The 113687-nt window shown below is 70.8% G+C and carries 108 protein-coding genes, 1 tRNA gene and 1 riboswitch (1 of these 110 running past the window's edge); of the genes, 68 read left to right on the forward strand and 41 right to left on the reverse strand.

Going from position 1 to position 113687, the window contains the following annotated elements:
- Positions 1-158: 158 nt before the first annotated feature.
- Positions 159-980: a GNAT family N-acetyltransferase gene (locus ABT299_RS16580; RefSeq protein WP_500251290.1), complete on the forward strand. Its 822-nt coding sequence runs from the start codon at positions 159-161 to the stop codon at positions 978-980.
- 17 nt (positions 981-997) lie between these two features.
- Here ABT299_RS16580 and ABT299_RS16585 read toward each other — a convergent pair whose 3' ends face one another.
- The 3 genes from ABT299_RS16585 to ABT299_RS16595 form a co-directional block, all read right to left on the reverse strand.
- A complete protein-coding gene (locus ABT299_RS16585) occupies positions 998-2116 on the reverse strand; it encodes a fatty acid desaturase family protein (protein WP_387031836.1) in 1119 nt (372 codons plus the stop codon).
- A gap of 12 nt (positions 2117-2128) precedes the next feature.
- The gene (locus tag ABT299_RS16590; RefSeq protein WP_500251291.1) at positions 2129-3211 is read right to left on the reverse strand and encodes a ferredoxin reductase; all 1083 of its coding nucleotides are present in this window, start codon (positions 3209-3211) and stop codon (positions 2129-2131) included.
- A gap of 222 nt (positions 3212-3433) precedes the next feature.
- On the reverse strand, positions 3434-4186 hold the full coding sequence (locus ABT299_RS16595; protein WP_500251292.1) for a DUF427 domain-containing protein: 753 nt from the start codon (positions 4184-4186) through the stop codon (positions 3434-3436).
- Positions 4187-4379: 193 nt separating this feature from the next.
- On the opposite strand from ABT299_RS16595, the gene ABT299_RS16600 reads away from it, so the two are divergent.
- The 4 genes from ABT299_RS16600 (at position 4380) to ABT299_RS16615 (ending at position 9309) form a co-directional block, all read left to right on the forward strand.
- A complete protein-coding gene (locus ABT299_RS16600) occupies positions 4380-5588 on the forward strand; it encodes an efflux RND transporter periplasmic adaptor subunit (RefSeq protein WP_500251293.1) in 1209 nt (402 codons plus the stop codon).
- Complete coding sequence (locus ABT299_RS16605; protein ID WP_500251294.1) at positions 5585-6391, forward strand: ABC transporter ATP-binding protein; 807 nt, start codon at positions 5585-5587, stop codon at positions 6389-6391. The genes ABT299_RS16600 and ABT299_RS16605 overlap by 4 nt, the downstream gene beginning before the upstream one ends.
- Entirely contained in the window at positions 6388-7686 is a 1299-nt protein-coding gene (locus tag ABT299_RS16610) for an ABC transporter permease (protein ID WP_500251295.1), read from the forward strand. Before ABT299_RS16605 ends, ABT299_RS16610 begins: the two co-directional genes overlap by 4 nt.
- A 996-nt stretch (positions 7687-8682) precedes the next feature.
- Positions 8683-9309: a hypothetical protein gene (locus ABT299_RS16615; protein WP_500251296.1), complete on the forward strand. Its 627-nt coding sequence runs from the start codon at positions 8683-8685 to the stop codon at positions 9307-9309.
- Between the two features lie 762 nt (positions 9310-10071).
- Here the strand turns inward: ABT299_RS16615 and ABT299_RS16620 are convergent.
- Entirely contained in the window at positions 10072-11574 is a 1503-nt protein-coding gene (locus ABT299_RS16620) for a DHA2 family efflux MFS transporter permease subunit (RefSeq protein WP_500251297.1), read from the reverse strand.
- 101 nt (positions 11575-11675) lie between these two features.
- Between ABT299_RS16620 and ABT299_RS16625 the strand changes: the two genes are divergently transcribed.
- The 3 genes from ABT299_RS16625 (at position 11676) to ABT299_RS16635 (ending at position 14317) form a co-directional block, all read left to right on the forward strand.
- The gene (locus tag ABT299_RS16625) at positions 11676-12590 is read left to right on the forward strand and encodes a TetR/AcrR family transcriptional regulator C-terminal domain-containing protein (RefSeq protein WP_387031852.1); all 915 of its coding nucleotides are present in this window, start codon (positions 11676-11678) and stop codon (positions 12588-12590) included.
- Positions 12591-12634: 44 nt separating this feature from the next.
- Positions 12635-14161, forward strand: coding sequence for an alpha/beta hydrolase (locus ABT299_RS16630; protein WP_347256863.1), 1527 nt, complete (start codon positions 12635-12637; stop codon positions 14159-14161).
- Positions 14162-14244: 83 nt separating this feature from the next.
- Positions 14245-14317, forward strand: a tRNA-Thr gene (locus ABT299_RS16635).
- 70 nt (positions 14318-14387) lie between these two features.
- On the opposite strand, the gene ABT299_RS16640 is transcribed toward ABT299_RS16635, so the two are convergent.
- The 13 genes from ABT299_RS16640 to ABT299_RS16700 form a co-directional block, all read right to left on the reverse strand.
- Positions 14388-15608, reverse strand: coding sequence for a site-specific integrase (locus tag ABT299_RS16640; RefSeq protein WP_500251298.1), 1221 nt, complete (start codon positions 15606-15608; stop codon positions 14388-14390).
- A 187-nt stretch (positions 15609-15795) separates the two neighbouring features.
- Positions 15796-17775 (reverse strand): YfjI family protein, encoded by a 1980-nt coding sequence (locus ABT299_RS16645; protein WP_500251299.1) that lies wholly within the window; start codon positions 17773-17775, stop codon positions 15796-15798.
- A gap of 416 nt (positions 17776-18191) precedes the next feature.
- Entirely contained in the window at positions 18192-20486 is a 2295-nt protein-coding gene (locus tag ABT299_RS16650; protein WP_500251300.1) for a DNA translocase FtsK, read from the reverse strand.
- Positions 20486-20854 (reverse strand): hypothetical protein, encoded by a 369-nt coding sequence (locus ABT299_RS16655; protein ID WP_173095410.1) that lies wholly within the window; start codon positions 20852-20854, stop codon positions 20486-20488. The genes ABT299_RS16650 and ABT299_RS16655 overlap by 1 nt, the downstream gene beginning before the upstream one ends.
- A gap of 86 nt (positions 20855-20940) precedes the next feature.
- Positions 20941-21249, reverse strand: a complete 309-nt coding sequence (locus ABT299_RS16660) for a hypothetical protein (RefSeq protein ID WP_360750109.1) — start codon at positions 21247-21249, stop codon at positions 20941-20943.
- A complete protein-coding gene (locus ABT299_RS16665) occupies positions 21246-21548 on the reverse strand; it encodes a hypothetical protein (protein WP_500251301.1) in 303 nt (100 codons plus the stop codon). Before ABT299_RS16665 ends, ABT299_RS16660 begins: the two co-directional genes overlap by 4 nt.
- Positions 21545-21727 (reverse strand): hypothetical protein, encoded by a 183-nt coding sequence (locus tag ABT299_RS16670; RefSeq protein WP_500251302.1) that lies wholly within the window; start codon positions 21725-21727, stop codon positions 21545-21547. The genes ABT299_RS16665 and ABT299_RS16670 overlap by 4 nt, the downstream gene beginning before the upstream one ends.
- The gene (locus tag ABT299_RS16675; RefSeq protein WP_500251303.1) at positions 21724-22437 is read right to left on the reverse strand and encodes a hypothetical protein; all 714 of its coding nucleotides are present in this window, start codon (positions 22435-22437) and stop codon (positions 21724-21726) included. The genes ABT299_RS16670 and ABT299_RS16675 overlap by 4 nt, the downstream gene beginning before the upstream one ends.
- A 71-nt stretch (positions 22438-22508) precedes the next feature.
- Positions 22509-22646 (reverse strand): hypothetical protein, encoded by a 138-nt coding sequence (locus tag ABT299_RS16680; protein ID WP_500251304.1) that lies wholly within the window; start codon positions 22644-22646, stop codon positions 22509-22511.
- Positions 22647-22916: 270 nt separating this feature from the next.
- On the reverse strand, positions 22917-24296 hold the full coding sequence (locus tag ABT299_RS16685; RefSeq protein ID WP_500251305.1) for a hypothetical protein: 1380 nt from the start codon (positions 24294-24296) through the stop codon (positions 22917-22919).
- On the reverse strand, positions 24293-24925 hold the full coding sequence (locus ABT299_RS16690; protein ID WP_500251306.1) for a hypothetical protein: 633 nt from the start codon (positions 24923-24925) through the stop codon (positions 24293-24295). Before ABT299_RS16690 ends, ABT299_RS16685 begins: the two co-directional genes overlap by 4 nt.
- Positions 24926-24994: 69 nt before the next feature.
- Positions 24995-25237, reverse strand: a complete 243-nt coding sequence (locus ABT299_RS16695; protein ID WP_500251307.1) for a hypothetical protein — start codon at positions 25235-25237, stop codon at positions 24995-24997.
- Entirely contained in the window at positions 25237-25425 is a 189-nt protein-coding gene (locus ABT299_RS16700) for a helix-turn-helix domain-containing protein (RefSeq protein WP_173095401.1), read from the reverse strand. Before ABT299_RS16700 ends, ABT299_RS16695 begins: the two co-directional genes overlap by 1 nt.
- A gap of 243 nt (positions 25426-25668) precedes the next feature.
- Between ABT299_RS16700 and ABT299_RS16705 the strand changes: the two genes are divergently transcribed.
- Genes ABT299_RS16705 through ABT299_RS16715 form a run of 3 tightly spaced genes read left to right on the forward strand, consistent with a single transcriptional unit; the run spans position 25669 to position 27283 of the window.
- Positions 25669-26424, forward strand: a complete 756-nt coding sequence (locus ABT299_RS16705) for a GntR family transcriptional regulator (RefSeq protein WP_173095400.1) — start codon at positions 25669-25671, stop codon at positions 26422-26424.
- Positions 26421-26855 carry an NUDIX domain-containing protein gene (locus ABT299_RS16710; protein WP_173095399.1) on the forward strand — a complete coding sequence of 145 codons (435 nt, stop codon included), beginning with the start codon at positions 26421-26423 and terminating at the stop codon, positions 26853-26855. The genes ABT299_RS16705 and ABT299_RS16710 overlap by 4 nt, the downstream gene beginning before the upstream one ends.
- Positions 26852-27283: an NUDIX hydrolase gene (locus ABT299_RS16715; protein WP_500251308.1), complete on the forward strand. Its 432-nt coding sequence runs from the start codon at positions 26852-26854 to the stop codon at positions 27281-27283. The genes ABT299_RS16710 and ABT299_RS16715 overlap by 4 nt, the downstream gene beginning before the upstream one ends.
- Positions 27284-27425: 142 nt before the next feature.
- Here ABT299_RS16715 and ABT299_RS16720 read toward each other — a convergent pair whose 3' ends face one another.
- Together ABT299_RS16720 and ABT299_RS16725 are read right to left on the reverse strand one after the other, a co-directional pair.
- Positions 27426-27917, reverse strand: a complete 492-nt coding sequence (locus tag ABT299_RS16720; protein WP_500251309.1) for an SMI1/KNR4 family protein — start codon at positions 27915-27917, stop codon at positions 27426-27428.
- Between the two features lie 596 nt (positions 27918-28513).
- Positions 28514-29854, reverse strand: coding sequence for a hypothetical protein (locus ABT299_RS16725; protein ID WP_500251310.1), 1341 nt, complete (start codon positions 29852-29854; stop codon positions 28514-28516).
- 251 nt (positions 29855-30105) lie between these two features.
- Here ABT299_RS16725 and ABT299_RS16730 point away from each other — a divergent pair, with 251 nt between their 5' ends.
- The 4 genes from ABT299_RS16730 (at position 30106) to ABT299_RS16745 (ending at position 35246) form a co-directional block, all read left to right on the forward strand.
- Positions 30106-32106: an AAA family ATPase gene (locus ABT299_RS16730; protein WP_500251311.1), complete on the forward strand. Its 2001-nt coding sequence runs from the start codon at positions 30106-30108 to the stop codon at positions 32104-32106.
- The gene (locus ABT299_RS16735; protein ID WP_500251312.1) at positions 32075-32683 is read left to right on the forward strand and encodes a hypothetical protein; all 609 of its coding nucleotides are present in this window, start codon (positions 32075-32077) and stop codon (positions 32681-32683) included. Before ABT299_RS16730 ends, ABT299_RS16735 begins: the two co-directional genes overlap by 32 nt.
- Before the next feature lie 16 nt (positions 32684-32699).
- Positions 32700-33767, forward strand: coding sequence for a hypothetical protein (locus ABT299_RS16740; RefSeq protein WP_500251313.1), 1068 nt, complete (start codon positions 32700-32702; stop codon positions 33765-33767).
- A gap of 882 nt (positions 33768-34649) precedes the next feature.
- Positions 34650-35246: a GNAT family N-acetyltransferase gene (locus ABT299_RS16745; protein ID WP_500251314.1), complete on the forward strand. Its 597-nt coding sequence runs from the start codon at positions 34650-34652 to the stop codon at positions 35244-35246.
- Here ABT299_RS16745 and ABT299_RS16750 read toward each other — a convergent pair.
- A complete protein-coding gene (locus ABT299_RS16750; RefSeq protein WP_500251315.1) occupies positions 35243-36409 on the reverse strand; it encodes a glycosyltransferase 87 family protein in 1167 nt (388 codons plus the stop codon). The two genes, ABT299_RS16745 and ABT299_RS16750, sit on opposite strands and share 4 nt — an antisense overlap.
- A 133-nt stretch (positions 36410-36542) precedes the next feature.
- Here ABT299_RS16750 and ABT299_RS16755 point away from each other — a divergent pair, with 133 nt between their 5' ends.
- Together ABT299_RS16755 and ABT299_RS16760 are read left to right on the forward strand one after the other, a co-directional pair.
- Positions 36543-37670 (forward strand): sensor histidine kinase, encoded by a 1128-nt coding sequence (locus ABT299_RS16755; RefSeq protein WP_500251316.1) that lies wholly within the window; start codon positions 36543-36545, stop codon positions 37668-37670.
- The gene (locus tag ABT299_RS16760; RefSeq protein WP_500251317.1) at positions 37667-38314 is read left to right on the forward strand and encodes a response regulator; all 648 of its coding nucleotides are present in this window, start codon (positions 37667-37669) and stop codon (positions 38312-38314) included. Before ABT299_RS16755 ends, ABT299_RS16760 begins: the two co-directional genes overlap by 4 nt.
- 38 nt (positions 38315-38352) lie before the next feature.
- Here ABT299_RS16760 and ABT299_RS16765 read toward each other — a convergent pair whose 3' ends face one another.
- Positions 38353-38736 carry a MarR family transcriptional regulator gene (locus tag ABT299_RS16765; protein ID WP_190859560.1) on the reverse strand — a complete coding sequence of 128 codons (384 nt, stop codon included), beginning with the start codon at positions 38734-38736 and terminating at the stop codon, positions 38353-38355.
- A gap of 102 nt (positions 38737-38838) precedes the next feature.
- Between ABT299_RS16765 and ABT299_RS16770 the strand changes: the two genes are divergently transcribed.
- Entirely contained in the window at positions 38839-40290 is a 1452-nt protein-coding gene (locus tag ABT299_RS16770; RefSeq protein ID WP_500251318.1) for an MFS transporter, read from the forward strand.
- An 82-nt stretch (positions 40291-40372) separates the two neighbouring features.
- Here ABT299_RS16770 and ABT299_RS16775 read toward each other — a convergent pair whose 3' ends face one another.
- Together ABT299_RS16775 and ABT299_RS16780 are read right to left on the reverse strand one after the other, a co-directional pair.
- Positions 40373-42952, reverse strand: coding sequence for a VIT domain-containing protein (locus ABT299_RS16775; protein WP_500251319.1), 2580 nt, complete (start codon positions 42950-42952; stop codon positions 40373-40375).
- A complete protein-coding gene (locus ABT299_RS16780; RefSeq protein ID WP_500251320.1) occupies positions 42949-43890 on the reverse strand; it encodes a MerR family transcriptional regulator in 942 nt (313 codons plus the stop codon). Before ABT299_RS16780 ends, ABT299_RS16775 begins: the two co-directional genes overlap by 4 nt.
- 294 nt (positions 43891-44184) lie before the next feature.
- Here ABT299_RS16780 and ABT299_RS16785 point away from each other — a divergent pair, with 294 nt between their 5' ends.
- Both ABT299_RS16785 and ABT299_RS16790 read left to right on the forward strand, forming a co-directional pair.
- Positions 44185-45945: an RNA polymerase sigma factor gene (locus ABT299_RS16785; RefSeq protein ID WP_500251321.1), complete on the forward strand. Its 1761-nt coding sequence runs from the start codon at positions 44185-44187 to the stop codon at positions 45943-45945.
- A gap of 159 nt (positions 45946-46104) precedes the next feature.
- Complete coding sequence (locus ABT299_RS16790; RefSeq protein ID WP_500251322.1) at positions 46105-47295, forward strand: C40 family peptidase; 1191 nt, start codon at positions 46105-46107, stop codon at positions 47293-47295.
- A gap of 211 nt (positions 47296-47506) precedes the next feature.
- Here ABT299_RS16790 and ABT299_RS16795 read toward each other — a convergent pair whose 3' ends face one another.
- Positions 47507-47998, reverse strand: a complete 492-nt coding sequence (locus ABT299_RS16795) for an inorganic diphosphatase (RefSeq protein WP_190859550.1) — start codon at positions 47996-47998, stop codon at positions 47507-47509.
- Positions 47999-48219: 221 nt separating this feature from the next.
- Between ABT299_RS16795 and dacB the strand changes: the two genes are divergently transcribed.
- From dacB to ABT299_RS16850, 11 genes are all read left to right on the forward strand, one after another.
- Entirely contained in the window at positions 48220-49527 is a 1308-nt protein-coding gene (dacB, locus tag ABT299_RS16800) for a D-alanyl-D-alanine carboxypeptidase/D-alanyl-D-alanine endopeptidase (RefSeq protein WP_500251323.1), read from the forward strand.
- A gap of 163 nt (positions 49528-49690) precedes the next feature.
- On the forward strand, positions 49691-50803 hold the full coding sequence (locus tag ABT299_RS16805; RefSeq protein ID WP_190859621.1) for a zinc-dependent metalloprotease: 1113 nt from the start codon (positions 49691-49693) through the stop codon (positions 50801-50803).
- 94 nt (positions 50804-50897) lie between these two features.
- A complete protein-coding gene (gene tilS, locus ABT299_RS16810; protein WP_500251324.1) occupies positions 50898-51983 on the forward strand; it encodes a tRNA lysidine(34) synthetase TilS in 1086 nt (361 codons plus the stop codon).
- A 96-nt stretch (positions 51984-52079) separates the two neighbouring features.
- Positions 52080-52643: a hypoxanthine phosphoribosyltransferase gene (gene hpt, locus ABT299_RS16815; RefSeq protein WP_190859541.1), complete on the forward strand. Its 564-nt coding sequence runs from the start codon at positions 52080-52082 to the stop codon at positions 52641-52643.
- Positions 52644-52965: 322 nt separating this feature from the next.
- The gene (gene ftsH, locus ABT299_RS16820; RefSeq protein WP_190859539.1) at positions 52966-54972 is read left to right on the forward strand and encodes an ATP-dependent zinc metalloprotease FtsH; all 2007 of its coding nucleotides are present in this window, start codon (positions 52966-52968) and stop codon (positions 54970-54972) included.
- Positions 54973-54977: 5 nt separating this feature from the next.
- Positions 54978-55592, forward strand: coding sequence for a GTP cyclohydrolase I FolE (folE, locus tag ABT299_RS16825; RefSeq protein WP_194737086.1), 615 nt, complete (start codon positions 54978-54980; stop codon positions 55590-55592).
- 265 nt (positions 55593-55857) lie between these two features.
- Complete coding sequence (gene folP, locus ABT299_RS16830) at positions 55858-56739, forward strand: dihydropteroate synthase (RefSeq protein ID WP_241755835.1); 882 nt, start codon at positions 55858-55860, stop codon at positions 56737-56739.
- Positions 56736-57173 (forward strand): nuclear transport factor 2 family protein, encoded by a 438-nt coding sequence (locus ABT299_RS16835; RefSeq protein ID WP_190859537.1) that lies wholly within the window; start codon positions 56736-56738, stop codon positions 57171-57173. The genes folP and ABT299_RS16835 overlap by 4 nt, the downstream gene beginning before the upstream one ends.
- Before the next feature lie 11 nt (positions 57174-57184).
- Positions 57185-57550, forward strand: a complete 366-nt coding sequence (gene folB, locus ABT299_RS16840; RefSeq protein ID WP_190859615.1) for a dihydroneopterin aldolase — start codon at positions 57185-57187, stop codon at positions 57548-57550.
- Positions 57547-58134 (forward strand): 2-amino-4-hydroxy-6-hydroxymethyldihydropteridine diphosphokinase, encoded by a 588-nt coding sequence (gene folK, locus ABT299_RS16845; RefSeq protein WP_190859535.1) that lies wholly within the window; start codon positions 57547-57549, stop codon positions 58132-58134. Before folB ends, folK begins: the two co-directional genes overlap by 4 nt.
- Positions 58131-58604 (forward strand): DUF3180 domain-containing protein, encoded by a 474-nt coding sequence (locus tag ABT299_RS16850; protein WP_190859533.1) that lies wholly within the window; start codon positions 58131-58133, stop codon positions 58602-58604. Before folK ends, ABT299_RS16850 begins: the two co-directional genes overlap by 4 nt.
- Before the next feature lie 44 nt (positions 58605-58648).
- Here ABT299_RS16850 and ABT299_RS16855 read toward each other — a convergent pair whose 3' ends face one another.
- A complete protein-coding gene (locus tag ABT299_RS16855) occupies positions 58649-59797 on the reverse strand; it encodes an NADH-quinone oxidoreductase subunit D (RefSeq protein ID WP_500251325.1) in 1149 nt (382 codons plus the stop codon).
- 79 nt (positions 59798-59876) lie between these two features.
- On the opposite strand from ABT299_RS16855, the gene ABT299_RS16860 reads away from it, so the two are divergent.
- Together ABT299_RS16860 and ABT299_RS16865 are read left to right on the forward strand one after the other, a co-directional pair.
- On the forward strand, positions 59877-60608 hold the full coding sequence (locus ABT299_RS16860; protein ID WP_500251326.1) for a PH domain-containing protein: 732 nt from the start codon (positions 59877-59879) through the stop codon (positions 60606-60608).
- A gap of 263 nt (positions 60609-60871) precedes the next feature.
- Positions 60872-62128 (forward strand): PH domain-containing protein, encoded by a 1257-nt coding sequence (locus tag ABT299_RS16865; protein WP_500251327.1) that lies wholly within the window; start codon positions 60872-60874, stop codon positions 62126-62128.
- A gap of 128 nt (positions 62129-62256) precedes the next feature.
- Here ABT299_RS16865 and ABT299_RS16870 read toward each other — a convergent pair whose 3' ends face one another.
- Complete coding sequence (locus tag ABT299_RS16870; RefSeq protein ID WP_500251328.1) at positions 62257-63096, reverse strand: alpha/beta fold hydrolase; 840 nt, start codon at positions 63094-63096, stop codon at positions 62257-62259.
- A 99-nt stretch (positions 63097-63195) separates the two neighbouring features.
- On the opposite strand from ABT299_RS16870, the gene ABT299_RS16875 reads away from it, so the two are divergent.
- Positions 63196-63642: a MarR family transcriptional regulator gene (locus ABT299_RS16875; protein WP_500251329.1), complete on the forward strand. Its 447-nt coding sequence runs from the start codon at positions 63196-63198 to the stop codon at positions 63640-63642.
- Positions 63643-63750: 108 nt separating this feature from the next.
- On the forward strand, positions 63751-64959 hold the full coding sequence (locus tag ABT299_RS16880) for a cytochrome P450 (protein WP_500251330.1): 1209 nt from the start codon (positions 63751-63753) through the stop codon (positions 64957-64959).
- A 137-nt stretch (positions 64960-65096) separates the two neighbouring features.
- Here the strand turns inward: ABT299_RS16880 and ABT299_RS16885 are convergent, their stop codons facing one another.
- On the reverse strand, positions 65097-66122 hold the full coding sequence (locus ABT299_RS16885) for an SAM-dependent methyltransferase (protein ID WP_347256809.1): 1026 nt from the start codon (positions 66120-66122) through the stop codon (positions 65097-65099).
- A 124-nt stretch (positions 66123-66246) separates the two neighbouring features.
- Between ABT299_RS16885 and ABT299_RS16890 the strand changes: the two genes are divergently transcribed.
- From ABT299_RS16890 to ABT299_RS16915, 6 genes are all read left to right on the forward strand, one after another.
- Positions 66247-67410 (forward strand): sensor histidine kinase, encoded by a 1164-nt coding sequence (locus tag ABT299_RS16890; RefSeq protein WP_387031898.1) that lies wholly within the window; start codon positions 66247-66249, stop codon positions 67408-67410.
- 283 nt (positions 67411-67693) lie between these two features.
- Positions 67694-68440 (forward strand): response regulator, encoded by a 747-nt coding sequence (locus tag ABT299_RS16895; RefSeq protein ID WP_500251331.1) that lies wholly within the window; start codon positions 67694-67696, stop codon positions 68438-68440.
- Between the two features lie 155 nt (positions 68441-68595).
- Positions 68596-68892, forward strand: a complete 297-nt coding sequence (locus tag ABT299_RS16900) for a chaplin family protein (RefSeq protein ID WP_347256808.1) — start codon at positions 68596-68598, stop codon at positions 68890-68892.
- Between the two features lie 566 nt (positions 68893-69458).
- Complete coding sequence (locus ABT299_RS16905) at positions 69459-69752, forward strand: chaplin family protein (protein WP_190859500.1); 294 nt, start codon at positions 69459-69461, stop codon at positions 69750-69752.
- Positions 69753-70071: 319 nt separating this feature from the next.
- Positions 70072-70845 carry an ATP-binding cassette domain-containing protein gene (locus tag ABT299_RS16910; protein WP_190859498.1) on the forward strand — a complete coding sequence of 258 codons (774 nt, stop codon included), beginning with the start codon at positions 70072-70074 and terminating at the stop codon, positions 70843-70845.
- A gap of 4 nt (positions 70846-70849) precedes the next feature.
- Positions 70850-73381 (forward strand): ABC transporter permease, encoded by a 2532-nt coding sequence (locus ABT299_RS16915; RefSeq protein WP_500251332.1) that lies wholly within the window; start codon positions 70850-70852, stop codon positions 73379-73381.
- Between the two features lie 272 nt (positions 73382-73653).
- Here the strand turns inward: ABT299_RS16915 and ABT299_RS16920 are convergent, their stop codons facing one another.
- Entirely contained in the window at positions 73654-73917 is a 264-nt protein-coding gene (locus ABT299_RS16920; RefSeq protein ID WP_190859494.1) for a hypothetical protein, read from the reverse strand.
- 325 nt (positions 73918-74242) lie between these two features.
- Here ABT299_RS16920 and ABT299_RS16925 point away from each other — a divergent pair, with 325 nt between their 5' ends.
- The 6 genes from ABT299_RS16925 to ABT299_RS16950 all read left to right on the forward strand — a co-directional run bounded on the left by ABT299_RS16925 (position 74243) and on the right by ABT299_RS16950 (position 80159).
- Positions 74243-75181, forward strand: a complete 939-nt coding sequence (locus ABT299_RS16925; RefSeq protein ID WP_500251333.1) for a Rossmann-like and DUF2520 domain-containing protein — start codon at positions 74243-74245, stop codon at positions 75179-75181.
- 178 nt (positions 75182-75359) lie between these two features.
- Positions 75360-76226 carry a pantoate--beta-alanine ligase gene (gene panC / locus ABT299_RS16930; protein WP_190859490.1) on the forward strand — a complete coding sequence of 289 codons (867 nt, stop codon included), beginning with the start codon at positions 75360-75362 and terminating at the stop codon, positions 76224-76226.
- Positions 76226-76642, forward strand: coding sequence for an aspartate 1-decarboxylase (gene panD / locus ABT299_RS16935; RefSeq protein WP_190859488.1), 417 nt, complete (start codon positions 76226-76228; stop codon positions 76640-76642). The genes panC and panD overlap by 1 nt, the downstream gene beginning before the upstream one ends.
- 159 nt (positions 76643-76801) lie before the next feature.
- Positions 76802-78508 carry an L-aspartate oxidase gene (locus ABT299_RS16940; RefSeq protein ID WP_500251334.1) on the forward strand — a complete coding sequence of 569 codons (1707 nt, stop codon included), beginning with the start codon at positions 76802-76804 and terminating at the stop codon, positions 78506-78508.
- Positions 78505-79362, forward strand: coding sequence for a carboxylating nicotinate-nucleotide diphosphorylase (gene nadC / locus ABT299_RS16945; protein ID WP_500251335.1), 858 nt, complete (start codon positions 78505-78507; stop codon positions 79360-79362). The genes ABT299_RS16940 and nadC overlap by 4 nt, the downstream gene beginning before the upstream one ends.
- A 14-nt stretch (positions 79363-79376) precedes the next feature.
- The gene (locus ABT299_RS16950; protein WP_190859481.1) at positions 79377-80159 is read left to right on the forward strand and encodes a type III pantothenate kinase; all 783 of its coding nucleotides are present in this window, start codon (positions 79377-79379) and stop codon (positions 80157-80159) included.
- On the opposite strand, the gene ABT299_RS16955 is transcribed toward ABT299_RS16950, so the two are convergent.
- Complete coding sequence (locus ABT299_RS16955; protein WP_500251336.1) at positions 80134-81411, reverse strand: MFS transporter; 1278 nt, start codon at positions 81409-81411, stop codon at positions 80134-80136. The genes ABT299_RS16950 and ABT299_RS16955 overlap by 26 nt on opposite strands.
- An 84-nt stretch (positions 81412-81495) precedes the next feature.
- On the opposite strand from ABT299_RS16955, the gene ABT299_RS16960 reads away from it, so the two are divergent.
- Together ABT299_RS16960 and lysX are read left to right on the forward strand one after the other, a co-directional pair.
- Entirely contained in the window at positions 81496-82461 is a 966-nt protein-coding gene (locus ABT299_RS16960; RefSeq protein WP_500251337.1) for a LysR family transcriptional regulator, read from the forward strand.
- Positions 82458-83948 (forward strand): bifunctional lysylphosphatidylglycerol synthetase/lysine--tRNA ligase LysX, encoded by a 1491-nt coding sequence (gene lysX / locus ABT299_RS16965; RefSeq protein ID WP_387031917.1) that lies wholly within the window; start codon positions 82458-82460, stop codon positions 83946-83948. The genes ABT299_RS16960 and lysX overlap by 4 nt, the downstream gene beginning before the upstream one ends.
- 22 nt (positions 83949-83970) lie before the next feature.
- Here the strand turns inward: lysX and ABT299_RS16970 are convergent, their stop codons facing one another.
- Together ABT299_RS16970 and ABT299_RS16975 are read right to left on the reverse strand one after the other, a co-directional pair.
- On the reverse strand, positions 83971-85215 hold the full coding sequence (locus ABT299_RS16970; RefSeq protein WP_500251338.1) for a cytochrome P450: 1245 nt from the start codon (positions 85213-85215) through the stop codon (positions 83971-83973).
- Between the two features lie 75 nt (positions 85216-85290).
- Entirely contained in the window at positions 85291-86313 is a 1023-nt protein-coding gene (locus ABT299_RS16975) for a substrate-binding domain-containing protein (RefSeq protein WP_190859474.1), read from the reverse strand.
- A 436-nt stretch (positions 86314-86749) separates the two neighbouring features.
- Between ABT299_RS16975 and ABT299_RS16980 the strand changes: the two genes are divergently transcribed.
- The gene (locus ABT299_RS16980; RefSeq protein WP_372442464.1) at positions 86750-87019 is read left to right on the forward strand and encodes a LuxR C-terminal-related transcriptional regulator; all 270 of its coding nucleotides are present in this window, start codon (positions 86750-86752) and stop codon (positions 87017-87019) included.
- A gap of 299 nt (positions 87020-87318) precedes the next feature.
- Here the strand turns inward: ABT299_RS16980 and ABT299_RS16985 are convergent, their stop codons facing one another.
- Positions 87319-88296, reverse strand: coding sequence for a C40 family peptidase (locus tag ABT299_RS16985; protein ID WP_347256806.1), 978 nt, complete (start codon positions 88294-88296; stop codon positions 87319-87321).
- Between the two features lie 3 nt (positions 88297-88299).
- A riboswitch (cyclic di-AMP (ydaO/yuaA leader) is annotated at positions 88300-88491 on the reverse strand.
- Between the two features lie 327 nt (positions 88492-88818).
- On the opposite strand from ABT299_RS16985, the gene ABT299_RS16990 reads away from it, so the two are divergent.
- The 7 genes from ABT299_RS16990 to ABT299_RS17020 all read left to right on the forward strand — a co-directional run bounded on the left by ABT299_RS16990 (position 88819) and on the right by ABT299_RS17020 (position 96385).
- The gene (locus tag ABT299_RS16990; RefSeq protein ID WP_387031923.1) at positions 88819-89349 is read left to right on the forward strand and encodes an amino-acid N-acetyltransferase; all 531 of its coding nucleotides are present in this window, start codon (positions 88819-88821) and stop codon (positions 89347-89349) included.
- Positions 89350-89355: 6 nt separating this feature from the next.
- Positions 89356-90243, forward strand: coding sequence for an RDD family protein (locus ABT299_RS16995; RefSeq protein WP_433146720.1), 888 nt, complete (start codon positions 89356-89358; stop codon positions 90241-90243).
- A gap of 7 nt (positions 90244-90250) precedes the next feature.
- Positions 90251-90931: an RDD family protein gene (locus ABT299_RS17000; protein ID WP_500251339.1), complete on the forward strand. Its 681-nt coding sequence runs from the start codon at positions 90251-90253 to the stop codon at positions 90929-90931.
- Positions 90932-91893: 962 nt separating this feature from the next.
- Positions 91894-92217, forward strand: coding sequence for a histone-like nucleoid-structuring protein Lsr2 (locus ABT299_RS17005; protein ID WP_151543546.1), 324 nt, complete (start codon positions 91894-91896; stop codon positions 92215-92217).
- Between the two features lie 352 nt (positions 92218-92569).
- Complete coding sequence (locus ABT299_RS17010) at positions 92570-95104, forward strand: ATP-dependent Clp protease ATP-binding subunit (RefSeq protein WP_190859467.1); 2535 nt, start codon at positions 92570-92572, stop codon at positions 95102-95104.
- A gap of 185 nt (positions 95105-95289) precedes the next feature.
- On the forward strand, positions 95290-95691 hold the full coding sequence (locus tag ABT299_RS17015) for a VOC family protein (RefSeq protein WP_347256805.1): 402 nt from the start codon (positions 95290-95292) through the stop codon (positions 95689-95691).
- Between the two features lie 37 nt (positions 95692-95728).
- Positions 95729-96385, forward strand: a complete 657-nt coding sequence (locus ABT299_RS17020; RefSeq protein ID WP_190859465.1) for an ArsR family transcriptional regulator — start codon at positions 95729-95731, stop codon at positions 96383-96385.
- 48 nt (positions 96386-96433) lie between these two features.
- On the opposite strand, the gene ABT299_RS17025 is transcribed toward ABT299_RS17020, so the two are convergent.
- Together ABT299_RS17025 and ABT299_RS17030 are read right to left on the reverse strand one after the other, a co-directional pair.
- Positions 96434-97366: a pyridoxamine 5'-phosphate oxidase family protein gene (locus tag ABT299_RS17025; protein WP_500251340.1), complete on the reverse strand. Its 933-nt coding sequence runs from the start codon at positions 97364-97366 to the stop codon at positions 96434-96436.
- 52 nt (positions 97367-97418) lie between these two features.
- Positions 97419-98036, reverse strand: a complete 618-nt coding sequence (locus ABT299_RS17030) for a LysE family translocator (RefSeq protein WP_500251341.1) — start codon at positions 98034-98036, stop codon at positions 97419-97421.
- Between the two features lie 110 nt (positions 98037-98146).
- On the opposite strand from ABT299_RS17030, the gene ABT299_RS17035 reads away from it, so the two are divergent.
- Positions 98147-98599, forward strand: a complete 453-nt coding sequence (locus tag ABT299_RS17035; protein ID WP_500251342.1) for an Lrp/AsnC family transcriptional regulator — start codon at positions 98147-98149, stop codon at positions 98597-98599.
- A 43-nt stretch (positions 98600-98642) separates the two neighbouring features.
- Here the strand turns inward: ABT299_RS17035 and add are convergent, their stop codons facing one another.
- Both add and ABT299_RS17045 read right to left on the reverse strand, forming a co-directional pair.
- Positions 98643-99617, reverse strand: coding sequence for an adenosine deaminase (add, locus tag ABT299_RS17040; RefSeq protein ID WP_500251343.1), 975 nt, complete (start codon positions 99615-99617; stop codon positions 98643-98645).
- An 84-nt stretch (positions 99618-99701) separates the two neighbouring features.
- Entirely contained in the window at positions 99702-100574 is an 873-nt protein-coding gene (locus tag ABT299_RS17045; RefSeq protein ID WP_500251344.1) for an HhH-GPD family protein, read from the reverse strand.
- A 69-nt stretch (positions 100575-100643) separates the two neighbouring features.
- Here ABT299_RS17045 and ABT299_RS17050 point away from each other — a divergent pair, with 69 nt between their 5' ends.
- Positions 100644-101258, forward strand: a complete 615-nt coding sequence (locus ABT299_RS17050) for a hypothetical protein (protein ID WP_500251345.1) — start codon at positions 100644-100646, stop codon at positions 101256-101258.
- A 12-nt stretch (positions 101259-101270) separates the two neighbouring features.
- On the opposite strand, the gene disA is transcribed toward ABT299_RS17050, so the two are convergent.
- The 4 genes from disA to ABT299_RS17070 all read right to left on the reverse strand — a co-directional run bounded on the left by disA (position 101271) and on the right by ABT299_RS17070 (position 106125).
- Positions 101271-102353, reverse strand: a complete 1083-nt coding sequence (gene disA, locus ABT299_RS17055; protein WP_190859451.1) for a DNA integrity scanning diadenylate cyclase DisA — start codon at positions 102351-102353, stop codon at positions 101271-101273.
- Positions 102354-102466: 113 nt separating this feature from the next.
- Positions 102467-103912, reverse strand: a complete 1446-nt coding sequence (gene radA / locus ABT299_RS17060; RefSeq protein ID WP_190859449.1) for a DNA repair protein RadA — start codon at positions 103910-103912, stop codon at positions 102467-102469.
- A 310-nt stretch (positions 103913-104222) separates the two neighbouring features.
- Positions 104223-105275 carry an alpha/beta fold hydrolase gene (locus ABT299_RS17065; RefSeq protein ID WP_433146750.1) on the reverse strand — a complete coding sequence of 351 codons (1053 nt, stop codon included), beginning with the start codon at positions 105273-105275 and terminating at the stop codon, positions 104223-104225.
- A 151-nt stretch (positions 105276-105426) separates the two neighbouring features.
- A complete protein-coding gene (locus ABT299_RS17070) occupies positions 105427-106125 on the reverse strand; it encodes a class I SAM-dependent methyltransferase (RefSeq protein WP_500251346.1) in 699 nt (232 codons plus the stop codon).
- Positions 106126-106282: 157 nt separating this feature from the next.
- On the opposite strand from ABT299_RS17070, the gene ABT299_RS17075 reads away from it, so the two are divergent.
- The 9 genes from ABT299_RS17075 (at position 106283) to ABT299_RS17115 (ending at position 113639) form a co-directional block, all read left to right on the forward strand.
- Positions 106283-107167 carry a sugar phosphate isomerase/epimerase family protein gene (locus tag ABT299_RS17075; RefSeq protein WP_190859443.1) on the forward strand — a complete coding sequence of 295 codons (885 nt, stop codon included), beginning with the start codon at positions 106283-106285 and terminating at the stop codon, positions 107165-107167.
- Positions 107164-107763: a TetR/AcrR family transcriptional regulator gene (locus ABT299_RS17080; RefSeq protein ID WP_500251347.1), complete on the forward strand. Its 600-nt coding sequence runs from the start codon at positions 107164-107166 to the stop codon at positions 107761-107763. Before ABT299_RS17075 ends, ABT299_RS17080 begins: the two co-directional genes overlap by 4 nt.
- Before the next feature lie 109 nt (positions 107764-107872).
- The gene (locus tag ABT299_RS17085; protein ID WP_387031951.1) at positions 107873-108604 is read left to right on the forward strand and encodes an ABC transporter ATP-binding protein; all 732 of its coding nucleotides are present in this window, start codon (positions 107873-107875) and stop codon (positions 108602-108604) included.
- Positions 108601-109335, forward strand: a complete 735-nt coding sequence (locus ABT299_RS17090) for an ABC transporter permease (RefSeq protein ID WP_500251348.1) — start codon at positions 108601-108603, stop codon at positions 109333-109335. Before ABT299_RS17085 ends, ABT299_RS17090 begins: the two co-directional genes overlap by 4 nt.
- Positions 109336-109431: 96 nt before the next feature.
- Positions 109432-110814, forward strand: a complete 1383-nt coding sequence (locus ABT299_RS17095; RefSeq protein WP_500251349.1) for an LCP family protein — start codon at positions 109432-109434, stop codon at positions 110812-110814.
- A gap of 117 nt (positions 110815-110931) precedes the next feature.
- A complete protein-coding gene (locus ABT299_RS17100) occupies positions 110932-111852 on the forward strand; it encodes a proline dehydrogenase family protein (RefSeq protein ID WP_500251350.1) in 921 nt (306 codons plus the stop codon).
- Between the two features lie 82 nt (positions 111853-111934).
- The gene (gene proC, locus ABT299_RS17105; protein WP_500251351.1) at positions 111935-112729 is read left to right on the forward strand and encodes a pyrroline-5-carboxylate reductase; all 795 of its coding nucleotides are present in this window, start codon (positions 111935-111937) and stop codon (positions 112727-112729) included.
- 151 nt (positions 112730-112880) lie between these two features.
- Positions 112881-113315, forward strand: a complete 435-nt coding sequence (locus ABT299_RS17110) for a hypothetical protein (protein WP_500251352.1) — start codon at positions 112881-112883, stop codon at positions 113313-113315.
- A 141-nt stretch (positions 113316-113456) separates the two neighbouring features.
- Positions 113457-113639, forward strand: a complete 183-nt coding sequence (locus ABT299_RS17115; protein WP_500251353.1) for a hypothetical protein — start codon at positions 113457-113459, stop codon at positions 113637-113639.
- A gap of 10 nt (positions 113640-113649) precedes the next feature.
- Here the strand turns inward: ABT299_RS17115 and ABT299_RS17120 are convergent, their stop codons facing one another.
- Positions 113650-113687 carry the final stretch of an alpha/beta hydrolase gene (locus ABT299_RS17120; protein WP_433244745.1) on the reverse strand. 955 nt of this gene lie beyond the right edge of the window, so the window shows 38 of its 993 coding nt (coding positions 956-993); its start codon lies beyond the right edge, outside the window; its stop codon occupies positions 113650-113652.

The raw sequence follows: 113687 nt of genomic DNA on the forward strand, positions 1-113687 counted from the left end.
TGACAAGGGATCTCCCCGGTTCGTCCGTCTCGGTGCGTGCACCATGACGATCTCCCGCGGACGGTCATCGGGTCGATGACGTGAGGGGTAATGCGGGACGTGAGCGGCCGGGTAATTCGGTTGTCGGCGGGTTCGGGGGCGTCCTAGCGTCGCGTCCCATGGATTCACCGGTGCGGCGGCTCTCGATCGACGACCTTCCCGCGTGCCAGCGGCTCGCCGAGGACCGCGAGTGGGGGAGGGAGGACCGCAAGTGGCGCTTCCTCTTCTCCGTCGGCGACGTCTACGGCATCGACGACGGGAACGGCGGTCTCGCCGCCACGGTGGTGTCGACGCCGTACGGCAAGGACGTCGCGGCCATCAGCATGGTGCTGGTCGCCAAGCGCTACGAGCGGCGCGGCCTCGGCGCCCGGATCATGCGCCATGCGATGGACGAGGCGAGGACGGCGAGCCTCTGCCTGACCGCCACCGAGATGGGCCGTCCGCTGTACGAGCGTCTGGGCTTCCGTTCGGTCGGGACCTGCACCACGTACACGGGCGAGGCCGACGGGCCGTCGCGGCAGGGCGTGTCCGTGCCGGCGACGCCCGCGGACATGCCCGCCGTCCGCGCGCTCGACGCCGAGGTGTTCGGCGCCGACCGGACGCAGGTCGTGGACGGGCTGCCGTCGTTCTGCGCGACCTTCAACGTCGTCCGCGACGGGTCCGGCATCGCGGGTTTCGGCGGCGTGTGGTGGAACGACGGGCGGGCCCTCGTCGGCCCCGTCGTCGCCCGCGACGAGGGGACCGCCCTGGCGCTCGTGGACGAGATCGTCCCGCCGGGGCCGGTGCGCCTCGACATCGACCACCGGCACCCGGAGCTGGTCGCGTGGGCGGAGAGGCGGGGGCTGAGCCCGTTCTTCACGACCACGGTCATGGAGTACGGCGAACCGATCGCCAACGACCCGGCCCGGCTCTTCCTGCCGGTCGCCCAGGCCCTCGGCTAGGGCGACCGGGGCGGGCGTCAGGCGGCGACGGGTTCGCGCGCGGGGGGCTTCGGAGCGGGCTTCGGCTTCGCGGCCCCGCCGGGAAGGGCGTAGCGGAAGATCTTCTTCCAGGTGCTCGTGACCTGCTTCGCCAGCGAGCCGGTGTGGTACGGCAGGCCGTAGCGGGCGCACAGGTCGCGGACGCGCGGGGCGATCTCCGCGTACCGGTTGCTCGGGATGTCCGGGAACAGGTGGTGCTCGACCTGGTGACTGAGGTTGCCGGTCATCAGGTGGAACAGCGGGCCGCCGGTGATGTTCGCGGAGCCGAGCAGCTGCCGCACGTACCACTCGCCCCTGGTCTCGGCGTCGAGCGGGTAGTCCTCCTCGAACACGTCGACGTCGCCGGGGAAGTGCCCGCAGAAGATGATCATGTGGGCCCAGACGTTGCGGACGATGTTCGCGGTGAGGTTCGCCGACAGCGTGGACAGGAACTGCGGGCCGCTGAGCAGCGGGAACGCCAGGTAGTCCTTGCCCCACTGGCGGCGGATCTTGCGCCCGATCGCGCGCAGCTTCGCCTTCGTCACCTCCTCGTCGTGGGTGCCCTCGCGGATCCTGTCGAGCTCCAGGTCGTGCAGCGCGACGCCGTACTCGAAGAACATCGCCAGCAGCAGGTTGTAGACCGGCTGCGGCACGTTGCCCCAGTGCCACGGCTGCTCGGGCGCGACGCGCAGGATGCCGTAGCCGACGTCGTTGTCCTTGCCGAGGACGTTGGTGAAGGTGTGGTGGACGAAGTTGTGCGAGTGCTTCCACTGCTCGGCGGGGGAGACGTTGTCCCACTCCCAGGTCGTCGAGTGGATCTTCGGGTCGCGCATCCAGTCCCACTGGCCGTGCATGACGTTGTGCCCGATCTCCATGTTCTCCAGGATCTTCGCGACGGCGAGGGTCGCGGTCCCGGCGAGCCAGGCGGGCGGCAGCGCGGACGCCATCAGCAGCGCGCGGCCGCCGATCTCCAGCCCGCGCTGCCAGCGGATCACCTTGCGGATGTAGTCCGCGTCGCGCTCGCCGAGATCGGCGGTGACCTCGTCGCGGAGGGCGTCGAGCTCGCGGGCGATCGCGGCGTAATCGGCGGGGGTGAGGTGGTCGGTCGTTGCGGGCATCGTCGGTCCCTTTCAGAGTTCGATGTCGACGGGGCCGGCGGCGGCCGAGACGCAGGTCTGGACGATCTCGCCCTCCTCGCCGTGCACCTCGCCGGTGCGCAGGTCGCGGACCCGCCCGGCGCGGAGGCGGCCGACGCAGCTGTAGCAGATGCCCATCCGGCAGCCGCTCGGCAGCAGCGCGCCGGCGCGCTCGCCGGCGTCCAGCAGCGGGGTGCTCCCGCCGGCGTCGGTCTCGACGCCGCTCTCGGTGAAGCGGACGCGGCCGCCCTCGCCGCCCGTGCCGGCGGCCAGCGCGGGCCGGAACCGCTCGACGCGCAGCCGGTCCTCGATCCCGGCCGCGCGCCAGTGCTCGGCGAGGCCGTCGAGCATCCCGGACGGGCCGCAGGCCCAGGTGTCCCGTTCCGCCCAGTCCGGGCAGAGGCCGGCGATGCCGGACGGGGCGAGGCGGCCGGCGGTGGACGTGTGCCGCTCGTGCAGCCGTATCCCCGGCATCGTCCGCAGCTCTTCGCCGAAGATGACGTCGCCGGCGTGCCGGTCGGAGTGGACGAGCACGATGTCGGGCGCGTCCTCGGCGGCGGCGAGGTGCCGGAGCATCGCCATGACCGGCGTGATCCCGCTGCCCGCCGTGACGAACAGCAGCCGGGACGGCACCGGCGACGGCAGCGTGAAGTCGCCGTCCGCCTCGCCGAGCCGGACGATCGCGCCCGGCCGGATCCGGTGCACGAGGTGCGCGGACACGAAGCCGTCCTCGCCCGCCTTGACCGTGATCGTGATGCGGCCGTCCGGCCGCGGCGGGGACGACAGCGAGAACGTCCGCCAGTGCCGGACACCGCCGATGTCCACGCCGAGCTTCACCCACTGGCCGGGGCGGTGCCCGCGCCAGGCCGTCCCGGGCCTGATCACCAGGGTGGCGGCGCCGGGCGCCTCGTGCCGCACCGCCTCGACGCGTCCGCGCGGTTCGGCGGTGGACCACAGCGGGTTGAGCAGGCCGAGGTAGTCCTCAGGCAGGAGCGGCGTCGTCAGCAGGCGCGCGGCGGCGGCGAGCCGGCCGCCCGCTCCGGACCGTTCCGGCCGTGCTGAGAGTGCAGGGGTCAAGGGTGCCTCCCCGTCGGCGCGCTTAACTTACGGCTTAGTAACCTACGGTTACGTAGCCGTAGGGAGGTCGCAAGTCCTGCTCGGAGAAAGCGACAGGCATCACACCATCGCATGATGTTCCATCCGATGGTGTAATGCCCGGTGATAACTTCCGCGCTCGAATGTGGCCTGGTGGCTAACCCCTCTCAGCCTGGTGACGAGATCGCCCTGGACCGGCTCCGCTCAGAAACGCGACTTCGGCCGCTCCTGCAGCACCCCGTCCACGTAGATGTCGACCTTCTCGCTGTAGAAGCAGACCAGCCCCGCCACCTTGCGGGACTCCTCCAGCGGCGTCGGGTACGACCAGGCGAGATCCTCGTGGACCTTCCCGTTCGCCAGCACCGACCAGTACTCCGCCGTCCCCTTGTAAGGGCAGTGGGTGGCGGTGTCCGTGTGCTCTAGCAGATCCATCCGGACGTGCGTCTTCGGCAGGTAGTACCGCACCGGAAGACCCGTCTCGAACAGCAACCTGGGGCTGGACGACTCCGCCACCGTCACACCGTCCACCTCCACGCGCACGCGCCGGGAACTCGCCAGCACGTCCACGCGCGTGTACGGGTTGCGGGGATGGACGAACACCTCCTCGTCCTCCTCGAACCAGGAGTCCATCGCGCCCCAGTCCAGCCGGACGAGCCCGCGCAGCTCCTCGACCGGCGACTCCAGGTAGCGGAGCGCCGCGCCGGGGGCCTCGGCGCCGTCCACCTTCACCGTGTACGCCGTCGCGTCGCCGCGGCTCGGCGAGCGCTCGCCCGGGCCGTCCTCGACGAGCTCGGCCCGCACGTCCGCCACCGGAACGTAGTAGGTCGGGTAGTAGGGGATCTCCCATACGAGGGTCGGCGCGATGGTGTCGGCCACCAGGTTGCCGCCGAGGTACGCCCGGACGCGCTTGCCGCTCTGCTCGATGCGGACGCGGGTCCGCTCCTTCGCTGCACTCATGACTGGGCCAACCGCCCCCGCGACGCCCCTATTTCGACCGCATGCGGCCGCCGTCCGCCCGGTGCCGCGACGCGGGACGGCGACCCTTGTACCTGCCCGCACGGGCCCGTCCTGTCACACCCGTCCCGGCTCTCTCATCCAATTCTCATATTCACCTCACGAGAGCCCCATGCGCGGCCAAGAGCCTTCTCGCATGAAATGGCCGTTCCAACGCCGGACCACGCTCATCAACGGCGCCCTCGGCGTGCTGCTGGTGGCCGGGGCCGGCACCGCATACCTCACCCTCGGCGACGGAGGTGACGGCGCCGCGGCGGCCACCCGGGTCACGCGGGTGGAGCGCGGCACGGTGTCGGCGTCGGTGTCGGCGTCCGGCTCGGTGGAGAGCGCACGCAGCCGCGACCTGTCGTTCGGCACGTCCGGCACGGTCGCGAAGATCTACGTCAAGGCGGGCCAGAAGGTCGTCGCCGGTGCGGTCCTCGCCCGGCTCGACCAGACCGAGGCGCTCGAGAACATCGACGAGGCCAAGGCCGACCTGGAGGCCGCCGAGGACGGCGACACCACGTCCGCCAAGGGCTACGCCAGCTACCTGCAGGTGAGGAACGCCTACAACTCCGCGCTGCGCGCCTACCAGGGCACCGTCCTCAAGGCGCCGTTCGCCGGCACCGTCACCGCCGTCAACGGAACCGTCGGCGGCAGCTCCGGCGGGTCCGGGTCGTCCTCGTCGGGGTCCGGCTCGTCCGGTTCCGCGTCGTCCGGCGCGGGGGCGTCGGGCGGCGGCGGGTCGGGTTCGTCGTCGTCCTCCTCCTCCTCGTCGGGGTCGTCGTCCTCGTCCGGGTCCGGGTTCATGGAGCTCGTCGACACCAAGCACCTCCAGATCGAAGGCGACTTCACCGAGGCCGACACCACCAAGCTCAAGGTCGGCCAGACCGCGTCCATCTCCTTCGACGCCCTCACCGGCACGACCGCCACCGGCAAGATCACCTCGATCGGGCTGTCCCCGACCACCACCGACAACGTGGTGAAGTTCCCCGCGACGATCTCGCTCACCAAGGTCCCGTCCGGCGTCCGGCTCGGCCAGACCGCCACCGTCGAGATCACCACCGCGTCCGCCGAGGACGTCCTCTACGTGCCGACCGCCGCCGTCAGGACGGCCGGCGGGCAGAGCACCGTCACCGTCGTCCGCAACGGCAGGCAGAGCACCGTCACCGTCGAGACCGGCGTGAAGGGCGACCAGGGCACCGAGATCACCTCCGGCCTCAACGAGGGCGACCAGGTCGTCGTCACCTCCACCGGCACCGGGACGAGCGGCACCACCCAGCGCGGCGGCTTCCCCGGCGGCGGCGCCGGACCCGCCGGCGGCTTCGGCGGCGGCGCGCCGGGCGGCGGCGGGGGCCGCAGGTGATCCCCGCCGTCCGGCAGGACGGCCCCGAGCCCGTCCTCAGCATCCGCGACGTCGGCAAGGTCTACGGGGAGGGCGACACCGCCGTGCACGCGCTGCGCGGCGTCACCCTCACCGTCGAACCCGGCGACTACGTCGCGATCATGGGCGCGTCCGGGTCCGGCAAGTCCACCCTGATGAACATCATCGGCTGCCTGGACGTCCCGACCGCCGGGCGCTACCTCCTCGACGGCATCGACGTCGGCTCCCTCGACGAGCGCCGCCTCGCCATCCTCCGCAACCGCCGCATCGGCTTCATCTTCCAGTCCTTCAACCTCATCCCCCGGATGACCGCCCAGGCCAACGTGGAACTCCCCCTCGCCTACGGCGGCGTCAAAGGCCCCGAACGCCGCCGCCGCGCCCTCGCCGCCCTCCGCGAGGTCGGCCTCGCCGACCGCACCCGGCACGAGCCAAACGAGCTCTCCGGCGGCCAGCAGCAGCGCGTCGCCGTCGCCCGCGCCCTCGTCACCTCCCCCACCCTCCTGCTCGCCGACGAGCCCACCGGCGCCCTCGACAGCGGCTCCACCGCCGACGTCCTCGCCGTCTTCGACCGGCTCAGCCTCGCCCGCCGCACCATCGTCGTCATCACCCACGAGGACGACGTCGCCGCGCACGCCAAACGCGTCGTCCGGCTCGTCGACGGCCGCGTGGTCGACGACGTCCGCCGCGCCCCCGTCGCCGGCCCGCCGCCCGCCGCGTCCTGGACCACGCCCGCCGCGTCCTGGACCGCGGGGGACGCGTCCTGGAACCCGGAGGGCGCCCGGTGAGCCCCCTCGAGATCCTGCGGTTCGCGCTGCGCGGACTTTCCGCCAACAAGCTGCGCAGCTCCCTGACCACCCTCGGCATCCTCATCGGCGTCGGCGCCGTCATCCTCCTCGTCGCCGTCGGCAACGGCTCGTCCGAGCAGATCAAGAAGAGCATCCAGCGGCTCGGCGCCGACTCCCTCACCGTCACCAAGTCGACGACCGGTGGCGGCGGCGGACGCGGCGGCTTCGGCGGCGGCCCGGGCGGCTTCGGCGGGTTCGGCGGCGCCGGCGCCGGCTCCGGGGAGGGCTCCGGCCCCCGCACCCAGGCCCACGACCTCACCACCCAGGACGCCGCCGCCCTCGTCAACGCGGCCGACGCCCCGTCCGTCAAGAGCGCCTCCCCGGTCGTGACCAGCCAGTCCGTCACCGCCGGCTACGAGGGCACCAGCGCCACCATCAACCAGTTCGTCGGCACCACCCCCACCTACTTCGCCGCCGCGAACAAGACCGTCGCGTCCGGCGCCGCGTTCACCACCGCCGACGTCACCGCCGCTAACAAGACCGTCGTCCTCGGCAGCACCACCGCCTCCGACCTGTTCGGACGCGCCAGCCCCCTCGGCAAGAAGATCGACGTCGGTGGCATCCGCTTCACCGTCGTCGGCGTCCTCAAGGCGACCGGCTCGTCCTCCTCCAGCTTCTCCGACCCCGACAGCATCGCGATCGCGCCGCTGCCCGCCGTCCAGGAGACCCTCACCGGCTACGGCGCCCTCAGCCAGATCATCGTCCAGGCCAAGGACAGCGACGCCGTCGACTCCGCGCAGGCCGAGGTCACCCAGATCCTCGGGCAGCGGCACGACATCGCCTCGTCCGGCACCGCCGACTTCACCGTCTCCAGCCAGGCCAGCGTGCAGTCCGCGGTCTCCGAGTCGAACAAGACCTTCACCGTCCTGCTCGGCGCCGTCGCCGCGATCAGCCTCCTCGTCGGCGGCATCGGCATCACCAACATCATGCTGGTCACCGTCACCGAACGGACCCGCGAGATCGGCATCCGCAAGGCCATCGGCGCGCCCCGCGGCGCCATCCTCGGCCAGTTCATCGCCGAGGCCACCGTCCTGTCCCTCATCGGCGGCGTCCTCGGCGTCGTCGCGGGCGTCGTCGGCAGCCTCTTCACGATCGTCGGCGTCAAACCCGTCCTGGTGCCGTCGTCGATCGTGCTCGCCCTGGCCGTCTCGGTCGCCATCGGCCTGTTCTTCGGCAGCTACCCGGCCAACCGCGCCGCGAAGCTCCGCCCGATCGAGGCGCTCCGCCATGAGTGACCGACCAAGGAATCGCCCATGACCCGCAGACGCCGCAGACCCACCCGCCCCGACCGCGCCACGCCGCCGCCCGCCCGCCGCGATACGCGAGCCGAGCCGGGCGACCGCTCGGCGGCGGGACGCGCGAACCCGAGCGGCCCTACCCCGCCCAAGGACACGCCGCCCGCCCACGCCCCGGACGCCGGGCGGGCAGAGCAGCCGATGCCCTCGGACTTCGACGGAGAGGAGGCGCGGATGAGCGTTTCAGGGCACGACGGACAAGACCGCGACGCCGCGGACACCCCCGGCGCATCCGGCCCGGAACACGTCCGCCCATGGGCGAGCACGGGCGCCGCCCAGCACACCCGCCAAGCCCCAGCCCCCTGGCACCCCACCCCCGAACCACCGGCCCAAGCCGCAACCCCAGGCCAGCCCACGAGGCCGACCCAAGCCCCGACACCGGACTACACCGAAGCCCCAGGCCAAGCCGCAACCCCAGGCCAGCCCACGAGGCCGAGCCAAGGCGCCGCGTCCTGGCAACCACCCGCGGCCGGCCAAGGCGCGACGCCGGGCCAGAGCACGACACCAGGCCGGGGAGAGCCCCCAGCCCAAGCCGGAATGTCAGGCCAGCCCGCGGGGCGGAGCCAAGGCGCGGCTTCCTGGCAACCACCCGCACCCGGCCAAGGCGCAACGCCGGGCCAGGGAGAGTCCCCAGCCCAAGCACCAGCATCAGACCAAGCCGCAACCCCAGGCCAGTCCGCAGGGCCGGGCCAAGGTGCCGCGTCCCGGCAACCACCCGTGCGGGACCAGAGTGCGACGCCGGGCCAGGGAGAGCCCCCAGCCCAAGGACCGGCATCAGGCCAGGGGGCAACCCTGCCCCCAGGGCAAGGCGCGGCAACCCTGCCCCCAGGGCAAGGCGCGGCAGCACTGCCCCCAGGGCAAGGCGCGGCGCCGCTGCTCGACCGGGAGCCGGGACGAGGGCCGGGTCGAGGGCCGGAGCCGGTGCTCGAAAGGCCGATGGGCGATTCCGAGCTCCTCGCGAGTTCGCCGTTCGATGGTGACCTCGACGCGGAACTTGCGGCGAAGCCGGCGAGGCGCTCCCTGCCGGGGCCGACCCTCTACTTGGGCGCCGGGCTCCTCCTCGTGGCCGGTTTCCTCGGCGGTGTCCAAGCGCAGAAATGGACGTCCGATGATTCCGGCTCGCCGGGCGGAGGCCCTGCCGCGGCGGGTGGCTACGGCAGGACGGGCGGGCGCGGCTTCGGCGGTTACGGCGGCGGCTTCCCTGGCCAGGCGGGCGGCGGCGGAACGGGCACGGAGCAGGGCGGCCGCGGCGGGACCGGCGGCCCCGGCGGCTTTGGCGGTGGCTTCCCGGGCCAGGCGGGCGGCGGCGCGGGAGCGGGAGCCGGAGCGGGCGGCGGCATGACGTTCGGCACCGTCACCAAGGTCGTCGGCGACACCCTCTACCTGCGCACTTCGGACGGCAAGACCGTGAAGGTCAAGACGAGCGGCAGCACCAGGATCAGCGTCACCAAGGACGGCAAGCTCCGCGACCTCGGCTCGGGCGCCACGGTCATCGTGCGCGGCACCACCGGCAAGGACGGTTCGGTGACCGCGACCACCGTCAACCAGGGCACCGGCCGCTGACCACCGATGAGGAGACGATGAGATGAACAAGGCCAGCGTGGGCCGGTTGCTCGGCGGTCTCGCCGTCACCGGGACGCTGCTGCTCACCGCGGCCTGCGGAGGCGGCGACGACGGCAAGGCGAACGCGAGTTCCAGCAAGGCCGCCGGCACGGACCAGATGTCGGCGTTCCGTGCCTGCTTGGAGAAGCAAGGCGTCACGATGCCGGACCGCGGCAACCGCCCGAGCGGGGCACCTTCGGGCCGTCCGAGCGGTGCTCCGTCCGGTGGACCCGGCGGCGCGCCGCCGTCGGGACGCCCCAGCGGTGCACCTTCGGGCCGTCCGTCGGGTCGCCCCACTGACCGCCCGACGCGCTCGGCGGCTCAGCAGAAAGCCATGCAGGCCTGCGCCTCTCTGGCCCCGCAGGGCGGCCGAGGCGGCTGGGGCGGCCGACCCGGCAACCCCCCGAACGGAGGCCAGAACTCCGCCACCCCCGCCTCCTAACCGACACTGCACCCCGGCCCACGCCACCCCACCTCCTAACCGCTGGGGTGTCGGGAGGGCATTGGTTTCGGCAGGTTCGTGTCGGCGGGGCTGCCGGTTGAGACGCGCGCTCCGATCCCCCGTAGCGGTGCGCGCCGGTGGGGCCCGTCCACCTCCGCGGGCCCCACCGCCCCGGCTGACGTGAGACCACGCGTCGGCGCCGGCGCGGTCGGCGTCGTTCAGCGCCGGCGTGGTGTCGCATGCCGCTGCTCGGAACGGGGCGCGCGGCGCGGCTGAGGGCGTCATGATTCGGCCGCCTTCGCCGTCCCGGGGACGGCCTTCGCCTTTCCAGGGACGGCCAGGATGGGCAGGAGCGCGGCCACGAGGATCGCCGCCGTCCACCAGAAGGTCTCGGTGAAGGCGTTGGTGAGCAGTTCCGGTGTGCGGGCGGTGTGCTGGGACGCGGCCTCGCCGAGGTTGCCGCCGGCGCCGGGGATCTCGTGGCGGATGGCGATCTGGAGGACGACTGCCATCACCGCGGTGCCGAACGAGCTGCCGACCCGGATGAGGATGTTCGCGCCCGTGGTCGCCGCGGCGACCGCCTCGCGGGGGAGTCCCTGGTAGCTCGCCGCCATCAGGGACGGGGCGATCATGCCGTGCCCGAGCCCGACGACGAACATCGCGCCCATGATGACGGCCCGCCCCGTCGCGGGATCGAGCGTGGTCAGGCCGAGCGTGCCGGCCAGGACGATCGCCGCGCCGCCCACGGCGATCCAGCGGCCGCCGAACCGGTCGACCAGCCGTCCGGCCACCGACATCGTGATCATCGCGCCGACGCCCATCGGGGCGAGCAGCCATCCCGAGCCCAGCGCGGACTCCCCGCGGACGATCCGGGCGAACAGCGGGATGAGGATCATCAGCCCGAACACGGACGCGCTGTAGAGGAAGAACCCGCCGGTGGCGGTGGTGAAGGCGCGGGTGCGCAGGAGGCGGAGTTCGATGAGCGCTCCCTCGCGCTTGCGGAGCGCGTGCAGGGCGAACGCGATCACCAGGGCGGCGCCGGCGATGACGCTGGTGAGGAAGCGGGCACCGGTGAGGCTGCTGCCGTTCCCGGCCTCGGACAGCCCGTACACGAGGGCGGCGAGCCCGGGCGACAGGAGCAAGATGCCGACCGCGTCGAGCCGCGCGTCCGCGTCGCGTTCGGTGTCGCGCGGCAGCATCCGGACGGCCGCCAGCAGCGCCGCGGCGCAGAAGGGGACGTTGACGTAGAACATCCAGCGCCAGCTCAGGTGGTCGACGATCGCGCCGCCGAGCAGCGGGCCGAGCACCGGGGCGAGCATCGCGGGCACGGAGACGATGCTCATCACCCGTCCCATCCGGCTCGGCCCGGCCTCCCGGACGAGCATCGTCTGGCCGACGGGCATCAGCATGCCGCCGCCCAGTCCCTGCAGGACCCGGAACACGATGAGCGACGGCACCGACCAGGCCAACCCGCACAGCAGCGAGCCGCCGATGAACAGGCCGAGCGAGACCAGCCACATGGTCCGGGCGCCGAAGCGCCGCACCGACCAGCCGGTCATCGGGATCGCCATGGACAGCGCCAGGGTGTAGCCCGTCACGACCCACTGGATGGTCGACAGCGAGGTGCCGAAGTCCCTGCCGAGCGCGGTGATCGCGACGTTGACGATCGTGCTGTCGAGCACCGTCATGATCACGCCGAGGACGACGACGATCGCCAGGTTGCGCAGATGTGGATCGATGCCCGTCTTCGCCTCGGGCGGGGGCGCCTGCTGAGTGGCCGTCAAGATCAACCCTCCGTTTCCGTACGCCGTATCGGTCATACCGTACACTGTATCGCCCAATCTGTACACCGTATCGATACGCCGTATCGGTTAGGATCGCTGGCGTGGCAGAGAGCAGTGAGCCGCCCGAGCGTGACCACGAACGGCCGGAGCGGGACGAGCACGAGCGGCCCGAGCACCGCGACCGCACAGAGCGGACGGAACGCGTGGAGCAGGCCGGGCGCCGCGAGCGCCCCGAAAAAGCCGAGCGCGGCGAGCGGGCCGCGAGCGATGAACGCGGCGAGCGGGCCGAGCGTCGCGAACGGGCCCGTCCCAACGACATCTGGGCACGGCCGCGCGGCGGCCGGCGTCCGAAGCTGACGCGCGAGGCGATCGTCGACAAGGCCGTCGAGATCGCCGACGCCGAGGGGCTGGAGGCGGTCTCCATCCGCCGCGTCGCGAGCGAGCTCGGCGTGCGCGCCATGAGCCTCTACACGCACATCGAGGCGAAGGAGGACCTCCTCGACCTGATGTACGACGTGGTCGCCGTGGAGGTCCTGGTCGAGGACGGGCTGCCGGACGACTGGCGCGAGGCGATGATCGCGATCACCCGGAAGGAGCGCGCCGCCGGCCTGCGGCATCCCTGGATGTTCGAGCTGGCCGGCCGATCGCCGCGGATCGGGCCGAACGGGCTGCGGCACGCGGAGCAGTCGATGGCCGCCGCGGCGAGGCTCACCGACGATCCCGAGGAGATGCTGGCCATCGTCACGACCGTCGACCACTACATGCTCGGTTTCGTCCTGCGCGAACAGCGACTTCGCGAAATGGGGGTGACGGGCCTGGGTGAGGCGCGGCAGAGCGCGCTGGAGCAGACCTACATCGCCAAACTCCTGGAGAGCGGGGAGTTCCCGCATCTGAGGTCGGTCCTCGACACGGGGATCTACAACCAGGAGGATTTCGACCTAGGGCTCAAATGGCTGCTCGACGGCATCGAACACGATCACCGAGGGAAGTGGCCCTCGACCAGCAGTCCGACGTAGCGTAGGCGCCGGGGTACGTGCCGCTACGACGAGACGGGGTCCAGGTGCGGGCAGCGAGGTACATCGGCGTGGCCATGGCGGCGACGCTGGCGGCGGCGACCGGGTGCAGCGGCGGCGACGGCGGCGGGGGCCGCGAGGCGACGGCCGCGACGTCGCCGGGCACCGCCCCGTCCGGGCTCGGCGCCTTCTACGGCCAGAAGCTGGACTGGAAGAGCTGCGGCGGCGGGTTCCAGTGCGCCACCGCGCAGGTCCCGCTGGACTACGCGAAGCCGTCCGGCGGGAAGGTCGGGATCTCCATGATCCGGCTCCCCGCCCAGGACAAGTCCGCTCGGATCGGCTCGCTGTTCACCAACCCGGGCGGTCCGGGCGGTTCCGGTGTCGACTTCGTCCGCCAGGCCGCCTCGAGCTTCGGGGCCGACCTGCGCAAGCGCTTCGACATCGTCGGCTTCGACCCGCGCGGCGTGGGCGCCAGCGACCCCGTCCGCTGCAACACCGGGCCGCAGCTCGACGGCTTCTTCGCCGCCGACTCCTCGCCGGACGACAAGCAGGAGGTCGACGCCTTCGCGGGCCTGAGCAAGCAGTTCGCGAACAACTGCAAGAGCAAGGCGTCCGCCGAACTCCCCTACGTGGGCACGAAGGACGCCGCTCACGACATGGACATCCTCCGTGCCGCCGTAGGCGACTCCAAGTTCACCTACTACGGCGCGTCCTACGGCACCTACCTCGGCGCCATCTACGCGGAGGAGTTCCCGAAGAACATCCGTGCCCTCGTACTGGACGGCGCCGTGGACCCCAAGGAGTCCGCGATCGGCACCCTGGTGGAGCAGTCCAAGGGGTTCGAGACGGCCTTCCGCGCGTTCGCCGAGGACTGCGTGAAGTCGGCCGGCTGCCCCCTGGGGACGTCCACGAGCGAGGCCGAGAAGAACCTCACCGCCTTCATGGCCAAGACCGACAAGACCCCGCTGGCCAACACGCGCGACTCGCGGAAGGTCACCGAGTCCCTCGCCGTGATGGGCATCGCCACCGCCCTCTACCTCAAGGACTACTGGCCCCTCCTGCGCCAGGCCCTCAGCCAGGCCATGCAGAAGGGCGACGGGACGCTCCTCCTGGCCCTCGCCGACCAGATGGTCGAGCGCAAGCCGAACGGCAGCTACAGCAACCAGACGGACGCCAACATGGCCGTCAACTGCGTCGACAAGCCCAACCCGCCGAACCTCGCCGCCTACGGCCAGGCCGCCGACCAGGCCAAGAAGGCCGCCCCCCACTTCGGCCCCTTCGTCGTCTGGGGCGGGCTCCCCTGCATCTACTGGCCCGTCCAGCCGAAGCAGCAGCCCCAGGCCGTGCACGCCAAGGGCGCCCCGCCCATCGTCGTCATCGGCACCCTCCGCGACCCCGCCACCCCGTACAAGTGGGCGCAGAGCCTCGCCAAGCAGCTCGACTCCGGCGTCCTCCTCTCCTTGGACGGCGACGGCCACACCGCCTACCTGCAGGGCAACGCCTGCATCACCAAGGCCACCGACACCTACCTGGTCACCACGGAGCCGCCGAAGAACGGGACGCTCTGCCACTGACCGAGCCGTGCCGTGGATTAACCAGTGCGCATCCACCCCCGCGGACCCGGTAGACTGCATCCAGCCGTGTTCGCGCACGGCGCGCCGCCTTAGCTCAGTCGGCAGAGCGATTCACTCGTAATGAATAGGTCGTCGGTTCGATTCCGACAGGCGGCTCCCAGCTCAGAAGGCCCATCGCGATTACTCGCGATGGGCCTTCTGCATGACCGCCTGACACACTGCCTGACTAGACGTCCTCGGCAGCGACGGGGAACACGTCGTCCATGGCCTCGGCACCGGCCAGCAGCGCGGGCCGGATCTGATGCCAGTAGACCGTCTCGGTGACCTCCGTGCTCTTGTGGCCGGCCAGCCGTGAGATGTCCTCAATGGGGACGCCTGCGTCCGACAGCACCGACACGAAGCTGTGCCGTAGCTCCCGCGGCGTCCACTCGTCCGGGTTCAGGTCCGTCCTCGCCAGGACGGCCCGGAACGAGCGCAGGACGTTGTTGGCGTTCCGCTCGGTGCCCACGGTGGACGCGAAGACCAGGCCGTGCTCCTGCCAGGCCGTGCCGGCCGCCTGGCGCTGCTCGTCCTGCAGTTGGCGCTGGAAACGCAGGGCCTCCACGCACCGCTTGGGCAGCGCCAGCGTGCGCCTGGACTTCTTCGTCTTGGTCTTGCCGCCAGCGCGTACCGATCGCCACACCCTGATGGACGGCGGGACGGGCGGCTCAGCTTCTGGCCGACCGTCGAGGTCGACGTGCGTCCACGTGAGAGCGCGCAGCTCCTCCGTGCGAGCACCGATCAGCAGGGACAGAACGATGTAGGCGTACATCGAGGTATTCGTCGCCGCTGCCAGAACCGCGGCCGCCTGGTCGAGGGTCAGCGACTTGGACAGGCGCCCGGCTTTCCCTCGCGGCACCTCGCAGAGGAGGACGACGTTGCGCTTGACCTTGTCGCGCGCCTGAGCGCGAGCCACGGACCGCTTGAGGATGGATCTGAGCTGGCGGAGAGTGTCGGTGCTGAGGTGCTTGGCCTTTTCGGCGAGCCAGGCGTCCACATCGTCGGCGGACAGTTCGCGCAGCTTTCGCGCGCCGAGATTCGGGATGATGTGGTTACCGGCCAGGCTCCGGCACTTGGTCCGTGTTTCGTCGTCGCGGTTTACGAGCCCGTATTCGAGCCAGTTCTCGACGGCATGCCTGACGGTGTACTTGGTGTCCTCGCTCGGCAGGCCGTCGTCGCGGTCACGCAGCTTCTCATGGAGCTTCTTGAGCGCCTGGCGTTTGTTCTTGTCGCTGGCCGTCCGGACGATCCGCTTGCCAGCGGGTGTGTATCCGACGGTGATCTCTGCGATCCAGCGCTGCCGGCTCTCGCTCCACCGCAGACCGCCGTCCCCTTGAGGTCGGCGCTTCCGCCTCGACTTGTCAGCCGGGCCCGAGGCGCCGGGAGCGTTGGGGGTGGTCTCGGTCATCGATCGTTCCTCCGGGTTGGTCATCACGCTGAGTGAGAGTGAGGAGGGCCCGGACGTGGCTCTGCACGGCTGCACGCATGCACACAATGCACAACAATTGATTTCCGTGCATTGTGTGCATGCGTGCAAGGGTGCGGGCGGCCGTGAGCCGGTCGGGCCAGTGACGGTGTGTGACGGTGGGCGGTGGTCACGAAGTGCCCTCCGATGCGGCGTTCGGGTGGGTTTCGTAGACGGCGGCGGGTACCCGTCCAGCGCCTCCGCTGCGAGGTGGGACAGGCAGGCGCCTGATCCAGCCGTGGGTTTCCAGGACGCGTAGGCCGGCGTCGACGTCGGCGACCTTGCGGAAGCGGGGCCGGAGGGCCTGGACGGCGTCGCGGGCGGTGAAGCGGTGAGTCCCGGTGCGTGCGATCCAGTCGCGTAGCGCGCGAGCGTCGGCCAGGTCGGGATCGGCGCCGATCAGGTCGTAGGCGGCCTGGGCGTGCGCGAGGAAGTAGTCGCCGATCTGGCGTGCGCAGGCGAACGTCTCTGCGGTGATGGGGCGGGCCCACGTGCCGTGGTGATGCTGGGCTATGTGGAGCAGGCCGGCGATGCGGACGACGGCGCCCGGGTACTTGCCGCCCCAGTCGGGCATGTGCGCGAGGTCGTTGCCGGGCCGGTATCGCGGCTCGGTCTCGCGAAGCAGCTCCTGGACGGCGGCAATGGCGGAGTCGCTGAAGTTGAGGCTGATCGGTTCGTCGAGGCCGTGCAGCCGGGTGATGAGGCTGGTGAGTGTGTCGGCGTAGGTCTGGGCGATATGCGGTGGGATCAGTTCCGGGCTGGCGTCGCGATAGCCGAGCAGGGAGGCCGGGACGGCGTACAGGATGCGCCCGAGCAGGCCCTGGCCGCGGAATTGCGGTGTGTCGGCGAGTCCGGCCAGGACGTCGGGCTGAGTGCAGATGCCGAGGGTGACGTGCGCGGACTCGATGATCTCGGAGGGCCGCCCGACGCGGTCGATGCGCATTCCCTCACCGGCGTGGCCGTGCTTGAGGACGGCGAAGTTCGGTGCGCCGCTGTAGCGGCCTGCGGCGATGGAGAAGATCTCGCCTTCTGGGGAGAGGACGGCCATCTGTCCGCCTTGCTGCGCGAGCTGCGACGTCAGGATCTCGGGCGTGGCGTCGTCGGAGAACAGCCGCGGCTCGGCCGGGACCTGCAGCTCCTGGAGCCGCTCGGCGGCGATGCGCGCGTCGGCCAGGTGTTGCTCCCGGACGATGGCGTCGATGGCGTTGATCGCGGCCTTTTCCGCCTTCTCCATGTCCGCCTCGGCGACGCGCCGCTGCATGGCGATGTCGGTGATGTACGGCTGGGCCTGCTCTCGCAGCATCGCCTCGGCGGCTCGGATCGGGCTGGTCATCGCCGCGAACACTTCGGATTTCCGGTTCCCGGGCCCGAGGGCGATGACGGTGAAGATGTTGGTCGGTTCGCGCCAGCCGCGCGCTTGGACCCAGACCTTGCCGCCGGCGGCGACCGCGAGCACGGCCAGGGCGAGACAGCCCGCCAGGTCGGGCGGCGTCTGGGTCTGCTCGGCCAGCCGGGCGGCGTATTCGGCCAGCCAGTCCGGCAGCATCGGCAACGGGAACGTCGGCAGGACGCGGGCCGCCTCGAGGGGCGTGGGTGTCGGCCAGCCATGGGCGTCCGGTGCGGTGATCTCCTGGACGGCGGACGTGACGGCGCCGCGTAGATCGGTGGTGTCGCCGTCGGCCGCCTGGTGGCCGAGCTGGGTGAGGCGGATGCCGGTCGTCGCGACGGTCCGGGCGTATGCGAGATCGGCCAGGCGGTGCGCGTAGTAGGCGGCCTGTGTCGAGGACACCGTGTCCTGGATCAGGGTGTGCAGGTAGGGACCGCCACCGACCTTGCTGAGTCGGCGCGGGCCGAGCTCGGCGGCGACCGCCGTGGGCTCGCAGGGGTCGCCACGGTCGGCGAGGTCACAGATGGCCTGCCAGACCACCTGATGGGCGGGCCGGTAGAACTCGGTGCCGTTCAGCACGTCTCGGGCGTCGGCTACGGCTCGCGCGGACAGCATCATCGCCCCGAGGACCTGTCGTTCGGCTCCGAGGTCGTGGGGGAGTGCCTGGGACAGGCTCTGGTCGTCCTGGCGATCGTCCACGACGCGAAGCGGAGGCTTGGTCATCGGGTGACCGTCCTCAAGGCGCTGTGTCGTCCGGGCGGGCGTGCCCAGGCAGATCTCATTGGTCCTCCACGGCGAAGACGAGGCCGTCCGCGAGCGGTGAGCGGGACGGGACGGATGTGACTCGACGGGCCGAGAGAGACCCGGTCCACCGGAGCCAGTGGCCGGGCTCTGCTCTTCAGGTCGGCCGGCGAGAGTCGTTCGGCGGAACCCGTGACGCCAGGGCCACAGGTAGGGGCTGGGGGAGGGAGTTACAGGTCAGAGGCGGTGTGACGCCGTGACATGGCGCCCGTGACGCGGGTGTGGCACGTACCCGTGACAGGCGCGTGACAAGATCATCCCCGCTGCGGGTGCGCCCCCACGCGCAGCCGCACGGGAGCCGGGCCTTGTGCGGAGCGGCGTCACGCTCACACGGCCGCTCATGCGGCGTGCCCGAGGTCGTCGCGGTCCAGGGGCGACAGGTCGACGATGTTGAACGTCGTGCTGCTACCGGACTTGTCGGCCCGGAGGACGCCGCGGGCAGTCAGGTCTTTGAGGACCTTGTAGATCCAGGCGCGGCCGTTGCCGGAGCGGTTGCGGACGGCGGTCAGCTCGGAGTCGGAGGCGGTGAACGACGGCCTCCGGCTCTCCTGGCGGTGCCGGAGCCAGTCGTACACCAGCCCGCGGGCGGCGGCCGGTGTCATCGCCTCACGGTCGTCGTCCTCGCTGACGAGGCTTTCGGCCTCGGCGTCGGTCGGCTCCTGGACGCGGTCGCCGGCCCCTGCGGTAATGGCCGGATCGGGGTCATCGGTGCGGAGCGCGGCCGCCACCGGGTCACCGCTGTCTCGCAGCCGAGCAGCCGCCTCGGCGCCGTCGGCGGTGCTCATCAGGACGGGGCGGCCTTCACCGTCGTCGCCGGTGGGTCCGACGACGCCCTTGCGCTCCAGGGCCTCCAGGAGCCGCAGGGAGTCCTCACGGCCGACACGGAGCTTGCGCTGCAACGTCTGCGGTGACGCGTGCTGGACGGCGATGACCAGCTCCGCCGCGTCGCCGAGCAGCTCGGCGAAGGCGGCGGTGAACGCCTCGCGCTCCTCGTCCTGGACGACGTCGCCCTCACGAGCCTGTGGGGCAGGGCTCACTGTCGGAGGAGCCGCAGCCGGGTCCTGGACGGGCGCCGGTGTCCGAAGGCGGCTCAGCGCGGCGGTGAAGTGGTCGACGTCCTTGGCGGCGGCCGGGAACGTGGCGGCGTGCGCGGCCATCGCGGCGTTGGCCTCCGCGCTGCCGGCACCCCAGGAGAAGGTGCGCAGCGGCATCGCGAAGTGCGTGGATCGGACGCTCTTGCCGTCCAGGTAGGCCATGCCGGGGTAGTGGTCTTCCCACTCGTGCGGCTCGACGCCCGCCTTGCGCTGCCGCGCGGACACGCCGTACTTGACGTCGTCGGGGTCGGACAGCCCGAAGCACATCTTGGCCATCTGGGAGCGGATCAGCGTTGGGATCTGGGTGTAGTCGGCGCGCTGCAGCGACAGGATGACGCTGCCGCCAGCAGAGCGGATCTCCTTGAGGATCTCCGCCAGCCGCTCCTCGTCCTCTCCGGCCAGCTCGTTGAACAGCTTGGGGACTTCCTCGATGTGCAGGTACCAGTAGGTCAGCCCGCACCCGGGCTCCCATGCCTGGTACCCGTGCGCGGCCAGCCACTTGGTGCGCTCGGGGATCGCGGCGTGCATGGCTCGGATGAGGTCGACGGCGCCGGCCTTGCCGGTCTCGAAGCGATGCAAGCCCGCGTTGAGCGGCCCCATGGTCTGGTCGTCCTTGGAGACGTCGATGGAGAACACGGCGGCGTCGATGCGGGTGATGATCTCGGCGACGATGTTCCACGCGCCACCGATGGACTTGCCGCTGCCGGTCATGCCCATGATCTGCAGGTGATGGCCGACGAACCGGTACTCGACCTCGTCACCGTCCTGGTAGATCCCGATCCGTAGCGGCTCGTCCACCGAGCCGCCCGGGCGGGACGGCCCCGGCCAGGCGATCGGGCGGCGGATGGCGCGCGGGTCGGAGACGGTGACGTGGGCCCGGTCGGCGCGGTCGTCGTCCCGCGCCACGATCACCGAGCCGGGAGGCAGCCGCATCCCGGACTCGATGCGGTCGGTGGCCTTGATGGCGTCCTCGGCGGTCTTCTCCCCGGCCGGGAGCTGCATCTGCCCCTTGACCTTGTGGTCGGTGACCTCGGTGGCGCGCACCCGCGCGCCCTTGAGCCCGGCCTGCTCCTTGGCCCGGTCGAACAGCGAACCGAGCGCGTCCTCGGACGACTCGCCGTCGCCCTGGCCGCGGATCACGGTTCGGATGTTCCAGCTCAACGCCAGCGTCGCACCACCGAAGAACAGCGCCCCCGCCGTGGTGTCGGCGGTCACGCCGGTGATGGTGGCCACGGTGAACCAGCTGGTCGCGGCACCTGCGGTCACGGTGGAGTGGACTCGTCCGAGCATCCGCCGCCGGTGGGTGGCCAGCCAGGTCAGCGCGGTCAGCAGCGTGGAACCGAGCGTGCATCCGGCCGCCGCCCACGTCACCGCCGGAGCCGCACCCCACATCGCGTGCGACACCGCGCCGCCGGCGGCCTCCAGGCCCAGCACCGCCCACGGCGGCACCAGCACGCCCACCTTGGACACCGCCGACACGGCGATGCGCTCCATCGTCGCGTCCTGCACCAGCTGCAGGCTCTGCGTCTTGCGAGCCATCACAGATCAACCTCGCCCTTGTAGTCGCTCTTCTTGGTGGCGCGGTCCTCGCCGTCGAGGAACTCGTTGCGGAACTGGATGTTGAACTTCACCGCCTCGGCGCTGACCCCCTCGACCAGCTCCCGGGCGTCGCGCAGATGCCTGCTCACCCACCAGGCCCGGACGGCCACGTCCACCCCGGCGAGCAGCGGGTGCCCCTTGAGCTGCCGCATCGCCGCGTCCGCGGCCGACTCGGCGGCGTCCAGCTCGCGCGCCAGGTCGTGCGCGAAGCGCTGGGTGGCCTTGGCGTAGGCGGCGACCTGCCGGGGCACCTTGCCGCGGAACTCGATGGCGGCGATCTCGTCCAGCCGCCGACTTCCCGAACCCATCTGACGTTGACCTCCTGGAATCCCTGCTCACGGCACATCCCGGATCGGGGCGGCCGACCTGTGAGGACCCGGCCGCCCCGATCTGGTCAGGACGGCTTGAAGTGCTTGCGGTAGGAGCGGTGGAACTGGTCGGCGCTGTCGGCCACCGAGGCGGCCAGGTCCTGCGCGCGCTTGAGTCGCTTGGCCACGCGGCGGGCCCGGATCTTGGAGTCCAGGCCGAACAGCAGCAGGTGGCCCTTCATCGTGCCCATCGCGGCCTCGGCGTCCACGGCGGCGATCTCCAGCTCGGTCTTCCACCGGTCGGCCAGCGCCTCCAGCTCCTGGCCGTAGGTCTTGAACGCCTCGCCGAGCGAGCCGCGGAACTCCACGTTGGACAGCTCGGTGATGTTGCTCATCGCCACACCCTCCGCTTCTCGTTGTCGTCGATGACCTCGGCGTCGACGGCGCCGGCGCGTCCGGCCCGGTACTCATCGGCCAGCACCCGTCCGGCCCTGCACAGACGCGGTGCGAGCGGCGCCGTTCCCAGCAAGGCGGTCACCAGCGCGTCCAGCGCCGTCGCCAGCAGCGACAGCACAGCGAGCACGCCACGCGCCACCGGGCCGAACCGCTCCCAGAAGGCGGGACCGGGCGGCGTCTGGATCCGGAAGTGCCGCGACAAGCTCGAGCCCTTGGCGGCGCCTTGCGTCGCGTTCACCGCCGCCTCCGGACAAAAGGGCGCGAGCGGACGGCCCACCAGGCGGTCAGTGCCGCGACCATGCAGGCGGCGTTGCCGTACATCGCCGTCCACATCGTCAGCGCCGCCCACACCACCAGGAAGACCAGGACGAACAGCAGCACCGCCCCGGCCAGCGACCGCCGGGCCCGGGCGTTCACCGGTTCACCCCTTGAGCGCGGCCGCGGACGCCGACGTAGACGCACAGCGCCACGTACGCCGTCCCGAGGACGGCGGCCCAAAGCACGATCCGGCCGAGGACGTCCAGGCCCGGAACGACGCCGACGACGGCGAGCACGGCCATCAGGGCGCCGATCAGCACTCGCGACAGCCGGTGCCGGGAGGGGCGTTTGGTGCTGCCGCCGGCCCGATGCTCCTCGACCTCGGCGAGCACGACCAGGACCTCGGCGGCCCGGTCGCCCAGGTGCTCAGCGGCCAGCGAGCGCAGCCGCCGCAGGCAGGACGCGCGCCGGTCCGGCGCCGAGGTGTGCGCGAGTTCCGTCCAGGCCAGCAGCTCGGTCCTGTACTCGTCACCCGGAAGCGGCTCGGCGTCAGCCCAGGGGACCGCACCGATGACCGCGCGCTCGGTCGCGGCGACCTGGCGCAGCAACGCCGCCTGGCCGGCCAGCGAGTAGGCCATCGGCCGTCCGTCCGCGTCGGCCTCGCGGCCCCACGCGGCAGTGTGCGTCTCGGCCAGCTGCTCGGTGAGCTGTGCGGCGCGGTCCTGCAGCGCCGCCCGGTCGTCGTGGTCCTGGGCCACGTACAGGTCGTCGAAGGTCTCGTTCAGGGTGTCCTGCAGATCGGCGTACTGGCGGCGCGCGGCCGAGCGGTCAATCCGCGCCCGCAACGCGTCCGGAATGCTCTTCAACATCGGAGAAGCTCCTGTGTTGGTCTTGGGGGAGAGGGGCCGGCTCCGCGGAGCCGGCCCCTGGTGCCGTGTCGTCAGCGGGCGGCGGTGCGGAACTCGCCGTCCCGGGAGCACCGCCAGACGTCCTGACTCGGCCCGGTGCCGCCCTCGCGGCCCTTGTAGGTCACGTTCTGCGCGCTGCCGCACGTCGGGCAGCACGCTTTGCCGCTCACTTCTTGCCGCCCTTGGCCAGCTCGGGGTAGCCGCGGCCCTTCTTGCCCCACATCGAGGACGTGGGCGCGGTCGCGGTGCCTCCGCTGCTGGACCGGCTCTGATCGGACATACTTGGACCTGCCTCTCTTGAGGTGGGCCTCGCCGTTGTCTTTCCTAGGGACCGTCGGCGGGGCCCTTTGCGCTGGTCACGGGCGGAATTGCCCGAGACGATGGAGGCCGGGAGATATCCGGCTCTGGTCAGGCGTGGTGTCCGGTGCGGAAGGTCGTCATCACCGCTCGCCGCCCACCACGGACAGCTCGGCGCGCGACGTCGCCGGCGGCTCATCCGGCTCGGGCAGCACCTGGACGATGGCTCGCTCGATGTCCGCGAGCTGCTCGGCGTACAGCTCCTTGACCTTCTTGGCTCGCGCGAACCCGAGGCCGAGAGCGCTCTGGACCTGGCGAATGGACGCGTCCTCGGGCAGCTCGCCCCGGTCGATCGCAGCGACCATGCGCTCGCACTGCTGTTCGTCGGTGAGCCCACGCGGCGGCGCGGGCTTCGCGCTCTCCGGCACCCGGACGCCCTTGTTCGGACGCCGATTACGGGGCGCTTCCGACTTCCGCTCTTGCGGCCGGTCGTCACCGATTCGCGGCCTCGTCTCCCCGCCCTCGGCGGCGGTGCGCGCCGAGGCAGGCCGAGCGATGACCGGCAGGATTCGCCGCTGACCGCTGGCGACCGGCCACGCCACCACCGGGACGATGCCAGCGCCCTCAGCGTCACCCTCCTCGGCGCTGTCGGAAGCGTCCAGAGGCGAAACGGCGGTGCCGCGCTCGGCGAGCGCCGATTCGGCGCTTCGCAGGTCCATCTCTGCCAGTCGCGGCATCGCCTGACCGTCCTTGTCGTGCCAGGGATCGGCCGTGCTGATCGACCTGTCGATCACGCCGATGAGGTGCGCCGTCACAGCCGCACCGACCGGCCCGAGCGCGTGGGCGGACATAGCCCCCATGACCGCCCACACGGACACGTGGGTGCTGTGGCCGGCGGGCACGGCCGCGACCAGGTTGAGAAGGACGGACGTGGTCAGACAGCCCACGCCGATCTTCTCCGCCTGCCTCGACAGCTCACCGCCGGCACCGGCCAGCCGTGCGCGGACGGCGATGATCCAGCACACCGTGCCGATCAGCAGAGCCTCCAGGCCCCACAGTGCCCACCACACCGGACTGTGCGAGTCGACCTGCATGATGCGTGCGGCGCCCTGCTGGACACCGGTCGTCGACCAGATTCCGAATCCGACCAGCAGCGGCACCAGGACGTACAGGTTCCGACTGCGCAGCCACTCCAGACGCAGCGCACGAGCTTCACCGGACCGAGCCATCAACGCCTTGACCCGCGTCCGCTCCCCGGCCGCCCGGAACTGCCGGTGCATCCGAGCCAGCTCCGCCTCGGCCTGGACGTCGGCCTCGCGCTCGGCGCGCGCCAGCTCGGCCAGCCGCGACTCTTCGGCCACGTCCGCCCGCGCCCGGCCGTGACCGGCCTCCGCCCGGAGCCGCTCCAGCTCGTCGACCCGCCGTGCGTCCGCCAGTTCCCGCTGCCGCTGCAGCTCACGGGCCAGCTCCTCCGGACTCCCGGGCACGTCGGAGGTCGGCGGCTTCCTGTTCAGGAACGTCATCGCGAACGTCCTCCCTCCAGGACGTCCATGACGGGCCCGACCATTCGGTTCAGCTCGGTGACCAGCCCTTCGACGGCCTGCCGGGCGGCGTACTCGACACCGTCGGTCGGGCCGCTCGGAGCCGCCGGCAACAGGCCGACCGGAACGGCGAACGTCAGCGCGAGGCTGGCCTGCATGAACGGGTACTCGGTCACGTCCTTCTCGGTGGGGTCGACGTAGTCGTAGCCCTCACCGCGAAGTTCCGTCGGCCAGTCGCGCCAGTACCGGCCGCGCTGCCAGTCGAACGACTGGGCCAGCGCCGTCGGCCAGGGCGCCACCAGGCTCACGGCCGCGACCAGCGTTCCGTCCCACTGGCTCCGCTCCACGCAGGTGCTCAGCACCCGCGACTGGTGGCGGACGTAGCCGGGCGCCATGACCGGCCCGGTCGCCGTCCGCCAGGCCGCGGCCGCGAACTCGGCCAGCCTGGTCGACGGCTCACCCCACGTACCGTCCCAGCACCCGGCGAACGAGCCGCCCAGCCAGTCACGCACGTAGGCGTCGTACCGGGAGACGCCGTCGCTGGCGTACTCCCGGTCGTACTCCGCATCGACCCAGAACGGGGCGGAGGGAGTGTCAGAATGAAGGTTCATCGGGTTGGACCTCCTGAGGTCCGATCAAGGCCCTCGTCAGGCGGTTGCGTCGCCATGACGAGGGCCGCTCTACGTTCCGGGGCTCTTGAGGCGCACCTGCAGGTAGGCGCGCACGTTCCGAGAGGCGCCACGGCACGGGCACGCCGACGACACCTCGATCAGGTCGAACGCCTCGGCCAGGACCTCGGCCCCGGCCAGCACCTCGTCCGGGAGACCGATCAGACGGATCCGGAGACCGGCCGCGGGTATGCCCTCGGCGGCCACCGGCTTAACCGCCAGGTCGGTGCCGGGCTTGCGGCGCTCGCGGGCCATCAACTGGCCTCGCTCTCCAGCAGCGCGATGTACTCGGCGATCGCCGAGCCCGGGATCCGGCGCGAGCGGCCCTCCTGGACCGACCGCAGCCGGCCCGACCGGATCAGCTCGTAGATCACCGACCGGGACAGCGACAGCAACTCCATCGCCTCGCTGACCCGGTACAGCCGCACCGGAGCTGTTGGCATGGGGGAGATGGTCACGATGGCTACCTCCAGATGTCGGTGGCCCGAGATGGCACTTTCCGGGCCTTCCGTGTTGGTTCGCGAGCGTCCGTGGTCGGTCGCTAGCAGACGAGGCGGAGCCTAACACATATGTCATAAGCGGCAAGGTGTGAGTCTGAAGTGGCCCCTGACCTGCACGGAAGCGGACTCGACGACCCTGAGCGCTAGGCTTGCTGTCATAGGTCTTCGCAGCTTCGGAGGTGGCCCGTGCCGCTGCAGCACCCGAGATCGCGCTACCGGCAGGTGGCCGACGATCTCCGTGAAGCCATCGCCCGCGGGACCTACGGCCCAGGAGCTGCGCTCCCGAGCCAGCCCGAGCTGGCTCGGAAGTACGGACTCAACCAGACCTCGATCAGCCGGGCCATCGGCCTTCTCGAATCCGAAGGTCTCATCCGCACTGAACGCGGGGTTGGATCGTTCGTCCTCGACATTCCTACTGTGAAGCGAGTCCGCCGTATCCCGACTCGCGGTAACGGTTCGGGTAGTAGCTTCGCTGAGGGCATGCGCAAGGCGGGCTTGAGTCCAAAGACGGAGTTAAAGCAGGTCGAGGAAATTGACCCGCCGGACGAGGTGGCGACACGACTCGACCTGCCAGAGGGCGAGAAGACCCTCATCCGGAAGCGCCATATGTTCGCGGACGAACGCCCTGTCCAGCTGGCCGCCTCCTACATCCCGATGTCCATCGCCGGAGGCGTTGACATCGCCTTCCCTGACACGGGTCCTACCGGCCTCTACGAACGTTTGGCCGAGCGTGGTCATCGAGTAGTTCGCTTTACCGAGGAGATAGAGTCCCGACGGCCCACGGACGAAGAGGCTGACTTCCTGCGCATCAGCTCTGCGCAGCACGTCTTGGAGGTCGTACGTCTGGCCTACGACCGAGTGGGCAGTCCCCTAGAAGTCGTCGTCAACGTCTTCCCTAGCCAGTTGTGGAAGCTGACCTACGAATGGGCGGCTGAAGAGTGAAGCCCGATCCTGAACTGCCGCGGCACTCTGTCAGCGTCTCGGGGGTCGTCAGGCGCGCTGATGGGAAGATCCTCGCGATCAAGAGAGCTGACGACGGTCGATGGGTGCCGCCTGGCGGCGTCCTGGAACTGGATGAGACGCCTTACGAAGGCGTCGTCCGAGAGGTGTTTGAGGAGACGGGCGTAAAGGTCGAGCCGGAGCGGCTGACCGGCGTGTACAAGAACATGAAGCTGGGCGTCGTCTCGCTGGCCATTCTTTGCCGCCCTGTCGCCGGCGAACCTCACACCACAGACGAGGCCACGTCGGTCGCGTGGCTGCTCCCGTCAGAGGCAGTCGAAGCCATGCCCGAAGCACGGGCTATTCGGGTGACGGACGCCCTCCGAGAGGACGGCCCCTTCGTCCGCGCTCACGATGGAACCTCCCTTCTGTGAAGGCCGACAGTCGCCACTCGGTCAGCGTGGCCGGAGTCGTCGTTGACAATCAGGCCCGAGCCCTGCTGATCCAGCGCAGAGACAATGGCCACTGGGAGGCACCTGGTGGTGTCTTGGAGCTAGACGAGGACATCCTCACGGGCCTCCGCCGCGAGGTCGAGGAAGAGACCGGCCTGCAGGTGACGCCAACGGCTCTGACCGGCGTCTACAAGAACATGCCCCGCGGCATCATTGCCCTGGTCTTCCGCTGCAAGGCCGAGGCCGGCACCCTCCGAGAGTCCGACGAGACCTCCGCCTTCCGCTGGGTCACAGCCGACGAAGCCGCCGAGCTGGCCGACGAAGCCTTCGCCATCCGAGTCCAAGATGCCCTGGCCGAGCATCCGGCGGTCCCCATCCGCCAACACGACGGCACCCACGTCCTCCACTGAGGAGCTACCAGCCACAGCGCCCGTTTAGAGCGAGATCAGCGCCGGGCGGCTCCGACGGATTTACAGTCCCACCGCTGATCCGCCCCGACCTGACACTTCTCTCTCGAGCCGTCGAGCTTAGGCCCGCATTCGGCACGCCGAGTTAGCTGGCGGCAGGGACGAGCCTCTGGACGAACGATCGGAAGTCTGCCGCCAGCCAGAGTTCGGTTTCTAGATCGGCATCGATCCAGGCGACAGACGGCTCGCCCTCTCGCCCGCTTGCGCGGTAGTCCAACGCTATCCAGTAGTGCCCATCACCTGACAAGAGAACGGTTGGGGACGGCAGGCCCCACTCCTGGACCAAGTACGGGGTGTCGAAGAGAGACAAGGTGCCTTCACGGCGACCGATCCCGAACAGCTCGGCCAGGGGGACGTGAGTGGGGCTCCATGAGTTCGGCTGGTCAGTCGGGAAGGCGTTCCAAGCGTCAGCCACCGGACCACCGTTCTGGACCCTCAGGAGATCAAGCAGAGCCAGGGGAAGCCTCACCCCAAGCAGGCCCTCGGCCTCCTCGATCGCCCCCGCCACCAAGGGCGGTGGAACACCGTGGTCACCAGTCCCCCAGAACGAGGCTTTGACATCTCCGAACGGGGCCATGGGCTCGGATTCTACGTGTCCGCCGCCACGGCCGGCCGCGCTCCACCCACTGCCGTCTGTTTACAAGCAAGATCAAAGCTGTCCAGGCACGTCCCTACATGCCCCCTGACCAGCGCCGCAGCCTCCCGCACGTCCACGCCGGTCCAAGCTCATCCGACCCCGTTGTTAGCACCGCCGTTAGCACCCACACCCGTCCCGGAGGGTGCGCCCGTGCGAACGGCGAGACGCTGTGACAGACGGATTCGCGCGGGCGTGCCCTCCGGCCCGCGGGGGGCTGGGGGCCGCGAGGCCCCCGCTTCGCGCACGCACAACCGGCACAGTCGCCCTGTACGGCTTCGCGTATCAGCATGTGCCTTCGACATCCAGGCAGGAAGTTTGCAACACCGCCGCTGCCCCGCACTGAGCGGTACCTTCCCGGCACCGAGCAGAGACCTCGGCACGGATTCGGCACGGCGGCGACCCTAAAGGCCCTGGCCAGCCGCATGAGTCTCGCAGTGATGACCCCCGCAGCTCCCAACACGGCAACCGCGGGGCGATCGTAGCGCCGGCCGTAGGTGCCCGACGAACGCTGGTTGTGAAGCCGCCACCCAGCATGTTTATGAAGGATCTAGTACAACCACGCTCTCACGAAGGAAATCTGATTCAATCTTCCTACGCCGCAGTCGTCTCGCAATTCGAATCTCAGAGACCTTCCACCCAGCAAGTTCTGCGAGAGCAGACATAAGAACGTCGGCTGCAATAATAAAGGAATTTCCGCCAGAACCGTGAACGGAGTTGCCAACAATGAAAGCCAGACGACCTTGTGGCGATATCAATCCGCGACACTCATGTAGAGTCTTTAGCATGTCGTCGGCATAGCCACGAATCATCTCTTTCCGGTCAAGACTGTATCGATCTACTGGAACAGTATCGAGCACCGGAGAAATGATTGCTTCTACTTCAGATGCCAAGCCCAGAGAATCATAGAAGTAATTACGCTCGAACCTCACGCTAGGATGACTTCTTACAGTCGATAGTCGCTGATTTCGCATCTCACGGGAGGTGGAGTAACAGCCAAGGACCCAAGCTTCGGTTTTGTAGACCTCCGTATAGTCAATGTTATTTGGATAAGGGGGAGAGAAGATGATCCAATCGTATCCATCTCCGCGCACACACGATGGAGGTTGCCTGCCGTCACCTAGGTGTAGCCCAACAGAAGCATCGGTTGGCTCCGTGCAATGCAAATCCTCGATCGCCAGGCTTACCCGCTCGCCGAAAACTGCAAGAGCCGCCCGAGGAATCCTGCCGGGGACATACCGCAATGCCCGTCCATCTCGACGCAAACGACTGCAGACTTCAACACTGCTCGCCAAGCATGCACGCAAGATCGACCTAATAGTCCCTTCAGAAGACAATGAGATGCTCTCTCGAAGGGCTATCAAATCCTGCACGCTTGTTTTCGGGAAATACTTCCCATTACTTAGGGTGGCTTGATCCGGAAGTTCAAGTTTGGAGGTATCCACACGCTTGAACTCATCGAGCACTAGTTCGTAGGCAGCTTTTAGCGGTGCAGCTAGGTCAGAGCCGCCAAGTCTGGCTTCGATCTTGGCGGTTCCAAGTTCCCACAAGAAGGGGTTTCGCTCTACACCATAGACCGAACACTGAAGCGATCGCGACGCACCGTAATCAATTGCGCTGAGCAAAGTTGTAGCGCTACCTGAGAACGGATCAAAGACCCTAAGCGCGTTTCCTGAAGGCGCACCAAAGTCCTTCATGATGTGATCGAAAAGAGAGGCTGAGTAAGCTTCTTTCAGATGGAACCATCTGTGGAAGGGACACAAGGAGTTACCGTTAGGCACGACGAGGCCCGCGTAAACTTCCGTCTCTTCACAGACACTCCAACCCTCCTGGAGCATCGTGTAGTGATTCACCAGGTCATCAACATCAGCCTGCGACATCCACACCCTTTCTCGTAGTTGGCTCCTGCACGTGATGGCGAGCCAGCCACAAGGACCCTATCGACGAAGACCACATGTGGCCAGAAGCGAAGCATCTCAAGGGCGCATCCTACGGAAAGATCGATCCGCAAGGCGAGCGAACAGCCAAAGTGGCGTGTCCAGCCGGTTGACCATCCGGAGATCACACCTCTCTCAAGCCTCTGGTTGAGTGGTAGCCTTGCGGCTACTCTAGGTCTAGACTCAATCAGCACATGATCTTGACGGGGAGGGACAGCCAGATAATGCAGTTTCCTTTGGTGCAAAGAGTCAAGCTGTCAAACTTTAGCCTTTATCGAAATAAAACTGAGAATATAGTTGAACTGGGTGAAGGTGTTTTTTGTCTAGTCGGGGCCAACGGCCTTGGGAAATCAACTTTCCTGTCCATAATTAACTATGGAATCACAGGCATTGTTGCGTCGTCACGTCAAAAGATCCTCTCGCTGTCGGAGTACTATAGACACAGTCTCCCCTATGCAGCCGAGTACTTCACAGGAAGGATTAATCAAAGAGATCGAGAAATCGCCGAAGTGACGCTCGACTTCTCTGTCGGCGATTACAACTACACCGTGACTCGCGGGTTCTTCGATCCCGCGAGTCTCCGGCGGCTTGTTGTCTCCGGGCCGGGGGTCGACGTGGACAAGACCGTCGATTTCGAAGACAATGCAGCTGGTTCCGAACTTCACGACCACTACAAGACTCTGATACTTGAGCACACTGGACTCGCCCAATTTGAGCAGCTAGTTTTTCTTCAGCATTTTTTGCTTACGTTCGATGAACGTCGCCACCTCCTGTTTTGGGATGCCGAAGTTGCACGATTCGCTCTATACCTTGTTTTTGGCCTCGACGCCGCTAAGGCAAATCAGGCAAGCGAGTGGCAGCGTAAGGCTGACAAGCTTGAGTCTCAAGCAAGGAACGCTCAGTATCAGGCAACGGCGGCCCGCGACCGAAAAGCCCGGCTGATAAACCAATCAGACGTCGCGTTCGAGGCCGACACAGACCTGGAAGACCAGCATGAATTGCTTGAGAACAACCAAGACATCCTAGAGCAGCAGGTTGCCGAGAAGGCCGCTCAAGAAAAAGACGCGCGTCTCGCAGTCAGCACCGCAGTGGCGAGCCACCACGCGCTCTCCGTGGAGTACAACCGTCTGTTCGGGCAACGGCTAAACCCAGGCCTGTCTCCTTCGCATCATCCCCTAGTAGCCCGACTGCTAAGTTCGGCGGAGTGCGGCGTTTGTGGCAGTTCCGGGGTTGACACCGCGGAAATTCAGGGACTAGTGGACTCTGAAGTGTGTCCACTATGCCGTACTGCAATAGAAGCGAAGTCCGACAATGATGCCGGCTTTGAGCGCCTAGAAGCTCTTGATGAGCAACTTCTCCGATCGCAAAGTTTTGTCGAGGAGAAGCAGGCCACCCTTGAGCGTGTTTCTTCGGAGCTCAGTAACATCCGGCAGGAGTACCTGCTCGTTTCGGAACAACTAGCGCGGTTCGAAGAAGATAACTCGCTATACCTTTCTCGAAGAACTGCATTTGAAGCAAGCGCCAACGTTCGCGCGATGATACAGCAATGCGAAACAGAACAAAGCGAAGCGACACGTCGACGCGATGACTTCCGTCGCCGCAGGGACGAATACAAGGCTCTTCTAGAGCCACTCCAGCGCGAGCTTGCTGAAACTTATGCGCTGGCTGAAAGGGACTTCGTCCCAAGATTTCAGTCTTTGGCTCATGCATTCCTCGGCTTGGATCTGACCCTTGTCCTAGAGCAGAGAGCCCGCGGTCCGCAGCTCGTCGTTTCTATCGACGGCAACGAGAGGCGGGAATCTGATCAGCTGTCAGAGAGCCAGCGCTACTTTATCGATATCGCTCTGCGCATGGCTCTTTCTGAATTTATGGTTCCCGATGATTCACCAGCTTGCCTGTACATCGATACTCCTGAGGGGTCGCTTGATATCGCCTACGAACGGCGTGCTGGCGAGATGTTCGGCCGATTCGTAACACGTGGTAATCGGCTACTGATGACAGCGAACCTGAATTCGAGTCGACTCGTTCTTGAACTCGCAGGCACTTGCCGGCGTCAGCTTATGCACGTAGAACGGATGACGACTTGGGCCGTCCTATCCGAGGTTCAGGCCGATGCGGAGGATCTTTTTGATGAATCATTTCACGCAATCGAGGACTGCCTGAATGGCGGAGGCCACGGTGGTCGTCAACCCTGATGCTTCTTTCGACGCTCTGTACGTCCTCCACGAGTTGGCTCAAGGTGGTCAGTCCCTGAGTCTTGTAGAGATTCATGTATTTCTGTATCTCGCGTGCATCCTTGGGCTATATGATGGGCGGGCGGTCTCTAAGTGGGGCTACTCTTTCGTAGCGACACCTGACGCGTCTCCATTCAGTATGGATTTGCTCACAGCCGTGCGCTCTCTCACCGGTAGTGGGCTAATAGAGGCAGCCGACGACTTCATGACTGTAACCGAGGACGGTCAAGCCGAATTGGGTCGGTGGGAGCGTCTATCACGATTCAAGCAGCGTATCCCATACCTTCGTGGTTCGACGGGGGCAGCCATTGCTCTACCCCTTCAGTCTGTCACTGATGGCATTCAGTTGGAACCACAACTGCACAATGCAGAGCTATTTAGACACTCACGACACCTTCTGGATGAGGCCGGAGTTTCACAGATCTATCAGCATTTCCAAATCTTGGAGCGCAGTTTTGGCCAGGACGTTCCAGACTACATGCTTCCAGCTGTTGTGTGGTTGAGTTTTTTGCTTGAGCAAGACAACGAACGTTCGTGACTGGCGGAGGCCCAGGGTGAAGGATTTGGAACGCCTTGCTGAGATGGCCCAGAATCACTATTTCGCTGTGATTGCCAGAGACCTTGGTGGTCCTGGTGCGAAGGCGCTACGGCAGTTCCTGCCGCGCCTCAAAGAAGTACATAACGCGATTGACTACGAGTCGATTAGCGAATCCCTCACCGTTTTCTTCCAGACAGCACCGGAATCACGCGCTTATCCGGTCGACCCATATTTGATTGACGAAGCTAGCGAACTCTCTCTTCATAACGCGGGCACAATAACAATAGAAGCCCTTCCTGACGGGAGTTACAAAGTGTGGAAGGAGATTCTGCCTCTAGATTCGATAGCAGATGGTTCGATCGTATATCGATATGAACCATCCTCCGGTGAACGCATATGGGTTGACGGTGTCGAGGGCGAGATTCCCGAGTCAATGGCGTACACGAGAATTTTTGGCCTATCCCGCTTTCGTGACCTTGCTCATTGTTTGCATCACTATGCTGTAAAACTGGCCCGGTCAAGCGAGTGCCGCGTTCTCGCCTCAGCTTGGCGTGAGGAGGGGCGGGTAATGTGGGTTTCGAAACCCGAGGAGATAATGAGATTTTCTCTTTATCAACATCTCAAGAGCAGCCTGCGGGACGGAAACCCAGACATTACCCAAGAAACGCCTGTTGATGACAGAAATCCGGTCGACATCACCGTGAAATGGGCAGACTCCAATCGGATCGTGGTTATTGAGATAAAGTGGCTTGGCAAGAGCGGCTCATTGAATCCTTCAAAAATGACGAAGGAGTGGAGTGAACAGAGAGCCAGGGACGGCTTGGTGCAGCTTGCTGACTATCTCGACAGGACGAGGGATCGTGCTGGTACCTACGATCGACGTGGCTTTCTAGTAGTCTTTGACGCGCGAAGGGCAATGGTCAAGGCTGAGACTTTGGAAGTAACCAGGGAGCACGGTATGCACTTCCAGGACGCGCATATTGAGTTTCAGCCGGAGTTGCTGGCCCGGCATGACATCGCCGATCCTGTTCGGTGCTTCTGTGAACCGAATTTCAGCGCTGGCAGTAGTCCCAGCCGTCGTTAGTCTGTCGTCGAACTACTGATCGTAGTCGCTGACAGCCAATTAGGCGGACGGGCGGGCCGGCGCGGCGGGACCGGACCGGAGAGGCCGCATGCCCGGCGCGCCGGGGCGGGCGGCCGCCGGCGACCGCGTAGCGGGCGCCCTTGAGGGCGTGGCGATAGTCCTCACCAGAGATCCCTGGGGGTTCGAGGTTGGAGGTCTGTGGTCGCATCGGCGGACGGCGGCACTGCGTTCCCGGCGGCTCCCCACGGTCGCGTGGCGCGCGATGAGCGGCTGCCGGCCAGCATGCGAGCGCGCCGGGTGGAGTGTCTAACTGAGTGACAGTCGTGGCGGACGTTGGTGGCCCGTTGGGTACCGGTGCGCGGGAGCGGGAGCTGGGCCTTCACTGGGTGATCTTGGCTTACAAGCGAGGAGTCAGCGGTTCGACGCCGTCATGAGCGCCCGGTCTGTGGAGTCGGCAGTCTGCGACTGACTCGCTGCCTGACGACGGGGACGTTCAGCGGCGGATGTTGACGTACGTGGATGGCAGGTCTCGGCGACTCAGATCCGTGCCCCATGCTTGTTGAAGCTCGCTCGTAATGAATAGGTCGTCGGTTCGATTCCGACAGGCGGCTCCGCTCAAAGGCCCCTTGCGATCACCGCAAGGGGCCTTTTGCCGTCAGCGGTGTCTACACGGCTTCGTGCACGACCCGCACGAACGCGTCCGCCGCGCCCCCTCGCTGATCTGGCGGTCTGGCGAGCAGGTCCGGTCGTGGTCGCGGTACCGGCTCGGGTCCGGTCGCCTTCAAGGGCGCTTCGCGGTTGACGGCGGCTGCCGCGCGCCTTACGGGGCGCCGTACAGCCTCGCAGCCGTCCTGCCCCTGTCCGCCCGGTATCGTCCCGTCTGTGGACGATGCGGGGATCGAGGTCTTCCAAGCCGAGCAGTCGAACAGCTTCAGCCGGGTGACTCTGCGCCACCTCGCCAGCGATGATCAGGACGAATTCCTCGGCTTGGTGAACGCCAGCGCGGATCTGCATCGCCCATGGGTGTCTCTGCCGTCCACGCCAGAGCAGTATCAGGGGTACCTAGCGCGGTACGCGCAGCCCGATGAAGAGTCGGTGTTGATCTGCGTGCGCGGCAGTGGAGCCATCGCCGGTGTGGTCAACATCAACAGCATCATTCGGGGACGGTTCCAGTCCGCGTCCATCGCCTACGCGGCCTTTGCTTCTACTGCCGGCCAGGGCTACATGACCGAAGGGCTCACGCTGGTGGTGCGCTACGCCTTCGAGCAATTGCAGCTTCACCGGCTCGAAGCCCAGATCCAGCCCGACAACCATGCCTCCCTCAAGTTGGTTCGGAAAGTCGGCTTCCGCTATGAGGGCTGCTCTCCCGAGCTGCTGTACATCGATGGCGCCTGGCGCGACCACGAAAGATGGGCGATCACCAACACCATGATCGACATCAGGCCGACACCTCCGCATGCGACGCTGCCAGAGCGCTAGAGCATGAGTTTCGCGGGGCTTCCGTCCACGGCCGATGAAGGGCGCCTCACCGAGACCGAAGTGGCACCACGAGTGTCGTGTTCGTGGCGTAGACGGATGGCCATGTGGGCGAGGAAGTACAGGCCGGCGATGAGGTAGCAGTTGGCTACCGGTGTCAGGAGATGCAGGCCGTATTCGCGTGGGTCTCCGTTGTGGGGTGTCCACCACAAGGGGGACAGGACGAAGATGGCGCAGCCGGCCAAGGCCGTCTTCCGGCACCCGTCGCGGAGGAGGACGGCCAGGGCCGGGACGACCCACACCCAGTGGTGCGCCCAGGAAATCGGGGAGACGAGCAGGCCGGTCATGCCCGTGATCGCGGTGGCGCTCAGCCAGTCGCCGCGCCTTGCCCAGAGTGCGGCGATCGCGAGACCGCAAACGCCGATGGTCAATGGAATAGCGGTGTACCAGCTGCCTATCTCGGCTGTGCCATGGAGAGCGCGGGCCAACGCGCCATAGGGTGACTGGTTGCTGATATACGTGACGCCGACGCGCGACGTGTCGAAGAAGGTGTGCAGCCAATAGGTGCGGGACGCGTCGGGTGCGATCGCGTAGGCGAGCAAGGTGCAGACGGCGAAAGCAGCAAGGGCCGTAACGGCGTCCTTGGTCCTTCTCGTGAGCAGTAGCAGGACGATGAAGATGGCCGGTGTCAATTTGACCGCGGTGGCGATGCCTATGCCGATCCCGGCTGGACGGCCGAGGGCCGCCCGGTGCATGTCCGCGAGGACGAGGGCCAAGAGGAAGAGGTTGACCTGGCCGAGGAAGAAGGAGTGCCGGACGGGTTCCAGAAGCAGGCCGGCGGCGACGGCCGCGACGAGCGGCGGACGGCGGTCGGCCAGTTTCGCGGTCAGGGAGCAGGCCCAGATGAAGGCCGCGAACGCGGCCGATTGCCACAGCATCCGGGCAAGGGTGAGCGGCAATGCGGCGAGAGGTGCGAACAACGCCGCCATGAAGGGGGTGTTGGTGAACCAGAGGCCGGCGATTCGCTCATGGTAGAGGCGGGAGCCGTCCGTGACGACGTGCCCGCCCAGCCAATAGATGCGGAAATCGAGCGAGTCGTACATCGCGGAGAAGAGCGCGATTCCCAGAATTTCTAAGGCCAGTAAGAACGACGCCCAGCGTTTCATGGAAACAACGGTGCCGACGGTGCGGCGGCCCGGCATCGGCCCGTCGGACACATTTATCGCCGCCGCTCACAGCCTGGAGGATTACGCCTGCGGGCCAATGTGCGGGCGGGTGGCCGAAGGTTACGATCGGCGCATGTCAGCCCTGCCGCGGCGTCGAGCGCGCCGAGTCGCCGGGACGGTCCTAGCCTGGTGCGGGGCCGCCCTCTATCCAGGCGTCCTGTTCATGACGGTCTCCCCGCCGAGGTTCCCCGGCGAGGCGGCCGTGCTTCTGTCGGCCGGTCTCACGGCGCTGGTCATGGCCTTGCTGAGGCGCCGTCCGCTGGCGGCCCACGGGATCCTGCTCTTCGCCTGGATCGTCGCCCTCATGCAGACGCGGAGCGGGACGATCGCCGGGCTGGAGATACTGCTCACCGATCTCGCGGCCGGTTACATCGCGGCGGCACGCGAGCGAAGGATCTCGGTCCCCGTCGCCGCCGTCACCTGTGTGCTGCAGGTCCTGTCCGTCCTCGCGTGGCTGTCCGCGGACGCGGTGCTCCACGTCACCGTCGTCTTGGCGATGGCCGTGACGTGGATGACGGGGAACTCCATCCGTGCGCGGCGCGCGCACACGGAGATGCTCCGCGAGCAGGCCACGGCGCAGGCCGTCGCGGCCGAGCGGCTCGGGATCGCCCGGGAGTTGCATGACATGGTCGCGCACAGCATCGGCATCATCGCGATCCAGGCCGGCGTGGGCGGACGGGTGATCGGCACGCAGCCGGTGGAGGCGCGTAACGCGCTCGACGCGATCGAGGCGACCAGCCGCGACACCCTGTCCGGTCTCCGCAGGATGCTCACCGCCCTTCGCAGGGACGACCCGGGCGCCGCACCGCTCGGTCCCGCCCCCGGCCTGGCCGATCTCGGCCGCCTGGCCGCGGCGACGATGGACGCGGGCGTCGAGGTCGAGGTCCGCAGGGTGGGAGAGCCGCGGCCGCTCCCGCCGGACGTCGACCTCTCCGCCTACCGGATCGTCCAGGAGGCGGTCACGAACGTCGTCCGCCATGCGGACACCGACCGCTGCCGGGTGACGATCGACTACCGGGACGAGGAGGTGGCCGTCGAGATCGACGACGACGGCAGCGGCGGCCTGATCGGTACCGGCTACGGCATCATCGGGATGCGGGAGCGGGTCGTGCTGCTGCGCGGCGATTTCACCGCCGGTCCGCGCCCCGGCGGCGGGTTCCGGGTGGCGGCGAAGCTCCCCCTGCCGGCGGCGGTGGCATGACGATCCGCATCGTGCTGGCGGACGACCAGCCGCTGATCCGCACCGGCCTGCGCGTCCTCATGGCCGACACCCCCGACATGGAGATCGTCGGCGAGGCCGGGACGGGCGCCGAGGCGGTCGCGCTGGTGGACGAGACCCGCCCTGACGTCGTGGTGATGGACATCCGTATGCCCGACATGGACGGAATCGAGGCGACCCGGCGGATCAGGACGGCGCACGTCCTGATGCTGACCACCTTCGACGACGACGAGTACGTCTACGGCTCGCTCAGGGCGGGCGCCAGCGGGTTCCTCGTCAAGGACATGGCGCTGGAGGAGATCCTGGCGGCCATCCGCGTCGTCGCGAACGGGGAGGCCCTGATCGCGCCGAGCGTCACCAAGAAGCTGATCGAGGAGTTCGCGGCGCGGCCGGAACCGGCACCGAAGCCGCCGCGCCCCGCCGACGGCGTCACCGAGCGCGAGCGCGAGGTCCTCACCCTGGTCGGGCGCGGCCTGTCCAACCAGGAGATCGCGGCGGAACTGGTCATCAGCGTGGCGACGGCCAAGGCGCACGTGGCGCGGCTGCTCGCCAAGCTCGGTGCGCGCGACCGCGTCCAGCTCGTCATCATCGCCTACGAGCTGGGTCTGGTCAGGCCGTCCGGCTGAGGCGGCCTGGGGCTTCCGGCCTTCGCTCGCCGGGCGCGTCAGGACACGGGGACGGGCAGGTGCCTGGCGAGGACATCGATGTGGGTCTTGTGCGCCTCGGCGTGCCGCGCGCGGCCGGCCTCGGTCACGGCGACGAACACGCCGCGGCGGTCCGACTCGCACATCACGCGCTCGACCAGGCCGTGCTTCTCCAGCCGGGCGACCGTCCGTGACAGCGCGCTCTGGCTGAGATACATCGCCGCGGCGATCTCCTGCATACGGCGCTTCTCACAGTCGGCCTCGACGAGCCTGTCGAGCGTCTCGAACTCGCTCATGCTCAGGCCGTGCGCCTCCTGCAGCGAGCGATCGAGGTCGCAGGCGACCGTGTTGTAGCACGTCGCCAGCGAACGCCACCGGCCCACCAGGGCCGTCTCCGACTCCATGCCGCGCATCTTAGCATGCACGCGCATCAGATGCACCCGCATTAAGTTCGCACGAAATTTATGCTTGGACATTGAATGCATGTGCATGTATCGTCCTCCGACGTGACTCTCACCGACACCTCACCCGCCTCCGCCGTCCGCGGCCCGGCCGCCGCGAGCGCGCCGGCCGAGCAGGCCTGGACTCCCCGGCTGTGGGGCGTCCTCGCGGTGCTGTGCGCCGTGCTGTTCCTCGACGGACTCGACGTCTCGATGGTCGGCGTCGCGCTCCCCTCGATCGGGACCGAGCTCGGCCTGTCCACCACGTCCCTGCAGTGGATCGTCAACGGCTACGTGCTCGGCTACGGCAGCCTGCTGCTGCTCGGCGGACGCACGGCCGACCTTCTCGGCCGCCGCCGGGTCTTCCTCATCGCGCTCGCCGTGTTCGCCGCCGCCTCGCTGGTGGGCGGCCTGGTGAGCGAGGGGACGCTGCTCATCGTCACCCGCTTCGTCAAGGGCCTGGCCGCCGCGTTCACCGCGCCGACCGCCCTGTCCATCCTGACCACCACCTTCCACGAGGGACCCGCGCGCAACCGGGCGCTGTCGGTGTTCTCGGTCTTCGGCGCGAGCGGCTACTCCTCCGGGCTGATCCTCGGCGGGCTGCTCACCAGCTTCGGCTGGCGCTGGACGTTCTTGACCCCCGTTCCCCTCGCCCTGGTCGCGCTGGCCGCGGGCATCGCCCTGATCCCGCGGGACAAGGCCGCGGCGGACGGCGGTCACGACCTCGTCGGCGCCGTCACGCTGACCGGCGGCATGCTCCTCGCCGTCTACACCGTCGTCTCGGCGCCGGACCGCGGCTGGCTCGACCCGGTCACGCTCGGCTCCGTGGCGCTCGCCGCCGCCCTGCTGATCGGCTTCGTCGTCACCGAGAACAAGGTGCGGCACCCGCTGATCCGGCTCGGCATCCTGCGGATCGGCACCATCGTCCGCGCCAACCTCAGCATCGTCGCGCTCTTCGGCTCGTACCTGAGCTTCCAGTTCATGATGACCCTGTACCTGCAGGACGTCCTGCACTGGTCGCCGCTCAAGATGGCCATGGCGCTGCTGCCCGCCGGGCTCATCGTGGCGTTCGGCTCCCCGTTCGTCGGCCGGCTGATCGACCGCTACGGGACGCCGCGGCTGATCATCAGCTCCATGACGTCGCTGAGCCTCGGGTACGTGTGGTTCCTGGCCACCGCCGGGAACACCCCGCACTACGCGTTCACGATCCTGCCGACGATGCTCCTGCTGGGCGGCGGCTTCGCGTTCGGCTTCAGCTCGATCATGGCGCAGGCGACCGACGGCATCGACGACTCCGAACAGGGCCTGGCCTCCGGCCTGGTCCAGACGTCCGGCCAGGTCGGCGCGGCTCTGGTCCTCGCCGTGGTGACCGCGCTGGTCGCGGGCGGCACGGCCGGGGGAGGCGGCGGCTTCGCCGAGTTCCACCCGGGCGTCAACCTGGTCAGCGGCGTCGCGGTGGTCGGCCTGGCGCTGAACCTGATCCCGCTGCTCCGCATCACGCGCGCCAAGCGCGCCTGACCTCTCCGTCCCCGGTTGCACGCCGGGCCCCAGGGGCGGCCTCCCGACCGGGAGGCCGCCCCTTCGTCGTCCGCAGGTGGGATCACCGGCCTCGCTTCCAGAAGGGGCGGCGGGTCGGCGGGCGGACGGGCTCGCCGGTGAACTCGCCGAGGGTCTGGAGCACGCGGGTCCAGAGGTCGTCGACCTCGCGCTTCGGGCTCGTCGGGACGATGCGGAGCAGGGCTTGGCGGAGCGTCTCCAGCGTTCGGAGGGGCTCGGCGTCCGGCGCGAAATGCGCACCCATGCGTTCGACGACCGACGTCAGCGCCGGAAGCGCCTCGTGCTGCAGGCGGCCGATGCGGTGGGCGGTGTCGGACGGGGCCCCGCGCAGCGACTCCAGCAGGCGTGCCAGTTCCCGCTTGTAGGCATCGAGGTCGGGCGTCGAGGGCTGCTGGGGTGAGCCGTAGCCGGAAGGCGTGCCGGTGTCGCCGGCCGGCGGCACGGGGGGCGCGGTGTCCCGGAGGAAGTCGGGCAGGTCGAGGTCGTCGTGATCGTCGAAGGCGTCCGGGGGCACCGGGGCGGCCGGCGGCGCGGGCGGACCACCGGGAGCCGGGGCACCGCCGCCGGCGGGGCGCCTGCTCCGGGGTGCGCTGCCGGGCGCGGCCGGACCGGCCGGCGAAGGGGCGGCGCTCGGACGCGGAGGTCCGCCGGGGGCCGGTGGCGCGAAGCTGGGCCGCGCCGGAGCCGCGCCCTCGAGCTGCTCGAACGGCGGGGCCATCAGGGGGCTCGCCGATCCGTACACCGCGGGGGCGGGTGCGGAGGCGGCCCAGCCGTCCGGCATCTCGACGGGCTGGACGACCTGGTGCGGCGCGGCGGAGTCGGTCACGACCCGGCTGTCGACGGCGACGAAGGCCGTGAAGCGGCACAGCACCCCGAACCGCAGCGAGGTCTCGACGATGCGCTCTTCGAGGTCGGGGGGCCCACCGACGGTGTAGCGGTCCTCGAGGTCGCGGAGGTGGGCGCGTGCCCAGATCGCCGTGGCGGCGGGGTTCCGGGCGATGGTGCCGGGCGCCTGCTGCCGCCAGGCGGTGCCGTCGGACGCGGTGCCCTCAACGGTGATCGATCCGGCGGTCGCGCCGCGGAACCGCCCCGCGATCACGAGCGGCACTCCCGGGAAGAGGGCGCCCAGCCGGGCGGGCGCCACCGAGTCGGGGACGATCTCCAGGCCCTCGGCCCGCAGGGAGAGGCCGGTGGCGACGGGCGCGCCGATGCGGTGGTGGATCTCGTCCATGGCCTCGTCGAGACGGTCCTCGGACTCGACCAGCTCGCAGCGGCCCTGGCCGATCGAGGCCAGCCGGTTCAGGAAGCCCGCGTTCACGGCGCGGTCGATGCCGACGGTGTGGACGCGCACGCCCCGCAGCCGCCGCGCCAGGCGCGCGAGGATCTGGTCCTCGTTGCCGACCTGCCCATCGGTGATGAGGACCAGCACCCGGTCGCGCTTGGAGCGGGCGAAGAGGCCGCATGCCTCGTCGAGGGGGGCGAGCATCTCGGTGCCGCCGCGGGCGTCCAGCGCGGCCAGGTGCTCGACGGCGCGGAACCGGTTGCGGTCCGTGCCGGCGGTCAGCCCCGAGCCGAGGCCGCGCGGGCGCTCGACGACGCTGTCGAAGGACAGGACGGCGAACCGGTCCTCGTCGCGGAGCGTGTCGACGATCCGCGCGGCGGCCCGCCGGGCGGCGACCATCTTCCAGCCGCTCATGCTGCCCGAACGGTCGAGGACGAGCACCACATCGCGGGGGCTCGGCCGGGCGTCGCCCGAGGGAAGGACCGTCAGGCTGAAAGTGCCCTCGTCGCCGCTCTCGTCCGGTACCAGCGACAGCGCCGCGCTCTCTTGCGGCGCGAAGCCCAGGCGCAGGATGAAGTCGCGGTCGAGGCGCTCGCCGGGATGGAGCCGGACCGTGGTGCGGTCGCCGCCGCTCTCCTCGGTCACCACGTGCAGAGCCGAGTGGATCTCGGTGAGCGGCAGTCCGGACGGGTCGATGTCGGCGCTGATCGCGAGCCGGACCGGGTTGGGGAACCCCGGCAGCAGGACCGGCGGGCTGATCCGGGACGCGTCCGGCACCGCTTCGGTGTCCTCGGCCACTCCGTCGCCCGCGGCCTCGTCGTCCAGCGGCGTTCCCGGGATGTAGCGGGGGGCGACGACGAGCGGGAAGCGGAACGTCGCCGTGGAGGACGATTCGTGCGGCAGCGGCTGGGTGAGCCCCAGCCGGATCGTCACCCGCTCGCCCGGGAGGATGTTGCCCACCTGCATGGTGAACACGTCCGGGCGGTCCTCCTCGGCGATGGCCGCGCGCTGCCCCGCCGCTATGGCGGCGCTGTAGTCCTGGCGGGCCTGGCCCCGTTCCTTCAACGTCCCCTCGATGACCCGGTCGTCCGCCTCCATGCGCAGCGCGGTCACGGCGGCGCGGTCGGGCAGCGGGAAGATGTAGGTCGCCTCCAGGGGCACGTCGAACGGGTTGTGGAACCCCTGGACGACCTCGACGCCGGCGGCGAGGCCGGTGATCGCGGCGTGCACGTCGAGGGAGTCGAGCGGAAGGTTGCCCCGGTCGGTGGCCAGGGCGCCGAGCCCGCCGCCGGGTTCCGCGGGCGCGTCGGTCTCGGGCAGGGGGAGTATGCGAACGGTCATTGCGGCCTCCGGGGAGGATCGGCGGGCGGGCGAGCGGAGTCTGCGGGGGAGGCGATGAGCCCCCGCGCGGCCAGCTCGTCGAGCAGCGGCCGCGCTGCGGTCTCGATGGCGCGGAGGTCGTCGGCGCTGAGCGAGCCGGCCTCCAGCAGGAGGGTGAGGTCGGGGGCGAGGCGGACGCCTTGCACGACGGGTAGGACCGGACGGGCATAGTCCGCCGCCACAGTGGCTCGGCCGAACGACATGTCGGGGCGAGCGCTCCAGAAGCGCCCTCTGGCCCGCGCTTCCCCGTCGGCCTGCTGCGCGTCATGCGATTGCTGTGCGCTGGCCGATTGCCGTGCGTCGTCCGTTTGCCGACCGCTGTCGGCCTGCTGTGCGCCGTCGGCGGGCGGTGCGGTTTCCGCGGACGCTGCGCGCGGGGTCGCGGTGTCGTTGGTCGGGGCGGCTTCGGGGCGCGGCCGGGTCGGCTGCCGCACAGAACCGGCCGTCTCCGTGTCGGCTGCTTCTACGTCAGCTGCTTCTGTAGCTGCTGCTTCTGCGTCATCCGCTTCCGTGTCGGGTGCCGAACCGACCGCGGTCGCTCCGGCGGCCGGGGACGGCATTTCCGCTGCGGAATCCATGGCGCCGGGCGGGAGGGCGGCGATGCGTTCGAGAGTGGCGTCGGTCGCCGCGGCGAGTTCGAGTTGGATCTCGGCGATCGAGCGGCCCGCCGCCTGGCGCCGCTTGACCGCGACCAGTTGGAGAAGGTGCCGCGGGCCGTAGAGCGCGGTGCGACCGCGCCGGCCGGCGGGCGGGTCGACCAGCCCGATGGTGGTGTACCAGCGGATCAGCCGCTCGTTGGGCAGGTCGCGCACCCGGCCGTTGACCTGCGCGGATTCGCCGGCGGCGAGCACCGCGACGGCGCGCTCGGCCAGCTCTCCGATGGTCCAGGTGACGTCCATGGCTCGATGATGACACTGTCACGATGACAGTGTCAAATACGCGGGCCCGGTAGCGGGCGCGCCCCCGGCCGCCGGTCGGGCGGGAGGTGGGAGACCGGACGAATCCCCGCTAAAACGGCCAAATGCAACACTCGGGAAAAGCATCTAAAAATGCGGAAGAATTGAGCGGTGTCACCGAGTTCGATCTCTTGAAATTGCCAGTAAAGCCCTACGGGAGGCTTTACCTTTTCTGGTATGAACGACCATCTCCTGGTCGAGGCGCTGCGCGGGCGCGACGTCGGCGCCCCGGCCGCCATGTACGCGGCCTACGCCGATCGGCTCTACGCCTACTGCTGGTTCCAGTTGCGGGAGCGGGACGCCGCGCAGGTCGCGCTGCGGGACGCGTTCGTCGTCGCCGAGGCGCACATCGGCAAGCTGCGCGATCCGGACCGGTTCGGGCCGTGGCTGTACGCCATCGCGCGGCTGGAGTGCGCCCGGCGGTCGCCGGTGCGGCAGCATCCGCCCGACCTGCCGGTCGCCAGCCACGACCAGGAGGACGTCGATCAGCGGATCACCGCCTGGGAGGCCGTGGCGTCGCTTCGGGCCGTTTCCAGGGAAGTCCTTGAGCTACGGGTCCGGCACCAGATGTCCATTCCGGATCTGGCGGCCATTCTCGATGTCCCGAGCAAGGAGGCCGAGGCGGTCCTGGAGCGCGCGCACGCCGAACTCGAAGCGGCGTTGACGGCGGAGATCCTGGTGAAGCAGGGTCCGTACGGTTGCGCGGAACGTGCTCGGCTGCTGCGGCAGCGGCACGGTGACCTCACCGGGGAACTGAGCGAGCGGCTCTTGGCGCACGCCCAGGAATGCTCAGCCTGCGGCCCGTTCCGGCCGCGCAGCGTATCGGCGGCCAAGGTGTACGGGCTGCTCCCGGACGCGGACCCGCCCGAGGATCTGCGGCTCCGGGTGATGAGCTGCTTCATGGATTCCGAACTCGTCGGCTACCGGTTGTTCGTGGCCACCCGCGTCACCGAGTTCACTTCGGCCGGGTTTCCTGTGCAGTCGGGGCAGGCCGCCGGCCAGGGCCGGGTGCCTCGTCCCAGAAGGCGGCTCTTCCTGCGAAGGCGGCCGAAGGGTGAGCGCAGTGCGTTACCGCCGGACGGGCTGGCCGCGCAGGCCGCCCGGGCCTTCGCCGTACTCGTGATGGTGGCGGTCCTGTTCAGCGGTGGGATCGCCGCCGTGCGCGGGTTGTTCGGCCAGGCGGAGGACACCGGGCGGGCGGGCGCTCTGACTGGACCCCGGCCCAGTGCGGTTCCAGGTCTTTCCCACAGTCCGATGGCTGACGGCCGTCCGGGCGCAGGCCGCGATGGTGTCGTCGACGCCGCGCCGGTTTCGGCCACCTTTCCATTGGGCTCGTTAGGTTCCTCCGCGCCGCCCACCGCCCTGTACCCGTCGCCCCCCGCGCCGGCGCAGGGAGGCCCTCTGCCTTCACCGGCGAAACCGCCGAGCGTCCTCGTGGTGTCCCCGCTGTACCTGGACCTTGCTGGAGGCTCGGACGGCTCAGTGGAGCTGCAGGCCACAGGAGGACCCGTGGCGTGGAGCGCCAAGACCTGGGGTGCGCTCCGACTGAGCAGGTCCTCCGGGAGACTGGAGGCCGGCCAGACCGTCTCCGTCTCCGTGCATGTGTCCCGCCGCTCGCGTGCGCGGGGAGAGGGCGGCATTTCGTTCCAGCCGGGCGGAACCGAGGTGTGCGTCACCTGGCGTGCCGATACTCCAAGTACGCCTGGCGGTGGCTCGAATCCCACCCCGCCTCCGACGGGCCCCGGTACGGGCGCCCCGTCCACTCCGCCGGAGACGGACCGGCCGGGTGATCCGCCGACGTCGTCCGACCCGAGCCCGCCGCCCTCGTCGGCGCCGCCGGAGTCGGACCCGCCGCCGTCGTCCGATCCGCCACCCTCGGGCGGGGAAGCCCCGCCTTCGGGCGGGGAACCGGATCCGCCTCCGCCGTCGGACCCGCCCGCCTCTTCGTCGGCGTCCGGCGCACCGTCCGCCTCGAACGGAAGCACGACGCCCGCGTGACGGACGTTCCGATTGTTGCCCGTCTCAACTACGCTTCGTAGGTGATCATTTGCGCTAAGTAAAACGCGCCAGGGGGAGGACGTGTTCATGGGACCGAGCGCAGTAGAGCCTCGCCGTCGCGGAACGGTGTCCTCCGCCAGGAACGCGACCCTTCGCTTGATGGTGTTCTCCGCCGGGATGGCGGTCGGCATGAGCTGGCTGACCCCGCCGGTGTCGGCCCGTACCGCGCCGCGCGCCGCGGGCAAGCCGGTTCCGAGCGCGCACGACGTCGAGAAGAGCCGGCAGCTGGTGAAGGACCGCGCCGCGGCCATCGGCCGGACGAAAGCCGAGCTCGCGCAGGCGGACGGGGAGCTGGACAGGCTGAACGCCGCGGCCGAGGCGGCGGTGGAACGCTACAACGGGGAGCGGGTCAAGCTGGAACGGTCCCAGCAGGCCTACCGTGACACGCAGCAGCGGCTGACCGAGGCGGCCCGCAGGGTGGGCGAGGCCCAGGACCAGCTGGCGTCGTTCGCCGCCCGCGTGTACCAGGACAACACCGGCTACGACCGGGTCTCCTCCGCGATCTCCGGCAGGGGCGGCCCGCAGGGCTTCATGGACCGGGCGGGGATGGTGGACGTCCTGGCCGAGCAGCGGACCGCGATGGTCCGCCGGGTCGAGGCGTCCAAGACCGTCGCGGACGTGTTCCGGCGGCAGGCGCAGGCCGCGCTCCAAGGGCAGATGGCCGCGACCAAGAGCGCGGAAGTAGCGAAGGCGCAGGCTCAGGCGGCGGTCGCGGCGCAACAGGCGTCCATCCGGCGGATCGCCGACCGCAAGCGCGCGCTGGAGAAGCGGCTCGGCGCGGCCCAAGCGCGCGCGGAGCGACTCGCGCGCGAGCGGGAACGGGCGCTCGAAGCACGCGCGGATCGCAAGGCGCGGGCCGGCCTGGAAACGGCGAACGTCGTCCGGCGCGGTGCGACCGTGGCGCGAGCGGCGCTCGAATGGCTCGGCACCCCGTACTCCTGGGGCGGAGGGACGTACGACGGCCCCAGCCTAGGAGTCGACCGGGGGGCGGGCACTCTCGGCTTCGACTGCTCGGGCCTGGCCATGTACGCGTGGAGCAAGGCGGGCATCCGGCTCGACCACTGGACGGGCACTCAGTGGACGTCGGGCCCGCACATCCCCGTCCGCAGGCTCCGCCCCGGGGATCTGGTGTTCTTCGCCACCGACACCTCGAACCCCGACACCATCCACCACGTGGGCGTCTACATCGGCGGTGGCCGGATGGTGGAGGCGCCCTACACGGGCGCGCGCGTGCGCATCTCCAGCATCCACCGGAGCGATCTGATCGGAGCCACCCGTCCTGCGGGCTGAGCATGGCGCCGCATGGCACGGGCAGGTGACCGCACATGGCCCGCGCAGGGGCGAACGCTCTCTGCGCGGAAGCGAGAGCCCTTCCATACGGTCACCCGTACGGAAGGGCTCTACGCGAATCCTGGGGCGCGTACGGCGGGGAGCGGATCTACGCCGTCGCGCGGCTTCCGGATCCGGTCCTTGTGGGGGACCGGGAGTGCCCGGACGCTGCTCAGTGACCGCCCTTTTCGGCCTCGCGCTTGCGGGACCGCTCGATCTCGGCCTCGGCCTCGACGCGTCCCGCCCAGCTGGCGCCCTCGACGGACTTGCCGGGCTCCAGGTCCTTGTAGACCTCGAAGAAGTGCTGGATCTCCAGCCGGTCGAACTCGGGGACGTGGTGGATGTCGCGCAGGTGCTCCATGCGCGGGTCCGTCGCGGGCACGCACAGGACCTTGTCGTCACCACCGGCCTCGTCCGTCATCCGGAACATCCCCACCGCGCGGCAGCGGATGAGGCACCCGGGGAACGTCGGCTCCTGGAGCAGCACCAGCGCGTCCAGAGGGTCGCCGTCCTCGCCCAGCGTGTTCTCGATGAACCCGTAGTCGGCCGGGTACTGCGTCGAGGTGAACAGCATGCGGTCGAGCCGGATGCGGCCGGTCTCGTGGTCCACCTCGTACTTGTTCCGCTGGCCCTTGGGGATCTCAATGGTGACGTCGAAATCCAAGATGTCCTCCGCTCCCTGCGCGGTCGCAGTGAATAGTCTTTCGGGGGTCTGTGCGGGCGAGGCCGACCCCCACAGGGGTGAGTTCCCTTATATAAGGATGTCGCACGTTGGTGAGTGCTGAGTGGGAGAGGGGCGGTCACGTGCCTGCACGCGGTCGTGCCCTCGCCGTACTGTCGCTGTCCCTCCTTAACGTTTTCGTCGTCGGCGCGGGGCTGGCAGTGGTGAAACTCACACCCGACCGGCACCTGTCCCCGCAGCCGCCGGGCGTCGCGGCGCGCGATCTGGTGCGGTCGTCGGCCCGGATCCCCGCCGCCGATCCCGCCGGGGGGCGCGCGCCGAACCCCCAGGCCCTGTCGGGCCGGCTGGCGGCGCTCATCGGCGGCCCGAAGGCGAAGATCAACGCCGTGGTCGTGGACGCGGAGACCGGCCGTACGCTGTTCGCGCAGCGCGGGGACCAGCCCGCCACCCCCGCCTCCACGACCAAGCTGGCGACGACCGTCGCCGCACTGGCCACCGTCGGTCCTTCGCACCGGATCACCACCCAGGTCGTGCGCGGTACCGGCGGCGGGATCGTCCTCGTCGGAGGCGGGGATCCTACCTTGACGGCCCTTCCCTCGCGCGCGGACGAGGGCCACCCGCCTTACGCATCGCTGCTGGACCTCGCGAAGCAGACCGCCACCGCGCTCAAGGCGTCGGGTGTGACGCGGGTGCGCGTGGACTACGACGCCTCGGCGTACCAGGGGCCGCGTACAGCGGCCGGGTGGAAGCCGAACTATCTGCCGGAAGGCGAGTTGGCGCCGGTCACCGCCCTGACCGTGGACGAGGGACGCGTCTCCCCGGCGGACCCGACCAAGCGCGCGCGGGTGTCGGACCCGCCGGCAGCGGCCGCGAGCATCTTCGCGAGCCTCCTGACCAGAAACGGGGTGGCGGCCAAGGCGGGGCGTAGGACCGTCGCGCAGAAGGGGGCGCAGCGCCTGGGCGCGGTCCAGTCCCCGCCGCTCTCCGCGCTGATCGAGCATCTGCTGACCGAGAGCGACAACGACGTGGCCGAGGCGGTGGCCCGGCAGGTGGCCATGAAGCTCGGGCGTCCGGCCACGTTCGTGGACGGGGCGCAGGCGGTGCGGCAGACGCTCGCAAGGCTCGGCGTCACGCAGGGCGTGTCGGTCAACGACGGCAGCGGCCTGTCGCCGCGCAACCGCATCACGCCGCTCGCGCTCGCCCGCATCGTCGCCCTCGCGGCGAACCCCGCGCACCCGCAGCTGCGTTCGGTCATCACCGGCCTGCCCATAGCGGGGTTCTCGGGCACCTTGAGACCGCCGCGCTACACGCTCGCCACCAGCCAGGCCGCCGCGGGCGTCGTGCGCGCGAAGACGGGCACGCTGGCCGGGGTCAGCACCCTGGCCGGCCTCACCTACGACGCCGACGGCCGGCTGCTGACGTTCGCGTTCATGGCGGGCGACGGGAAGGGGCCGGTGGATCCGGGCAAGCTCGACCAGCTCGCGGCCGCCGTCGCCACCTGCGGCTGCTGAGGCGCGGCCGCCCGCGGCCGCTGATCGTCCGCACCTGCGGGCGCCCGCCGGAGTGTGGGCGGGGCCGTACGGGAGATAACCAGAACGGTTGTTCGTTGAACGATCGTGCAGGGGCGCCCCGGCGCCGTGTCCGAAAAGTACGGTGGAGCACATGAGCGCCTCAATGATCGACTGGAACGTCGCGGTGCAGGCGGGAACCCGTCTGGTGCGTCCAGGACCGCAGGTCAGCCACGAGGAGGCCCGCGCGGTCGTGGCGGAGCTGCGCGAGCTGTCAAGGGACGCGCACGGGCACGTGCGGGACTTCACGGGCATGGCCTCCGAGCTCGATCCCGCACCGGCGACGGTCGTGGACAGGCCCGGATGGATTCGCGCCAACGTGGACGGCTTCCGGGTGGTGCTGGAACCGCTCATGGAGCAGATGACCGAGCGCCGAGGCCCCGGCCCGCTGGGCGGCGCCGGCAATGTGGTCGTGCAGGCGGTCGGTTCGCGAGTGACCGGAATGCAGGTGGGCGCGATCCTCGCCTACATGGCCAGCCGCGTGCTGGGCCAGTACGAGCTGTTCCTGCCGCCGGACCCGTCCGGGCAGGCGCCGACCGGACGCCTCACCCTGGTGGCGCCCAACATCGTCCATGTGGAGCAGGAGCTCGGCGTCCACACGCGCGACTTCCGGCTGTGGGTGTGCCTGCACGAGGAGACGCACCGCGCCCAGTTCACCGGCGTTCCGTGGCTGCGCGAGTACGTGCAGGACCAGATGACCCAGTTCCTGCTGGCGTCCGACCTGGACCCGGGCGTGATGCTGGACCGCATCCGGGACGCCGCCGAGGCCGTCGCCGACGCGATGCGCGGCGGGGACGCGAACCTCATCGACGCGATCCAGACTCCCGAGCAGCGCAAGATCCTGGACCGGCTCACCGCGGTGATGACCCTGGTCGAGGGGCACGGCGACTACGTCATGGACGCGGTCGGTCCCGAGGTCGTGCCCTCGGTCGAGCAGATCCGCTCCCGGTTCCAGGGGCGCCGCGACGGCGGCTCCAAGCTGGACAAGACGATCCGCCGCCTGCTCGGCATCGACCTGAAGATGAAGCAGTACGCGGAGGGTTCGCGGTTCGTCCGGCGGGTCGTCGCGGAGGCGGGCATGGCCGGGTTCAACCAGGTCTGGCAGTCCCCGGAGAGCCTGCCCACGCACGACGAGATCAAGGAACCGGCCGAGTGGATGAACCGGGTCATCGGCCCGCGTGCCATCGACGTGGCCCCGCCCGAGGCCAGCGAGGCGTGACGCGATAACAGGACACGCAAGCCGCCTGCCCAGCGGGCGGGGAGGGCGGAGACCGCTTCCGCCATGCCGCGCCGTCCGGTGGTAGACGTTTCCCATGGGGCCTGATCCGGCGGTGGCGGCTGTGCGGCGGGCGGTGCGGCACGTCCTTGCCGACCTGCCCGCTGGTGCGATGACGCTCGTGGCATGTAGTGGCGGTGCCGATTCACTGGCGCTCGCGGGAGCCCTCGCCTTCGAGGCGCCCAGGGCGGGGCTCCAGGCAGGCGGCATCACGATCGACCATGGCCTACAGGACGGATCGGGCGCGCGCGCGGACGCGGTCGTCCAGACGCTCGCCGACCTTGGGCTGGACCCTGCCGGGTCGGTGGCGGTCACCGTGGACGGCGAGGGCGGCATGGAGAACGCCGCCCGCAACGCCCGCTACGCGGCCTTGGACCGCGCCGCGGATCGGCTCGGAGCGGCAGCGGTCCTTCTGGGCCATACCCGCGACGACCAAGCGGAGACCGTGCTGCTGGGGCTGGCACGCGGCTCCGGAGCGCGCTCACTAGCGGGGATGCCCCCAGCCCTCAAGCGCCCGACCGCGCAGGGCCATGTTCTGTATCTCCGGCCGCTGCTGGAACTCGACCGGGCGACCATGCGCAGGGCCTGCCTGGCGATGGGCTTGGAGCCCTGGGACGACCCCCACAACGACGACCCCGCCTACACGCGCGTGCGCCTACGGCACCAGGCCCTGCCGGTGCTGGAGGAGACGATCGGGCCGGGCGTGGCCGAGGCGCTGGCGCGAACGGCCCGGATGCTGCGCGACGACGCCGACGCCCTGGACGGTCTCGCCGCGCGCGCTTACGACGAACTCCTCGACGACGCGTCCGCCCGCGACGGGGCAGGCGCATCCGACCGCGATGACGCATCCGACCGCGATGACGAAGGCCGCACCGTCGATGACGAAGGCCACACCGTCGCGATCCGTGTGGGCGGCCTCGAAGAACTGCCCAGAGCCGTCCGTACCCGCGTCTTGCGGATGGCCGCGGTGAAAGCGGGCAGCCCACCGGGTACGCTCGCGGCCGTCCATGTCGATGCAGTGGATCGGCTGGTCACGGCCTGGCACGGCCAGCGGCACGTCGACCTGCCCGGGGGCCTTCGAGCGTTCCGGCGGTATGGGAGGCTGCTGTTCGGCCCGGTTTGACACCATGCCGTGTGCGTCTCGTCACACGGCGTGCCCGTCGCGCAAGGCGTCCGCTCCGTGCGGCGGGCGAAGAGTCACAACGATGAGGGTGGGGTTGTGGACGAGAAGGACCTGGGCAACGACCTGGCGAAGGTGCTGATCCCCGAGGCCGACCTGCAGGCGAAGGTGCGCGAGCTCGCCGCGCAGATCGACGCCGACTACGAGGGCAGGGACCTGCTCCTCGTCGGCGTCCTGAAGGGCGCCGTCATGATCATGGCGGACCTGGCGCGCGCGGTGCACACGCCGGCCTCGATGGACTGGATGGCCGTCTCGTCCTACGGGTCGGGCACCAAGTCGTCGGGCGTGGTCCGCATCCTCAAGGACCTGGACACCGACATCCTCGACCGCCACGTGCTCATCGTGGAGGACATCGTCGACTCGGGCCTGACGCTGTCGTGGCTCGTCAGCAACCTGCGCTCGCGCGGTCCGGCGTCCCTGGAGATCTGCGCGCTGCTGCGCAAGCCCGAGGCGGTGAAGACCGACCTCGACGTCAGGTACATCGGGTTCGACATCCCCAACGAGTTCGTCATCGGGTACGGGCTCGACTACGCCGAGAAGTACCGGAACCTTCCGTTCGTGGGGACTTTGGCGCCCCATGTGTACGGCGGGGAGGGCTCCTGAACCCGTCCGTGCGCGGTCTACCGGCGTTCCCTGGGAGCCCCCAGGGAACAAGGGGCCGTGACGGATCGTTGCAAAGGTCGTTGACGGGTATATGAAGAGGATCAGGAGATCGGCGCTGGCTGCGTCTCCTGTGCCCTGCGGTGTACCGTCACTATCCCGGGCCCTCGGGTCAGGGAGCCATGTGAGGGAGACCGCCTCGGTGGGTCCGGAGCCCCGGGCGACGGGCCTTGCTGGTCGCAGTGGCGTCCGCCCCCCGGGACGGGCGAGGATCGCACACAGACGTTGGTCAGGAGGGACGGGCCCCGTAGGGGTAACCGGATAAATGGACGTGAAGCGCTATTTTCGCGGGCCGCTGCTGTGGATCCTGCTGTTCGGCCTTTTGGTCGCCCTGGTGATGTGGGGCGTCAACCCCGGCCGTTCGTTCGAGAAGACCGACACCTCCAAGGTGGTCCAGGAGATCGACGCCGGACAGGTGAAGTCCGCGAAGATCGTGGACAAGGACCAGCGGATCGAGGTCACGCTCAAGAACGGCAAGCAGCAGCAGGCCTCCTGGGTCGACGGCCAGGGCCTGCAGTTGCAGAACCAGTTGCAGAAGCAGGCCGACGCGGGCAAGCTGCCCGGCGGCTACAACGTTGATGTCCCCAAGCAGAGCTTCTTCCTGAACCTGCTGTTCAGCCTGTTGCCCATCGTGGTCATCGTGCTGATCTTCCTGTTCATCATGAACCAGATGCAGGGCGGCGGCTCGCGGGTGATGAACTTCGGCAAGTCCAAGGCCAAGCTCATCACCAAGGACACCCCGAAGACCACCTTCGCCGACGTGGCCGGGGCCGACGAGGCCCTGGAGGAGCTGGAAGAGATCAAGGACTTCCTGCAGAACCCGGCGAAGTTCCAGTCGATCGGCGCGAAGATCCCCAAGGGCGTGCTGCTGTACGGCCCGCCCGGCACCGGTAAGACGCTCCTCGCGCGCGCGGTGGCCGGCGAGGCGGGGGTGCCGTTCTACTCGATCTCCGGTTCCGACTTCGTCGAGATGTTCGTCGGCGTCGGCGCCTCCCGGGTGCGCGACCTGTTCGAGCAGGCCAAGACCAACGCCCCCTCGATCATCTTCATCGACGAGATCGACGCCGTCGGCCGGCACCGCGGCGCGGGCCTCGGCGGCGGCCACGACGAGCGCGAGCAGACGCTGAACCAGCTGCTCGTCGAGATGGACGGCTTCGACGTCAAGGGCGGCGTGATCCTGATCGCGGCGACCAACCGCCCCGACATCCTGGACCCGGCGCTGCTGCGTCCCGGCCGGTTCGACCGGCAGGTCACCGTGGACCGTCCCGACCTGGAGGGCCGCAAGGGCATCCTCCGGGTGCACGGCCGCGGCAAGCCGTTCGCCCCGGACGTCGACCTGGACGTCATCGCGCGCCGCACCCCGGGCTTCACCGGCGCGGACCTCGCGAACGTGATCAACGAGGCGGCGCTGCTGACCGCGCGCTTCGACCGCAAGCTGATCGACATGGACACCCTCGAGGAGTCCATCGACCGCGTCATGGCCGGGCCGGAGCGCAAGACCCGGGTGATGTCGGAGAAGGAAAAGAAGATCATCGCCTACCATGAGGGCGGGCACGCGCTGGTGGCGCACGCGCTGCCGAACTCCGACCCCGTGCACAAGGTGACGATCCTCCCGCGCGGGCGCGCGCTGGGGTACACCATGACCCTGCCGATGGAGGACAAGTTCCTCACCACGCGCTCGGAGATGACCGACCAGCTGGCCATGCTGCTGGGCGGGCGTACCGCGGAGGAACTGGTCTTCCACGAGCCCACCACGGGCGCGGCCAACGACATCGAGAAGGCCAGCTCCATCGCCCGCAACATGGTGACCGAGTACGGCATGAGCGAGCGCCTCGGCGCCCGCAAGTTCGGCACCGGGCAGGGCGAGGTCTTCCTCGGCCGCGACATGGGCCACGAGCGGGACTACTCCGAGGACATCGCGTCCGCGATCGACGACGAGGTGCGCCGCTACATCGAGGCCGCCCACGACACCGCGTGGGAGATCCTCATGGAGTACCGGGACGTCCTGGACGACCTGGTGGTCAACCTCATGGAGAAGGAGACCCTCTCCAAGGAGCAGGTGCTGCAGATCTTCGCTCCGATCCAGAAGCGGCCGCACCAGAACTCCTACACCGGCTACGGCAAGCGCCTCCCGTCGGACCGCCCGCCGGTGCTCACGCCCAAGGAACTGGCTCTGCTGGGCCCGCAGGACGTGACCGACCTGACCAAGAACAACGGCCAGGGCGGCGGCGTCACCTCCGAGTCCGCCGACCCGGCCCCGGGCGAAAGCTGACCGCCTTGGCCATCCCCTACGACGAAGAGCCCGTGCGGGAGGACCCTCCGGGGTTCGACCACGCGCGGATCGAGAAGGCGGTGCGCGAGATCCTGTTCGCGATCGGGGAGGACCCCGATCGCGACGGGCTCCGCGACACGCCGGCGCGCGTCGCGCGCGCGTACGCCGAGCAGTTCGCCGGGCTGCGCCAGCGGCCCGAGGACGCGCTGACGACGGTGTTCGACGCCGACCATGAGGAAATGGTCCTGGTGAAGGACATCGAGGTGTACAGCGTCTGCGAGCACCACTTGGTGCCGTTCCACGGGGTGGCGCACGTCGGGTACACGCCCAACAAGAAGGGGCAGATCACCGGCCTGTCGAAGCTGGCCCGGCTGGTCGACGTGTACGCGCGTCGCCCGCAGGTGCAGGAGCGGCTGACGAGCCAGGTGGCGGACGCGTTGATGCGGGTGCTGGAGCCGCGCGGGGCGATCGTCGTGATCGAGGCCGAGCATCTGTGCATGACCATGCGAGGGGTGCGCAAGCCGGGCGCCAAGACGGTGACCTCGGCGGTGCGCGGTGACTTCCGCGATCATGCGGAGACCCGCAGCGAGGCGATGAGCCTGATCCTGGGCCGCCCCTGACCCTCGTCCGCATCTCGAATCCCCAGAACGTCCGAACGGGCCTCAGCGTCGCGCTGAGGCCCGTTCAGCGTGTGATGGGTGAGCGGCGACGGACGGCCGGGGCGCGAGCGCCGTTGCGGGACGACGGCCGCCGGCCGAGCAGGCCACGGCCGTCGGCCAGGCAGGCCGCGGGCGCGCCCGCGTCGCCTAGAGCGCGCCTAGGACGGGGCTAGAGCGGCCTAGGGCGACGATCTGAAGGGGTGCAGGCAAGGCATAGGGTTGTTGTATGACCAGTGCCGCCGTTCCGGGGCTGCCCCAGCCGGGGCGATGCCTCGTCATGGGCGTGGTCAACGTCACCCCGGACTCGTTCTCCGACGGGGGGAGTTGGTTCGATCCGGAGAAGGCCGTCAGGCACGGCCTGGACCTCGTCGCCGAGGGCGCCGACATCGTCGACGTGGGCGGGGAGTCCACGCGCCCGGGGGCGCAGCGAGTGTCGCTGGACGAGGAACTCCGCCGCGTGGTGCCCGTCATCAAGGCGCTCACGGAAGAGAACGTTCCGGTCAGTGTCGACACCATGCGCGCGGAGGTGGCGGAGGCCGCCGTCTCCGTGGGCGCCCGTCTCGTGAACGACGTGAGCGGCGGCCTGGCCGATCCGGACATGCCCCGTGTGGTGGCCGCCGCCAACGTGCCCTACGTGGTGATGCATTGGCGCGGCCACAGCCACGACATGCAGACCCGGTCCGTCTACGCGGACGTGGTCCGCGAAGTGCGCGAGGAACTGCTGCACCGCGTCGACGCGGTCCTGCGGGAGGGCGTCGACCCGTCGATGGTCGTCCTCGACCCCGGGCTGGGGTTCGCCAAAAGCCCCACTGCCGGGCACAACTGGGCCTTGCTGGCCCACCTGGACGAGTTCGTCGGTACGGGCTACCCCCTTCTCGTGGGCGCTTCCCGCAAGAGCTTCTTCACGACCCTGCTGGCCGAGCCGGACGGGACGCGCCGCCCGTTCGCCGAGTGCGACGACGCCACCGTCGCCGTCACCGCCCTCGCCGCGACCGCCGGTGCGTGGTGCGTCCGCGTGCACCGGGTACGTCCGAACGTGGACGCCGTACGCGTGGCGGCCGCGATCGAGGCCGCCCGTCCCATGCACCCCGGAGGCGACCAGCGATGAGCCGTGCAGTGAACCGCGCCGACCTGGAAGAGGTCCACGCCGAGTTCTACGCCGCCTTCGAAGCGGGGGACTTCGACCGCATGTCCGACGTGTGGGCGGAGGGCCCCTACGCGGCGGGCGTCTCCTGCGTCCACCCGGGCTGGACGATGTTGCGCGGGCGCGAGGAGGTTCTCCGCTCGTGGGCGCTCATCATGGCCAACACCACCTACATCCAGTTCGTGCTGACCGACGTCGAGACGGACGTCTACGGCGACCACGCCGTGGTCACGTGCAAGGAGAACGTCCTCACCGCTGACGAGGACACCGAGGCCGGTTTCCTCGCGGGAGGGAGCATCGTGGCCACGAAACTGTTCGTACGCGTCGACGGGCAGTGGCGGCTGCTGCTGCACCACGGCTCGCCCGTCCTCACTCCCGCGGATGCAGAGGAAGAATGAGCCTGGACCGCATGGAACTGGACCGCATAGAACTGCGCGGCCTGCGGGCCCGGGGGCGGCACGGCGTGCTGCCGGCGGAACGCGAACTCGGGCAGGAGTTCGTCGTCGACGCGTCGCTCGGCCTCGACACCCGCCCCGCGGCGGAGACCGACGACCTGTCGCGTACCGTCGACTACGGCACGCTGGCCGGCCGGCTGGTCGCGGCCGTCGAGGGCGAGCCCGTCGACCTGATCGAAACGCTGGCCGACCGGCTCGCGAAGATATGTCTGGAGGACCCGGCGGTGGTGGAGGTCGAGGTCACCGTCCACAAGCCGAGCGCCCCGGTGCCGCATCCCTTCACGGACGTCGCCGTGAAGATCAGGAGGAGTCGCCCATGACAGCGTCAGACCGCATGCCCGATCGCACCGCGACCGGCGGCCACATGCTGGTCGCGCACCGCGTCGTGTTCTCGCTCGGCAGCAACCTCGGTGATCGCCTGGACAACCTCCAGGAGGCGGTCGACGCGCTGTTCGACGCCCCCGGCCTGGAGTTCGTGGCCTGCTCCCCGGTCTACGAGACGGCCCCGTTCGCACCGCCCGGGGAGACGCTCCCGGAACAGGGCGACTACCTGAACATCGTCGTGGTGGCCGACACCAGGCTCGCGCCGGAGAATCTTCTCGAACGCGTCCTCAACATCGAGAACTCCCTGCGCCGCGTCCGCGAGGTCCGCTGGGGGCCGCGCACGCTGGACATCGACATCGTGGTGTTCGGTGACATCTCGTCCGACCGCCCCGACCTCACCCTCCCGCACCCGCGCGCGCACGAGCGGGCGTTCGTGCTCGTGCCGTGGGCCGACATCGAGCCGGACGTGCTCCTGCCGGGGCACGGCCGCGTCGGCGACCTGGCCGAGGCCAAGCAGGCGGAAGGGGGCCCTTCGGCCGTTCGCCGCCGGGACGACCTGACCCTGCAGCAGCCTGCATGAGACCCTCCCGCCCGCTGTTCCTCGTCGCCCTGGTGATCGTCGTCGCGGTGATCACTTGGGCGGTGCTGCGTTCCGCGTACGTGTCGCTGCCGCCCCTGCCGTGGACGGCGGTGCCCACACTGCTGCTGCTGGCGCTCGGCGAGGCCTTCACCGGCTACAACCTGCTGCGCCGGATCCGCCGCAAGCCGAACACCAAGCCGGTGGAGCCCCTTGTGGTCGCGCGCATGGCGGCCCTGGGGAAGGCCAGCGCGCACACTGCCGCGCTCATCGCCGGCGTCTTCGGCGGCTTCGCCGCCAGCCTGGCGGACTCGCTGGACAAGTCGACCCCGCGCCATGACTTCTTCGTCAGCGTGGGCACGTTCCTGGCGGCCGTGGTGCTGGTGGGCGCGGCGTTCTTCCTGGAGTACGCGTGCCGTGTGCCCAAGGACCCCGACGAGGAGGAGCGCGACAGGAACGCCTCCAGGGCGTGAGCTCCTGCGGCCGTCCCCGACACGGTGCCGCTACTTGTCGATCGTTACTTGTCGATGTCGCCGACGACGAAGAACATCGAGCCGAGGATCGCGATCATGTCGGCGACCAGGTTGCCGGGCAGCAGTTCGGCCAGCACCTGGATGTTGTTGAACGACGCGGACCGCAGCTTCATCCGCCACGGCGTCTTCTCGCCGCGCGACACCAGGTAGTAGCCGTTGATGCCGAGCGGGTTCTCGGTCCAGGCGTAGGTGTGCCCCTCGGGGACCTTGAGGACCTTGGGAAGCCGCTGGTTGACGGGCCCCGGCGGCAGTTCGCCGAGCCGGTCGAGGCACGCGTCGGCGAGGTCCAGTGACGCGTACACCTGGTCCAGCAGGCACTCGAAGCGGGCGAGGCAGTCGCCCTCCTGCCGGGTGACCACCGGCACGTCGAGTTCCCCATAGGCGAGGTACGGCTCGTCTCGGCGCAGGTCGAAATCGAGACCGGACGCCCGCGCGATGGGGCCCGACACGCCGTACTGAAGAATCTGTTCCTGGGTGAGCACCCCGACGCCGCGCGTGCGCGCGCGGAAGATCTCGTTGCCCATGATGAGGTCGGCGATGTCGCCCATCCTTGAGCGCACCTCGGAGACGGAGGTCCGCGCGCGCGCCGTCCAGCCGGCGGGGAGTTCCTCTTTCAGGCCCCCGACGCGGTTGAACATGTAGTGCATGCGGCCGCCGGACACCTCCTCCATCACCCGCTGCAACGTCTCGCGCTCACGGAACGCGTAGAAGATCGGCGTGATCGCGCCTACCTCCAGCGGGTAGGAGCCGAGGAACATGAGGTGGTTGAGGACGCGGTTGAGCTCGGCCAGCAGCGTCCTCGTCCACACCGCGCGGACCGGCACCTCCATGCCGAGCATCCGCTCGACGGCGAGCACCACGCCGAGCTCGTTGGAGAACGCCGAGAGCCAGTCGTGCCGGTTGGCCAGCACGATGATCTGCCGGAAGTCCCGCACCTCGAAGAGCTTCTCGGCGCCCCGGTGCATGTAGCCGATGATGGGCTCGGCCCCCGAGATGCGCTCCCCGTCCAGGGTCAGCCGCAGCCGCAGCACCCCGTGCGTGGACGGGTGCTGGGGGCCGATGTTCAACGTCATGTCCTCGGTGGCGAGCTCCTTGGCGCCCGCACCGATCCCGACGATCCGCTCGGTGGTCATGGTCGCGTCTCCGCCGCTCCGATCACCGCTTCATGGTCCCATGGCGAGCGGCGGCCGTTATCCGGTTGACTAGGGGGCAATGAACCCGAGCCACGGCGAACCGCCGTACGAGCCCGCCGCGCAGCCTGGATACCAGGACGCGGCGCACCCTCCCGCGCCGTCCGGGCCGGGACAGGGCGGCCATCCGCAGGACCCGGCGGGCCCGCCGCCTGGCCGGCCCGACTTCGTGCCCGGCGCGGGCGGGCAGGTGGCGCCCGGTGGCGGTCCGCAGCCGCAGCAGCACCCTGGCCCGCCCGCCGCGGTGCCTCCGACGTACCGGGCCGACGAGGCGTTCGCCCCCGGCGGGGGCCTCCAGTGGGCGACCATCTCCGCGCGGCACGCACCGCACAGGTTCCTCACCGCCGTGCTGTGGGCGGTCCCCATCGGCGCCGTGGGCGCGTTCCTGGTGTGGCGCAACGGAGGCGCGGTGGCCGCCGTGATGTGGCTCGCCGCGGTAGTGCTGGTCACCATCGTCACGTGGGTCATGGCGGAGCTCGACCGCCGGTCCTTCGGTTACGTCGAGCGTTCCGACGACCTCGTGGTGACCCATGGCGTGTTCGTCAAGCGGCTCATCGTCGTCCCCTATGGCCGCATGCAGTTCGTGGACGTGACCGCGGGTCTCCTTGAGCGCTGGATGGGGATCGCCACGGTGCGCATGCACACCGCGGCCGCGGCGACGGACGCGGCCATTCCCGGCCTGCCCGCCATGGAGGCCGCACATCTGCGCGATCGGCTCGCCCAGAAGGGCGAGGCACGGAGCATGGGCCTATGAACGGCCCCTATGGTCCGCCTCCCGGCGGCCATGGCCGCCCGTACGGACCGTCCGGTCCCTATGGGCCCCAACCGCCGGGTCCTTACGGGCCGCCTCGTCCTCCGTACGGGCCGCCCCCTGGTCCGTACGGTCGGCCCGGACCGCCTTATGGGCCGCCCCAAGCGTATGGACCGCCGCCCGGCTACCGGCCGCCACCGCCGCCGGTCCGGTTCTCCGAGGGCACGCACCGGCTGCACTGGGCGACGGCACCGCTGCGCGCGTTCGTGTTCCTCGTCGTCTACTTCGTCCTGCTCGGCTTCCCGCTGCTGCTGACCCAGACGAGCGGCGGCGTCACGCTGGAGCTCACGCCCGCCGTGCTGACGCGGTTCTTCGCCGTGTCCTTCCCCATGACGGTGATCGCCGCCGTTTCCGGCCTGTGGACGTGGCTGGGCCTGCGCTTCCGCATCGATGGTGATGACCTCGTGGTGGAGACGGGCCTGATCCGCAAGGGCAAGCGCCGCATCCCGCTCTCGCGCATCCAGGCCATCGACGTCGTCCGTCCGCTGGTGACGCGGGTGTTCTCCCTGGCGGAGGTCCGGGTCGAACTCGCGGGCGGGGAGCAGAGCGAGATCGCTCTGCGTTACCTCGGACGCCACTCCGCCCAGCAGTTGCGCGCCGAACTCCTCGCGCGCGCGGCGGGCCTCCCCGGGACCACGCCCGAGGCGCCGGAACGGCACATGTGGCGCGTCCCCTTCGGGAACCTCCTCGCCTCGCTGATCCTCCGCCTGCCCGTGCTCGGCACGGGGATCCTCTTCTTCGCGACCCTGGTCTTCCTCGTGGTGTACGCCGAGGGCGGCATCCTGGCGGTCACGCTGCCCATCGTGCTCGGGCTCATCCGCGCGGTCATCGCGCCGCTGGTGATGTACGCCAACTTCACGGTCGCGATGTCACCGGACGGGATACGGCTGCGCTACGGGCTGCTCGAGACGCGGATGCAGACGCTCCCGCCGGGCCGCATCCAGGCCGTCAGCATCGTCGAGCCAGCCATCTGGCGGAAGATCGGGTGGGCCCGCGTCGAGGTGACCGTCGCCGGCTACGCGGGGGAGCGGGAGGCGCTGTCCTCGACGCTGCTGCCGATCGCGCCGAGGCACGTCGCCATGCACCTGGTCACGCAGGTCTTCCCCGGCACGCACGTGGACGCGGTGCCGCTCGTCCCCGCCTCGTCGAAGGCCATCGCGATCGACCGGGCGGACGGGGCCGGGGCCGACGACGTGGTGTTCGTGGCTCGGCACGGGTGGCCGTGCCGCCGCACGGACGTGATCGCGCACGCGCGCGCGCAGAGCGTCCGCCTGACCATGAACCCGGTGCAGCGCGTTTTCGGGCTGGCCACCGTCCACGTGGACGCGCCGCCGGGACCGGTGAAGGTGGCGGCCGCCGACCGGGAGATCGGCGAGGCCAGGGTGATCGTCGAGTCTGAGGCGCGCCGCGCCCAGGCCGCCCGCAGCACCGCGGGCGACCCGGCCCACTGGGCCGCGCGCTGACCGGTTATCCACAGAATCACGTTCGCCTTTCCTGACCGTTCGGCGCCGTCGAACATGGGTGGCGGTCATCCCCTCGCAGCGGCGAAGGGCGGCGGCCCTCCGCCCGAAGGGCGGAGCCGATCCGCGGATCAGGAGGTCGGCGTGAACAGTTCGTGGACGCGTGCGGCGAAGCCGGTGGGAAACGAGGTGTTGCCGTTGTGGCCGCCCGGGAACTCCTCGACCGGGCGCCCGAGCAGCGCCGCCAGTTCCACGGCGCACTGGTGGTTCCACGCGTTCTTGGAGTCCTTACCGGCGGCGGGGATGATCCGGGTGTGCGCGGCGGCGGCGCGGACCTCCGCGGCGCCCAGCGTGTCCACGCGGCACTGGGGGATGTCGTTGGCCAGGTAGTAGCCGAAGTCGGCGGCGCGCTCCTCGGTCATCGGAGCGGCGATGACCCCGGCCTCGGTCTCGATCCGGGCCGGGTCGAGACCGGTGAGCGCGGCGGCCAGCGGCACGGCGGCGCGCCAGCCGTCCGCCCGGTACGCGGCCTCGACCTCGCCGAGCCGGCGTTCGATGTCGGCCCGGTCGTGGTCCTTCAGCAGGCCAGGGGTCGCAGGGTCGTGGGCGATGAGTGCGGCGAGTTGGCCGGGGTGCGCTGCGGCCAGGTGCAGACCGTAGAGGGCGCCGAGGCTGCAACCGAGCATGAGGGCCGGCTCGTCGGTCAGCGCGGAGAGCAGGTGGTGGACGTCCTCGGCGTGCATGGCGGGCGTCACCGGGACCGAAGGGTCCTCCACCCGCGTCCGGGAGAGGCCGCGGCGGTCGTAGGTGACCATCGTGTAGTGCTCGGCGAGGCGGTCGACCAGGTCGGCGGTCCGGCGCGCGTCCCCCTCGCCGCTCTGCCCGATGACCATCAACGGGCCGTCCCCTCGGACCTCGTAGTACACCTCGGCGCCGGGCACCCGCAGCATCGCGGTCTTGGTCGCGTCCATCCGTCGTCCTCCGCATCGGTCGGCTCACCGGCGGTCGGTGAACACATCTCTATAGATACATCGAAATAGATATATCTGTCCAGATGTAAGTTGGGAGGTGTGAACGGAGTCGAGCTGTTCCTGCTGGGACGGACCCTGATGAAGATCGGCGAAGAGGCCATGCCGGCGCCGCGCGGCGGCCCGGCGGGCGGGACCCGCGCGGTCCTGATCGTGCTGAGCGACATCGTCGGCCATCCGGACAGCGCCATCGGGGAGATCGCCGAGCGGACCGGGCTGCCGCAGAGCCAGGTCTCCACGGCGGTCGCGCGGCTCAGGAAGACCGGCTCGGTGGTGACCGCCCCCGACCCGGACGACCGCCGCCGCTCCCTGGCCCGCAAGGCCGACGAGGTGTCCGACCGCGTGGCCGAGGTGCGCGCGACCACCATCGACGCCGCCCTGGTCGCGGCCCTCGGCGGAAGCGAGCACCTCGCCGAGGTGACGAACGCCCTCGACGTCCTGGCCCGCCACCTGAGCCCAGAAAGCCTCACCCACCTCCGCGCCCCCTGACCCGCCCGCTCTCACCCGCCCACTGGCCTGTTCGTGCGCGTCCGGCTGCGGTCGTTGTGGTTCGTTCGGGCTCGCTCTGGGGCGGGGTGCTGGTCGTATTGTCGGTGGATGAGCGATTTGGGGTATGAGCCGTGGGCGCCGGGATTCGTGGCGGATCCGTATCCGGTGTTCGCGCGGCTGCGGGAGGAACGGCCGGCGTTCTTCCACGAGCCGACCGGCCAGTGGGTGATCAGCCGGTACGCGGACGTCGACGCGCTGCTGCGCGACCGGCGGCTCGGCCGTTCCTACCTGCACGTGGCCGGGCACGAGGAGTTCGGGCAGCAGCCGGAGGCGGAGTTCCTCAAGCCGTTCTGGGACCTCATCCGGGCCGGGATGCTCGACGTCGAGCCGCCCACCCACACGCGGCTGCGGCGGCTGGTGTCCAAGGCGTTCACCGCGCGGATGGTCGAAGGGCTGCGGCCGACGATCCGCAGGCTGGCCGGGGAACTGGCCGGGACGCTCGCCGCCAAGGGCGGCGGTGACCTGCTCGCCGAGGTCGCGGAGCCGCTGCCGGTCAACGTGATCGCGGAGATGCTCGGCGTGCCCGTGGCGGACCGGCCGCTGCTGCGTCCCTGGTCCGCCGACATCTGCGGCATGTACGAGCTGAACCCGCCGGAGGAGGTGCAGCGGACGGCCGTCCGGGCCGCGGTGGAGTTCTCCGACTACCTGCGGGACCTGGCCCGGTCGCGGCGCCGGGAGCCGCGCGACGACCTGATCAGCGCGCTCGCCCAGGTCGTCGACGAGGGCGACCGGCTGACCGAGGACGAGCTGATCGGCACCTGCGTCCTGCTGCTCAACGCGGGCCACGAGGCCACGGTCAACGCGACCGGCAACGGCTGGTGGGCGCTGTTCCGCAACCCCGGCGAGCTGGAGCGGTTGCGCGGGGACGCGTCGCTCGTCCCCACGGCCGTCGAGGAACTGCTGCGGTACGACACTCCGGCGCCGATGTTCGAGCGGTGGGTCTTGGAGGACATCACCGTGGCGGGCGTGGACATCCCGCGCGGGGCCGAGGTGGCGCTGCAGTTCGCCTCCGCCAACCGCGACCCGGCCGTCTTCGCCGACCCCGGCCGGCTCGACCTCGCCCGGGACCCGAACCCGCACATCACGTTCGGCCTCGGCATCCATTACTGCCTGGGCGCCCCGCTGGCCCGGATCGAGCTGGCCGAGTCGCTGTCGGCGCTGCTCCGGCTGGCACCGGGACTCCGTCTGGTCTCCGAGCCGGAGTGGAAGCCCGGGTTCGTCCTGCGCGGGCTTCAGGCTCTGCACGTCGAGTGCTGAGTGCCGTGGTGGGTTGAGCACCAACGGCCCGTGGTCCTGGGACGGTCTTCCGGGAGCGCAAGGCGGTACGAGGGGTCTCGGTCGTCAGTAGTGGTTTCGCCGTGCGGGCGGCTGGCAGGTAAGGGCGAGATCGCGGGTCAGCGTGCGGGCGGCGAGGACAGGGACGGCGGCAGCGGAATGCCGACGGTCTGCGCGAGCCATCCGAAACCGCCCAGGCCGGACGGGTCGAGGAGTTCCGCGTCCTCACCGGCGCGGCACAGGGCGGCGACGTACCCGCGCGGGTCGGTGTGGGCCATCGCCAGGGGCGGCCGGGCGCCCGACAGGCCCAGGGCGAGGAGGGCGGCGCGCTGGGTGGTGAGGAGCGTGGACGTGGCGCCGGCCCGCTCGCCCGCGGTGGTGCAGGCGTCCAGGGCCACGTGCGCCGTCACGTCGCACGAGCCGTCCGGGACGGCGGGGACCGTGGCGCCGTCCCGGTAGCCGGTGAGGGTGCCGTACGGGGGACGCGAGTCGCGGGCGTGCGAGTAGTCCACCGCGATCGCGAGGCCCCGGTCGAGGCGTCCGATCACCGAGGCCCACGCGGCGCAGCGCGGATGGCCGATCTCAGCGCGGTCGCCGGGCTCGCGGAGAGGCCACCAGCGGTCCATCCAGTCGCGGTCCTCGGCGGACGGCTCGGCGCCGGGGCGCTCGCCGCCGCTGGACGGATCGACCAGGACGGTGCGGACGCCGTCCGGGGTGCGCTCGACGACGTCGAGGGGGATGTTGTCGAGCCACTCGTTGGCCACGGCGAGGCCGGTGATGCGGTCGGGGAGGTCGGCGCGCCAGGTGACGGACGCCGGAATGTCGGAGGGGCGTGGTGCTATCTCCACGGCGGTGGGCGCGAGGCGGGAGGTGATGCCGGACGGGAGACCGGCCAGGATGTTGGCGAGCAGGCGGCCCGAGCCGGCGCCGATGTCGACGAGGTCGAGCCGATCCGGGTGGCCGAGGGCGGTGTCGACGTCGATCAGGAGCCGGGCGATCGCGGCGGCGAAGCGCGGCGAGGCGTGCACCGAGGTGCGGAAATGCTCGGCGGGGCGCTCGCCCCGTCGGTAGAAGCCGCCCTCCCCGTACAGTGCCCGCTCCATCGCGGTGCGCCATGTCAGCCACTCGGTAACCAACGCCTCCACGACCGTGACGTTACCGTGCGGCGGCCGCCGGGCGGTCCCGCCGCGGCCGGACCATCCCTGCGGCGGACGGCGGTCCGACCTGCGGCTGATCCCGGGCTGACCTGGCGGTACATACGCTGTGCGCATGGTCGGGAGGTTCTGGGACTGGCTGCGCGGCAGGAAACCCCTGGTCGACGCCTTTTTCGCGGCCCCGGTCGTGCTGCTCTCCCTCCCCGCGTGGCTGGGCGACGCGCAGGCCGTGCCGAGGCTGGAGTACCTGGCGCTGACGGTCGGGCTCGTCGCGCCGCTGGTGATGCGGCGGACGTTCCCGCGGACGGTCTTCGCCGTGGTGGCGCTGATCTGCTGCGTCCAGTGCGTCGCGGGGATCGTCCCGATCCCGGCGAACATGGTCGTCCTGATGGGCCTGTACACCGTCGCGGCGGACTTCACGTTCCGCTGGGGGCTGGCGGCGGCGCTGACCGCCGAGCTGGGCGCGGTCATGGCGGCGCTGCGGTACGCGTCCGGGCGTGCCGATCAGCGGTCGACGCTGCTGATGCTGTCGGCCCTGGTGGCGGGCGTGTGGATCCTCGGGCTGCACATCCGGACGCGCCGGGCCTACCTGAGCTCGCTGGAGGAACGGGCGGCACGGCTCGAGCAGGAGCGCGACGCCGAGGTGAAGATGGCGATGGCGGCGGAACGGGCCCGGATCGCGCGGGAACTGCACGACGTGGTGGCGCACAACGTCAGCGTGATCGTGGTGCAGGCGGACGGCGCGTCGTTCGCGATCGACACGGACGTGGGCCGGGCTCGGCAGGCGCTGGAGACGATCTCGCAGACGGGACGCAACGCGCTGGCGGAGATGCGGCGGCTGCTCGGGGTGCTGCGGGAGAGCGACGACGCGGGGGCGTACGCGCCGCAGCCGGGCGTGGCGCAGCTGGACGACCTGGTCGAGCAGGTGCGCTCGTCCGGACTGCCGGTGACGTACGAGGTCGCCGGTTCGCCGCCGGACATGTCGGAGGGCCGGCAGCTGACGGTGTTCCGGATCGTGCAGGAGGCGCTGACCAACACCCTCAAGCACGGCGGTCCGCGCGTGGCCGCGACGGTCCGGCTCCGGTACGCGGGGGACGCGGTCGAGGTGCGCGTGCACGACGACGGGCGCGGTGCTGCTGCGGCCGACGACGGACGGGGCCACGGGCTCGCGGGGATGCGGGAACGCGCGGCGGTGTACGGCGGCAGCGTCCACGCTCAGCCGTGTCCAGGCGGCGGCTTCGAGGTGGTCGCGAGGATCCCGACGGGAGAAGCCGCGTGACCGACTGCCATGCCCACGCAGTCGGCGGCGCCGTGACCAGCACCGCCCGAAGTGGTGGCGTGGGGAGTGGTGACGTGCGGAGTGACCCCCTGGCGTGACCGTGTGGGCGGTGGCTTGGTGTGGCAGTGGGGGTGACCGGGCGGGCGGTGGCGTGGTGGGGGCGCGGGGGTGTGGCTGCGTGGGCCGGGTTGGGTGGGAGCGGGGCGTTCGGGTGGGAGCGTAGGACGTGGAGGGCGGGCGCCAGGCGTGCCGCGGGACCGAGTCCGCTGTGAGGAGAGACGTGATGGAGATGGACGACGAACTGGACGCCGGGCCGATCCGGGTCGTGCTGGTGGACGACCAGGAGCTGGTGCGGGCCGGCTTCACGATGGTGCTGGACGCGCAGCCCGACATCGTGGTGGTGGGCGAGGCGGGGGACGGGCAGCAGGCCCTCGACCTGCTGCGGACGACGGCGGCGGACGTGGTGCTGATGGACGTCCGGATGCCGCGGATGGACGGCATCGAGGCGACGCGGCGGGTGGTGTCGGGCGAGTGGGGCGGGTCCGGTCGCGCCGCAGGCGGCCACGGTGGGGACGGGGCGCCGAAGGTGATCATCCTGACCACGTTCGACCTGGACGAGTACGCGTTCGCGGCGATCAAGGCCGGCGCGGGCGGGTTCCTGCTGAAGGACGCGGGCCCGGCGCAGCTGATCGAGGCGATCAAGGCGGTGCACTCGGGGGACGCGGTGGTGGCGCCGAGCACCACCAAGCGGCTCCTCGACCGGTTCGCGCTGCACCTGCCGGACACCGAGCAGAGGGCGAGCGGCGCGCTGGAGAGCCTGACCGAGCGGGAGGGCGAGGTGCTGCGGCTGGTGGCGCGGGGGATGTCGAACGCGGAGATCGCGGGCCGGCTCTTTGTCTCGGAGGCGACGGTCAAGACGCACATGGGCCGGATCCTGATGAAGCTGGGGCTCCGGGACCGGGTGCAGGCGGTGGTGTTCGCCTACGAGACAGGCCTGGTGAAAAGCGGTCAAAGCGGCGACGCTTGGTAAGTCCATGATCATTTTATGGTGACCAATTGCCGTCGTGCTGGGCCGCGCCGGTCCCGTAGCTGAGAGTATCAGGGTAACTACTGTACGCGATGCCCTCTGCGGAGGGCTCTGGAAACATTCGCTTCGGGCCGTCGGCCCGGTACGGGAGGACTCTCGTGTTCAAGAAGCTCGTCGTCACCGGCATCATCGGTTTCGCGGTGGCCGGTTCGGCCCTGGGCGCGGCGCCCGCGTACGCCGGCGGCTGGGACCACGGCCATGGCAAGGGCCACGGCCACGGCCACGGTGGTCAGTTCAACAACAACCACACCAGCGGCAACTTCTCCATCCTGGGCGGCAACCAGGTCAACATCCCGATCTCGGTGCCGATCGACGTCTGCGGCAACGCCGTCGGTGCCGTCGTCGGCATCGCGGCCGCCCACTGCAAGGGCGGGGCGTCCGTCGACAACGGCTGATCGGCCGCGCCGGGCGCGCAACGGCCCGGCATCGAAGCGCCGGAGGTCCCATGGGGGCCTCCGGCGCCTTCGTGGTGGCCGGTGCCCCTCGTCGATGTCGGCCTTTCGCTCGCATTGGCTCCCGCTCGTGTCGGCTCCCGCTCGTGTCGGCTCCCGCTCGCGTCGGCCGTTGGAGTTCCGGCGTTGCCGATGGGGCGGACGGCGCGTGGCTCTCTCTGAGTGCGGGGAGTTGTTACGGCTGGTCGCGGGTGGTGAAACCCGGCTTCGCGGGGCGGTTCGCGCCGCGGAAGCGTCGGCGAGGCCGTGCTTTGGATTCATCTTGGCGACGTAGGGCTTCTGGCGGCGCGCGAGTGGTCGCGCTGACCTTTGCGACAGGTCCGGCGAATGCGAGCAAAACGGTTACTCTTTGTAACGTCATGATTACTGCTTGGTGACTATTTGCCGTCATGCTGGGCCGCACTATTGGATTACCGCAGAGTAGCTGGGTAACTACCGTACGCGACGCCCTCTGAAGGGGGCTCTGGAAATATTCGCTTCGGGCCCTCGGCCCGGTACGGAGGACTCTCGTGTTCAAGAAGCTCGCCGCCACCGGCATCCTCGGTTTCGCGGTCGCCGGTTCGGTTCTGGCCGCGGCCCCCGCGTACGCCGGGGGCTGGGACCACGGCCACGGTCATGGCAAGGGCCATGGCCACGGTGGCCAGTTCAACGGCAACCACACCAGTGGCAACTTCTCCATCCTGGGCGGCAACCAGATCAACGCCCCGATCTCGATCCCGATCGACGTGTGCGGCAACGCCGTCGCCGTCGTCGGCATCGCGGGCGCGGGCTGCAAGGGCGGCGCGTCCGTCGACAACGGCTGATCGGCCGCGCCGGGCGCGCAACGGCCCGGCACCGAGGCGCCGGAGGTCCCACGGAGGCCTCCGGCGCCTTCGCGTCCGTGCCCCGGTGACGGGATGTGCTGGTCAGGGCGCACGTGCAGAGGGGGCCGACGTGGCGGGGGACGGGCGGGCGCCCGCGGCGGGTCGGCGGAACGGGTGACGGGTGCGTACGCCTCAGGTCGTACGCCGCGCGCCGGGGCAGCCGGAAAGCTGACACGGAGCGGAGCCGCTCGGCCGATGGCAGCGGCGGCGCGGATTCCTAGCGTTGATCACGGTCGTATCCGTCCACGAAGGAGTCGCCGTGACCAGCACGTTCACCAGCCCGTCCGGGGGAGCGCCCCATGCCGCGGCACCGCCGGCGGTCGCCGCCGCCGGGGTGTCCAAGGTGTACGGGTCGGGCGACGCGGCCGTGCGGGCGCTGCACGAGGTCAGCGTCGGGTTCGCGCGCGGCGCGTTCACCGCGATCATGGGCCCGTCCGGGTCCGGGAAGTCCACGCTGATGCACTGCCTGGCGGGGCTGGACACGGTCACCGCCGGACGGATCGTGCTGGGCGACGCGGAGATCACCGGGATGGGCGACCGGCAGCTGACGATGCTGCGCCGCGAGCGCGTCGGGTTCGTCTTCCAGGCGTTCAACCTGCTGCCGACGCTCACCGCCGAGCAGAACATCCTGCTGCCGCTGGAACTGGCGGGCCGCAAGCCGGACCGGGCCTGGTTCGACCAGGTGGTGGACGTAGTGCGCCTGCGGGACCGGCTCGGGCACCGGCCGAGCGAGCTGTCCGGCGGCCAGCAGCAGCGCGTCGCGTGCGCGCGGGCGCTCGTCGCCCGCCCCGAGGTGATCTTCGCGGACGAGCCGACCGGCAACCTGGACTCGCGCGCGGGCGCGGAGGTGCTGGGGTTCCTGCGCGCCTCGGTCCGCGAGATGGGCCAGACCATCGTGATGGTCACGCACGACCCGGTGGCGGCGTCCTACGCCGACCGGGTGGTGTTCCTGCGCGACGGCGTGATCACGTCCGAGCTGCTGGAGCCGACGCCGGACGCGGTGCTGGACCGGCTGAAGAGCCTGGGGGCCTGACCCGATGCTGAGGACGACGCTGGCGGGCCTGCGGGCCCACAAGCTGCGCCTGCTGCTGACGGCGGTGGCCATCACCCTCGGCGTGGGCTTCATCTCCGGCACGTTCGTGCTGACCGACACGATGAACCAGGGCGTCGCGCGGACGTTCGCGCGGTCGGCCGACAAGGTCGACGTCGCGGTCCAGCCCGACGCGCGGACGGACACCGGCCCGAAGGACGAGCCCGGCATCCCGCTGGGCGTCCTCGACCGCGTCAAGGCGGTGCCGGGCGTGACGCAGGCGCAGGGCACGGTGCGCGGCGACGCGGCTCTGGTCGGCAAGGACGGCAAGACCGTCGGCGACCTGCCGACCGTCGGGATCTCGGTGCCGTCCGGGAAGCTGCTGCGCTACGACGTCACCAAGGGCAGGACGCCGTCGGGCGCGTCCGAGGCGGTGCTGGGCAAGGACCTCGCGGACCGGTCCGGCTACAAGGTCGGCGACGCGGTCACGGTCCTGGACCACGCGAACCGCCCGCACCGCTTCACGGTCGTCGGGCTCGTCGACTTCGGCATCGACGAGGAGGCGGGCTACCGGGGCGGCGTCGGTTTCGACGCCGCGACCGCGCTCGCGATGACGGGCGTGAAGAAGTACCAGGAGATCGACGTCCTCGGCGGGACCAAGCCGGCGGTGAAGGCCGCGGTCGGCGGCGAGTACGAGGTCTACACCGGCAAGGAGCTGGGGAAGCGGCTCGCGGACTCGGCGGGCGCCGACACCGAGATCATCCAGGCCGGCCTGCTGATCTTCGGGCTGGTCGCGATGCTGGTCTCGGCGCTGGTCATCTACAACACGTTCTCCATCCTGATCGCGCAGCGGATGCGGGAGATGGCGCTGCTGCGCTGCGTCGGCGCGACGCGCCGGCAGGTGTTCGGCGGGGTGGTCACCGAGGCGTTCGCCGTCGGGCTGGCGGGGTCGGTGCTCGGCATCCTCGCCGGGGTCGGGCTCGGCGCCGGGGCGGTCGCCGTCATGGCACAGGTGAACGACAGGGTGCGGATGGACGGGGTCGCCCTGTCGGCCCGGACGGTCGCGATCGGCCTCGCGGTGGGCGTGGTGGTGACCGTCCTGTCCGCGCTGCTGCCGGCGCGGGCGGCGACGCGGGTCGCGCCCGTCGCGGCGCTGCGCTCGGAGACGGAGCCGGGCGGTGGCCGGTTCCGGCTCGGGCCGATCCGGACGGCGCTGGCCGTGCTGCTCGGCGCGGCGGGCCTCGGCCTCGGCGTCATGGGGTCGGTGACCATGGAGAAAGGCCAGACGGCGATGTACACGGTCGCCCTCGCGGGGGCCGTGTTCTTCCTCGCCGTGGTGACCGCGATGCCCGCCCTGGTGCGCCCGCTCGGACGCCTCGCCGGGGCCGTCCCGGCGCGGCTCGGCGGGGTGCCGGGACGGCTCGCGGTGGCGAACGCGCGCCGGTCCCCGCGCCGCACCGCCACCACGACGATCGCGCTGACCGTCGGCATCGGGCTGATGAGCCTGTTCGCCGTCGTCGCGGCCAGCAGCAAGGCGACGTCGGCGGAGAAGCTGGCCGAGCAGTACCCGGCCGAGTTCCAGGTGCAGACGCGGACCGGCGACGGCGGCGGCCGGGCGCCGCAGGGCCTCACCGAGGCGCTCCGGAAGCGGCCGGAGTTCTCCCACGTGTTCGAGCTGCTGGCCAAGGACGCCAAGGTCGACGGCAAGGAGACCAACGTCGCGAGCCTGACCGGGTCGGCGCTCGGGACGGTGCTGAAGCCGAAGCTCGTGCACGGGTCGGCGTCCGCGCTGGCCGCGGGCGGGCTGAAGCCCGGGACCGGGATCGTGGAGCAGGGGGTCGCGAAGCGGCACGGCATGAGCGTCGGGCAGACCGTCCGGGTCCGGACGGCGCACGGCACCGCCCCGGTGCGGATCGCCGCGGTGTTCAGCACTCCGGCGACCACCCTCGGGGCGCTGGTCGTCCCCGAGGCGGACTTCACCCGCTACTTCGCCGCGCCCGACGACTCGGCGATCTACATCAAGGACCGGGACGGGGTGCCCCCCGACGCCGCGCGCAAGGCCGTCGAGGTGGCGGCGCGCCCCTACCCGGCCGCGAAGGTGTACTCGTCCGCCGAGTTCGAGAAGAGCGTGAGCGACGCCATCGACATGATGCTGATGATCTTCGGTGGGCTGCTCGGGCTGGCGATCGTCATCGCGCTGTTCGGGATCGCCAACACGCTGACGCTGTCGGTGGTGGAGCGGACCCGCGAGTCGGCGCTGCTGCGCGCCCTCGGCCTCACCCGGCGGCAGCTGCGCCGGATGCTGTCGGTGGAGGCGCTGGTCATGGCCGTGATCGGCGCGGTCACCGGGGTCGTGCTCGGGGTGGCGTTCGGCTGGGCGGCCACCAACGCGATGGAGGACGGCGCGATCTTCTCCCTGCCCTACGTCCAGGTGGTCGGGTTCGTGCTGCTGGCGGGGGCGGCGGGGGTGCTCGCCGCGGTGATGCCGGCGCGCCGCGCGGCCAAGGCGTCGATCGTCGAGTCCCTCGCCCACGACTAGCCGCACCGGCGACCGGCCGTACCGGTCGCCGTACCGGTCAGCCGCACCGGTCAGCCGCACCGGCCGCTGGCGGAGGGATGAGCACGGAGCGTGACGAGCGCCCGGATTCGGAGAGTCACCGAATCCGGGCGCGTCGCGTCACGGACACTTCCTTCGCCGCGCCGCGGGGACGGCGTTGCGGCGGGACGAAGGCTCCGCGGGAACCTCCCTAGGGGCGGCCGGGAAGGGTCCGGCCCCGGGCTGCCGGGCGGCCCCGCGGCGGCGTCACCTCGTCACCAGCGGTGCCCGATCCAGCCGCCGGCGCCGCTGTGGTTGTGCCGATTGTGCACGTGGTTGCCGTTGCAGCCCGTCCCGGACTGGCTTCCGACGGAGACCGAGCCGCAGGTCACGCCGTAGCCGCCGACGATCAAGACGTTCGTCGTGTTGCCGACGGCGGTGTTGTGGTTGTAGGTGTCGGCGTTGGCCGGGACGGCGGCGAAGGCCGTCCCCGCGAGGGTCGCGACGACCGCGCCGGTCTTGAGGGCTGTCCTGATCAAAGTCTGCTCCATCTCGTCGGGGGCGGAGCGCCCTGGTCATTGCTGCCATTCACCTTGCGTGACGACGTCGTCACAACCATGGTTACGCCCCGGTTCCGGGCCGCCGCAAGGGTTCACGATCCGTGACCCGCGAAGTGTGGCCCGCCCGCCGACGGAGGCGTTACGCCGGGTAGCCGGATCATCACCGATGTGTGATGGTGTTCGTGGCGCCCGTACCGTCAAGGCGTCACCGGAGCACCGGAAGACCCACCGGAACGCGCGCCCGGGACCCGCGGGTACGCTGGGCGCGCACGTCCGGTACCCAACTGAGGACTGGAACGAACAGATGGACCCATTCACGCCTGACTCCGCCGCGCCCGGAGACGGGCCGGAGGCCGGGGAGACGCGGCCCGAGGACCGGCCCGCCCGGCTCGCCGTCGGCGTCGTCGGCGCGGGACGCGTCGGCACGGCCCTCGGCGCGGCGCTCGCCCGCGCCGGCCACCGCGTGGTCGCCGCCGCCGCGGTCTCCGACCGGTCCCGAGAGAGGGTGGAGGAGCGGCTGCCGGGTGCGGCCGTCGTCACCCCGCAGGACGCGGTGGCCGCCGCCGACCTGGTGCTGCTGACCGTCCCCGACGACGCGCTGCCGGAACTCGCCGCCGGCCTGGTCGCGGCGGGCGTCCCCGTCACCGGGAAGCTCGTCATGCACACCAGCGGGCGGTACGGGTCCGCTGTCCTGGACCCGCTGACCCGCGCCGGGGCGCTGCCGCTCGCGCTGCACCCGGTCATGACGTTCACCGGGCGCCCCGACGACGTCGACCGGCTGACCGGCATCTCGTTCGGCGTCACCGCGCCCGAACCGCTGCGCCCGGTCGCCGAGGCCCTCGTCGTCGAGATGGGCGGCGAGCCGGTGTGGATCACCGAGGAGCGCCGCCCGCTGTACCACGCGGCGCTCGCCGGTGGCGCGAACCACCTGGTCACGCTGGTCGTCGAGGCGATGGACCTGCTGCGCGCCGCGGGCGTCGGCGAGCCCGGCCGGATGCTCGGCCCGCTGCTCGGCGCCTCCCTCGACAACGCGTTGCGGCTCGGCATCGACGGCCTGACCGGCCCGGTCGCGCGCGGCGACGCCGGGACGGTCGCCGACCACGTCGCCGAGCTCGGGAAGGTGTCGGCGGAGAGCCGCCGCGCCTACATCGCGCTGGCCCGCCTCACCGCCGACCGCGCGCTCGCCGCGGGGCTCCTCAAACCCGAGGCCGCCGAGCGCCTCCTCGAAGCGCTGGCCGACTGACGGCCGGGCCGCCACCGCATGCCGAGGACGCCATGGACGCCGTGGACGCCGGGCATCGGACCGCCGGCGGCGAGCGACCGCCGGACCAGCGAACAGCACTGAACAGCACCGAGCAGGACCGACGAGCACCGAGCAGGACCGACCAGGGAGGATCAGTGAGCGAGCCGGAGGACGCGTCGTGACGCCCGTCATCGCCGCGACGCGCGAGGAGCTGGCCGCCGCCCGTGCCGACGCGAAGGGCACGCTGGCGCTCGTCCCCACCATGGGGGCGCTGCACGAGGGGCACCGGTCGCTGATCCGCGAGGCGCGGCGCCGCGCGGACGCGGTGGCGGTAAGCATCTTCGTCAACCCGCTGCAGTTCGGCCCGAACGAGGACTTCGACCGCTATCCCCGGACGTTCGAAGCCGACCTTGAGGCGTGCGCGGCGGAGGGCGCGGACATCGTGTTCGCGCCGTCCCGCGAGGTCATGTACCCGGGCGAGCCCGAGGTCACGGTCAAGTCCGGCCCGATGGGCGAGCGGGTGGAGGGCGCCGCGCGCCCCGGCCACTTCGACGGAATGCTCACGGTCGTCCTGAAGTTGTTGAACCTGGTGCGTCCGGACGTGGCCGTCTTCGGGCAGAAGGACGCGCAGCAGCTCGCGATGATCCGCCGGATGGTCGCGGACCTGAACGTGCCGGTCGAGATCGTCGGCGCCCCGACCGTCCGCGAGCAGGACGGGCTGGCCCTGTCGAGCCGGAACCGGTACCTGTCCGAGGGCGACCGGCGCACCGCGCTCGCCCTGTCCAGGGCGCTGTACGCGGGCGTGGACGCGGCGGACGAGGGCCCGGACGCGGTGGTCGCCGCTGCGGGCGCCGTGCTGGACCAGGCGGCCGCCGCCGACCCGCCGCTCGAACTCGACTACCTCGTGCTCGTGGACCCGTCCACGTTCTTGCAGGTCACGACCGGCTATACCGGTCCGGCCGTGCTCGCCGTCGCGGGTCGCGTCGGCTCCACCCACCTGATCGACAACCTGCCCCTCCAGCTCGTCACCCCGAAGGAGCGCTGATGTTCCGGACGATGTTCAAGTCGAAGATCCACCGCGCCACCGTCACCCAGGCGGACCTGCACTACGTGGGCTCGCTCACCCTGGACCAGGACCTGATGGACGCCGCGGACCTGCTGCCCGGCGAGCAGGTGCACATCGTGGACATCGACAACGGCGCCCGCCTGGAGACCTACCTGATCGCGGGCGAGCGGGGCTCCGGCGTGATCGGGATCAACGGGGCGGCGGCCCGCCTGGTGCAGCCCGGCGACCTGGTGATCATCATCGCGTACGCGCAGATGACCGACGCCGAGGCGCGCGAGTTCGAGCCGCGCGTGGTGCACGTCGACCGCTCGAACGCCATCGTCTCCCTGGGGTCCGACCCGGCCGAGCCGGTCCCCGGCGGCGACGACGTGCGGGGCGACCTCGTGGCGCGCTGAGGACGCGGCGGCAGCGGTTCAGGGCGGCCGCGCACCTCCCGGGAGGGGGGTGCGCGGCCGCCCTGCCATCTGGGGATTCATCCCGAAGGCGGGGGCCGGGCATCCGAGGCCGCCGGGGATAATGTCACAATGACGAGAACCGAACCCCGAGGAGGGCTCATGATCCCTTCCGTTCTCGACGCCCCCGCCCCCGGCTGGACGGCCGACGCCGACGTCGTCGTCATCGGCTCCGGCATCGCCGGTCTCGTCGCGGCGCTGCGCTGCCGCCCGCACGGGCGCGTGCTTCTCGTCACCAAGGCGCTGCTCGACGCCGGGTCCACCCGCTGGGCGCAGGGCGGCATCGCCTCCGCCCTCGCCCCCGACGACAGCCCCGAGGAGCACCTCGCCGACACCCTCACCGCCGGGGTGGGGCTCTGCGACGAGGCCGCCGTCCGCGTGCTCGTCACCGAGGGCCCGGACGCCGTCCGCGGGCTCATCGACCTCGGCGCCGCGTTCGACCGCTCCGGCGACGGAGAGATCGCGCTGACCCGCGAGGGCGGCCACCACCGCCGCCGCATCGCGCACGCCGGCGGCGACGCCACCGGCGCGGAGATCAGCCGCGCGCTGCTCGCCGAGCTGAAGGACTCCGGCGTCGAGGTCATCGAGCACGCCCTGGTCCTCGACCTGCTGAAGGACGCCGCCGGGCGCGCCGCCGGGATCACCCTGCACGTGATGGGCGAGGGCCAGCCGAACGGCGTGGGCGCCGTCCGCGCTCGCGCCGTCGTGCTCGCCACCGGTGGCCTCGGCCAGGTGTTCTCCGCCACCACCAACCCCGAGGTGTCGACCGGCGACGGCGTCGCGCTCGCGCTGCGCGCCGGCGCCGCCGTGGCCGACCTGGAGTTCGTCCAGTTCCACCCGACCCCGCTGTGGCTCGGCGAGGACGCGCGCGGGCAGCAGCCGCTGATCTCCGAGGCCGTCCGCGGCGAGGGCGCCCACCTGATCGACCACTCCGGCGAGCGGTTCATGGTCGGCCGCCACGAGCTCGCCGAACTCGCCCCGCGCGACGTCGTCGCGAAGGGGATCATGAACCGGATGCGGGAGACCGGCGAGCCCTGCATGCTGCTGGACGGCCGGCACTTCGGCGCGGCGATGTGGGAGCGGCGGTTCCCGACCATCCTGGCGGCGTGCCGGCACCACGGCATCGACCCGGTGACCGAGCCGATCCCGGTCGTCCCCGCCGCCCACTACTCCAGCGGCGGCGTCCGCACCGACCTGTACGGGCGCACGTCCGTGCCCGGGCTGTACGCGTGCGGCGAGGTCGCCTGCACGGGCGTGCACGGCGCGAACCGGCTGGCGTCCAACTCCCTCCTCGAAGGACTGGTCTTCGCGGCCCGCATCGCCATCGCCCTCACCGACGACTTGGCGGCCGCCGAGTTCGCAGGCACCGCCGCGCCGCCCGACCCGGCCGCCTCGCTCGACACGGCGACCTCGCTCGACACGGCGACCTCGCCCGGCGCGGCGCCGGGTGCGCCCTGGGCCGGTGGGCTGGTCGACCCGGGGGCGCGGAGCGAGATCCAGCGGATCATGACCTCGCACGCCGGGGTGCTGCGGGGAGCCGAGGGGCTCCACACGGCGGCGCGCGAGCTGGCCGCGCTCCCGCACGGCGGCGCGGAGCCCGGGGTGGAGGCGTGGGAGGCCACGAACCTGCACACCGTGGCGTCCGCCATCGTCGCGGCCGCCCGGCTGCGCGAGGAGACGCGCGGCAGCCACTGGCGGCAGGACTTCCCGGAACGTTCCGACGCGGGCTGGCGCGGGCATCTGGTCACGCGGCTGGCGGGGAACGTCCTGACGACGGCATACGAACCTCTGGAAGGGGACGACCAGTGACACCCGAACTCTCGCAGCGGCTCAAGGACGCCGGGCTCGATCCACAGGCTGTGGAAAACCTCGTCCAGACGGCCCTGGAGGAGGACGGCCCGGTCGACGTGACCAGCGAGCCGATCTTCGCACCGGAGTCGGCCTCGGCCGGGGACTTCCGGGCCCGGGAGGCGGGCGTCGTCGCCGGGATCCCGGTGGCCGCGGTCGTGTTCGAGCTGCTGGACGTCGCGTACGAGGCGAAGGCGGCGGACGGCGACCGGGTCGTCCCCGGGCAGGTGCTGATCTCCGTCGAGGGCCCCACCCGGGCCGTGCTCCGCGCGGAGCGGACGGCGCTGAACCTGCTGACCCACCTGTCCGGGATCGCGACCGCCGCGCGCCGCTGGACGGACGCGATGGAGGGCACGAAGGCGAGGGTCCGCGACACCCGCAAGACGCTGCCGGGCCTGCGCGCGCTCCAGAAGTACGCCGTGGCCTGCGGCGGCGGCGTCAACCACCGGATGGGCCTGCACGACTCCGCGCTGATCAAGGACAACCACGTCGCGGCGGCCGGAAGCGTCACCAAGGCCTACGAGGCGATCCGCGCGGTGTACCCGTCGCTGCACGTCCAGGTCGAGTGCGACACCCTCGAGCAGGTCGAGGAGGCGCTCGCGGTCGGCGCGAAGAGCATCCTGCTGGACAACATGACCGACGCGGAGATGGCCGAGGCGGTGCGGACCGTGGCGGGCCGGGCGGAGCTGGAGGCCAGCGGTGGGCTTACCCTGGAGCGGGCCCGAGACGTCGCCGTGACCGGGGTGGACTACCTTGCCGTCGGTGCGCTGACGCACTCGGCGCGCGTGTTCGACATCGGCCTTGACTTCTCCTGACCAGCGGGGACCGGATGCTGCTCACCATCGACGTCGGTAACACCCACACCGTCCTCGGGCTGTTCGAGGGCGAGGAGGTCATCGAGCACTGGAGGATCAACACCGATCCGCGGCGCACCGCCGACGAGATCGCGGTGGTCCTCCAGGGCCTGGTCCAGCAGAGCCCGCTGCTGGCCGAGACCGACATCAGCGGCATCGCGCTGTGCTCCACGGTCCCGTCCGTCCTGCACGAGATGCGGGAGATGTGCCGCCGCTACTACGGCGACGTGCCGGCGGTGATCGTGGAGCCCGGCGTCAAGACCGGCGTCCCCGTCCGGATGGACAACCCCAAGGAGGTCGGGGCCGACCGCATCGTGAACGCGCTGGCCGCCGTGCACACGCACGGCGGCCCCGCGATCGTGGTCGACTTCGGCACCGCGACGACGTTCGACGCCGTCTCGGCGAAGGGCGAGTACGTGGGCGGCGCCATCGCCCCGGGCATCGAGATCTCGATCGACGCGCTGTCGTCGCGCGGCGCGCAGCTGCACAAGATCGAGCTGGTCCGGCCGCGCAGCGTGATCGCGAAGAACACGGTGGAGGCGCTGCAGTCCGGGATCATCTTCGGGTTCGCCGGGCAGGTGGACGGGATCGTCGAGCGGATGTCGGAGGAGCTGACCGACGAGCCCGACGAGGTGACCGTGATCGCGACCGGCGGCCTCGCGCCGCTGGTGCTGGAGGAGTCCCGCAGCATCGACGTGTTCGAGCCGTGGCTCACGCTGATCGGGCTCCGGCTCATCTACCAGCGGAACACTCCCTGACCTCGGGAATCTCCGGGACCGGGCCCCGCGCGGCGGGCGCCCGGCCGGGAATGCGCGGCTGCCGGGAGACGTAAACGAGGCACGCGGCCGCCAGCGCCGCCATGGCGGTGAGGGCCGCGCCGAGCGGGACCGCCTTGGCCAGGACGGTCAGCAGCAGCGGCGCGAACATCCCCACGTAGACCAGGGCGTAGGCGACGGCGGTGAGGCCCGCGAGCTCGCCGGGCGAGGCGATCCGGGCGACCTCGCCGAGGCCGTAGGTCAGCACGAACCCGTACCCGGCGCCGAGCGCGACCGCCGCCACCGCGTTGATCTCGGGCAGGCCGGTGGCGATGGTCAGCGCGGCCAGCAGCAGCCCGCCGATGATCGCGCCGAGGCCGGCGCGGGCGACGAGCCGCGGATGCCGCGCCTCCAGCCGCCGGGCGACGGGCTGCGCCGCCATCCCGGACGCGAGGGTGAGCGCGGTGATGGCGCCCGCGTAGGCGATGGGCAGGTGGTGGACGGGCACGACCGCGGGCAGCAGCGCGAACGCGCTGACCGGTGCCGTGAACGTCCAGATGGCGACCGGTGCGATCGTCCGGCGGAACGCGGGATTGCGGACGCCCGACAACCCGAACCGTCCCCGCCCGGACGTGGTGGGTCCTCCGTCAGGGCCTTCCGCTGAGCTGCTCACGTGTGCGCGCGGGACGTGGGTCTCCGGCACGCGGAACGCGGGCGGCACCGTCAGCAGCATGATCAGCAGGTGCGGAAGGTACGCGGTGACCAGCGGGTGCGGCGCCCACTGCGCGACCAGCGCGGACACCAGCGGGCCCGCGCCGAAGCCCGCCGAGACGGCGAGCGCCGTCATCCGGGTCCCGGAGACGGGCGTCAGCTCCTTCACCCATGCCGTGCCCGCGGCCAGGACGGCCCCGGTCACGACCCCCGCGAGCAGGCGGCCCGCGTACAGCAGCGGCGGCGCCGCGACGCCCGCCATCAGCACCAGTGTGACGAGCGCGGACAGGCACGCGAACGGCAGCGCGATCCGGCGCCTGCCGTACCGGTCGGACGCCGGGCCGCCGAGGACGAGCCCGGGCACGAGACCGAGCGCGTACACGCCGAACATCGCCTGCGCGCCGCCGTCGCCGAGATGCAGCCGGTCGGTGTAGAGCCCGAGCAGCGACGCGAACTGGTTGGCGCCCCAGCCGACCCCGAACATGATCGAAGCGATCGGGAGCCAGCGGGCGGTACCGGACGGAAGGGACGGATCGCTGGTCATGATCCCTGTCTAGAACGTCCTGAACCGTCCTCCTCTGCCGCTTCGCGATTCGTGAACGGCCCGCGGCCGGTTACCGTGACGAGCATGGAACTGCGTGAGCTGGCCTCCTTCCTCGCGGTCGTCGAGGAAGGGCAGTTCGCGCGGGCCGCGGCCCGGCTGTTCCTGTCGCCGCCCGCGGTCACCGCGCACGTCCAGCGGCTCGAACGGGACCTCGGCGTCCGGCTGCTGGAACGGTCCCCGCTGCGGCTCACCGAGGCGGGGAGGCGGTTCGTGCCGCACGCCAGGGCCGCCCTCGCGGCCGTGGACGCCGCCGCCGACACGGTCGCCGACCTGCGCGGCGACGACGACGGCGCCTTCCGCGTCGGCGTGATGGGGCACGGCTCCGCCGAGCTGACACCCGCCATCGTCCGCGCGTTCAGGCAGGCCCGGCCCGGCGTCCGGCTGACGATCATGCCGCTGGACTTCACCGAGCACGTCTCCGCGCTGGTCGAGCGGAAGGTGGACGTCGCGTTCGTGCGCCCGGCGCCCGACGACGACCGGATCGCCAGCGACGTGCTGACCACCGAGCCGCGGATCGTCGGCGTCCCGGCGGACGGCCCCGTCGCGGAGGCCGGCGCGCTGCGCCTCGCCGACGTCCTCGACCTGCCGATCGTCGCCGTGCCCGACATCACGCCGAGCGTGTTCACCGACTACCTGTACTTCACCCCGGCGGTGAACGGCGAGCGCGGGCGGCGCGGCCCGGACGTCGCCCGCCACCCGCAGGACGTGATGCTCAGCATCGCCGCCGGGCGCACCGTCGGGTCGGCCCTGCGGTCGTTCGCCCGCTTCTACGCGTGGCCGGGCGTCCGGTACGTCCCGATCCTGGACGCGCCGTGGGACAGCAGCGTCCTCGCGACCCGCCGCGGCGACACCGACCCGCGCGTCGCCGCGTTCCGCGCGATCGCCGCAGCCCTGGCCCGCGACCTCGGCCCCCTCGTCTCGGCCGGGCCGGGCGATCACCCCGAACTCGTTCGCGGGGCGTCCGGTGGGCTGGATAGCCTTGAGCCGTGAGTGACGAGACCCTCGATGACCTTCCGGAGCAGATGCGCGTGCGCCGGGAGAAGCTCGACCGCCTGCGCGAGGCCGGCGTCGACCCCTATCCGGTGACCTTCCCGCGCACGGCGACGATCGCCGAGATCCGGGAGAAACACCCGGATCTGGAGCCGGGCACCGAGACGGGCGAGAAGGTCGGCGTCACCGGTCGCGTCATGCTGGTCCGCAACACCGGCAAGCTGTGCTTCGCCACCATCCGGGACGGCTCCGGCGACCTCCAGGTCATGCTGTCGCTGGCGAAGGTCGGGCAGGAGCAGCTCGACTTCTGGAAGCGCGAGGTGGACCTCGGCGACCACATCGGCGTCGAGGGCGAGGTGATCACCTCCAAGCGCGGCGAGCTGTCCGTGATGGCGGACCGGTTCGCGATCACCTCCAAGTGCCTGCGGCCGCTGCCGGAGAAGCACGCCGGCCTCACCGACCCCGAGGCCCGGGTGCGGCAGCGCTACGTCGACCTGATCGTCAACGACGAGGCCCGGAAGATGGCGCGGATCCGCAGCGCCACCGTGCGCGCCGTCCGCGACTTCTGGCACGAGGAGGGGTACCTCGAGGTCGAGACCCCGATGCTGCAGCCGATCCACGGCGGGGCGGCGGCGCGTCCGTTCAAGACGCACATCAACGCCTACGACATGGAGCTGTACCTGCGGATCGCGATCGAGCTGTACCTGAAGCGGCTCGTCGTCGGCGGCATCGAGAAGGTCTTCGAGATCAACCGCAACTTCCGCAACGAGGGCGCCGACTCCACCCACAACCCCGAGTTCACCATGCTCGAGGCATACGGGACGTACCTCGACTACAACGACATGGCCGACCTGACCCAGCGGATGTACCAGAAGGCGGTCGTGGCCGCCCTCGGCACGTCCGTGGTCGTCCACGACGGCGTGGAGATCGACCTCGGCCTGCCTGAATGGCCGCGGATCACCCTGTACGGGTCGGTGTCGGAGGCGCTCGGCGAGGAGATCACCCCGCACACGCCGATCGAGACCGTCCGCAAGCTCGCCGACGCCCGCGGCATCAGCTGGGACCCCAAGTGGGGGCAGGGCAAGCTCGTCCAAGAGATCTTCGAGGAGCTGATCGAGCACACCCTCGTCCAGCCGACGTTCGTCATGGACTACCCGGTGGAGACCTCGCCGCTGACCCGCCAGCACCGGCGCGAGCCGCTGCTGACCGAGAAGTGGGACCTGATCGGGTTCGGCACCGAGCTCGGCACCGCCTACTCCGAGCTGGTCGACCCCGTCGAGCAGCGCCGCCGGCTCACCGAGCAGTCGCTGCTGGCGGCGGGCGGCGACCCCGAGGCGATGCAGCTGGACGAGGACTTCCTGCGCGCGCTGGAGTACGCGATGCCGCCGACCGGCGGGATGGGCGCCGGCATCGACCGGATGATCATGGCGTTCACCGGCAAGGGCATCCGCGACACGATCCTGTTCCCGCTGGTCAAGCCGGAGTAGCAGGCGCGGAGCGGCCTGCCGGTCACCCGATCCGGACCGGCAGGTCGCGCAGCCCCCGCAGGACGAGGTTGTCGCGGTACACCAGGTCGTCCTTCTCGATGTCGCCGTGGTCGGCGGCGAGGGCCACGTCGCGTTCGAACAGCTTCCGCAGCGCGATCTGCCCCTCCAGGCGGGCCAGCGGCGCGCCGAGGCAGAAGTGGATCCCGTGCCCGAACGACAGGTGGCGCGGCGCGTCCCGTCCCTCGGCGTAGCGCAGCAGGTCGAGGCGGTCCGGGTCGGCGAACACCGACGGGTCCCGGTTCGCGGCGCCCGTCAGCAGCAGGACGAGCCGCCCGCGCTCGATCAGCGTGCCGCCCAATTCGACGTCCTCCAGCGCGGCCCGCAGCGTCAGCTGGACGGGCGGGTCGTAGCGGAGCAGCTCCTCCACGGCCGCCGCGATGTTCTCCGGACGCTCCCGGAACAGCGCGAGTTGCCCCGGATGCCGCAGCAGCGCCAGCGCCCCGTTCCCGATCAGGTTGACCGTCGTCTCGTGGCCCGCGACGAGCAGCAGCACGCAGGTCGCGAGCAGCTCCTCCTCCGACAGGACGTCGCCGCCGTCCGAGACGCCCACGAGCGCGCTCAGCAGGTCGTCGCGCGGGGCCGCGCGGCGCTCGGCGGCCAGCTCGCGGAAGTACGCGGCGAACTCCGCCCGCGCCTCGTCGCGCAGCGCGATCTCCGCCTCGGGCAGCAGGAAGTCGGGGTCGAGACCGCGCGCGAGGGCGTCCGACCAGCCCTTGAACAGGTCGCGGTCGCGCGGCGGCACGCCCAGCATCTCGCTGATCACGATGACGGGCAGCGGGTACGCCAGCGCGGCGATCAGGTCGACCTCGCCGGACGCCGCGTCCAGCAGCTCGTCCACCAGCGCCTCGACGCGCGGCCGCAGCCGCTCGACCAGCCGCGGCGTGAACGCCTTGCTGACGAGCCTGCGCAGCCGCGTGTGGTCGGGCGGGTCCATCGTGAGGAACGACCGGTTCCGCTGCGGCGCGTCCCGCCACAGGCCGCCGTTCTCGGGCCGGTGCCCGAACCGCGGGTCCCGCAACGCCGCCTCGCACAGCTCGTAGGACGTGCTGACCCACAGGCCGACCGCGGTCCGCTGCAGCCTCCCGCCCGCCGCGAGCCCCCGGTAGTGCGCGTAGGGGTCGGCGCGGAAGGCCGGGTCCGACGGGTCGAACCCGAGGATCGCCGCCGCCTCCACGTCCTGCGCGGCCTGTTCCCTGGTGTCCTCCATAGGCCAAGTCACGCGGATCTCAGACAGCATGTCAATAGCGGCGGGGAGCGGGCGGCGGTGATCGGCGCCGGGAGGTCAGGCGGACTCGCGCACCACCAGTTCGGGGCGGAGGACGACCTGGCGGTGCTGGTGCGACCGGCCCTCCCGGTTCTCGGCCATGGCCAGCTCCGCGGCCTCCCAGCCGAGCGCACGCCGCGGCTGCTTCACCGTGGTCAGCGGCACGGCGGCGCTGGCGGCCAGCTCGATGTCGTCGTAGCCGACCACCGCGATGTCGTCCGGGACGCGCGCGCCGAGCCGGGTCAGCTCGTTGATCAGGCCGATGGCCAGCAGGTCGTTGGCGCAGAACACGCCGTCCGGCCGCGGCGTCATCTCCAGGAGCAGCCGCGCAGCGAGCCGGCCCTCGGTGGGGCTCAGCGCGCCCTGGACGAGCACGGGCGGCTTCCCGCGGCCCGCCTCGACGAGCGTGCGGGCCGCGCCGTCGCGCCGCTCGACGCACGGCTGCGGTTCCGGAGCGCCCGTCACGAACACGATCCGCTCGCGGCCGATGCCGAGCAGGTGCGCGGCGGCCAGCTCCCCGCCGGCGACGTGGTCGACGTGGACCGCGCACGCGTCGGTGACGTCCCGGTCCATCAGCACGACGCTCAGCCCCGCGGCGCGCAGCCGCCGGATGCGCGACTTGCCCAGCCCGACCGGAACGATCAGGGCGCCCGCGGCGTGCTGCTCCTCCAGCAGTTCCAGCGAGCGCGCCTCCTTCGCGGCGGAGTGGTCGCTCGACAGCCAGAGGGCGTCGTGGCCCGACGCGTTCAGCGCCTCCTCGGCGCCGCGCACGACGTCGGCCGCGTACGGGTTGGTGAGGTCCTCCACGACGACGCCGAACGCGCGGCGCGGCTCGTCGCCGAACTCGCCGGCGGTGCGGTCGGGGCCCGTCCGGAGCCGCCGCGCGGACTCGTTGCGGACGAATCCGAGCTCCTCGATCGCCTCGCGCACCCGGTTACGGGTTGCTTCGGCCACGAGATCTGGCCGGTTTAGGACATTCGAAACGGTCCCAACCGAGACCCCGGCACGCCGCGCGACCTCGCGAATACTGGTCTGTGGCACGTCGCTCCTCGTCCGCCCCGGTGGTGTTTTCCCAGGTAGCTGGGCTTTCCCCTGTCAATCCCCGAAAACCCGGTCACGTATTGCGACCATTCGGGCACAGACAGCACGTAATCAGCGCTTGACGGGCCGGATCCGGCCGCCTAGCGTTCCGAGCCGAAGCGTAGCTTGAAACGATTCACGATCTTCGTCCGCGGCGAGATCCGGTGAGTCCAACGAGGAGGGAGCGGGTTCGGAACCGACGACCCAGACCCGACCCTGACACGTGGCCAACGAGTGAATCGTCACCCGGAGTTCCCCCGCACGACCCCGCAATCGGCCCATCGGCCACCTCCGGCCAAGCTCGCGAGACGGAAAAGGAACCCGACCCGATGATCTGAGTCCGGAAGGCTCCGGACCCGGCAACCCAACGCATGCAGTTCGAGGGCCCAACCCGTGCCTGTGCAGCGGACGGCTGCATCCCCGCGGTCATCAACCACGGACGAGGGAGGACGGAGTGGAAACAGCCACACTCGATTTCGGGCTGAGCGACGAGGAGATCAGGTTGCTCGCCCAGATCGCCAGCGGTGTCACCGCTGATGTGGCGGCGCGCAAGCTGGAACTGAGCGCACGGACCTTGCGCCGCAGGTTGCGGAACATCTGCGACCGGCTGGAGGTCAACACCCCTATCGAGGCCGTGGTGTGGGCGGCCAGAAGGCAGCTCATCTAGCGCGACCCGACGACGCCCGTCAGGGGACGGCGGGCGTCATCACCCGGAAACCAGCCCGACCGGAAGCAAGTCCAGCGATACGAACTCGTCCGACCCCGCAGCGGCGGCGCCCTACGCCCGGCAGGTAGGTCCCTGCAAGAGCGCAGCGCCGCCGCGGACGCAGTTCACATCACCTTGCACCGGGCTGTCTGGTGCCGGCTCTCCAGCCGGCACCCGCCGCTGCCGTGTGTTCTGCGGCCATCGGCTCTGCTGCCGACGCGTCTCTAGGGGCGTCTGTCGTGCGGGCGTCTGCCGAGCGCTCAGGCGACGCGGACCACGCCGGCGATCGGCCGACCGGCCAGGGACGCGATGCGGACGACGTCGCCGGTGTGCGGGGCGTGGATCATCTTGCCGCCGCCCACGTACATCCCCATGTGGTGCAGGTCGGAGTAGAAGAAGATCAGGTCGCCCGGCTGCATCTGGCTCTCCGAGACGTGGGTCCCGGCGTTCCACTGGCTGCCGGTGTAGTGCGGCAGGTTGATGCCGACCTGCTTGTAGGCCCACATCGTCAGCCCCGAGCAGTCGAACGTGGTCGGCCCCGCGGCGCCCCAGACATAGGGGCTGCCGAGCTTGCTCATCGCGTACCGGAGCGCCTCCGCGGCCTTGCCCTCGCCGATGACGGGCAGCTTCGCCAGCAGGGACGGGTCCTTCTTGACGGCCTTGCCGCGGACCTTCTCGTAGGCGGTGGTGACCTTCTTCTTCTGCGCGGTGAGCTGCGCCTTCAGCTGCGTGACCTGCTGGGCGCGCTCCTCGGCGGACTTGCGCGCGCGCTGGGCGGACTGCATCGCCTGCATGAGGCCGAGGACCTGCGTGCTGTCCTGGGTGGCGAAGTAATTGAGGGTGGCGGCGCGGTCGAGGACGACCTGCGGGTCCTGGGCGGAGATGAACGAGACCGTGGGGTCGGTGCCGCCCTGCATGTAGCTCGTGGCGGCCAGGCTGCCGACCTTCTCGCGCAGGCCCTCCAGGGACTTCTGCTGGCGCTCGGCGTTGCCGGCGGCGACCTTGGCCGCCTGCTGCGACTGCTCCAGCTTCACCTTCAGGCCGTTGTACTGCTCGGTGAGCTTCTCCAGCTGGTCCGCCAGCTTGAACGCCTGGTCCTTGAGCTCCTTGGCCGACGGGTCGGGGTCGGCGTGCGCCATCGAGAGCGAATGCGGGACCACCACGTGGGGCGTGATGGAAAGGGCGACGAGCGCGCCGGCGATCGTGAGCGCCCGGACACGGAAACGAGCCGTCCGCACCAAATCTCCTCTCCTCGTCCGCCTACCGAGTTAGCTGACGGGTTCGGGCCGGAGCAGCCCGTCCGCTGGGCGCGCGCGCATCCCTCCACGCGGCTGCGGATTCACCCCAGACGGCATCGGCTCAGGGTGCTCCCCCGAACGCTCCGAAAGTGGGTCCCCGGCTCCTCGGGGCGCTGGTTGCGGCCCGTGGACTCGGCGGTCCGGCCTCCGCCTCGCGGAAGGCCGACGTCAGAGCGGGACACTAACGGAAGCGCCATTGGATGCCAACCAGAACATGCGAATTCGCAGGTCGTGGCGGACGGTACGGGGGGTAAGCGGCGGTTGCGGACGGCACCGCTCCGGCCCGCCGTGGCGCCCGCGGGCCGGCACCTGTCAAGCCCGGGGCCACCCCCGGCCAGACCCGGAGCCCGCTCGGCCAGACCTGGAGCGCCCCTCGGCCACGTCCCGGAGCAGCGCCGGACCGGTGCCGGGTGGCCGCCGGTGGCCGGGGACGGGCGGCGAGTTCGGTAATCTCGCCTGTTTGTGGAAGTCGTCATCAGGCGTGCGCGCACCGCCGACGTTCAGGGGATTCGCAGGCTGGTCGATCTGTACGCGGGATCGGGCCGTCGCCTGCTCAAGAAATCGACGGTGAAGCTCTATGAGGACGTCCAGGAGTTCTGGGTCGCCGAGGACGTCCAGGGCGCCGGGCCGGGGGAGTCCGGGCCCATCGTCGCCTGCGGGGCGCTGCACGTGATGTGGGAGGACCTGGCGGAGGTCCGCTCGGTCGCGGTGGACAAGGGGTACGGCGGCCGCGGGCTCGGGCACCGCATCGTCTCCAAGCTCCTGGAGACGGCACGGGAACTCGGCGTCCGGCGGGTTTTCTGTCTTACCTTCGAAGTGGAGTTCTTCGCACGGCACGGCTTTCAGCAGATCCTGGGTACTCCGGTGGCGCCCGAGGTGTACGAGGAACTCCTCCGCTCCTACGACGAAGGCGTGGCAGAGTTCTTGGACCTCGACAGGGTCAAGCCCAATACGTTGGGCAACACACGGATGTTGCTTCGCCTGGAGGACTGACCCCACATGAGCGATTCCCCCAACCGCGGCCGGCCCTACGGGTCGTCGCAGGGGCCGGGCTCGTACGGCCCGCCGCCCCCCTACCAGGGTCCCCCGCAATGGCAGCAGCCCGAGCGGCAAGGCCAGGCTCAGCCGCCCGCACAGCAGTGGCAGTCACAGCAGCCGCAACAGCCCCAACAGCAGCAGTGGCAGCAGCAACAGCAATGGCAACAGCAGCAGCCATCGCAACAGCAGTGGCAGGAACCCCAGCAGGACCAGTGGGGGCAGCCCTCGTACGAGTCCTATGAGCCGTCCTACGACCAGTACGGCGGTTCCTCGGGCGGCGACATGCCGCTGGCGCCGATCCTGCGGCGCGCGGGGGCCCGCCTCATCGACAACACGCTCGTGGCGGCCTTCGGCTTCGCGCTCGTCCTCCCCATCACGGTCGGCGCGTTCGGGCTGGGGAAGCCCGGGAGCAAGACGGAGGACGACGGCGGCATCTGGAACTGGCCGATCATCTTCACGCTGTTCGCAGTCCTGTCCGTCCTGCCGTTCATCTACGAGGCCGTACAGCTGTCCATGTGGGGCCGGACGTTCGGCAAGCGCTTCTTGGGCATCGGCGTCGTCCAGGCCCGTCCGGCCGGGAACCAGCTGACGACGACGCAGGCCGTGTGGCGGGCCGCCATCACCCACGTGGGGTACCAGCTCGGCGTCTTCTTCTTCCTTGTCCTCGCCGTGATGGTGTGGCAGTACTTCGCCTACGGGATGCTGCTGGTCTGGGCGGGCGCGCTCATGGCGTACCTGTGGGCCATCTGGGACCAGCCCCTCCACCAGGCCCTGCACGACCGCGTCGCCGGCACCCTCGTCATCGACGAGCGCGCGGGATACGGCGAGTACGCCGAGTACGCGGAGTAGGTCCGCGATGGCGACTCCCCGAACGCCCGCGCAGGGGTCGGATGAGCCGTCCGGGACCGGGAGCGCCCTCCCGGACGGCGAACCTGCGCTGTACGGCCACCCCGCCGCTGATCCCGCCGATGACCTCGCCGCTGATCCTGTCGATGACCCCGTGGAGGGCGCCGCGGGGGAGGGGCCGGCGCTCGCCGAACCCGGGCAGCGCCTGCTGGCGCGCATCGTCGACACCCTCGTGGTCGGCCTGCCCGTCATCATCGTCGTGAAGGAGTTCGTGTCCGGCCACCAGCTGGACGTCGTCGCACCGCCCGCCGTGGCGGGCTGCATGCTGCTGTACGAGGCCGTGCAGCTCGCCCTGTGGGGGCAGACCCTCGGCAAGCGCTTCGCGGGGATCCAGGTCGTCCCGGATCCGTCCGTCCCTGAGGGCGCCCTCACGGGCGCGGAGCGGGCCGCGGCCCCTGAAACCTTCGCCGGTGCGCCTGAGGGCGGATACGGCCGTCCGAGCGTCCTGCGGGCCGTGTTGCGGGCCGCCGTGTACTCCGTGCCGATCGCGCTGCGGCCCGTCCACATTCTCGGCCTTCTGGCGAGCCTGTTCTGGGTGGCGAACGCCGGGTTCATATACGAGGGGACGCACCGCAGGGCCGTCCATGACAGGCTCGCCGGCACCCTGGTCGTAAAACGCCGCACGCCCTGATTCACCGGCGTTTGCGGCACTCTCGGAGTTGGCGGCGCGCCGTCCCGGGCGCGTCCGCCCCCGGCACGCGCTGATCACGTCGAGCGCCCGTGCGGGGCGCCGCGCGGCTTTGCCCCCGGCCCTGCGGGCCGCAGGGCTTTGGGGAGATCCTCGCGCCGTTTCGGACACCGGACTTCGCCGGGCAATGCCAGCTCGTTCCCGGCGTGTTCAGGTTACGGGCGGGATTCCCGGAGGATGTGTCTCGTGCCGGAAGGTCCCTCCGGTTTGGAGTTGCTTCCCGGTGCGCACGGAGTCGGCGTTCATTGGCCCCGCCGCACTTAGTCGGGATGGGACGCCGTCTCGCGTCGACCGGGCACCGAGGCGGAATCTGCCGCTTATCCCCCGATTTCGGGATGGACTGGTATCGGCGGGGTGACGCTCCGCCATCCCGCCGCCAGTTCCCGAGCGCCGGAAGGCAACAGATTTTCGTCCCGGCATCGCGACCCGTAATCCCTCGACATCCGCCGGTAGCGGCGCTGTGGTCCCGGTCGGGCGGGCTCCGGGCCGGTCTGCCGGGTATTCCGGGCGCGTGCCCCGGTTAGTGCCGTTACGGCAGGGCTAATCGTCGGCAAGCGGTGCGGGTGTGCCCACCCTGTTAAGGTCCCGGTGGAACCTTTTCCAGTCGAGGTCCCCCCGACGGAATGCCTCGGCGCCCCGATACCTGGTCCAATGCGCCTTCGCCGGCCCAGGTCAGCGCCGTGCGCCGTGACGCCGGTCACCCCGAAATCCGCGGCCCTGTCCGTCCCCGGTAATTGAACGGCGCCCCATCCGCCCGGCCCGCGCCGCCCTCCGCGCACCGGTGGTCATGCCGTTACCGGCCGCCAAGGGATGTTCATCCTCGACTTGAATTGTCATCCGCAGACTTCCCGGTATATCTTTGTCAACCGAATGCATAGTTTGCTCCAGCCGAAAGGTCTGTCCCCATGGCACAGAAGGTTCAGGTGCTTCTCGTCGACGACCTCGACGGTGGCGAGGCGGACGAGACCGTAGCGTTCTCGATCGACGGCGCCTCCTACGAGATCGACCTCAGTGGCGCCAACGCTAAGAAGCTGCGGGATTCTCTGCTGCCGTTCGTGGAGAAGTCGCGCAAGGCCGGCACGGTCAACAAGCGGCGCCGCCCGCGCGGCGCGTCCAGCCGCGAGCGCAGTGCCGAGATCCGCGCCTGGGCCAAGAACAATGGCATCAAGGTCAACGAGCGCGGCAGGATCCCGGCCACCGTGATCGAGCAGTACGAGGCGGCGAACTGACCCGCCACCCCCGCGCCGGCGGCCCGTCTCCCTCCATGAGACGGGCCGTTCGCTTGTGGCGTAGCGCCCGCCCGGTTTCCCGTCCGCCCGGGCGAGGTACACCGGGACTTCGCCCCCATTCGGCGATCCTCGGACGCGACCCCGAACGACCTGCGGAAAGCCCCCGTTCGCTTGGGGCGTAGCGGGAACATGACGCACCGATGCGGTAGTTGGATGAGACTGAACAGCGCTTAGCTGGGGAACGTCTCCTGGTGGGAGTGCACCGGGCGGCCTCCTCGGGGCGGGCTAGCATGCGGAAGGACAGTTCCGGACGTTCCGGACTCTGCCCAACCGCTCTGTGAGGAGCGACGAGATGTTCGAGAGGTTCACCGACCGCGCGCGGCGGGTTGTCGTCTTGGCCCAAGAAGAGGCCAGGATGCTCAACCACAACTACATCGGCACCGAGCACATCCTCCTGGGTCTGATCCACGAGGGTGAGGGCGTCGCTGCCAAGGCCTTGGAGAGCCTGGGGATCAGCCTGGAGGCGGTTCGCCAGCAGGTCGAGGAGATCATCGGCCAGGGCCAGCAGGCGCCGTCGGGCCACATCCCGTTCACTCCGCGCGCCAAGAAGGTCCTTGAGCTGTCACTGCGCGAGGCGCTGCAGCTCGGCCACAACTACATCGGCACGGAGCACATCCTGCTCGGCCTGATCCGGGAGGGTGAGGGCGTCGCCGCCCAGGTGCTGGTCAAGCTCGGCGCCGACCTCAACCGGGTGCGCCAGCAGGTCATCCAGTTGCTGCACGGCTACCAGGGCAAGGAGCCGGCCGCCTCCGGCGGCCCCTCGGAGTCCGCGCCGTCCACCTCCCTTGTGCTCGACCAGTTCGGCCGCAACCTGACGCAGGCCGCGCGCGAGGGCAAGCTGGACCCGGTCATCGGCCGGGACAAGGAGATCGAGCGGGTCATGCAGGTGCTGTCCCGCCGCACCAAGAACAACCCGGTCCTCGTGGGCGAGCCCGGCGTCGGTAAGACCGCCGTCGTCGAGGGCCTGGCGCAGAAGATCGTCAAGGGCGAGGTCCCGGAGACGCTGAAGGACAAGCAGCTCTACACCCTCGACCTGGGCGCGCTGGTCGCCGGCTCCCGGTACCGCGGCGACTTCGAAGAGCGCCTGAAGAAGGTGCTCAAGGAGATCCGCACCCGCGGCGACATCATCCTGTTCATCGACGAGCTGCACACGCTCGTCGGCGCGGGCGCCGCCGAGGGTGCGATCGACGCCGCCAGCATCCTCAAGCCGATGCTGGCCCGCGGCGAGCTGCAGACCATCGGCGCCACCACGCTCGACGAGTACCGCAAGCACCTGGAGAAGGACGCCGCGCTGGAGCGCCGCTTCCAGCCGATCCAGGTCGCCGAGCCGTCGCTGTCGCACACGATCGAGATCCTCAAGGGCCTGCGGGACCGCTACGAGGCGCACCACCGCGTGTCGATCACCGACAGCGCGCTGGTCGCGGCCGCGCAGCTCGCCGACCGCTACATCAGCGACCGGTTCCTGCCGGACAAGGCGATCGACCTCATCGACGAGGCCGGTTCGCGGATGCGCATCCGCCGGATGACCGCGCCGCCGGACCTGCGCGAGTACGACGAGAAGATCGCCGACGTGCGGCGCGAGAAGGAGTCCGCGATCGACGCGCAGGACTTCGAGAAGGCCGCCGCGCTGCGCGACTCCGAGAAGCAGCTGCTCGGCCAGAAGGCGCAGCGGGAGAAGGAGTGGAAGGCCGGCGACATGGACGTCGTCGCCGAGGTCACCGACGAGCTGATCGCCGAGGTCCTCGCCACCGCCACCGGCATCCCGGTCTTCAAGCTGACCGAGGAGGAGTCCACCCGGCTGCTGCGCATGGAGGACGAGCTCCACAAGCGCGTCATCGGCCAGGAGGACGCCATCAAGGCGCTCTCGCAGTCGATCCGCCGCACCCGCGCCGGCCTGAAGGACCCGAAGCGTCCCGGCGGCTCGTTCATCTTCGCCGGCCCGTCCGGCGTCGGTAAGACCGAGCTGTCCAAGACGCTCGCGGAGTTCCTGTTCGGCGACGAGGACGCGCTGATCCAGCTCGACATGTCCGAGTTCATGGAGAAGCACACGGTCTCGCGGCTGTTCGGCTCCCCGCCCGGCTACGTCGGGTACGAGGAGGGCGGCCAGCTGACGGAGAAGGTGCGCCGCAAGCCGTTCTCGGTCGTCCTGTTCGACGAGATCGAGAAGGCCCACCAGGACATCTTCAACTCGCTGCTGCAGATCCTGGAGGACGGCCGCCTCACCGACGCGCAGGGCCGCGTCGTGGACTTCAAGAACACCGTCATCATCATGACGACGAACCTGGGGTCCAAGGACATCTCCAAGGGCGTCTCCATGGGGTTCGCCCGGCAGAACGACGAGCAGGGCTCGTACGACCGGATGAAGGCCAAGGTGTCGGAGGAGCTCAAGCAGCACTTCCGTCCCGAGTTCCTCAACCGCGTCGACGACACGGTGGTCTTCCACCAGCTCACCCCGAAGGAGATCATCCAGATCGTCGATCTGATGATCGCCCGGGTGGACGAGCGGCTGAAGGACCGCGACATGGGCATCGAGCTGCGCCAGGAGGCCAAGGACCTGCTGGCCATCCGGGGCTACGACCCGGTCCTCGGCGCCCGGCCGCTGCGCCGCACGATCCAGCGGGAGATCGAGGACAACCTGTCCGAGAAGATCCTGTACAACGAGCTCAAGCCGGGCCAGATCGTGATCGTCGGCACCGAGGGCTTCAACCCGGAGGACAAGGACACGGCGGAGAACGCCAAGTTCACCTTCCGGGGCGTGCCGAAGCCGTCCGCCACGGTCCCCGACGCCCCGCCCATCGAGGGCGCGGTCAACTTCAACAAGGACTGATCACCTCAGCCCTCGGCAGGGCCCGCACCGACCTGGTCGGTGCGGGCCCTTCCGCATGTCCGGCCCTTCCGCATGTCGGGCCCTTCCACATGTCGGGCCCTTCCACATGTCGGGGACGACCGCATGCCCGGGACGTCCGCGGGGAAGATCGCTCCGACCGATCCTCCGACGCCGCTGGAGCCGACGTGAGCCGCCCGCCGCGCATGACCCTGTCCGCCCCCGTCCTCGACGCTCCCGATCCGCACGCCCTGGCCGCGTTCTACCGCCGCCTCCTCGGCTGGACGGTGGTGCAGAACGAGCCGGACTGGGTGAAGATGCGCCCTCCGGGCGGGGGAACGGGGCTGTCGTTCCAGCGGGAGCCGATCCACGTCGCGCCCACGTGGCCGGCCGCCGAGGGCGCGCAGCAGATCCAGATCCATCTGGACGTCGAGGTGGACGACCTGGAGGCGGCGTCCCGGCACGCAGAGGAGGCGGGCGCCGTCCTCGCCGATTTCCAGCCGGACGATGACGTCCGCGTCTTCCTCGACCCGGTCGGCCACCCGTTCTGCCTGTTCCTCCGGGAGCCCGAATCCCCCACGGAGCTGTGAGCCCTGGGTTGTCGGAGGCCGCTCCTAGTATTCGAACATGCGATCGAATGTGGTGGGTTCGGCGGCGGAGTTCGGGCGGCCTCGCGGCCGCTCGCTGGACGCGGCGTTCCAGCGCGACCTGCGCGCGCCCGCCCCGCCGCAGTTGCCGATCTTCAGATCACGGTTGCAGGGGGAACTGCTCGGCCGGCTCCTGCTCGGGCCCCGGCGCGAGGCGTCGATGCTCGATCTCGCGGTGATGCTCCGCACCGACCTCGGCTCGGTGATGCGGGAGGTGGAGCGGCTGTCGCGGGCCGGCGTCCTCGCCCTGCGCCGCACGCTCGCCGGGCGGCTGGTGTCCCGCGACGAGGGGAGCCCGCTGTACGAGCCGCTCGCCCGCCTGGTCATGCTGACGTTCGGCCCCGCGGCCGTGGTCGCGGAGGAGTTCGGCCGGCTCCCGGCCGTCCGCGAGGCGCACCTGTTCGGCCCCTGGGCGGCCCGCTACGCGGGCGTGCCGGGCGAACAGCCCGGCGACGTCGAAGTACTGCTGGTCGGCGAGCTCGGGCGCGAGACGGCTTTCGACGCGGCCCAGGAGGCGGCCGCCCGGCTCGGCCTCCCCGTCCACCCGGTCGTCCGCACGCCCGCCGAGTGGGCGGACGACGCCGACCCGTTCCTCCGCGAGATCCGCGCCGGGCACGTGCACACCGTCGTCCGCTGAACGCCGCTCAGGGGCGCCGGGGCGGCTGCGGGGTCACCGGCCGCCGGGTCACCGCACGATGTCGTAGCCCGCGCTGCGGGCGCGGCGCAGGGCGACGCGCATGGCCACCCCTATCCCGAGCCGGTAGAGGAGCTTGGACGGCGGCGTCCGGTAGGCGAGTTCGGTGTGCGGGGCGTAGCGGACCTGCGGGCCGCTGTCCAGCCAGCCCGTGTGGACGCGCTGGTGCTGCCCCTGCACGTACTTGCTGAAGGAATGGGCGGTCAGGCCGGCGCGGCGTCCCCCGTCGGGGAGGACTCCGAGCGGGACGTGGAGCAGTATCCCCTCGGCGTCCTGGCCGCTGAAGCCGACGGGGATCACCATGGGGAAGCCGTCGGCGCCGGTCCACCCGAGCAGGGCGTCGGGAAGGCTCGCGAGCCGGTGCGCCGCCTTGACGTGGTCGATGCGCGGACCGGTGCCGAGGCCCGGTGCCTTCTGCGGCGGCGGCGGGCCGGGCAGCGGGGGTCCGAAGACCTCCGGGCTCCCCTTGCAGGAGAGGTCCGGCCACACGATCAGCCGCTCGACCGCGATGTCGATGACCACGCGGGTGTAGTAGGGGCGCAGCCAGGGGCCCCAGAAGGGGCCGGTGGCGCGCGGTCCGTCGAAGCGCTCCCAGTCCGCGCCCAGGGACGCGGGATAGTCGTCGCGCGGGGCCGAGAGCGACGCGGTGCCCTGGACCAGCACGTACTCCGGACGGTCGCTGTAGCCGTGCAGCCGGGTGTGGAAGGCCAGGGCCACGCGGGGATCCCGCCTGATCCGCTCCAGCTTCTTCCAGCCCCCGGCCGAGCTGTTCACGGTCACGGTGCCGGCGTCGCGGTCCCGTGCCCCGAAGTTCGTCACCGGGGTGAGCACCACGCCGCGGGCCGGCGTGACCGAGGCGAGCATGACGGCCTGGTCGCCGCCGATGATGTCATCGACGCCGTCGGGCCAGTGCGCGGTGCTCATCGGTCGCCTCCTCGGCTCGGCGACCGCCACTCTAACAGACATACTTGTTTGTTTAGAAGAAGAGGCGGTCGACGAGCAGCCAGGCGCCGAGGCCCGCCATGGCGGCGCCGGACAGCCGGCCCATCGAGCGGGCGGCGGCGGGACGGCCCTTCAGCGCGCCGCGGGCGACGGTGCCGAGGGCCAGGTAGAACAGCGCGCAGGTCGCCATGTAGGTCGTGCCCAGGACGCCGATCTGGCCGGCGACCGGCCAGCGGCCGTCCGGGTCCGTGAACTGCGGCAGCAGCGCGACGAAGATCAGCAGACCCTTGGGGTTGAGGCCGCTGACGCCGATGCCGCGCAGGAAGATCCGCCATTCGGTGCCCTCGGGCCCGGCGCCCTGCGGGTCGGGCGCGGCCGGGCGCATGAGGGTCGCGGTCCCGTGCCACACGAGATAGGCCCCGCCGACGAGCGTGAGGCCGGTGAGGAGGTCCGGGGAGCCGGCGACGAGCGCCCCGACCCCGGCCGCGACGACGACCGTGACGGCGGCGTACCCGGTGACCAGCCCGCTCACCGCGGAGAGGACGGAGCGCCCGCGCAGCCCCGCGCTGATCGTGAAGGCCCAGTCCGCTCCGGGGACGGCGATGAGCAGGAACGCGACCGACCAGAAGGCGAGGACGGAGCCGGTGGCCATGGCGGGAATCCCCTCGTATGGCGGTTGATGAGGGGAGAATATGTTTGATCTGCCGAAATGTGCTGCCAAGTTTCACCAGAACACGCCGCCGGCGTGGAAGGATCTTCTGCATGGACGCCATCGACCGGAAGATCGTTGCGGTGCTCCAGGAGGACGGCCGGGCGACGATCACCGAGGTGGCGGCGCGGGTCGGGCTGAGCGTCTCGCCCTGCCACCGGCGGCTGCGGGAGCTGGAGCGCAACGGGACCATCCGCGGATACCGGGCGGTCGTGGACGCCGCCGCCCTGGGGCTGACGTTCCAGGCGCTGGTGTTCGTCACCATGCGGCAGGAGGACCGGGAGACCCTGCTCGGCTTCGAGGCGGCGGTCGAGCGGGTCCCGGAGGTCGTCCAGGCGCAGCGGCTGTTCGGCGACCCCGACTACCTGCTCCGCATCGTCACCGCCGACCTGACCGCCTACCAGGAACTGGAGGACGACGTGCTCTCCGCGCTGCCCGGCGTCCAGCGCCTGAACTCGACGCTCGTGATGAAGCACATCGTCAACGACCGCCCGCTGCCCACGTGACCCCCCGGCCGGCGCCCACCTGACGGCCCGGCCGGCGCGTGGGTCAGGTGGCCGCGAGCCACGTCTCGATCTCGCGGTTGAGGCGGGCCTTGGTGGACGCGGAGGCGAAGGAGGCGTCCACGCCGGCGCGGGCCAGGTCGGCGAGCGCGGCGTCGTCGTAGCCGAACGCGTCGCGGACGCGGGCGTACTCGGTGGCGAGCGGCGCGCCGATCAGGGCGGGGATGTCGGTGTTCACGGTGACGATCAGCCCCGCGTCGCGGAGGCGGGGGAGGGGGTGGTCGGCGAGGGACGCCGCGAAGCCCAGGGCGACGTTGGACGACGGGCAGACCTCGAGCGGGATCTTCCGTTCGCGGACCTCGGCGACCAGGTCCGGGTCGTCCAGGACGCGGATGCCGTGGCCGAGGCGCTCGGTGCGCCCGGGGCCGAGCGCCTGCCGGATGCTGGCCGGTCCCTCGCCTTCCCCCGCGTGGTGGACGACGTGCAGGCCGGCGTCGCGGGCCGCCGCGAACACCTCGGTGAACGGGTCGCCCGGGTACGACTCGTCGCCCGCCAGACCGACGGCGACGACGCCCTCGTGGCGGCGCGCGAGCTCCAGCGTGTGCCAGGCCCGCTCGACGGAGCGGCGGCGCGAGTGGTCCAGGAGCAGCCCGACCTCGATGCCGAACGCCTCGCGTCCGGCGGCCAAGCCCTCGCGGACCGCCGTGAGCGGCATGTCGAGGTCGCCGAGCCGCTCGCCGTGCGCGGCGGCGGTGAAGGAGACCTCGGCGTAGCGGGTGCCCTGCGCCGCCTCGTCCTCGCAGAACTCGTAGGCGATCCGCCGGAAGTCGGCGGGCCGCCGCAGGCACGTGCGCACCAGCTCGTTCTGGGCGAAGAAGGCGGCGAAACCGCCGAAGGTCCCGCCGTCGCGAGGCACCTCGACCCCGTTCGCGTCACCGATGGCTCTGAGCGTGTCCCACCGGACGGTGCTCTCCAGGTGGACGTGCAGGTGGGCTTTCGGCAGGCTCAAGAGGTCGCGCACCCGCCGAACGGTACGACCCCACCGGCCCGCCCGACCACCCAATATCCCCGCAGACCGCCCCCGTGCCGGCGTCGGCGCGGTCGCTCAGGTGGGGAGGGTGTAGCGGCCGTCGTCGAGGGGGTCGACGAGGCCGTCCGCTATGAGCGCGTCAAGGGCGCGTTCGCGCTGTAGGGCGTCGGACCAGACGACGTCGAGGGCGGGCTTCTCCACGGGCCCGTCGGCGTCGCGGAGGACGGCGAGGAGGCGGCCCCGGCACTGGCGGTCGGTGCCCGCGTAGGTCTGTCCCCGGCGGGGCGGGCCGTCGTAGGCGGGACGTCCGTTCAGATGCCAGGCGCACTGCGCGAGGACCGGGCAGTCGGCGCAGCGCGGCGTGCGGGCCGTGCAGACGAGCGCGCCGAGCTCCATGACGGCGACGGCCCAGCGCGCGGCGGTCGGCGGGTCGAGGGGCACCAGGCCCTCGGCGAGCGCCACCTCCGCCTTGGTCTGCGCCTTGGGCGGGTACTCCTCGCCTGAGACGAGCCGGGCCAGGACGCGGCGGACGTTGGTGTCGAGGACGGCGTGGCGCTGCCGGAACGCGAAGCTGGCGACGGCCGCGGCGGTGTAGGAGCCGATGCCGGGCAGGGCGAGCAGGTCGGCGTGCGACGAGGGGACCTCGCCGCCGTGCCGCTCGGTGATCGCGCGGGCGCTCTCGTGCAGGCGCAGCGCGCGGCGCGGGTAGCCGAGCCGGCCCCAGGCGCGGACGGCCTCGCCGGACGGTTCGGCGGCGAGCGCCGCGGGGGTGGGCCACCGCTCCATCCAGGCCCGCCAGACGGGCAGGACGCGGACGACGGGGGTCTGCTGGAGCATGATCTCGCTGACGAGGACGCCCCAGGAGGTGGCGTCGGCGGCGCGCCACGGGAGATCCCGCGCGCTCGCGGCGTACCAGTCGAGAATCGGATCGGTATAGGTGGAGTTCATGGCGGACCGCCATTGTGGCATGCGGCGGGTCGGACCCCTGTGCCGATTCAGCGAATGCATACTGACCGTATGGATACGGGTACCGAGCGTCATTTATCCCTGGACCGGTATTGGCGGCGCCGCGTGGCGGTGCTCGCCGGAACGGCCGGTGCGGTCGCGGCGCTGGCCTGGGCGTGCGGCGGCGGGAGCAGCGGGGGCGGCGAGAAGGAACCGGTCCGGAACGCCGGGGCGATCGATTCGGCCGCGCCCGCCCTGCCGCCGGGAGCGATACCGACGGTGACCGTCACCACGACCGTCACGCCGGAGGCCGCGGAGGCCGCGGAGGACGGCGCGCCGTGCAACGCGCACGACCTGGTGTTCACCATGTCGGCGGCGAAGACGTACGCGGCGGGGCAGGAGCCGCGGTTCGGCGTCACCGTCGTGAACACGAGCAGCGCGTCCTGCGGATTCGACGCTGGAACGCTCTCCGTCGTCGTCAGGTCCGGGAAAGACCGGATCTGGTCATCGGGGGAGTGCCTCAAGGCCGGGAAAGGAAAGCGGACGCTGCGGCGCGGCGTCCCCTCCACGGCCGCCTTCACCTGGGACCGCCGCCGCGGCTGCGGCGGCGCGCCCGCCCGGCCCGGAACCTACGTCGCGTCGCTGAAGGGCGGGAAGGCCGGCAAGCGGATCTTCCACCTCCGCTGACCCTCGCGACCGTCAGACGTAGCGTTCGAGGATCGACGACTCGGCGAGCCGCGACAGGCCCTCGCGGACGCTGCGGGCGCGGGACTCGCCGACCCCGCCGACGGCCTGCAGGTCGTCGATGCTCGCGGCGAGGAGCTTCTGCAGCCCGCCGAAGTGCTCCACGAGCCGCTCGACGACCATGCTGGGCAGCCGCGGCACCTTCGCCAGCAGCCGGAACCCCTTCGGGCTGACCGGCAGGTCGAGGGCGTCCGGCCCGGCGAACCCCATCACCTCCGCGACCGTGGACAGGTCGAGCAGCTCGTTGGCCGACAGCGTGTCCAGCGCGGACAGGATCGCCGACACGCCGCGGGCGCGGGTGTCGTCCGACGGGTAGTCGCGGACGATCAGCTCCCGGTCGACGTCGACGCCGGAGACCAGCTCGTCCAGCTGCAGGGAGAGCAGCCGGCCGTCGGTGCCGAGCTCGACGACGTAGCCCTCGATCTCGTCGGCGATGCGGCGCACCATCTCCAGCCGCTGCACGACCGCGCTGACGTCGCGGACCGTGACGAGGTCCTCGATCTCCAGCGCGGACAGCGTGCCGGACACCTCGTCGAGGCGCAGCTTGTAGCGCTCGAGCGTGGCGAGCGCCTGGTTGGCCTTCGACAGGATCGCCGCGGAGTCCTCCAGGACGTAGCGGATGCCGTCCAGGTAGAGCGCGATGATCCGCATCGACTGGCTCACCGAGATGACCGGGTGGGGCGTCTGGCGGGCGACGCGCTCGGCGGTGCGGTGCCGGGTGCCCGACTCCTCGGTGGGGATGGTGGAGTCCGGCACGAGGTGGACGGCGGCCCGCACGATGCGGGAGTGGTCGTTGTCCAGCACGATCGCGCCGTCCATCTTGGCCAGCTCGCGCAGCCGCGTCGCGGAGAACTCGACGTCGAGTTCGAAGCCGCCCGAGCACAGGTCCTCGACGGCCTGGTCGTAGCCGAGGACGATCAGCCCGCCGGTGTGCCCCCGCAGGATGCGTTCCAGGCCGTCGCGGATCTGCGTGCCCGGGGCCACCGCGGCGAGCGTGGCGCGGCGTCGTTCGTCATGAGCCTTGTCGTGTTCTGGCACCTGGCCCCCGGAGGTCGCTGGACGGCGTCAGTTTACCGAGCAGGGCGGTGACCCGGTTCCTCCCCTGGTCGCATCCCTCTGACGCGTGCCGTAATACTCTCGCGCTACCCGCGTCATGGCGCGGTAAAGGCGACCTGGAGCGCCTGTTGCAGGCTGTCGACCTCCATCACCTTCATGCCCTCGTAGCTCGTGAGCTGCGGGTCGGCGCGCTTGAGCGGCGAGCCGTCGGCGAGTTCCAGGGACCCGCGCGGGACGACGGCGTGCTTGAACCCGAGCCGGGCGGCCTCGGCGAGCCGCCGCTGCACGCCGGGCACGACCCGGACCTCGCCCGCGAGGCCGACCTCGCCGAGCGCGATCAGGCTGCTCGACAGCGCCTGCTCGACGGTGGACCCGGCGACGGCGAGGCCGAGCGCGAGGTCGACGGAGGTCTCGGCGAGCCGGACGCCGCCGACGGTGGAGACGTACACGTCCTGCTCGTGCATCGAGATCTTGCAGCGCTGGGCGAGGACGGCCAGCACCATCGCGACGCGGGAGGTGTCGAGGCCGGACGTGGCGCGCCGCGGCGCGGGCAGGTGCGACTTGGCGACGAGCGCCTGCACCTCCGCGACGAGCGGCCGGCGGCCCTCCAGCGTGACGGTGACGCACGTGCCGGGGACGGGCTCCTCGCGGCGGGTGAGGAACAGCCCGCTCGGGTCGGGCAGCCCGACGATCCCGACCTCCGACAGGTCGAAGCAGCCCAGCTCGTCGGTCGGGCCGTAGCGGTTCTTCACGGCGCGGATCATCCGGAGCCGGGAGTGCCGGTCGCCCTCGAAGTACAGGACGACGTCGACGAGGTGCTCCAGCAGGCGGGGGCCCGCGATCGCGCCCTCCTTGGTGACGTGGCCGACCAGCACGACGGTGATGCCGCGCTCCTTGGCGATCCTGATCAGGTTCGCGGCGACCTCGCGGATCTGCGTGACGCCGCCGGGCGCGCCGTCGACCTCGGACGTCCCGATGGTCTGGATCGAGTCGACGACCAGGAGGGTGGGCTCGACGGCGTCGACGTGCCCGAGGACGGCGGACAGCTCGGTCTCGGCGGCCAGGTACAGGTCGTCGGTGATGGCGCCGACCCGGTCGGCGCGCAGCCGGACCTGCTCGGCCGACTCCTCCCCGGTCACGTACAGGACGCGCCTGGCGGTGGCGGGGGCCTGCCGCGGGACGGCCGCCTCCGGCGGCGTGGACGCCAGCGCCGCGACCTCCAGCAGCAGCGTGGACTTGCCGATGCCGGGCTCGCCCGCGAGCAGCAGCACGGCCCCGGGCACGATGCCGCCGCCGAGCACGCGGTCGAGCTCGTCCAGCCCGGTGGGCCGGGTCTGCGCGTTCTGGACGTCGACCTGCCCGATCGGCTTGGCGGGCGTGCTGACGGGCCCGGCGGTCACGACCCGCGCGGGGGTGGCGGACGCCGCCTCGGTGACCGTGCCCCACGTCTGGCACTCGCCGCAGCGCCCCACCCACTTCGAGGTCTGCCAGCCGCATTCCGAGCAGCGGTAGGCGGCCTTCGCCGTCTTAGCCTTCGCCATGCCCCGAGACTCTAGAGCCCCCCGCCGACAGTCCGCCCCGAAAGCCCGCCCCACCAGCCCCGCCGGCTCGAACCCCCAGCCCCGCCGGCTCGAACCCCGGCCCCGTCGGCTCGAACCCCGGCCCCGGCGGCTCGAACCCCGGCCCCGGCGGGTTGAAGCTCAGCCGGCGTCACGGGCAGGCACGCGGAGCGAGTGCAGCGAGCGCAGCGGGCCTGCCCGACGGTCGGCGGCCTGTTTCGCGCGGAGCTCTAGCGGAGCGGGAAACAGGTTGCCGACCGCGACGGGGGTTCCAGGGGGTCGCCCCCCTGGGTCAACACTGCTTACGGGCGCGTTCGATGAGGTCGCCCAGGTGGTCGGAGACGATGCTGGGGCGTTCCAGCATGGCCATGTGGCCGGCGGTGGGGACGACCTCCAGGCGGGCGGACGGCACGCAGCCGGCGATCTCGAGGCTGTGCTCGACCGGGGTGAGCATGTCGTTCTCCGCGCCGATGACCAGGGTGTCGGCGGCGCCGAGGGCGGCGCAGTCGCTGATGACCTCGGTGGTGACCATCGAGTGGAGGAAGTCGATGAAGGCGTCCATCCGGGTCTCGGTCATCATCTGCTCGGCGAACGCGACGGCGGCGGGGCTGGCGTCGGGGCCGAAGGCGATGAGGTCCTCGATCAGCATGGAGCCGTCGCGGCCGAGGTGCCGGACCTTCTCGATGGCGGCGGAGCCGGCGCCGAGGGCGCGCAGGGCGCGCGGCAGGACGCGCTGGGTGGAGCGCGCGACGAGGGCCGGCAGGCCGAGGGTGACCTCGCCGAGGCCGCCGGACGAGGTGCACAGCAGCCCGGTGGCGGCGATCTTGCCGCCGACGAGCCCGGCGTTGGCGTCGGCGTACCGCATGGTGGTCATGCCGCCCATGGAGTGGCCGACGAGGACGACGGGCGTGTCCGCGGGGACGGTGGCGTCGATGACGGCGGCGAGGTCGCCCGCGAGGCGGTCGAGGGTGTAGCCGTCGCGGGCGCCGCCGTCGGAGCGGCCGTGGCCGCGCTGGTCCCAGAAGACGAGCCGGCCGAGGCCGCGCAGCGCCTTGCGCTGGAAGTGCCAGGAGTCCTGGGTGAGGGTCCAGCCGTGCGAGAACACGACGGCGAGGTCGGTGCGGTCCTCGCCGTCGATCTCGGCGTAGAGCCGGGTGCCGTCGTCGGCGCGGACGGGGACGGGGCGGCCGCGCAGGGAGCCGAACGGCTCCCCGGCGTAGGGGTCGGGCCGCAGCTGGAGGCGGCGGACGGCGCGGCGCTGCAGGGCCAGTCCCGCCCCGGCGCCGGCTCCGGCGAGCGCGGCGGCGGCGATCACATTGCGGCTCGTCCTGGCGGCACGGCCCATGGCCGGTTCCTCCGTTCCTTCGGGCGGACGCCGGCCGGGGGGCAGCGTCGCGGCGCCTTCGGCGCCGGTGGGGGTACGGCGCCAATTGTTGTACGCGGGGTCCAAGAGTGGCCACATCGGGACGCCGACTGTGACGGACTCGTCAGTAACCTCAGGCGCAACGCCACCACAGATTGACGGCGTAGTCCACTTCGAGGCCGGCATGCTCGCGCAGGAACTCGTCCGCGAGGTCGGCGGGGAACTCGATCCGCAGCACCGCCGCGAGGTCCTCCCGGCTCCCGAACGACCATTTGATCATCAGCGGCTCGCGGGTGAAGCCGCGCCGCGTCCAGAACCGCTCGACGGCCTCCGGGTCGTACTTCGGCAGCCCGCGCCGGAACCAGCGGCCGAACGTGGACCGGGTCGCGTCGTTGTCGATGACGAAGACCGCCCCGCCGCGCCGGACGACCCGGTCCAGCTCGGCGAGGCCCGGCTCGCAGCCCGGCCCGAAGAAGTACGCCCACCGGACGTGCACGACGTCGACCGACGCGTCCGGCAGCGGCAGCGCCTGCGCCGCGCCGACACGCACGGTGACGTTCGGAAGATCGCGGACGCGGCGCGCCGCGGCCCCCGCGAGGCCCGCGTGCGGCTCGATCCCGATCACCCGGTCCGCCTCCGCGGCGAAATGCGGCAGGTGGAAGCCGGTGCCGCAGCCGAGGTCCAGCACGGTCGCGCCCGTCCACGGCCGGATCGCGCGCATCGCCGCGTCCAGCACGCCGTCGGGGTCCACCGCGCGGTTCTCCAGCTCGTAGACCTGCGGGGAGTTCCAGATGTTCGGGCTCGGCACGGCGCCCGGCGCGATCTCGGCCACGGGAACAGAGCGTAGCCGCGCCCGGAGCGGCCCCTGCGGGAAGCAGCGCGGATCACTCGGGGCGAGGGTTTCATCACCGGCGCGGGCGCATAGGCTTTCCTTTACGAACACCGCCTCTCACGGACCCAGCCGAGCGATCATTCCTGGCGAGGAAGCCTTGACCCCGCAGCACAACGGCGCCCGTTCACCGGCCCTGCGCGTGCCGGACGCACCGATCACGCTGTCCACCGCGTCGGTCTATCCCGAGAAGGTGCCGAGCGCCTTCGAGATCGCCGCGCTGCTCGGCTACGACGGCATCGAGGTCATGGTGTCCACGGACGCGTCCTCGCAGGACCTCAACGTCCTGCGCCGCCTGTCCGACTACCACCAGGTCCCGATCAAGTCGATCCACGCGCCCTGCCTGCTGCTCACCCAGCGGGTCTGGGGCCGCGAGCCGTGGGGCAAGCTGGTCCGCTCCAAGGAGGTCGCCGAGGAGCTCGGCGCCGACGTCGTGGTCGTCCACCCGCCGTTCCGCTGGCAGCGCGACTACGCCAAGGAGTTCGTCGAGGGCCTGGCCCGCATGCAGGACGAGACGGACGTGCTGTTCGCGGTCGAGAACATGTTCCCGCTCAAGGCGCGCGGCGCCGAGGCCGGCATGTACCTGCCCGACTGGAACCCCGTCGACCAGGACTACCCGCACGTCACGCTGGACCTGTCGCACACCGCCGTGTCCGGTTCCGACGCCCTCGGCATGGCCGCGGGCCTCGGCGACCGGCTCCGCCACATCCACCTCGCCGACGGCGTCGGGATCACCAACAAGGACGAGCACCTCGTCCCGGGCCGCGGCAACCAGCCGTGCGGGCCGATGCTGGAGACGCTCGCCGAGTCCGGGTTCCGCGGGCACGTCGTCCTGGAGGTCAACACGCGCCGCGCGTCCAGCCGCGCCGAGCGCATGGAGGACCTGGCCGAGGCGCTCGCGTTCGCCCGGCTGCACCTGGCCGCCGCCGACCACACCTGGCAGGTCACCTCGGGCGGGGAGGTCACCCGCCGGGGCGCCCGGTGACCGAGGGGGCGCGCTCCGGGCGGACCGCGTCCGCGCGGGGCCGCCGGCCCGGCCCGACCGAGACGCGCGAGGCGATCCTCGCCGAGGCGCGCGAGATGTTCGCCGACAAGGGCTACGACGGGACGTCGCTGCGCGCGATCGCCCGCGCCGCCGGCGTCGACCCGGCGCTCGTGCACCACTTCTTCGGCACGAAGGAGGGCGTGTTCGTCGAGGCCATGCGGTTCCCGGTGGACCCGTCGGTCGTGCTGCCGCACTTGCTGTCGCAGCCGCGCGAGCGGCTCGGCGAGACGATCGTCCGGACGTTCCTGCAGGTCTGGGCCGACGCGGACCGGCGCGCGCCCATCCTGGCGATGCTGCGCTCGGCGATGACCAACGAGCGGGCGGCGGCGATGATGCGCGAGTTCGTGACGTCGGCGCTGCTCGGCCGCGCCGAGGCGGCCGGGTCCCTGCCGCGGCTGAACGTCCAGGCGGCGGTCGGGCAGATGATCGGCGTGATGATCCTGCGGTACGTGCTGCGGGTCGAGCCGATGGCGTCCGCGAGCGAGGACGAGCTGGTCGAGCTGGTCGCGCCGACCCTCCAGCGCTACCTGGACTGACGTCCCTCCCCGCACGGAGCCCCCGGACGGAACCCGCACGGGAACCGGGTGCGGAAACCGGACCTTCCCGGCTCTTGACCGGGCCTCCGCGCGGACTTAAATTCATCACATGATGAGTTCCAGTCCCGCCGTGGAAGTGCGGGACCTGCGGGTGGTGCGCGGCGGACGCGAGGTCCTGCACGGACTGAGCTTCGACGTCCCGCGCGGCCGCGTCGTCGGGCTGCTCGGCCCGAGCGGCTGCGGCAAGACCACCGTGATGCGGGCGCTCGTCGGCGTCCAGGTCGTCGAGAGCGGCCGCGTCACCGTCCTCGGGGAGGACGCCGGGTCGCGCGGACTGCGGAACCGCGTCGGCTACGCGACCCAGACCCCGGCCGTCTACGGGGACCTGACCGTCGCCGAGAACCTCCGTTACTTCGCCTCCGTGCTGGGCGCGCCGCGCGGCGACGCCGACCGCGTCATCGAGGAGGTCGGCCTCGCCGGCAACCGCGACCAGCCGGTCGCGACGCTGTCCGGCGGGCAGCACAACCGCGCCAACCTCGCCGTCGCCCTCCTCGGCTCGCCGGAACTGCTCGTCCTCGACGAGCCCACCGTCGGCCTCGACCCCGTCTTGAGGCAGGAGCTGTGGGCGCTGTTCCGGACGCTCGCCGGACGCGGCGTCACGCTCATCGTGTCCAGCCACGTCATGGACGAGGCGGGCCGCACCGACCGGCTGCTGCTGATGCGCGAGGGGCGCATCCTCGCCGACGGCGCCCCCGACGAGCTGCGCGAGCGGACCGGCGCCCCCGACCTGGAGGAGGCGTTCCTCCGCCTCATCGCCGAGACCGCCGGGAGCCCCGCGTGAACCCCGCGATCACCCTCGCCACCGCCCGCCGCATCCTCACCCAGCTCAGGCACGACCACCGCACCGTCGCGCTGCTGGTCGTCGTGCCGAGCCTGCTGATGATCCTGCTGCGGTACGTGTTCCAGGCGCCGGCGATGTTCGACCGGCTCGGCCCGATGCTGCTCGGGCTGTTCCCGTTCGTCGTCATGTTCGTCGTGACCAGCGTCGCCACGCTCCGCGAGCGCACCGGCGGCACCCTCGAACGCCTCATGAGCATGCCGCTCGGCAAGCTCGACCTGCTGCTCGGCTACGCGCTCGCGTTCGGGCTCGCCGCGCTGGTGCAGGTCGGCGTGGTCCTGGTGATCTCGCTGACCTGGCTTGGGCTGGACCTGACCGGCTCGCTCGGCTCCCTGGTCCTCGTCGCGGTGCTCGACGCGCTGCTCGGCATGGCCCTCGGCCTGTTCGCCAGCGCGTTCGCCCGCACCGAGTTCCAGGCCGTCCAGTTCATGCCGGCGTTCGTGCTGCCGCAGACGCTGCTGTGCGGGCTGATCATCCCGCGCGACCAGATGGCGGGATGGCTGGAGGCGGTCTCCCGGGTGCTGCCGCTGACCTACGCGGTGCAGGGCATGCAGGAGATCAGCGCCAAGCCCGGTTTCACCGGCACCCTCACGACGGACATCGCCGTGATCGCCGCCTTCACCGTCGTCGCCCTCCTCCTCGGCGCCGCGACCCTGCCGAGAAGGACGCCGTAGCCCGGAGGTTTACCCGGGGGCCGGGACCGGTCTCGATCAGGACGGACGGGTGAAACGCGCCTTAACCGCACTGATCGGGCTGGTAGCTTCTGCGCCATGACCCCCCGAGACCTCCCCGGCCCGCCGCTGCCGCAGCGGCCCGATGGGGCCCTGCCGCCGCACGCGGGACGCCACGCGTCCGGAGCCCCCGACGCCCCGGCGGGTCCGGGCGTCCCGGCAGGTCCGGGCGCTCCGTCCGGCCCCGGCGCGACCGGGGCCCACGCCGCGCCGGGCCTTGCCGGCCCCGGCGGTCCCGGCGGTCCCGGCATCGGCGGGCACGAGGGGCACGGTGCGCCCGGCGGGCCTGGCGGCCCGTCCGGACCCGGAGACGGCGGCCCCGGCGGTCCAGGCGGTCCCGGTGGTGAGGACCCCGACAGCGCGGCGTTCTGGGGCGGCGGACCCGGCGACGACGGCGACGGCGTGCGCCCGCGCAAGAAGCGCTGGCCGCGCGTCCTGCTCGCGATCGGCGTGTTCCTCGTGCTGCTCGTGGCGGGGATCGGCGGGCTGATCTGGCAGCGCCAGTCGTCGTACAACGGCAACATCCACCGGATCCAGGGCGTCATGCCGGGCGGCAAGCGGCCCGGCCCGAACAGCGCGGGCACCGAGAACTGGCTGCTGGTCGGCTCCGACACCCGCGCCGACGTCGGCACGACCGGAGACGGCGGCGGCGACCTCTGGAAGCCGGGCCAGCAGCGCACCGACACGATCATGCTGCTGCACCTCCCGGCGGACCGGAAGAAGGCGTACATCATCTCCTTCCCCCGGGACTCCTACGTGCAGATCCCCGGGTACGGCAAGCAGAAGATCAACGCCGCGTTCTCGTTCGGCGGGCCGAAGCTGCTGATCGAGACGATGGAGAACCTCACCGGCGTCCGGATCGACCACTACGGCGCGATCGACTTCGAGGGCTTCAAGTCGATGACGGACGCGCTGGGCGGCGTCACCGTCGACATCAAGCAGAGCGTGTACGACCCGGCCCGCAAGAAGCGGTGGAACGCCGGCCGGCAGAAGCTGAACGGCGAGGAGGCGCTGCTGTTCGTCCGGCAGCGCTACAACCTGCCGAACGGCGACTTCGACCGGATCAAGCGGCAGCAGGCGTTCCTCGGCGCGCTCGCCAAGCAGGCCGCGGACGGCGGCACGATCACCAACCCGCTGAAGCTCGACCGGTTCCTGTCGGCGTTCACCAAGTCGATCAGCGTCGACTCGAGCGAGTCGGCGGGGGACCTGCGCTCGCTGGCGCTGAGCCTGCGGCACCTGCGCGTCGGCGACGTGACGTTCCTTACGACGCCCTATAAGGGCACCGGGATGCGCAACAAGCAGAGCGTGGTCTTCCTGGACCCGGCCAAGGCGAAGACGCTGTTCGAGGCGGTGAAGACGGCCGGCATGCAGCAGTACGTCCAGAAGTACGGCGGCGGCCACGGCGTCGGCACGGTGTCCTGAGCGGGCTCCCGGGCCGGGGCGTCGTGATCGGGGCGCCGGTCCGGGCATAACCTGGGCGGGAGGGGACGGCGGCTGTGAAGGAGCGGGCCGTCCCGCCGGACAAGGGGTTGTGCACCAGTGCTTCGTCAGGCGTTGCTGTTCGCGTCGCGCAGTGGCGGCGCACGCCGGATCATGGAGACCGCGCCGTTCACCGGCGACGTCGTCCGGCGGTTCGTCGCCGGGGAGACCATGGACGACGCGGCGCGCGTCATCGATGACCTCACCGCGGAGGGTCTGCTCGTCACGCTGGACGTCCTCGGCGAGGACACCGAGGACGGCGGGCGTGTCGAGGCCAACGTCGACCACTACGTCGCCCTGCTCGAACGGCTCGGGGAGTCCGGGCTGGGGGCGCGCGCCGAGGTGTCGGTGAAGCTGTCGGCGATCGGGCTGACCCTGGGCGAGGAAACCGCACTGGAGAACGCGCGCCGCATCTGCGGCGCGGCACGCTCCGCCAGCACGACCGTCACGCTCGACATGGAAGAGCACACCATGGTCGACGCGACGCTGCGGATCGTCCACGAGCTGCGCCGCGACTTCCCGGACGTGGGCGCGGTCATCCAGGCGTACCTGCGGCGCGCGGAGGAGCACTGCGCGGAGCTGGCGTACGAGGGGTCCCGCGTGAGGCTATGCAAGGGCGCCTACGCCGCGCCCGATGCGGTGGCCTTCACCGACAAGGAAGAGATCGACAAGTCGTACGTCCGCTGTATGAAGGTCCTGATGGCGGGCAAGGGCTACCCCATGATCGCCACCCACGACCCGCGCCTCATCGACATCGGCGGCGCGCTGGCGGTGCTGAACGAGCGCGACGCCGACACGTTCGAGTACCAGATGCTCTACGGCATCCGCTCAGCGGAGCAGCGCCGTCTCGCGGCGAAGGGCGCGCAGGTCCGCGTGTACGTCGCCTACGGGCGCGAGTGGTACGAGTACTTCATGCGGCGCCTCGCGGAGAGGCCGTCCAACCTCAAGCTGTTCGCGCGCTCCCTCGTCCACCGCGCCTGACCGTCCGCGCCTGGCCGTCCGGTGGCCGGGCGGCCCCCGATAGGCTGGTCCGGTCACTGGATCCCCACGTCAAGGTATGCCGATGATCGCGATTCTGGGTGCCGGGAAGATGGGCGAGGCGCTGCTGTCCGGGGTGCTCCGGGCCGGCCGCCGCCCGTCCGAGCTCGTGGCGACCGCGCGCCGCGAGGAGCGCGCGGCGCTGCTGCGCGAGCGCTACGGCATCGAGACCGTGTCCAACGCCGACGCCGCCGCGAAGGCCGATACGCTGGTCATCGCGGTGAAGCCGCAGGACATGGGCGCGCTGCTGGACGAGATCCGCCCGCACGTCGGCGGCGACCGGATGGTCGTCTCCATGGCGGCGGGCATCCCCACGGCGTTCATCGAGGAGCGGCTCCCGGCCGGGACGCCGGTGGTCCGCGTCATGTCGAACACGCCCGTCCACGTGGACGAGGCGATGAGCGTCATCTCGGCGGGGTCGCACGCGGGCGAGGAGCACCTGAAGCTCGCCGAGGAGCTGCTGTCGCCGGTCGGGAAGGTGCTGCGCATCCCCGAGTCGCTGCAGGACGGCGCGACGGCCCTGTCCGGCAGCGGCCCCGCGTACTTCTACTACCTGGTCGAGGCGATGGTCGACGCCGGCATCCTGCTCGGCATGCCGCGCGCCGCCGCGCTGGAGATGGTGATCCAGTCCGCCGTCGGCGCCGCGGTGATGCTGCGCGACTCCGGCGAGCATCCGGTGCTGCTGCGCGAGGCCGTGACGTCCCCGGGCGGGACGACGATCTCGGCCATCCGGGAGCTGGAGCGGCACGGCGTCCGCGCCGCCGTCCTGGAGGCGATCGAGGCGGCCCGCAACCGCGGCCGGGAGCTCGCCGGCGGCTGACCGCCCCGCCCCGCCCCGCCCCGCCCGCCTGCCCTGCTCCGCCCCGCCTGCCCTGCCCTGTTTTGCCCCGCACCGCGCACATCGCCCGGAAAAAGTGGAATTCCGAATGATCGGGTTGAGCCGGGCGGGGGTGCGGGGCCGTGTTAGGAGTATGCGACTCATACTCCGACTGCTGGTCGCCGCGGGACTCGCCGCGGACGCCGTCGTGCACTGGAGGTTCGCTCCCCAGATGGCGTTCGTCCAGGGCGGCTCGATCCACGGCGACCTGCTCTTCCGCATCCAGGCCGGGATCGCCGCCGTCGTCGCGGTGATCATTCTCACCTACGCGGCCCGCTGGTCGTACGCGCTGGCGTTCCTCGTCGCGGGGAGCGCGGTCGGCGCGCTCCTGCTCTACTACTACGTCGACGTCGGCGCGCTCGGTCCGCTGCCGGACATGCACGAGCCCGTCTGGTACACCAAGAAGACGATCAGCCTGGTCGGAGAGGGGATCGCGACGGTCGCGGCGGCGGTCGGCTTCCTCACCGTCCGTCGCCGGCCGGAGGACGGCGACCCGGTCTTCGAGCCCGAGCACGCCCGCAACTTCTGACCCGCGACGACCCGGTGATCGGGCCACGCGGGGTGACGGGCAGATTCCCTAGCGTGGCTAATGAGTCCGATTCCCGGGTGAAACAGGGATTTTCCTGGCTACCATCCCCGTTGATCTTGATGACGGCGGGGGAGGCGCGGGATGGTCGACCGGCGGAAACGGGACGCGGGCGTGCCCCGCGCGGCGTCCCCCGTGGAGCGGACGCTGCTGCACCGCACGCTCATCAGGCTCGGCGTGCCGCGCTTCATGGCCGACCACGCGGCCGCGCTCCTGGCCGCGAACCGCCGTTCCGCGCCCGAGGAGGGCAAGGGCGACGGCCGGTAGGTCCGCGCGCCTACGCCGCGACCTCCGACTTCTTGGGCGCCGGGGCCG

This window comes from Spirillospora sp. NPDC000708, assembly GCF_040299565.1.
Classification (GTDB): Bacteria; Actinomycetota; Actinomycetes; order Streptosporangiales; family Streptosporangiaceae; genus Spirillospora.

Excerpts from the sequence above, each read along its gene's own strand:
- ABT299_RS16850 (WP_190859533.1), top strand. The coding sequence starts at position 58,131 with ATGAGACCCTCCCGCCCGCTGTTCCTCGTCGCCCTGGTGATCGTCGTC.
- ABT299_RS17095 (WP_500251349.1), top strand. The coding sequence starts at position 109,432 with ATGACCCCCCGAGACCTCCCCGGCCCGCCGCTGCCGCAGCGGCCCGAT.
- ABT299_RS16870 (WP_500251328.1), bottom strand. The coding sequence starts at position 63,096 with ATGGACGCGACCAAGACCGCGATGCTGCGGGTGCCCGGCGCCGAGGTG.
- ABT299_RS17035 (WP_500251342.1), top strand. The coding sequence starts at position 98,147 with ATGGACGCCATCGACCGGAAGATCGTTGCGGTGCTCCAGGAGGACGGC.
- ABT299_RS16675 (WP_500251303.1), bottom strand. The coding sequence starts at position 22,437 with ATGTTGAAGAGCATTCCGGACGCGTTGCGGGCGCGGATTGACCGCTCG.
- ABT299_RS16660 (WP_360750109.1), bottom strand. The coding sequence starts at position 21,249 with ATGAGCAACATCACCGAGCTGTCCAACGTGGAGTTCCGCGGCTCGCTC.
- ABT299_RS17025 (WP_500251340.1), bottom strand. The coding sequence starts at position 97,366 with ATGAGCACCGCGCACTGGCCCGACGGCGTCGATGACATCATCGGCGGC.
- ABT299_RS16855 (WP_500251325.1), bottom strand. The coding sequence starts at position 59,797 with ATGACCACCGAGCGGATCGTCGGGATCGGTGCGGGCGCCAAGGAGCTC.
- ABT299_RS16735 (WP_500251312.1), top strand. The coding sequence starts at position 32,075 with ATGGCGGAGGCCACGGTGGTCGTCAACCCTGATGCTTCTTTCGACGCT.
- ABT299_RS16685 (WP_500251305.1), bottom strand. The coding sequence starts at position 24,296 with ATGACGTTCCTGAACAGGAAGCCGCCGACCTCCGACGTGCCCGGGAGT.
- ABT299_RS16580 (WP_500251290.1), top strand. The coding sequence starts at position 159 with ATGGATTCACCGGTGCGGCGGCTCTCGATCGACGACCTTCCCGCGTGC.
- ABT299_RS16790 (WP_500251322.1), top strand. The coding sequence starts at position 46,105 with ATGGTGTTCTCCGCCGGGATGGCGGTCGGCATGAGCTGGCTGACCCCG.
- ABT299_RS16755 (WP_500251316.1), top strand. The coding sequence starts at position 36,543 with ATGTCAGCCCTGCCGCGGCGTCGAGCGCGCCGAGTCGCCGGGACGGTC.
- ftsH (WP_190859539.1), top strand. The coding sequence starts at position 52,966 with ATGGACGTGAAGCGCTATTTTCGCGGGCCGCTGCTGTGGATCCTGCTG.
- ABT299_RS16895 (WP_500251331.1), top strand. The coding sequence starts at position 67,694 with ATGGAGATGGACGACGAACTGGACGCCGGGCCGATCCGGGTCGTGCTG.
- ABT299_RS17005 (WP_151543546.1), top strand. The coding sequence starts at position 91,894 with ATGGCACAGAAGGTTCAGGTGCTTCTCGTCGACGACCTCGACGGTGGC.
- ABT299_RS17020 (WP_190859465.1), top strand. The coding sequence starts at position 95,729 with ATGCGATCGAATGTGGTGGGTTCGGCGGCGGAGTTCGGGCGGCCTCGC.
- ABT299_RS16960 (WP_500251337.1), top strand. The coding sequence starts at position 81,496 with ATGGAACTGCGTGAGCTGGCCTCCTTCCTCGCGGTCGTCGAGGAAGGG.
- ABT299_RS16645 (WP_500251299.1), bottom strand. The coding sequence starts at position 17,775 with ATGACCAAGCCTCCGCTTCGCGTCGTGGACGATCGCCAGGACGACCAG.
- folB (WP_190859615.1), top strand. The coding sequence starts at position 57,185 with ATGGAACTGGACCGCATAGAACTGCGCGGCCTGCGGGCCCGGGGGCGG.
- ABT299_RS16835 (WP_190859537.1), top strand. The coding sequence starts at position 56,736 with ATGAGCCGTGCAGTGAACCGCGCCGACCTGGAAGAGGTCCACGCCGAG.
- panD (WP_190859488.1), top strand. The coding sequence starts at position 76,226 with ATGTTCCGGACGATGTTCAAGTCGAAGATCCACCGCGCCACCGTCACC.
- ABT299_RS16940 (WP_500251334.1), top strand. The coding sequence starts at position 76,802 with ATGATCCCTTCCGTTCTCGACGCCCCCGCCCCCGGCTGGACGGCCGAC.
- ABT299_RS16690 (WP_500251306.1), bottom strand. The coding sequence starts at position 24,925 with ATGAACCTTCATTCTGACACTCCCTCCGCCCCGTTCTGGGTCGATGCG.
- ABT299_RS17010 (WP_190859467.1), top strand. The coding sequence starts at position 92,570 with ATGTTCGAGAGGTTCACCGACCGCGCGCGGCGGGTTGTCGTCTTGGCC.
- ABT299_RS16880 (WP_500251330.1), top strand. The coding sequence starts at position 63,751 with ATGAGCGATTTGGGGTATGAGCCGTGGGCGCCGGGATTCGTGGCGGAT.
- folP (WP_241755835.1), top strand. The coding sequence starts at position 55,858 with ATGACCAGTGCCGCCGTTCCGGGGCTGCCCCAGCCGGGGCGATGCCTC.
- ABT299_RS17030 (WP_500251341.1), bottom strand. The coding sequence starts at position 98,036 with ATGGCCACCGGCTCCGTCCTCGCCTTCTGGTCGGTCGCGTTCCTGCTC.
- ABT299_RS17045 (WP_500251344.1), bottom strand. The coding sequence starts at position 100,574 with ATGAACTCCACCTATACCGATCCGATTCTCGACTGGTACGCCGCGAGC.
- ABT299_RS16700 (WP_173095401.1), bottom strand. The coding sequence starts at position 25,425 with ATGCCAACAGCTCCGGTGCGGCTGTACCGGGTCAGCGAGGCGATGGAG.
- ABT299_RS17110 (WP_500251352.1), top strand. The coding sequence starts at position 112,881 with ATGCGACTCATACTCCGACTGCTGGTCGCCGCGGGACTCGCCGCGGAC.
- ABT299_RS17085 (WP_387031951.1), top strand. The coding sequence starts at position 107,873 with ATGATGAGTTCCAGTCCCGCCGTGGAAGTGCGGGACCTGCGGGTGGTG.
- ABT299_RS16600 (WP_500251293.1), top strand. The coding sequence starts at position 4,380 with ATGAAATGGCCGTTCCAACGCCGGACCACGCTCATCAACGGCGCCCTC.
- ABT299_RS16725 (WP_500251310.1), bottom strand. The coding sequence starts at position 29,854 with ATGTCGCAGGCTGATGTTGATGACCTGGTGAATCACTACACGATGCTC.
- ABT299_RS16925 (WP_500251333.1), top strand. The coding sequence starts at position 74,243 with ATGGACCCATTCACGCCTGACTCCGCCGCGCCCGGAGACGGGCCGGAG.
- ABT299_RS16995 (WP_433146720.1), top strand. The coding sequence starts at position 89,356 with ATGAGCGATTCCCCCAACCGCGGCCGGCCCTACGGGTCGTCGCAGGGG.
- proC (WP_500251351.1), top strand. The coding sequence starts at position 111,935 with ATGATCGCGATTCTGGGTGCCGGGAAGATGGGCGAGGCGCTGCTGTCC.
- ABT299_RS16760 (WP_500251317.1), top strand. The coding sequence starts at position 37,667 with ATGACGATCCGCATCGTGCTGGCGGACGACCAGCCGCTGATCCGCACC.
- ABT299_RS16860 (WP_500251326.1), top strand. The coding sequence starts at position 59,877 with ATGAACCCGAGCCACGGCGAACCGCCGTACGAGCCCGCCGCGCAGCCT.
- ABT299_RS17115 (WP_500251353.1), top strand. The coding sequence starts at position 113,457 with ATGGTCGACCGGCGGAAACGGGACGCGGGCGTGCCCCGCGCGGCGTCC.
- ABT299_RS16615 (WP_500251296.1), top strand. The coding sequence starts at position 8,683 with ATGGGCGATTCCGAGCTCCTCGCGAGTTCGCCGTTCGATGGTGACCTC.
- radA (WP_190859449.1), bottom strand. The coding sequence starts at position 103,912 with ATGGCGAAGGCTAAGACGGCGAAGGCCGCCTACCGCTGCTCGGAATGC.
- ABT299_RS16775 (WP_500251319.1), bottom strand. The coding sequence starts at position 42,952 with ATGACCGTTCGCATACTCCCCCTGCCCGAGACCGACGCGCCCGCGGAA.
- ABT299_RS16595 (WP_500251292.1), bottom strand. The coding sequence starts at position 4,186 with ATGAGTGCAGCGAAGGAGCGGACCCGCGTCCGCATCGAGCAGAGCGGC.
- ABT299_RS16765 (WP_190859560.1), bottom strand. The coding sequence starts at position 38,736 with ATGGAGTCGGAGACGGCCCTGGTGGGCCGGTGGCGTTCGCTGGCGACG.
- ABT299_RS16585 (WP_387031836.1), bottom strand. The coding sequence starts at position 2,116 with ATGCCCGCAACGACCGACCACCTCACCCCCGCCGATTACGCCGCGATC.
- ABT299_RS16785 (WP_500251321.1), top strand. The coding sequence starts at position 44,185 with ATGTACGCGGCCTACGCCGATCGGCTCTACGCCTACTGCTGGTTCCAG.
- ABT299_RS16750 (WP_500251315.1), bottom strand. The coding sequence starts at position 36,409 with ATGAAACGCTGGGCGTCGTTCTTACTGGCCTTAGAAATTCTGGGAATC.
- ABT299_RS16730 (WP_500251311.1), top strand. The coding sequence starts at position 30,106 with ATGATCTTGACGGGGAGGGACAGCCAGATAATGCAGTTTCCTTTGGTG.
- ABT299_RS17000 (WP_500251339.1), top strand. The coding sequence starts at position 90,251 with ATGGCGACTCCCCGAACGCCCGCGCAGGGGTCGGATGAGCCGTCCGGG.
- ABT299_RS16950 (WP_190859481.1), top strand. The coding sequence starts at position 79,377 with ATGCTGCTCACCATCGACGTCGGTAACACCCACACCGTCCTCGGGCTG.
- ABT299_RS16915 (WP_500251332.1), top strand. The coding sequence starts at position 70,850 with ATGCTGAGGACGACGCTGGCGGGCCTGCGGGCCCACAAGCTGCGCCTG.
- ABT299_RS16720 (WP_500251309.1), bottom strand. The coding sequence starts at position 27,917 with ATGGCCCCGTTCGGAGATGTCAAAGCCTCGTTCTGGGGGACTGGTGAC.
- ABT299_RS16805 (WP_190859621.1), top strand. The coding sequence starts at position 49,691 with ATGATCGACTGGAACGTCGCGGTGCAGGCGGGAACCCGTCTGGTGCGT.
- folK (WP_190859535.1), top strand. The coding sequence starts at position 57,547 with ATGACAGCGTCAGACCGCATGCCCGATCGCACCGCGACCGGCGGCCAC.
- ABT299_RS16640 (WP_500251298.1), bottom strand. The coding sequence starts at position 15,608 with ATGACCGAGACCACCCCCAACGCTCCCGGCGCCTCGGGCCCGGCTGAC.
- ABT299_RS16695 (WP_500251307.1), bottom strand. The coding sequence starts at position 25,237 with ATGGCCCGCGAGCGCCGCAAGCCCGGCACCGACCTGGCGGTTAAGCCG.
- ABT299_RS16955 (WP_500251336.1), bottom strand. The coding sequence starts at position 81,411 with ATGACCAGCGATCCGTCCCTTCCGTCCGGTACCGCCCGCTGGCTCCCG.
- ABT299_RS16780 (WP_500251320.1), bottom strand. The coding sequence starts at position 43,890 with ATGGACGTCACCTGGACCATCGGAGAGCTGGCCGAGCGCGCCGTCGCG.
- ABT299_RS16890 (WP_387031898.1), top strand. The coding sequence starts at position 66,247 with ATGGTCGGGAGGTTCTGGGACTGGCTGCGCGGCAGGAAACCCCTGGTC.
- tilS (WP_500251324.1), top strand. The coding sequence starts at position 50,898 with ATGGGGCCTGATCCGGCGGTGGCGGCTGTGCGGCGGGCGGTGCGGCAC.
- ABT299_RS17050 (WP_500251345.1), top strand. The coding sequence starts at position 100,644 with ATGGATACGGGTACCGAGCGTCATTTATCCCTGGACCGGTATTGGCGG.
- ABT299_RS16655 (WP_173095410.1), bottom strand. The coding sequence starts at position 20,854 with ATGGGTTCGGGAAGTCGGCGGCTGGACGAGATCGCCGCCATCGAGTTC.
- ABT299_RS16650 (WP_500251300.1), bottom strand. The coding sequence starts at position 20,486 with ATGGCTCGCAAGACGCAGAGCCTGCAGCTGGTGCAGGACGCGACGATG.
- ABT299_RS17065 (WP_433146750.1), bottom strand. The coding sequence starts at position 105,275 with ATGGGCCGTGCCGCCAGGACGAGCCGCAATGTGATCGCCGCCGCCGCG.
- ABT299_RS16970 (WP_500251338.1), bottom strand. The coding sequence starts at position 85,215 with ATGGAGGACACCAGGGAACAGGCCGCGCAGGACGTGGAGGCGGCGGCG.